At 36.6% G+C, this 96,381-nt stretch carries 91 protein-coding genes, 1 tRNA gene, 2 pseudogenes and 1 riboswitch (1 of these 95 cut by a window edge); of the genes and pseudogenes, 32 read left to right on the top strand and 62 right to left on the bottom strand.

From position 1 onward, the window contains the following. The 6 genes from AC27VX_RS17285 to AC27VX_RS17260 form a co-directional block, all read left to right on the top strand. Nucleotides 1–898: hypothetical protein (locus AC27VX_RS17285; RefSeq protein ID WP_488696874.1), on the top strand; the 898-nt coding region annotated here is incomplete at its 5' end. A gap of 12 nt (nt 899–910) precedes the next feature. Next, nucleotides 911–1,150, top strand: a complete 240-nt coding sequence (locus AC27VX_RS17280; protein WP_488696872.1) for a hypothetical protein — start codon at nt 911–913, stop codon at nt 1,148–1,150. A 55-nt stretch (nt 1,151–1,205) separates the two neighbouring features. Continuing rightward, entirely contained in the window at nt 1,206–1,586 is a 381-nt protein-coding gene (locus tag AC27VX_RS17275; protein WP_488696870.1) for a hypothetical protein, read from the top strand. A 17-nt stretch (nt 1,587–1,603) separates the two neighbouring features. After that, the gene (locus AC27VX_RS17270; RefSeq protein WP_488696868.1) at nt 1,604–1,993 is read left to right on the top strand and encodes a hypothetical protein; all 390 of its coding nucleotides are present in this window, start codon (nt 1,604–1,606) and stop codon (nt 1,991–1,993) included. A gap of 371 nt (nt 1,994–2,364) precedes the next feature. After that, nucleotides 2,365–2,931: a Crp/Fnr family transcriptional regulator gene (locus AC27VX_RS17265; RefSeq protein ID WP_236857578.1), complete on the top strand. Its 567-nt coding sequence runs from the start codon at nt 2,365–2,367 to the stop codon at nt 2,929–2,931. Nucleotides 2,932–3,014: 83 nt separating this feature from the next. Next, nucleotides 3,015–3,839 (top strand): SDR family NAD(P)-dependent oxidoreductase, encoded by an 825-nt coding sequence (locus AC27VX_RS17260; protein WP_236857579.1) that lies wholly within the window; start codon nt 3,015–3,017, stop codon nt 3,837–3,839. Nucleotides 3,840–4,233: 394 nt separating this feature from the next. On the opposite strand, the gene AC27VX_RS17255 is transcribed toward AC27VX_RS17260, so the two are convergent. Continuing rightward, nucleotides 4,234–4,632, bottom strand: a complete 399-nt coding sequence (locus AC27VX_RS17255; protein ID WP_236859469.1) for a helix-turn-helix domain-containing protein — start codon at nt 4,630–4,632, stop codon at nt 4,234–4,236. A gap of 234 nt (nt 4,633–4,866) precedes the next feature. Between AC27VX_RS17255 and map the strand changes: the two genes are divergently transcribed. The 3 genes from map (at nt 4,867) to AC27VX_RS17240 (ending at nt 8,361) form a co-directional block, all read left to right on the top strand. After that, a complete protein-coding gene (gene map, locus AC27VX_RS17250; RefSeq protein ID WP_300688374.1) occupies nt 4,867–5,631 on the top strand; it encodes a type I methionyl aminopeptidase in 765 nt (254 codons plus the stop codon). Between the two features lie 260 nt (nt 5,632–5,891). Continuing rightward, nucleotides 5,892–7,424 (top strand): M20/M25/M40 family metallo-hydrolase, encoded by a 1,533-nt coding sequence (locus AC27VX_RS17245; protein ID WP_488696865.1) that lies wholly within the window; start codon nt 5,892–5,894, stop codon nt 7,422–7,424. Nucleotides 7,425–7,665: 241 nt separating this feature from the next. Further along, a complete protein-coding gene (locus AC27VX_RS17240) occupies nt 7,666–8,361 on the top strand; it encodes a hypothetical protein (protein ID WP_488696863.1) in 696 nt (231 codons plus the stop codon). 135 nt (nt 8,362–8,496) lie between these two features. Here AC27VX_RS17240 and AC27VX_RS17235 read toward each other — a convergent pair whose 3' ends face one another. Continuing rightward, nucleotides 8,497–9,300 (bottom strand): DUF2490 domain-containing protein, encoded by an 804-nt coding sequence (locus AC27VX_RS17235; protein WP_488696861.1) that lies wholly within the window; start codon nt 9,298–9,300, stop codon nt 8,497–8,499. 592 nt (nt 9,301–9,892) lie between these two features. On the opposite strand from AC27VX_RS17235, the gene AC27VX_RS17230 reads away from it, so the two are divergent. Continuing rightward, nucleotides 9,893–12,361, top strand: a complete 2,469-nt coding sequence (locus AC27VX_RS17230) for a TonB-dependent receptor domain-containing protein (RefSeq protein ID WP_488696859.1) — start codon at nt 9,893–9,895, stop codon at nt 12,359–12,361. A gap of 138 nt (nt 12,362–12,499) precedes the next feature. Here AC27VX_RS17230 and AC27VX_RS17225 read toward each other — a convergent pair whose 3' ends face one another. From AC27VX_RS17225 to AC27VX_RS17210, 4 genes are all read right to left on the bottom strand, one after another. After that, complete coding sequence (locus AC27VX_RS17225; protein WP_236857586.1) at nt 12,500–13,234, bottom strand: hypothetical protein; 735 nt, start codon at nt 13,232–13,234, stop codon at nt 12,500–12,502. Between the two features lie 179 nt (nt 13,235–13,413). Continuing rightward, a complete protein-coding gene (locus AC27VX_RS17220; protein WP_488696857.1) occupies nt 13,414–13,827 on the bottom strand; it encodes a hypothetical protein in 414 nt (137 codons plus the stop codon). Nucleotides 13,828–14,126: 299 nt separating this feature from the next. Next, nucleotides 14,127–14,213, bottom strand: a tRNA-Ser gene (locus AC27VX_RS17215). Nucleotides 14,214–14,267: 54 nt separating this feature from the next. Next, a complete protein-coding gene (locus AC27VX_RS17210; RefSeq protein WP_488696855.1) occupies nt 14,268–15,284 on the bottom strand; it encodes an asparaginase in 1,017 nt (338 codons plus the stop codon). A gap of 81 nt (nt 15,285–15,365) precedes the next feature. On the opposite strand from AC27VX_RS17210, the gene AC27VX_RS17205 reads away from it, so the two are divergent. Further along, nucleotides 15,366–16,037, top strand: a complete 672-nt coding sequence (locus tag AC27VX_RS17205) for a TrmH family RNA methyltransferase (RefSeq protein WP_300688358.1) — start codon at nt 15,366–15,368, stop codon at nt 16,035–16,037. A gap of 130 nt (nt 16,038–16,167) precedes the next feature. Here the strand turns inward: AC27VX_RS17205 and AC27VX_RS17200 are convergent, their stop codons facing one another. The 5 genes from AC27VX_RS17200 to tsaD form a co-directional block, all read right to left on the bottom strand. After that, on the bottom strand, nt 16,168–16,680 hold the full coding sequence (locus AC27VX_RS17200; protein WP_488696853.1) for a hypothetical protein: 513 nt from the start codon (nt 16,678–16,680) through the stop codon (nt 16,168–16,170). Between the two features lie 2 nt (nt 16,681–16,682). Further along, nucleotides 16,683–18,713, bottom strand: coding sequence for an IgGFc-binding protein (locus AC27VX_RS17195; protein ID WP_236857601.1), 2,031 nt, complete (start codon nt 18,711–18,713; stop codon nt 16,683–16,685). 61 nt (nt 18,714–18,774) lie between these two features. Continuing rightward, on the bottom strand, nt 18,775–19,470 hold the full coding sequence (locus AC27VX_RS17190) for an RsmE family RNA methyltransferase (protein WP_300688350.1): 696 nt from the start codon (nt 19,468–19,470) through the stop codon (nt 18,775–18,777). Then, complete coding sequence (locus AC27VX_RS17185; RefSeq protein ID WP_236857603.1) at nt 19,467–19,862, bottom strand: hypothetical protein; 396 nt, start codon at nt 19,860–19,862, stop codon at nt 19,467–19,469. Before AC27VX_RS17185 ends, AC27VX_RS17190 begins: the two co-directional genes overlap by 4 nt. After that, nucleotides 19,859–20,875: a tRNA (adenosine(37)-N6)-threonylcarbamoyltransferase complex transferase subunit TsaD gene (tsaD, locus tag AC27VX_RS17180; protein WP_300688348.1), complete on the bottom strand. Its 1,017-nt coding sequence runs from the start codon at nt 20,873–20,875 to the stop codon at nt 19,859–19,861. The genes AC27VX_RS17185 and tsaD overlap by 4 nt, the downstream gene beginning before the upstream one ends. 4 nt (nt 20,876–20,879) lie before the next feature. On the opposite strand from tsaD, the gene AC27VX_RS17175 reads away from it, so the two are divergent. From AC27VX_RS17175 to AC27VX_RS17165, 3 genes are all read left to right on the top strand, one after another. Then, complete coding sequence (locus tag AC27VX_RS17175; protein ID WP_488696850.1) at nt 20,880–25,670, top strand: translocation/assembly module TamB domain-containing protein; 4,791 nt, start codon at nt 20,880–20,882, stop codon at nt 25,668–25,670. Between the two features lie 134 nt (nt 25,671–25,804). Continuing rightward, a complete protein-coding gene (locus tag AC27VX_RS17170; RefSeq protein WP_103290738.1) occupies nt 25,805–26,275 on the top strand; it encodes an Lrp/AsnC family transcriptional regulator in 471 nt (156 codons plus the stop codon). A 68-nt stretch (nt 26,276–26,343) separates the two neighbouring features. After that, nucleotides 26,344–26,721: a hypothetical protein gene (locus tag AC27VX_RS17165; RefSeq protein WP_488696847.1), complete on the top strand. Its 378-nt coding sequence runs from the start codon at nt 26,344–26,346 to the stop codon at nt 26,719–26,721. Nucleotides 26,722–26,761: 40 nt separating this feature from the next. Here AC27VX_RS17165 and AC27VX_RS17160 read toward each other — a convergent pair whose 3' ends face one another. From AC27VX_RS17160 to AC27VX_RS17140, 5 genes are all read right to left on the bottom strand, one after another. Then, entirely contained in the window at nt 26,762–26,938 is a 177-nt protein-coding gene (locus tag AC27VX_RS17160; RefSeq protein ID WP_236857607.1) for a hypothetical protein, read from the bottom strand. A gap of 13 nt (nt 26,939–26,951) precedes the next feature. After that, nucleotides 26,952–27,971, bottom strand: coding sequence for a grasp-with-spasm system SPASM domain peptide maturase (gwsS, locus tag AC27VX_RS17155; protein ID WP_488696845.1), 1,020 nt, complete (start codon nt 27,969–27,971; stop codon nt 26,952–26,954). A gap of 172 nt (nt 27,972–28,143) precedes the next feature. Further along, complete coding sequence (gene gwsG / locus AC27VX_RS17150; protein ID WP_488696843.1) at nt 28,144–29,049, bottom strand: grasp-with-spasm system ATP-grasp peptide maturase; 906 nt, start codon at nt 29,047–29,049, stop codon at nt 28,144–28,146. After that, nucleotides 29,046–29,912 carry a hypothetical protein gene (locus AC27VX_RS17145; protein WP_488696841.1) on the bottom strand — a complete coding sequence of 289 codons (867 nt, stop codon included), beginning with the start codon at nt 29,910–29,912 and terminating at the stop codon, nt 29,046–29,048. The genes gwsG and AC27VX_RS17145 overlap by 4 nt, the downstream gene beginning before the upstream one ends. A gap of 94 nt (nt 29,913–30,006) precedes the next feature. Next, the gene (locus tag AC27VX_RS17140; protein ID WP_488696839.1) at nt 30,007–30,192 is read right to left on the bottom strand and encodes a TIGR04139 family peptide modification target; all 186 of its coding nucleotides are present in this window, start codon (nt 30,190–30,192) and stop codon (nt 30,007–30,009) included. A 656-nt stretch (nt 30,193–30,848) separates the two neighbouring features. On the opposite strand from AC27VX_RS17140, the gene AC27VX_RS17135 reads away from it, so the two are divergent. Genes AC27VX_RS17135 through AC27VX_RS17115 form a run of 5 tightly spaced genes read left to right on the top strand, consistent with a single transcriptional unit; the run spans nt 30,849 to nt 33,542 of the window. Beyond that, a complete protein-coding gene (locus AC27VX_RS17135; RefSeq protein ID WP_488696837.1) occupies nt 30,849–31,379 on the top strand; it encodes a DUF4303 domain-containing protein in 531 nt (176 codons plus the stop codon). Nucleotides 31,380–31,407: 28 nt separating this feature from the next. Next, on the top strand, nt 31,408–31,944 hold the full coding sequence (locus tag AC27VX_RS17130) for a DMP19 family protein (protein ID WP_488696835.1): 537 nt from the start codon (nt 31,408–31,410) through the stop codon (nt 31,942–31,944). Nucleotides 31,945–31,970: 26 nt separating this feature from the next. Continuing rightward, complete coding sequence (locus AC27VX_RS17125; RefSeq protein WP_488696833.1) at nt 31,971–32,516, top strand: hypothetical protein; 546 nt, start codon at nt 31,971–31,973, stop codon at nt 32,514–32,516. 47 nt (nt 32,517–32,563) lie between these two features. Beyond that, complete coding sequence (locus tag AC27VX_RS17120) at nt 32,564–33,043, top strand: hypothetical protein (protein ID WP_488696831.1); 480 nt, start codon at nt 32,564–32,566, stop codon at nt 33,041–33,043. After that, entirely contained in the window at nt 33,021–33,542 is a 522-nt protein-coding gene (locus tag AC27VX_RS17115) for a hypothetical protein (protein WP_236857616.1), read from the top strand. Before AC27VX_RS17120 ends, AC27VX_RS17115 begins: the two co-directional genes overlap by 23 nt. Nucleotides 33,543–33,630: 88 nt before the next feature. On the opposite strand, the gene AC27VX_RS17110 is transcribed toward AC27VX_RS17115, so the two are convergent. From AC27VX_RS17110 to AC27VX_RS17095, 4 genes are all read right to left on the bottom strand, one after another. Next, complete coding sequence (locus AC27VX_RS17110) at nt 33,631–34,575, bottom strand: transketolase family protein (RefSeq protein WP_236857617.1); 945 nt, start codon at nt 34,573–34,575, stop codon at nt 33,631–33,633. Nucleotides 34,576–34,591: 16 nt separating this feature from the next. Beyond that, nucleotides 34,592–35,245, bottom strand: coding sequence for a hypothetical protein (locus tag AC27VX_RS17105; RefSeq protein WP_236857618.1), 654 nt, complete (start codon nt 35,243–35,245; stop codon nt 34,592–34,594). An 8-nt stretch (nt 35,246–35,253) separates the two neighbouring features. Continuing rightward, complete coding sequence (locus AC27VX_RS17100) at nt 35,254–36,108, bottom strand: transketolase (protein WP_262912535.1); 855 nt, start codon at nt 36,106–36,108, stop codon at nt 35,254–35,256. A 106-nt stretch (nt 36,109–36,214) separates the two neighbouring features. Then, on the bottom strand, nt 36,215–36,733 hold the full coding sequence (locus AC27VX_RS17095) for a hypothetical protein (RefSeq protein WP_236857620.1): 519 nt from the start codon (nt 36,731–36,733) through the stop codon (nt 36,215–36,217). Nucleotides 36,734–37,053: 320 nt separating this feature from the next. On the opposite strand from AC27VX_RS17095, the gene AC27VX_RS17090 reads away from it, so the two are divergent. Then, on the top strand, nt 37,054–39,294 hold the full coding sequence (locus AC27VX_RS17090; protein ID WP_488696828.1) for a reprolysin-like metallopeptidase: 2,241 nt from the start codon (nt 37,054–37,056) through the stop codon (nt 39,292–39,294). 139 nt (nt 39,295–39,433) lie between these two features. On the opposite strand, the gene AC27VX_RS17085 is transcribed toward AC27VX_RS17090, so the two are convergent. From AC27VX_RS17085 to AC27VX_RS17020, 14 genes are all read right to left on the bottom strand, one after another. After that, on the bottom strand, nt 39,434–40,996 hold the full coding sequence (locus tag AC27VX_RS17085; protein WP_236857622.1) for a sodium:solute symporter: 1,563 nt from the start codon (nt 40,994–40,996) through the stop codon (nt 39,434–39,436). 170 nt (nt 40,997–41,166) lie between these two features. Beyond that, complete coding sequence (locus AC27VX_RS17080; RefSeq protein ID WP_236857623.1) at nt 41,167–41,454, bottom strand: GNAT family N-acetyltransferase; 288 nt, start codon at nt 41,452–41,454, stop codon at nt 41,167–41,169. A 1-nt stretch (nt 41,455) separates the two neighbouring features. Next, the gene (locus tag AC27VX_RS17075; protein WP_236857624.1) at nt 41,456–41,851 is read right to left on the bottom strand and encodes an OsmC family protein; all 396 of its coding nucleotides are present in this window, start codon (nt 41,849–41,851) and stop codon (nt 41,456–41,458) included. Further along, nucleotides 41,851–42,069 (bottom strand): (4Fe-4S)-binding protein, encoded by a 219-nt coding sequence (locus AC27VX_RS17070; protein ID WP_236857625.1) that lies wholly within the window; start codon nt 42,067–42,069, stop codon nt 41,851–41,853. Before AC27VX_RS17070 ends, AC27VX_RS17075 begins: the two co-directional genes overlap by 1 nt. Before the next feature lies 1 nt (nt 42,070). Next, nucleotides 42,071–42,649, bottom strand: a complete 579-nt coding sequence (locus AC27VX_RS17065; protein WP_488696824.1) for a TMEM175 family protein — start codon at nt 42,647–42,649, stop codon at nt 42,071–42,073. Beyond that, entirely contained in the window at nt 42,642–43,181 is a 540-nt protein-coding gene (locus tag AC27VX_RS17060; protein WP_488696822.1) for an NADPH-dependent FMN reductase, read from the bottom strand. The genes AC27VX_RS17065 and AC27VX_RS17060 overlap by 8 nt, the downstream gene beginning before the upstream one ends. 24 nt (nt 43,182–43,205) lie before the next feature. After that, nucleotides 43,206–44,105: a pirin family protein gene (locus tag AC27VX_RS17055; RefSeq protein WP_488696820.1), complete on the bottom strand. Its 900-nt coding sequence runs from the start codon at nt 44,103–44,105 to the stop codon at nt 43,206–43,208. A 60-nt stretch (nt 44,106–44,165) separates the two neighbouring features. Beyond that, nucleotides 44,166–44,477: a GNAT family N-acetyltransferase gene (locus AC27VX_RS17050; RefSeq protein ID WP_488696818.1), complete on the bottom strand. Its 312-nt coding sequence runs from the start codon at nt 44,475–44,477 to the stop codon at nt 44,166–44,168. A 192-nt stretch (nt 44,478–44,669) separates the two neighbouring features. Continuing rightward, nucleotides 44,670–45,545: a pirin family protein gene (locus tag AC27VX_RS17045; protein ID WP_488696816.1), complete on the bottom strand. Its 876-nt coding sequence runs from the start codon at nt 45,543–45,545 to the stop codon at nt 44,670–44,672. Between the two features lie 121 nt (nt 45,546–45,666). Further along, nucleotides 45,667–47,070: an MFS transporter gene (locus tag AC27VX_RS17040; protein ID WP_236857631.1), complete on the bottom strand. Its 1,404-nt coding sequence runs from the start codon at nt 47,068–47,070 to the stop codon at nt 45,667–45,669. Nucleotides 47,071–47,210: 140 nt separating this feature from the next. Continuing rightward, nucleotides 47,211–48,053 carry a hypothetical protein gene (locus AC27VX_RS17035; RefSeq protein ID WP_236857632.1) on the bottom strand — a complete coding sequence of 281 codons (843 nt, stop codon included), beginning with the start codon at nt 48,051–48,053 and terminating at the stop codon, nt 47,211–47,213. A gap of 267 nt (nt 48,054–48,320) precedes the next feature. Next, a complete protein-coding gene (gene asnB / locus AC27VX_RS17030; protein WP_488696813.1) occupies nt 48,321–50,006 on the bottom strand; it encodes an asparagine synthase B in 1,686 nt (561 codons plus the stop codon). A 319-nt stretch (nt 50,007–50,325) separates the two neighbouring features. Next, nucleotides 50,326–51,993, bottom strand: coding sequence for a GLPGLI family protein (locus AC27VX_RS17025; protein WP_488696811.1), 1,668 nt, complete (start codon nt 51,991–51,993; stop codon nt 50,326–50,328). 185 nt (nt 51,994–52,178) lie between these two features. Further along, on the bottom strand, nt 52,179–53,384 hold the full coding sequence (locus AC27VX_RS17020) for an RsmB/NOP family class I SAM-dependent RNA methyltransferase (protein ID WP_236857635.1): 1,206 nt from the start codon (nt 53,382–53,384) through the stop codon (nt 52,179–52,181). Between the two features lie 282 nt (nt 53,385–53,666). Here AC27VX_RS17020 and AC27VX_RS17015 point away from each other — a divergent pair, with 282 nt between their 5' ends. Further along, a complete protein-coding gene (locus tag AC27VX_RS17015) occupies nt 53,667–54,011 on the top strand; it encodes a zinc ribbon domain-containing protein YjdM (RefSeq protein ID WP_236857636.1) in 345 nt (114 codons plus the stop codon). A 418-nt stretch (nt 54,012–54,429) separates the two neighbouring features. Here AC27VX_RS17015 and AC27VX_RS17010 read toward each other — a convergent pair whose 3' ends face one another. After that, a complete protein-coding gene (locus AC27VX_RS17010; protein ID WP_236857637.1) occupies nt 54,430–55,374 on the bottom strand; it encodes a sulfate/molybdate ABC transporter ATP-binding protein in 945 nt (314 codons plus the stop codon). A 75-nt stretch (nt 55,375–55,449) separates the two neighbouring features. Here AC27VX_RS17010 and AC27VX_RS17005 point away from each other — a divergent pair, with 75 nt between their 5' ends. Together AC27VX_RS17005 and pheS are read left to right on the top strand one after the other, a co-directional pair. After that, complete coding sequence (locus AC27VX_RS17005) at nt 55,450–56,109, top strand: YceI family protein (RefSeq protein ID WP_236857638.1); 660 nt, start codon at nt 55,450–55,452, stop codon at nt 56,107–56,109. Nucleotides 56,110–56,237: 128 nt separating this feature from the next. Then, nucleotides 56,238–57,248, top strand: a complete 1,011-nt coding sequence (gene pheS, locus AC27VX_RS17000; RefSeq protein ID WP_236857639.1) for a phenylalanine--tRNA ligase subunit alpha — start codon at nt 56,238–56,240, stop codon at nt 57,246–57,248. 288 nt (nt 57,249–57,536) lie between these two features. Here pheS and AC27VX_RS16995 read toward each other — a convergent pair whose 3' ends face one another. Beyond that, nucleotides 57,537–58,307, bottom strand: coding sequence for a DUF3108 domain-containing protein (locus tag AC27VX_RS16995; RefSeq protein ID WP_236857640.1), 771 nt, complete (start codon nt 58,305–58,307; stop codon nt 57,537–57,539). 150 nt (nt 58,308–58,457) lie between these two features. Here AC27VX_RS16995 and AC27VX_RS16990 point away from each other — a divergent pair, with 150 nt between their 5' ends. Both AC27VX_RS16990 and AC27VX_RS16985 read left to right on the top strand, forming a co-directional pair. Beyond that, nucleotides 58,458–59,513 carry an NAD(P)/FAD-dependent oxidoreductase gene (locus AC27VX_RS16990; RefSeq protein ID WP_236857641.1) on the top strand — a complete coding sequence of 352 codons (1,056 nt, stop codon included), beginning with the start codon at nt 58,458–58,460 and terminating at the stop codon, nt 59,511–59,513. A gap of 12 nt (nt 59,514–59,525) precedes the next feature. Beyond that, a complete protein-coding gene (locus tag AC27VX_RS16985) occupies nt 59,526–59,855 on the top strand; it encodes a 2Fe-2S iron-sulfur cluster-binding family protein (RefSeq protein WP_236857642.1) in 330 nt (109 codons plus the stop codon). 64 nt (nt 59,856–59,919) lie between these two features. On the opposite strand, the gene AC27VX_RS16980 is transcribed toward AC27VX_RS16985, so the two are convergent. From AC27VX_RS16980 to AC27VX_RS16960, 5 genes are all read right to left on the bottom strand, one after another. After that, on the bottom strand, nt 59,920–62,103 hold the full coding sequence (locus AC27VX_RS16980; RefSeq protein ID WP_488696806.1) for a prolyl oligopeptidase family serine peptidase: 2,184 nt from the start codon (nt 62,101–62,103) through the stop codon (nt 59,920–59,922). A gap of 73 nt (nt 62,104–62,176) precedes the next feature. Further along, the gene (locus AC27VX_RS16975) at nt 62,177–62,758 is read right to left on the bottom strand and encodes an LOG family protein (RefSeq protein WP_488696804.1); all 582 of its coding nucleotides are present in this window, start codon (nt 62,756–62,758) and stop codon (nt 62,177–62,179) included. An 81-nt stretch (nt 62,759–62,839) separates the two neighbouring features. Beyond that, the gene (locus AC27VX_RS16970) at nt 62,840–64,282 is read right to left on the bottom strand and encodes an aminoacyl-histidine dipeptidase (protein WP_300687461.1); all 1,443 of its coding nucleotides are present in this window, start codon (nt 64,280–64,282) and stop codon (nt 62,840–62,842) included. Nucleotides 64,283–64,384: 102 nt separating this feature from the next. Continuing rightward, nucleotides 64,385–64,876 carry a hypothetical protein gene (locus AC27VX_RS16965; RefSeq protein WP_300687463.1) on the bottom strand — a complete coding sequence of 164 codons (492 nt, stop codon included), beginning with the start codon at nt 64,874–64,876 and terminating at the stop codon, nt 64,385–64,387. A gap of 23 nt (nt 64,877–64,899) precedes the next feature. Then, nucleotides 64,900–65,505 (bottom strand): LURP-one-related/scramblase family protein, encoded by a 606-nt coding sequence (locus AC27VX_RS16960; RefSeq protein ID WP_300687465.1) that lies wholly within the window; start codon nt 65,503–65,505, stop codon nt 64,900–64,902. A gap of 333 nt (nt 65,506–65,838) precedes the next feature. On the opposite strand from AC27VX_RS16960, the gene recR reads away from it, so the two are divergent. Both recR and AC27VX_RS16950 read left to right on the top strand, forming a co-directional pair. Continuing rightward, the gene (gene recR, locus AC27VX_RS16955) at nt 65,839–66,450 is read left to right on the top strand and encodes a recombination mediator RecR (RefSeq protein WP_300687467.1); all 612 of its coding nucleotides are present in this window, start codon (nt 65,839–65,841) and stop codon (nt 66,448–66,450) included. Next, on the top strand, nt 66,446–67,285 hold the full coding sequence (locus AC27VX_RS16950; protein ID WP_300687472.1) for a glycosyltransferase family 2 protein: 840 nt from the start codon (nt 66,446–66,448) through the stop codon (nt 67,283–67,285). Before recR ends, AC27VX_RS16950 begins: the two co-directional genes overlap by 5 nt. A gap of 51 nt (nt 67,286–67,336) precedes the next feature. On the opposite strand, the gene secG is transcribed toward AC27VX_RS16950, so the two are convergent. The 3 genes from secG to AC27VX_RS16935 all read right to left on the bottom strand — a co-directional run bounded on the left by secG (nt 67,337) and on the right by AC27VX_RS16935 (nt 71,448). After that, nucleotides 67,337–67,693 (bottom strand): preprotein translocase subunit SecG, encoded by a 357-nt coding sequence (gene secG, locus AC27VX_RS16945; RefSeq protein WP_236857649.1) that lies wholly within the window; start codon nt 67,691–67,693, stop codon nt 67,337–67,339. A gap of 402 nt (nt 67,694–68,095) precedes the next feature. Then, nucleotides 68,096–70,126, bottom strand: coding sequence for a M16 family metallopeptidase (locus AC27VX_RS16940; RefSeq protein ID WP_300687469.1), 2,031 nt, complete (start codon nt 70,124–70,126; stop codon nt 68,096–68,098). Nucleotides 70,127–70,134: 8 nt separating this feature from the next. Beyond that, nucleotides 70,135–71,448: a M16 family metallopeptidase gene (locus AC27VX_RS16935; protein ID WP_236857651.1), complete on the bottom strand. Its 1,314-nt coding sequence runs from the start codon at nt 71,446–71,448 to the stop codon at nt 70,135–70,137. 188 nt (nt 71,449–71,636) lie between these two features. Here AC27VX_RS16935 and AC27VX_RS16930 point away from each other — a divergent pair, with 188 nt between their 5' ends. Both AC27VX_RS16930 and AC27VX_RS16925 read left to right on the top strand, forming a co-directional pair. Beyond that, nucleotides 71,637–73,967 carry an ATP-dependent helicase gene (locus AC27VX_RS16930; protein ID WP_300690198.1) on the top strand — a complete coding sequence of 777 codons (2,331 nt, stop codon included), beginning with the start codon at nt 71,637–71,639 and terminating at the stop codon, nt 73,965–73,967. Nucleotides 73,968–74,194: 227 nt separating this feature from the next. Then, nucleotides 74,195–76,966 carry a TonB-dependent receptor plug domain-containing protein gene (locus AC27VX_RS16925; RefSeq protein WP_488696799.1) on the top strand — a complete coding sequence of 924 codons (2,772 nt, stop codon included), beginning with the start codon at nt 74,195–74,197 and terminating at the stop codon, nt 76,964–76,966. 171 nt (nt 76,967–77,137) lie between these two features. On the opposite strand, the gene tenA is transcribed toward AC27VX_RS16925, so the two are convergent. The 8 genes from tenA to AC27VX_RS16885 form a co-directional block, all read right to left on the bottom strand. Further along, complete coding sequence (gene tenA, locus AC27VX_RS16920) at nt 77,138–77,788, bottom strand: thiaminase II (RefSeq protein WP_300690202.1); 651 nt, start codon at nt 77,786–77,788, stop codon at nt 77,138–77,140. Beyond that, nucleotides 77,775–78,608: a bifunctional hydroxymethylpyrimidine kinase/phosphomethylpyrimidine kinase gene (thiD, locus tag AC27VX_RS16915; RefSeq protein WP_488696797.1), complete on the bottom strand. Its 834-nt coding sequence runs from the start codon at nt 78,606–78,608 to the stop codon at nt 77,775–77,777. The genes tenA and thiD overlap by 14 nt, the downstream gene beginning before the upstream one ends. Next, complete coding sequence (gene thiE, locus AC27VX_RS16910) at nt 78,605–79,240, bottom strand: thiamine phosphate synthase (RefSeq protein ID WP_488696795.1); 636 nt, start codon at nt 79,238–79,240, stop codon at nt 78,605–78,607. Before thiE ends, thiD begins: the two co-directional genes overlap by 4 nt. Beyond that, nucleotides 79,237–80,034, bottom strand: a complete 798-nt coding sequence (thiM, locus tag AC27VX_RS16905; RefSeq protein ID WP_236857657.1) for a hydroxyethylthiazole kinase — start codon at nt 80,032–80,034, stop codon at nt 79,237–79,239. The genes thiE and thiM overlap by 4 nt, the downstream gene beginning before the upstream one ends. Nucleotides 80,035–80,095: 61 nt before the next feature. Continuing rightward, a riboswitch (TPP riboswitch) is annotated at nt 80,096–80,188 on the bottom strand. A 195-nt stretch (nt 80,189–80,383) separates the two neighbouring features. Further along, a complete protein-coding gene (locus tag AC27VX_RS16900) occupies nt 80,384–81,418 on the bottom strand; it encodes an alpha/beta hydrolase fold domain-containing protein (RefSeq protein ID WP_488696792.1) in 1,035 nt (344 codons plus the stop codon). 23 nt (nt 81,419–81,441) lie between these two features. Then, nucleotides 81,442–81,825: a DUF3037 domain-containing protein gene (locus tag AC27VX_RS16895; RefSeq protein WP_488696790.1), complete on the bottom strand. Its 384-nt coding sequence runs from the start codon at nt 81,823–81,825 to the stop codon at nt 81,442–81,444. Beyond that, the gene (locus AC27VX_RS16890; RefSeq protein WP_488696788.1) at nt 81,812–82,585 is read right to left on the bottom strand and encodes a HipA family kinase; all 774 of its coding nucleotides are present in this window, start codon (nt 82,583–82,585) and stop codon (nt 81,812–81,814) included. Before AC27VX_RS16890 ends, AC27VX_RS16895 begins: the two co-directional genes overlap by 14 nt. A 15-nt stretch (nt 82,586–82,600) precedes the next feature. Beyond that, entirely contained in the window at nt 82,601–83,857 is a 1,257-nt protein-coding gene (locus tag AC27VX_RS16885; RefSeq protein ID WP_488696787.1) for a PKD domain-containing protein, read from the bottom strand. A gap of 61 nt (nt 83,858–83,918) precedes the next feature. Here AC27VX_RS16885 and AC27VX_RS16880 point away from each other — a divergent pair, with 61 nt between their 5' ends. Both AC27VX_RS16880 and AC27VX_RS16875 read left to right on the top strand, forming a co-directional pair. Continuing rightward, nucleotides 83,919–84,761, top strand: coding sequence for an alpha/beta hydrolase family protein (locus AC27VX_RS16880; protein WP_236857662.1), 843 nt, complete (start codon nt 83,919–83,921; stop codon nt 84,759–84,761). 49 nt (nt 84,762–84,810) lie between these two features. After that, nucleotides 84,811–85,314, top strand: a complete 504-nt coding sequence (locus AC27VX_RS16875; protein WP_236857663.1) for an Ivy family c-type lysozyme inhibitor — start codon at nt 84,811–84,813, stop codon at nt 85,312–85,314. Nucleotides 85,315–85,363: 49 nt separating this feature from the next. On the opposite strand, the gene AC27VX_RS16870 is transcribed toward AC27VX_RS16875, so the two are convergent. The 10 genes and pseudogenes from AC27VX_RS16870 to AC27VX_RS16825 all read right to left on the bottom strand — a co-directional run bounded on the left by AC27VX_RS16870 (nt 85,364) and on the right by AC27VX_RS16825 (nt 95,139). After that, nucleotides 85,364–86,188 (bottom strand): flavin reductase family protein, encoded by an 825-nt coding sequence (locus AC27VX_RS16870; RefSeq protein ID WP_300690215.1) that lies wholly within the window; start codon nt 86,186–86,188, stop codon nt 85,364–85,366. Between the two features lie 76 nt (nt 86,189–86,264). Next, nucleotides 86,265–86,396, bottom strand: a pseudogene (locus tag AC27VX_RS16865) (GxxExxY protein); the annotation flags it as partial. Further along, nucleotides 86,386–86,642: pseudogene (locus AC27VX_RS16860) on the bottom strand (GxxExxY protein). The pseudogenes AC27VX_RS16860 and AC27VX_RS16865, both read right to left, overlap by 11 nt. A 30-nt stretch (nt 86,643–86,672) precedes the next feature. Continuing rightward, a complete protein-coding gene (fahA, locus tag AC27VX_RS16855; RefSeq protein ID WP_488696786.1) occupies nt 86,673–87,920 on the bottom strand; it encodes a fumarylacetoacetase in 1,248 nt (415 codons plus the stop codon). Nucleotides 87,921–87,962: 42 nt separating this feature from the next. Further along, nucleotides 87,963–88,424, bottom strand: coding sequence for a hypothetical protein (locus AC27VX_RS16850; RefSeq protein ID WP_236857665.1), 462 nt, complete (start codon nt 88,422–88,424; stop codon nt 87,963–87,965). Nucleotides 88,425–88,494: 70 nt separating this feature from the next. Beyond that, complete coding sequence (gene hppD / locus AC27VX_RS16845) at nt 88,495–89,625, bottom strand: 4-hydroxyphenylpyruvate dioxygenase (protein WP_236857666.1); 1,131 nt, start codon at nt 89,623–89,625, stop codon at nt 88,495–88,497. Between the two features lie 238 nt (nt 89,626–89,863). After that, a complete protein-coding gene (locus tag AC27VX_RS16840; protein ID WP_300690219.1) occupies nt 89,864–90,655 on the bottom strand; it encodes a hypothetical protein in 792 nt (263 codons plus the stop codon). 135 nt (nt 90,656–90,790) lie between these two features. After that, the gene (locus tag AC27VX_RS16835; protein ID WP_300690221.1) at nt 90,791–92,065 is read right to left on the bottom strand and encodes an acetyl-CoA hydrolase/transferase family protein; all 1,275 of its coding nucleotides are present in this window, start codon (nt 92,063–92,065) and stop codon (nt 90,791–90,793) included. Between the two features lie 216 nt (nt 92,066–92,281). Continuing rightward, a complete protein-coding gene (gene scpC / locus AC27VX_RS16830; protein WP_488696784.1) occupies nt 92,282–93,793 on the bottom strand; it encodes a succinyl-CoA:acetate CoA-transferase ScpC in 1,512 nt (503 codons plus the stop codon). Nucleotides 93,794–93,987: 194 nt separating this feature from the next. Then, on the bottom strand, nt 93,988–95,139 hold the full coding sequence (locus tag AC27VX_RS16825; RefSeq protein ID WP_300690225.1) for a homogentisate 1,2-dioxygenase: 1,152 nt from the start codon (nt 95,137–95,139) through the stop codon (nt 93,988–93,990). Between the two features lie 122 nt (nt 95,140–95,261). Between AC27VX_RS16825 and AC27VX_RS16820 the strand changes: the two genes are divergently transcribed. Then, nucleotides 95,262–96,381: the 5' portion of a TonB-dependent receptor plug domain-containing protein gene (locus AC27VX_RS16820; RefSeq protein WP_300690226.1), read on the top strand. Its footprint extends 950 nt past the window's final position; 1,120 of the gene's 2,070 nt are visible here — the first part of the coding sequence; the start codon lies at nt 95,262–95,264; its stop codon lies off the right edge, out of view.

The following is a 96,381-nucleotide window of genomic DNA, read 5'->3' as shown; positions in this document are numbered from 1 at the left end:
AAATGATGCAATGTTCGCTTCTGGAGAAGCAGCAGAATTTGCTTTTAAAATGTATGTGGCAACGATGTCAACAGGAACTGGAACATCAGGAGAGAATTTCTTTACGGGACTTAATTTTTCTGGTTTTGGAACAGATGATTGGATTTTACAGAATATTAATGGAGTGTCAACATGGAGTTATGATGCAAACATAAAAACAATTTTACAAGCTAGAAAAGCCGGCTATAAGGATGTGGCTGCAATTTATTCTTATGCCAATATATCGGGGGAAGGATTCTTAGGTTTTGGAAAATATAGTTATTCTTTAAATTCTAATGGATCAGTAGTTAATAATATGAATGGTGCCATATTAGGGGGGAGTTTTTCAACTCCAGCAGGAACAAATATATCTACCGGTACATATTTTAATAATAATATTGAGGATGGAATTTTTAAAAGTTGGGCAAATTCAAATAATATTGCTGCAAAATTTACTTATGGTATAGTAAATAATGCCTATGTTACAGCTCAAATTTTTGATATGGGTGCTTTAGAACGTCCTGAATGGGAAAATCCTTTGGGAGGAAATTATGGAAATCTAGATGGTACACCTAACTATAGACAAGCAGATGCTCTGGTTAGTACTGTCGCAACAGCAGCTCCTTATGCAAGAGGGGCCAAGGCTGTAAATTCTCTTATGCCTGAAGGAATAAGTATTTTAAACAGATTTGAGTCTGCTTCGGGTACAAGTGATACAATAAATCTTTTGAACAAAGGAGTAGATTATGTAAATGTAACCGCTGGGAAAGGAATGATAGCAAGACCAATAGTTACTGGTGTTGTAAATGCATCAAGTCCGGATAGCCCCGCTCGAACTTGGTTGAAGAGAAATGTAGGGTATAGGCCTCAATTTGATTAATATATAATTATAATGACATTATTAGAAATAATTTTCGGTGGATTAATAATCAATTTTCTTGGAATTAATACAAGATATTCTTTTTTTAGAATTTTTAATAAAAATTTAAAAAAAGAAGATTTTAAAAATGACAAAGATGATATAGGTGCTCAATTTTCACAAGGGTTTTATAATTTTTTAGTAGGTCTTATCGTATTCTGTATTTTATCAATAGTTATAGTGTATATTGCATATAAATTAAAATTTCTATAGATTGTAAAAACATTTCACTAACTATTTAGTATAAGCGTGTCGCTTGTGCCACTAAATGACTAGTCCTGAAAATAGTTTACTTATAAAAGGAAGTGCTGCAGTAAGACAATTAATGGGAACAAACATGTATAAATCTGCAGTTGATTATTTTAAGGAAACATCAATGAATGAAAAAACAACTTATGAAGGAATGTTTGGCCTTATAGGTGTTGTTGCAGAGAACAGAAATATGCAGTGCCAATTTATGGGGAAAACAAACTTCAGCTTTTATCCTGTAGGCAACAAAGTTGTTATAATGGCATTTGACTCAAAATCAATCTCTTCTTATTCTTTAAATCCTTTAAATAAAGATGAGTCAAGAAATATTCCTAGGTTTAATGGAGTTGGGGTACCCGAGAGTACAACCCGTCAAACATATTTGTTGTGGATGAAATAACATGTTAAAAAAATAAAATGAAAAAGCTAATTGTATCTGTTGTACTAGGATTAACTACTACTATAAGCTGTAGTATAAATAAGAAAGATTTACTAGGAACATATTCTTTTACTGGAAAAAATATTATTGATAGTTTAATTATTAAAGAAGATATATATATACATAAAATTTATAATAAAAATTCAGAGTTAATGTATCAAGCAAAAGATAATTGGAGTTTTGCAAAAGATAGAATTAATCTTGAAGAATTTTACAATAATGAAGACAATGAGCTTCAAGAACCTTTATCAGATACAGATGCCAAAAAGTTTTTAATGTTAGCTTCTTATCCTATTTATAGACAAAATGATCAAATAATAATTGAGGTTCATGCTGATGAAAATATTGTTTATAAAAAAAATAAATAATGCAATCAAGATAGTACAAATTTCTTACTTGTGAAGTTAATTAAAATAACTCCCCGATGGCCCAAGCGTCTCGCTTGTGTCACAAAAGAATTAAATCTAAAAAACACTGCAATTGCGGTGTTTTTTTAGATTTGTAAATATGTTTAAAACCTTTATATTTACCAGTACATAGATCATCTTGGAAATACCAGGATAACATTTCCCAAGAACAGCGCAGGCGCTCCTGAAATAACAGATACTAACAACTATTATCCTTTTGGTTTAAACCATATCTCTGGGGTAAAATTCCCTGTTTACTATTGAATTTTTATGGTAAATTTACTACTACAAACGTCCGCTTTCAAATCTGTAGTGGCAATTTTACTTAAACTATGTTAGATAACTTAATTAGCAAAATAAAATCTTTGAGTAATTTTTCTCAATCTGACGTTGATTTATTCACTGGTTCTTTAGAAGAAAGATGTATTAAAAAAGGAGAACATATTCTTGAAGAAGGGCAAATCTGCCGTCACCTTTTCTATATTCAAACTGGTCTGATGATGGTTTATAAAAACAATGATGGTATAGAAATACCTTATTGTTTTATGGCAGAAAATGAATGGATTGGATTAATGAAGAGTTTTAATGAAAAAATCCCGTCTGATAAAGCTATAAAAGCATTGGAAGATACCAAATTATTCAGGCTTTCTGCTGATAAACTGGAACAGCTTTTCAAACTACAACCTAAATTTCTGATTTTGAAAAATGATTATCTGGAGCATACGCTTATGGAAGTTGCACGGCACAGCGCAGATTTGAGATTGCTGGATGCAAAAAATAAATATTTTAAGTTTAGGGAAAATAATCCTACTCTAATCAATAGAATACCGCAGTATTATATCGCTGCCTATCTAGGCGTAAAACCCCAATCAATTAGCCGAATAAGAAAAGAGGGCTAATATTTTCATTTCTTCACAAATGTGAACGAAGTTTTGTATTGCATAGCGCAATTTTGCATTACAATTTATTCGTCAAAAAGAAAATGAGAAAAACAATAATTATAACCGGAGCAACTGGTGGCATAGGTAAAGCCGCTGCCATTGCGCTTGCAAAACAAGGCAACGATATCATCATACAAGGACGTGACGCTGAAAAAGGCAAAAGCATATCGGAAGAAATTTCAAAGATAAATGGCTCTACCTGTCAGTTTATTCAAGCAAATACTTCTACAATGGATGGAATTAAAAATCTAGTGGCTGAAGTAAAAAAATTAACCACCAAAATTGATATTCTTATTCATTCTGCAGGAACACTTAATTCTAAAAGAAAAGAGACCAAAGAAAGTCTTGATGAAGTTTTTGTTGTTAATTACCTGTGCAAATTTATGATTGATAACCTTTTGCTGGAGGAACTAAAAAAAGGTGGAGGAAGAATAATTATTGTAGGTGGCCTTTTATCGAGAGGCGTCACATTTGACTTTAGTGACCTCCAATTACAATCAAATTATTCAGTAAGCAAGCGGATGGGACAAAATAAGCTGGCAGTTCATATGCACGCTCAGGAATTTGCAAAGAAAAATGGGGAGCACCCTTCTATAAATGTTATTCATCCCGGAGTAACAAAAACTAACATTGACAGAAATCTCAACTGGCTTGAGAGAACAGCTTTTGGCCTGTTGCTGCTTATCAAAGGTAACAGCCTCGAAAAAGCAATAGCAAATATTTTGGAACTTGCCTCAGCTAATAAAGTTGAGTCCGGTTACTTTTATCCCAAACTTGCCGATACATCGGTAAGAGAAAAAATAAATTTAGATGATGCAAGTACAGCTAAACTGTGGGAAGAAAGCCTGAAGATTGCAAAAATATAAACAGCAACAGGAATACAGAAGTAATTGGAGGTACGGAATTCTTATGTACTTGTGAATGTCGTGCAGACGGAGTTCTGTTCCTCCTTCTTCGCCAATACCTAGACGTTAGTGGCAATTTTTATAGACAACATAGTAAACATTAAATGTATACGTTGACAAGACATAAGAAAGCAAAAGGCAAGCAGTTGCAAACAGTTTACCAAAACTGCAAGTCTTCATAATAGCGAATCTTCTTTTCAGTTTATAGGCAACAAACCGGAAGCTATTGCTGAATGAAAATTATTCAAAAGCAAGAAGAATTTCTACCTTGTTGCCACACTATTGTATCATTTGGTAAGGTAACAATAACAAAACCACTGCTTTTGGCTTGTATATGGCTTTTACTAAAAACTTTTTATTTGTGTTTAAGCAAACTTTCCAGCCTTGTTATCGTCTCGTCTTTTTCTTTAAGCATTCTTTCATATAGTTCAGCCATTTTCTCAAGCAGATTAAATATATATTGTATGTTTTCAGCAGTAGCATGGGCTATAGATCCCTCATGAAAAGTATTTGAAATAATATTAATGGTCTGTTCTTCATCAAAATTTTGAAAAGCCTCAACAGGAATCTTCATGATTTCAGAAATTTTTCGAAGTAACTGATCTTCAATAATTTCCTTTTGCTCCAGCAAAGATACTTTCTTCTGATTCCAATCTTCACCCAAGTCAAAAGCCAAAGCCTCCTGCTTAATTCCCAGTATTTCTCTAAAACGTTTTATATTTCTTCCCTGATGTATTTTTGGAGGATTAAAGATAGAACTTTAAATATAAAAAAAATATATCATAAATATTCCTTCAGTGAACTCCCCTCTTTTTCAAAAAAATTAAAATAAATCTATTTTGATAAATAGTATGATAAAAGAGCAAATTTTCAGAACATCAATATTCCCTAAGAATAAAAATCAGGAAAATCGATAAATTCTTTTAGTCGAACATTCATATCCATATTTTCCTAACTTTGCAGTTATCAACAATTAAAAAACAAAAATATGTCAATAACCAACGAAGATCAGATGATCGGAATGCAGAAAGTGAGTGAAGCAGTTGCCTGCACATTGAAGGCAATGACTGATTATGCGAAACCCGGTATGACAACCAAAGATCTTGACGAATACGGAGCAAAGATCCTTTCAGACTTTGGAGCGAAATCAGCACCTTATCTGACGTATGGATTTCCGGGGTGGACCTGCATCAGTGTAGATAATGAATTTTGCCATGGAATTCCTACAGATCAGCGTATTTTAAAAGAAGGAGATCTTATCAATATTGATGTTTCCGCAGAGCTTGACGGTTATTGGGCAGATAACGGAGGTTCATTTATCATTGGAGAAGATATCCATGGCCATCAGAAACTGGTAAATGCTTCCCGGGATATTTTACAGAAAGCAATTGATAACATAAAAGGAGGGGTGAAAATAGCTGATATAGGATTTTTAATGGAAACCGAAGCAAAGAAAAGAGGGTTGAAAGTCATTAAAAACCTTGCCGGCCATGGAGTAGGAAGAAGTCTGCATGAACAACCCGATGAACTGCTGAACTACAGGAACCGGTATGACTCCAGACGGTTTAAAAAAAACTCAGTAGTGGCAATTGAAACTTTTATCTCTACTTCTTCCAATCTTGCTGTAGAACTTAAAGACGGATGGACGATGGTTGGAAATAAAGGCGGGTATATGGCTCAACATGAACACACTATTGTGGTGACCGATGGAAAGCCTATTATTCTGACTCATATGAATGAAATTATGAACTGATCTCTTTAGATTTTCATTCAAGTAAATACATTTTTAAAAGTAAATGATAATAGCATCCACCGGATGCTGCAGGTTAAAAATAGATACCAGATACAAGTATAAATTTTTGATTTGGTAATAAAGGCTGTTTCGTTGGGAACGGCCTTTATTATGCTGCCTGTTACAGAGAGATGGATGGGAAAAGTTTGATTTTAAAATTGTTAAAGCACAAATACTTTGCTATATTTATAAAGTCAAACCACTTCACAAACTTATCTGCTATGAAAAAAGTTCTTTTAGCCCTTCTGGGGATTCTTGTCATTATTGCCGCCATCGTATTGATCAAGACTTACACGTATCCTTTTAAGAAAAATGCCATTGGAACAGGTGAGGGATGGAAACCTGTAAAGAACGATTCTGCAATCATGCGTTTTTCAGGAGGAATAAAAATTCCTACAGTTTCTACCGGCAGTTTAGGAGCATTCAATTATGCACCGTTTGACCAGTTTAAAACCTATTTAAAGACTTCTTATCCTCTGGTATTTCAGCACACAGAAAATGTAGAAGTGAACCAGTATGGATTGGTATTCAGATTGAAAGGAAGCAACTCTGCTCTTGAGCCTGTTTTGTTTCTTTCCCATATGGATGTTGTGCCTCCGGGTGATGCTGATATCAAGAATAAAGAAGAAAATATATTCCGTCCGGATGATCAACCGTCAGACCCTGTTTCAAAAGTAGCTGAAGACTGGGAGTATGCTCCTTTTTCAGGGGTAGTTGCCAATGGAAGAATCTATGGAAGAGGAGCGATAGATATGAAAGGTATGCTTTTCTCTTTATTGGAATCCATGAATAATCTGATAAAAAATAAACAGATCCCGCAGCGTGATATCTATCTTGCCTTTGGTTTTGATGAAGAAGTAGGCGGAAAGAACGGAGCAATGCAGATTGCTGATTATTTTAAGAAAAAAGGATTGAAATTCGATGCCGTTTATGACGAAGGCGGTTTAATTATGAGGAAAGGAAATGTTGCCGGAATAGATTCTGATATTGCTGTAGTAGGATGTGCAGAAAAAGGATTTCTTTCGGCAAAGATCAAAGTAAAAGGCCTTGGTGGGCATTCCTCCATGCCTCCTATGGAAAGTGCTATCGGAAAAGCAGCAGTCATTATGCAGCGTTTGGAAGATCATCAGATGAAGCCTGTTATCACTCCGCTGATTAAAGAATTTTTCAATAATATCGGAGGCGAGATGCCCTTTACAACAAGAATGGCTTTAGCTAATCAATGGCTCCTAAAACCTGTATTATTATCAAAACTTACCAAAAATAATACGACAAATGCTCTGGTAAGAACTACAACAGCCCTCACGATGATGAAAGGCAGTGACGGGACCAATGTTCTCTCTCCCGAAGTGGAGTTTGTGGTGAATTTCAGGCTGCTTCCGGGAAATACGGTAAAAGATGTCCGTGATCATATCGCTAAAGCAACCGAAGGATTTGATGTAGAGGTAGAAGAAATAGATAATACAAGAGAAGCTTCCCATATTTCCCCGACCAATACAAAAGCTTTTAAATTAATAGAAGCTGGAGTGAAAGAAATCTATCCGGGAGCTATCGTTACCCCCTATCTTACCATGGCAGGAACCGATGCCGGCAAATATGAGATTGTCAGTAAAAATGTGTACAGATTCATGCCTATTAAAATCAACAGTGCAGAACAGCAGAGCATTCATAGCACCAACGAATATCTCAGCATAGAAAACTATCTGAAGATGATCCACTACTTTGAATATCTGATGAAAAATTATGATAAGTGATGTGAAGGGGAGAGGTGAAAATTGAAAATGGAGAGTGGTGAATTGAAAATGGAAAAGAAGGAATTCAAATAGTCAAAGGTATTACTTATAAATTTTCAGGTTCGGATCTCAAATCTGTAAGTCTATTATCTTGATTCTTGACTCATGACTCTTGTCTCTTAACTCCATTATAAAAAAAATATATCACGTCAAGTTTTGTCGCATTACAGCAATAGCTTTGTTTCATCAAAATTACAGAGCTATGGAATTGCCATTTTATTTAAACCTTAAAGACTTTGAAAGCCATTATTATGACAACCTTGAAAAATGGTTTGAAGAATATCATAATACAAGCGAAATTGATTATCTGAAAGCTCTTTCTGCGATGTACAGCCCTTACCTGTACTACAGTTTTGCAGAAGATAAGTTGCAGGCAGATGCTTTTATTGAAATCAAGGACTGTTTCTTTCCCTACCATGAGAGAATCGGAATTTCTTTCTGTAGCAACTGTGGAAAGGATTCATCTTCCCAAAAAGGTCCGAACCATGTATTTGAATTTAAAAATATTTCGATGATGGAATATGCACAGCATATTTTGGATAAAATCAATAAATACTGCTCAAAGAATACTACCGCTCTGGATGGACATAAAAACATTCATGATTATATCAATGATTATGATATCGTGACATCAGTAGAAGGAGTAGGGTACTGTATCAGCTACAACCGTCATCAGAAGGTGATTCCTTTTTTGAAAGCTTATCTTCCCTATTATGGGCAGATGGTAAACATGGTCTTATACAGGGATTTTATTTTCTCTATAGCAGATATTGCTGAACTGATTGATAAAAAACTGAGAACAGTAAAAGCATTTGAATATTCTATTTATCATAAATCACGGGCGGATGCTAAATTCAAAGTACATATGAGCCGTCAGTTTCTCACTCTTTGCAATTAAAATTTTACACCATATTTTCATACTTAATTATATTGCAGAAAAACTTATGTTTTTCAAACAAAAATCCCGGTCAGACATGACTGGGATTTTGTTTATTAAAAGGATTTTTTGCTTTACTTGAAACGCAGCTTGTATTTATCTTTTTCTGTAAGGAATATTCCAAACCACATCAGCGGCCAGATAATGAACACCTCCATGGTGAATACTGTTGCTGCCTCTGATCAGATCATCCATATACCCTACATCTACAGTGAAAGGAGAGTTGGGAATATTGAACATATAATAGGCGGCAATACGCATTTCCCGGTAACCAAAAGATTCCCACTGCGGCTGAGGTTCATTCAGGTGGCTGATAGAAAAAAGAGCCTCTGCACTTATCGCAATCTTCTGATTGTTTTTCGGAGATAAATTATAGGTGAGCTGGCTTTTGATACGGGTTCTTAACTGAAAATCTTCTTCTACTTTGTGGAAGTCGGCATCAAAAAACTTCCGGAATTCCTGGCGGACTGTGTTTTTCAGTTTAAGTTTTTTTCCGAGATCAAAAGTATAGGCATATCTTCCGTAAATCCTGAACTCCTGTTCTGTATTTTCTTTATCATAGGGAGCTTCACTTTCATACTGAGGCTGTCTCCGGTAGCTGATGGCATAGCTGTACTGCTGGTGAGGGGCAAAAGAATTGTAAACCTCATGGTTTAATACAAAAATAGCCTGCTTTGAAAACAGATTATCATTATCCGGACTGCTTTTCCTTCCAATGGCGATATAGCTTAATGCCTGTTTTTTGCCTAACGAATCTAATTGTCTTTTTACTCCAAACGCTGACCAGAAAGCCGTTTTGGCATCTCCCAATCCGGGCGGGCTGATCTGTGCTTTTACCCATGTTCCACAACAGCCAAGTAAAAGGAATACGGTGAAAATTTTCTTTGTGCTCAACTTCATGGATAACTGCTTTACTATTAATTTTAAATGACTGCGAAACCGTAAAATGGATGAGAATACCGTTGATACGCAGAGAGAATACTTTATCCGTACAAATTTAGACGCCTTCTTCATAATATGTTTATTCAAAATCTTATAATACTGTTTAAAAACATGACAAAATAAATACCTGATTTAGGATAGATTTAGGAATGAAAAAGTAATTTCTTCTTAAAATGTTCTAATCATTTATCCTTTTAACGCTTGAATTTTCTCTTCAAAATGTGTCACAGTAAAGCTTTTACTATTAACTTAAAATGGATTGCGGATAAAATGTGGATAACTTGTGGAAAAGTCTGCACTAACACAATGAGGCATTTTTATGATTGATACCATTAAATTGTATATAACTGATAACCATATTGCTTTTTTGATAATAACAAAGCCGTATTATTTTTCACTTTTACAGGAATAGTAATTTTTAATGCCTTTTTAAATAAAAACAACAAGATTTTAAAATTTATTTAGAATAGTTTAAATTAATATTGTGAGAGAAATTACTATTCCTTTATTTTGCACTTTATTTATAATTATTTTAAATAAGGCTGAAAAAATGATACAATCAAGTGTAAATATGCTTCCAATGAGGTATATGACTCATTCTGTAGAACCTGTACAGGATGATGTTTCAACAAAAAATATGCAATGGCTCAAGCCATTTTTAATTTTCTTCTTCTCTTTACTGAGTTTTACAACACTATATGCTCAGGATACTCAGGGTGGTATCACGGGAAAAGTGAGTATGGTGGACGGACAGCCTCTAAGAGCAATATCAGTTTCTTTATTGGATACGGATCGTCAGACGTTGACAGATGATGACGGGAATTATCATTTCCTGAACCTGAATGCAGGAACATATACTGTAAAATTACAGATCCTGGGAAGTAAAGAAATCCGTCTTCAGGTTGAAGTTAAAACAGGAGAGGATGCGACGCTGGATTATCAGCTTACAAAAGAAAATATCCAGGCCATCCAGGAAGTTGTAATCATGAAAAATACCAATAGATTTTCTAAAAAGGAAAGTGGTTTTGTTGCAAGGATGCCTTTGAAAAACCTGGAAAACCCTCAGGTATATAATACTGTTACCAAAGAACTTTTTCAGGAGCAGGTAGCTGTAGATCTTGGAAGCATTTCTAAAAATGTACCGGGAGCGGGAATACCAATGATTGCCAATCAGGGAAGAGTAACGTTCCGTTCAAGAGGATTTGAAACAGAACCTAATGCCAGAAATGGAGTGGCAGGAGCTGCGTTTTCAGTAATTGACCCTGTGAACCTTGAACGTATAGAAGCTATTAAAGGACCTTCCGCAACTTTATTTGGTAAAAGTGTTGCCAGCAGCTACGGCGGCGTGTACAACCGTGTAACAAAAAAGCCCTATAACAACTTTGGTGGAGAAGTAGGCTATGTAGGGGGAAGCTGGAATTATAACCGTTTGACGATGGATCTTAATACACCCATCAATAAAGACAGAACTGCTCTTTTCCGTCTGAATGCAGCAGGAACTTTTGAGAAGAGTTTTCAGGATATAGGATTTACCAATTCTTTGGCCATTGCTCCCAGTTTTTCTTATCAGATCAATGACCGTATGTCGCTTTTATTGGATGTAGAGTTCAATCAGGCAAAAGGGACTTCTGTAGTACGTTTTAATCCTTATACGGGAAGTAACAAAACTCAGTCTATTGCGGATATGAAGTTTCCTTACTACAAAAACTTTCTGAGTGATGATCTGGCCTATGAGACTCAGATGATGAATATCTTTGCCCAGCTGAACTATAAAGTTTCAGAAAACTGGACTTCCCAGACCATTGTATCCCGTGCGAGATCTACCATTAACGGATATATTTCTGCCATTAACGGTAAGACAGACTCTACTGCAAGTGCTCAGGTAATGGTAGGAACTACGTCGTTTATCGCAACCAATATTCAGCAGAACTTCATCGGAGATTTTCGTATCGGACGTTTTAGAAACAGAATGGTGGTAGGATTGGATTATTATAACAATTCCAATCATTTTGACCGTTATCATACTAACACTAAAGTGTTTAATTTCGTTCACCCTTCTGCAGATTTCAGAGTTAATCAGAATACGATTGACGCTCTTACGGCAACTTCTGCTTTCAGAAGAGAAAACAATAGTGACAATACCTATGCTGCTTATGTTTCGGATGTATTCAATATTACAGACCGCCTTATGGTAATGGGAAGCTTGAGGATAGACCGATTTCAGTTCAAAGGAGTATATGATATTACCACAGGAGAAATAAAAGGAGGATTAAGCAACAGTGGAGTACAGTCCGGACCCTATGGACAGACTGCGCTTTCTCCTAAAATGGGAATCGTATATGAAGTATTGAAAAATAAAGTGTCTTTATTTGGGAACTATATGAATGGCTTTAATAACGTCAGTGGTGTTGATATCAATGGAAACTCATTCAAGCCGGAATATGCCAATCAGCTGGAACTTGGAGTAAAAGCGGATATTTTTGATCACAGACTTGTTGGAACATTAAGTTATTATAACATCAAAGTAGATAATGTTCTGAGAACAAATCCTGACGATATCAATTACTCAATACAGGATGGAACCCAGCTGAGCAAAGGATTTGAAGCAGAATTGACTGCCAATCCTTTTGATGGATTCAATGTTGTGGCAGGTTATGCTTATAACGACAGCAAGTTTACCAATGCCAATCCATCTGTTAACGGTTTAAGACCCGCATTATCAGGTCCGGCTAATATGTTTAACTTCTGGGTCAGCTACAGAATTCCGGAAGGTAAGTTAAAAGGCTTTGGAATAGGCGGAGGTGGAAATATGGGATCATCTTCCTATCAGACAAATACACAAACGGCAAAAGTGATTATACCTTCTTACAAAATGTTTGATCTGGGGGTCTTCTACGATCAGCCAAAATATAGAGTAGGACTGAAGTTTGATAATATTACCAATGAAAAAGCGTGGTCTGTTCGTTTAACACCGCAGGCGCCTTCCCGCTTTCTTGGAAGTGTTTCACTGAAATTCTAAAATTATATTTTAAATTAATAAATAAAAAGCCCGGATTCATAATCCGGGCTTTCTGCTTTTATATGAAGTCTGTCTGAACTTTTGTTTTTATAGATTTTCTAACTAAAAAGTTTAAACCAACCTATGATTAAAAAAGAATCAGTTGATCCAGAGGCAGTAATTGTTTCGGTAACGTATTTTTCCATAGGGACTTCCCTGAAAAGTTCCCGGAGTATTGTCATACCAGTCTTGCCTGATCACATAAAGCCCCGGTAGAGTAGGCTTAAAAACCGCCTGATGATTCTCATCAACAGGAATGTTCTTTTCCCAGTTTTCAGGATTAAATATTCTCAGCATCGTCCCTTTCTCGGCAGGTTTCATATTTCGATAAGGAGAAATGGTGTAAATGCCTTCTTTTTCCTGAAGAATAATATCCAGAAATTGAGCCGGTGAATCATTAGCAGAATATTTCCCAACATAATAGGCTCCGGACATAAAATCAATTGGGCGAACATTTTCCTGAGGATTTTTTGAGCGGATAAGAACAGGCTGCTGTTCATTCATTCCCAGAATTCGGTATACCCCTTCTTTATCAGGAGTGAAAGTACCCTCCCAGTGATCTCCTTTCTGCAGTAATTCAAGCTTCATTTTTTCTCCTTTAGCAGTAAGAATAAAGAAATGAAAATTTTTGATCTCCTGAAACTCAGCCCCGGTAGTACGGTGTCTTTCGCTGAGGTCATCGATAAAGCCGTAAAACATCTGTACTTTCACCGGGTCTTTTAGTTTTCCTGATCCGTGAATTTCCATCCAGTAAGCACTTGCTTTTGTAAATTGCGGAAGAAGAAAAATAGCTGTAAATAAGAGCAGAGAAAGTATGGTTCGTAATTTATACATTTTGATAGAATCGTATTTAAAGGGCAAATTTAGTAAAAAAGCAAAATATCAAAATGACTGTATTGATTAACTGTGTTCATCACCAAGAATAATAAATCACTTTTACGATCAAATTGCCACAATATATCAATACTGTGGCAATCGGGGTTTATGGACTGGTTTTATTTATTAAGAAGCTTTTAGGCTCCGCTTTTACACATCGCGTCCCATGTAGTCCAGAAATGAGCATTAATGGCTCCTATAGGAGGATTGGTGCTGTCTGCAACAATGCCTACCATTGAAGCGCAATTGGAATTACAGCCAATTTCATTATGACTTCCCGGTTGAGGTGGAATCTGACGCCATGTACCCGTTGAGCCGCTTAGTAATTCTACTTTTATTTCAAAGATTCCTGATAGGTTAGGGGTCTTAATTTGCTTTGTAGGATCCTCGCTTGAAATAGCGTCACTCCAGTTTCCCTGTGAAAAAGTGACACGCCATGTAGAAATCATTCTGGAAGTATCATTTTGAGGAGAAAGATATACCCAGAATTGTGCTCCTCCACCAAGTTGTACCTGGCCGGATGAATTTACGTTTACGCTTGTTGTTGACATATTAAATTGATTTTAGGTGATTAGTTTGTACTTCAAAGTAACAAAGAACAAAAGAGATTTTTTATAGTATAAATAACCAATAGTGGAATCAGGTATAAATACGGAGAAATGGAAAATTAAAATGGGAGAGTATATTTTAAGAATTGATTTTAGAGTATCATCAGTTGGAAAAGTAAAAGTATTTGGGGGGAATAGATAAAGATTTTATGGAAATCTTCGGGATGTGAGATTGAGCCTTTATTATTTTTTTATAAAAAAATAAGCCTGTGCTAATTTAGCACAGGCTTTACTTTTCTTTGCAGAGAGGAAGGGATTCGAACCCTCGATACAGTTACCCGTATACTACCTTTCCAGGGTAGCTCCTTCAACCACTCGGACACCTCTCTTTTTGAGATTGCAAAAATAGTGTATTTTCTTTAATATCCAAATTATTATTGCAATTAATCAGTAATTTCTCCACAAAGGCTTCTTGTAAAGTTATCAGCGAAGCTTCCTGAGTAGCTTGGATTGCCTATAAGGTGCATCGCTTTGGTAATCGCTGTTTCTGCAGTCATATCTCTTCCGCTGATAGCACCTATTCTGGAGAAAATATTACTGTTTTCATACTTTCCAAATGAGATGCCTCCTGATATACATTGGCTTACTACTACAATTTCAGTTCCGTTATTTCTGATTTCCTGAAGGGTTTCCTGAGTTTTTTCACTACTGAAAATGGTTCCCGAACCAAAAACCTGCAGAATAAGGACCTTCATTTTGGGGATTTCTTTGAAGTGGCTCAGGTGCATCCCCGGAAAAATTCTCCAAAATAAAATATCTTCAGAAATATATTCATCCACATGAAATTCTATTCTCGGATCACAACGGAATAAGTTGTCTTTAAGAATATTTAAATGAACCCCCGACTGTCCCAATATAGGATAATTCGGACTAGAATAAGCATCAAAATACTCAGCAGAATATTTCAGCGTTCTGTTTCCTCTTAATAATTTGTACTCAAAATAAATCGCAACTTCCTGAATAACTGCTTCGTCATTCTCATAAAGACTGGCATAATAAAGGCTTGTCAGAAGGTTTTCCTTGGCGTCAGTTCTCAGATCTCCAATAGGAAGCTGAGAACCGGTCATGATGACAGGCTTTCTCAATCCTTTTAACATGAAGCTTAGTGCAGATGCGGTATAAGACATCGTATCCGTTCCGTGAAGAATCAGGAAACCATCGTAATCATTGTAATTTTTAAGAATATAATTGGCGATAATCCTCCATTCTTCAGGCCCCATATCTGAAGAGTCCAGCGGTTTAGCAAAAGGATGAACGAAAACCTCACATTCCATGAGCTTCATTTCAGGCATCTTTTCAAATATATTTCCAAAATCAAAGGCACAGAGACTTCCGGTTTCGTAATCTTTTTCCATTCCGATGGTTCCACCGGTGTAGATGAGCAGGACTTTTCGCTTCATGTATTATTTTTAAGTAAGAATTGGAGCCTAATCAAGGTTCATAGCCCAAAATTACGTTAATTTGCAAAGATTTGAAAATGAATGAAAGATTTAGCACAAACTTTTGAGTATTTAAAACAATTTTTAACAGAAGAAAGACTTGCGAAAATTGAACATTTCTCCCAGGAAAGCTCAGATTTTGTTCTTCCGGTAGTAGAAGATGTTTATCAGTTTCGAAATGCAGCAGCCATTGTACGCTCTGTAGAAGCTTGTGGTTTTCATAAAGTGGTGGCGTTACAGGAGGAGTATAGTTTTGAACCTAATCTTCGGGTAACCAAAGGAGCTGATACCTGGGTTGAGGTAGAAAAACTTCCCCGTAGTATGGAATCTTTTCAGAAGATTAAAGATAGAGGGTACAAAATTGTTGCAGTTTCCCTTGAAAACAATGCTAAAATGCTGCCCGAGTATGAAATTACCGAACCTATTGCTTTAGTTTTCGGAACAGAGATGGAAGGTGTCTCTCAGGAAATTCTGGATTTTGCAGATGAGACCCTGGCGATTCCCATGTATGGTTTTACAAGAAGCTTTAATGTTTCTGTAGCCGCTTCAATTTGTATGTATGAATTGAAACAAAAGCTTATAAAATCTGATATTGATTATAAATTAGATAAAGAAAAGCTTTTAAGAATGAAAATTCTATGGGCGGTAAATTCCATAAGAAGCGGCCAGCAGATCTTTGAAAAATATCTCAGAGAGAATAATATAGAGATGTAATGGTTCGGTCTTTAATATGATGACGAACTTATCATGATAAAAACTTTCTTTATCAAAAATATAAAAGAAAATATTGAAAAATAAATGGGAAATTAATAGATATTAATTTCCCATTTATTTTGACTTTGATCTAATCTGTATTACCCCAGAAGCTCCATTCGGTGCCGTTATAAAAACAGACCAGTTTGGCTGTAGGATCATAGCACATCATTCCTGCTACCGGAGATTTTACATTGACCGCCGGATTTATTACTTTTGGAAGAATTAATGCTTTGTCGGTTGATTCCAATATCAAAACGCCTCTTGCAGAGGAATCCGGCGCTCCCATAATTACTCCTTTGGATCTGTTCTGTTCTGAGCCCGGCAACAGTGCTTTTGATACTCCGGCCGCGTTAGTTAGATCTATCCAGCTACTGCCGTTATGAAACTTTACTTTAGACGCGGCTCCGTCGAATACAAATGTCCCTCCGGAAGTTCCAGACATTGCAGCGGCATTTTGTACCTGAGGAAGAATAATCCCTTTTGTAGTTCCGGATGGAAAATCAAGAAGTCCGCTGCCATCTATTGTACTCTTCTCAATGCCAATCTGAGCACTTACGGCCGTTGATAATGCTAACGCTAATATGTTCAATTTATAGTTCATGATTAATTACAGGTTTGGTTAATACAGTACCACTTGGTTCCATTATACACTTTCAGACATACATCATCAGTATCAAAAACAATCATTCCGTCCACCGGATTTTTAATCGATGCTTCAGGATCAGGTATTCTCGTGATCACCATACCTTTATCATTGGATTCAAGAGCTATAAAACCATTGTTAACATCCGCAGGCCAGTTGGGGCTGCTATGTACTTCCCTTGTTGATATACCGATCTTTGTGATTTCAGGAGTTCCAGTTGCGCCAGCTTTATAACACGGGCATGCAAAAGATTTCACAACATTGGAATAAAGAGTACATCCACCGGGAACATTCACAATCACATTGTATTCTGCGGCTGAAGTATCTGCCAAAGGAATCGCGTACGTATTAGAAGTGGCACCGGAAACAGGGCTGTTGTTTTTGTACCATTGATAGTTTCCTAATCCTGATGTAACCGATAAGATAGTGCTTCCGGTAGTAGAAGTACAAGGCCTCAGATACTGAGTATTCATACTTATGGAAAGAATCGGTGAAGTTCCGAAACCGGAATAATATCCACCGAAGCCTGCAGCGTTATTGGCACCCAGAAGTTCTGCCTGAATAGTGCCAGCAGAGCTTATTTTTACATTTTTTATATTTCCGGCTGCCGGCACAGCATCTGCAATATTATACCGGTAACTTGTCCAGTTTGGATTTCCGGGAACTACCGCATTGGATATCGCCGTAATGGCTGTTCCGCCTACAGTTACAGTGGGAATGTTATTGGCACCGGTGGCTGCAAGCACCGCTAACTCAGTATTGGGGTAAATAGTGCTTCCAATTTGTTTGGCATCCGGAATCATATTTACAGAAGTCTGTCCAAAACATGAAATAGGAGGGATAAACATAAAACTGTTTGTATTTAAACCTGCACTTCCGAACAGTTTATGAAAAACATAGACTGCTTTATTTGTTTTTAAATACATATTTTTATTGGTGAAAAATGTAGCAGGTACAATCGCGTAGTCTCCGGCATTATTTAATGTATAATTCACTGCTGTATTGCCGTTCATACGTACGGTAGTGTTGGCTTCAGTGGCAATAACTATTACTCTTTCGTAAGCACCTCCGTTCCCCTGCATGACAATATATTCATTACCAAGCTGTTCTACAGGAACAAGCTGGTCTACTGCAAAATCACGGTTGTCGGAATTGGTTCCTGTATCAATGCTGCCCTGCTGCATAAGCCCTCCTACCGTTACCGCGATATTTTTGTCAGCAGTTATTTTTGCACCCAGCCAGCCGGTATCCTGAATACTTAGTGTGCCTGTTTTTACCTTGGCATATAAAACAAAAGATTGTCCTTTGCTTAAAGTTCGGGTAACTGTATTTCCGGTGATTGGAGTCGTACCAGATCCATTGATGAATTCTGTGCCGGTATCTATATTGGATACTGTAATAACTGTATTGTCTTCAGTGGCCATAATAGAAGCCATATTACCTACTTCAGCTACTGAGGTCGTAAATTCGTTGGGTGTTCCTCCCCAGAAGAAATTTTTACCAAGGGCTACTTTTCCTTTTGTAAGAACTGATCCGGCCTGAGAACCTGATGCTCCTCTGTAATTGACAAAGAAGTTATCATTAGAGCGGAAGATCATACCACCGGTGTTGGCCGGAATGATCGTTCCTGCTTTATTAGCCGCCATGGTGAGAGGGGTCTGCCCTGGAGGCAATATTGTATTGGATGTATTGATAACGGAAAGTCTGACCGGTTTGCTGTTGCTTACGGTCACAACACCATTGGTTACTACAGTTGAAGTTGCAGCAGTGATGTCATATACCGATAATCTTGGAATGGTGGTGTCATCTGCCAGTTTAATATTAACTGTAATATTCGTGGTAGACGGAGTAGACAGGTATACATACTCCTCTACAATGGTTGCTGTTGTATAGTCCCCAAAGATAATGGGCTGCAGATAATGAACCTTGTCAAGCTGTGAATGATAGAAATTAAATAGAAAAAATACTAGAAATAAATAAAAACGCCTCATGTTATAAATTTAAAGGCGCAAAAATATTTAAAATATGCTGGTATTTATTGTTTTGACTGATCTATTTTAATCTGTAGTAATTCCACGCAGATACGAATACACCGGCTGTTTCGGTCCTTAGTCTTTGGTTTCCAAGTGATACAGCTTTTACATTATGACCGGATAAATATTGGATTTCTTTTTCAGAAAAATCTCCCTCGGGCCCGATTAAAAAAGTCAACTGTTCCAGTTGAGGAATGTTTTTGAGTTCAATTCTTTCCAGATTCTCGTTGCAATGGGCAACAAAAGTATGTTCCGGGTTTATTTTCTTCAGAAAATCCGGAAGCCTCAGTACCTCATTGATCACAGGAAAATGGAATCTCAAACTTTGCTTTGAAGCGGCAATACTCTGTTTTCTTATTTTATCAATATTGATGTTCTTGCGCTCCGTTTTTTCAGTGATTATAATACTGATTTCCGAAATACCCATTTCCACAGCTTTTTCTACAAAAAACTCTATCCTGTCAATATTCTTTGTCGGAGCAATGGCAATGTGAAGTTTAGGATTAAAGTCAGGCAGATGTTCCTGGATCTCTGCAACTTCAATACCTGCTTTTTTACCTTCTATAAAAAGTTTTCCTGAGGCAAGATTTCCTTTTCCGTCCGTTACGTGAATATCTTCACCCGTTCTCATGCGGAGAACCTTCACAATATGCTGTTGCTCCTCGTCGTTGATCGTAACTTTCGGACCTTCTATTTCTCCGTAAAATAATTTCATATATCCTGAGTTAAGAATGCTACTCCCGTTTTTAGGGTTGTGTATATATCGGTATCACAATTTCTGTAACTGCAAATAAAAATTTCTTCAATCCAGATATTGTTTATGAAAATCAGATTTAAGTATTCCTGTTTTCTCAAATTGTTTTTGATCGATAAATAATCTCCTTCTTTTGGAGTATAAGGAAAACTGAAAAGATGCTCAGAATTTATTTTTTCCAGGATCTGATCTTTTATATCGTGGATATACCCTTTTTCAGAACTTGATGGAAAATAATCTACATAATTCTCCGTTTCAGCATTTTTTCCGGTAATTGTTTCTAATACCCAGTAATATTTTGAGTTCTTTTTAGAATGGGTTCCCAGTATTTTTTCTTCTAAAAGTATTTTCATAAATCATATTTTGCTGTAGCAGTAGTTCTCAGGTCTGTAAATTCGCCTCTTTCAAACTTCAGTTGTGCAACCATGGCGATCATGGCAGCATTGTCTGTTGTATATTCAAATTTTGGGATATAAATATTCCATCCCAGTTTTTCTTTATTATCTTCCATTGCCTTTCTCAATGCAGAATTGGCAGATACGCCTCCTGCAATAGCAACTTGTTTAACGTTCAGTTCTTTGGCTGCTTTTTCAAGTTTCTTCATCAGAATTTCAATAATTGTTTTTTGTACAGAAGCACAAAGGTCATTGAGGTTTTCTTTGATGAAATCCGGATTTTTTCTGACTTCTTTCTGAATGAAGTACAACACGGACGTTTTGATACCACTGAAAGAATAATCGTAGTTTTCTAATCTTGGTTTATTAAAGGTAAAAGCATCAGGATTTCCTTCTTTCGCCAGCCTGTCAATAATAGGTCCTGCCGGGTAATCCAGATCAAATATTTTTCCAATTTTGTCAAAAGCTTCTCCTGCGGCATCATCGATGGTTTTTCCGATAATTTCCATATCGAAATAGTCCTTTACCAATACAATCATCGTATGTCCGCCACTTACTGTAAGACACAGGAAAGGGAAGGTAGGCGGCACAGGATTTGCATCTTCGATGAAATGGGCCAGAATGTGGGCTTGAAGGTGATTTACTTCAATCAAAGGTACATTGAGGCTCATAGCCAGAGATTTAGCAAATGATGTTCCTACGAGAAGAGAACCCAAAAGTCCAGGTCCGCGTGTAAATCCTATAGCTGAGATAGCATTTTGTTGTATATTTGCTTGGGAAAAAGATTTTTCAACAACGGGGATAATATTTTGTTGATGGGCCCGTGAAGCCAATTCAGGAACCACACCTCCATATTCTTTATGGATGGCCTGATTCGCGGCAATGTTTGAAAGAATAGAATTTCCCTTGATGATAGCTGCTGAGGTGTCGTCGCAGGACGATTCAATACCTAAAATTATAGAGTCGCTCATAATAATGGCAAAGTTAGAGAATAATAACGAGAATGAAAATAAAAAATCTATAGCTGAAAACCTAGGAGATCAGGTACAGAAAACTGTAGATAATGTTGAAGGTAAAGTTCGGGAGACCGTAAAAGAAGCCTCTGAGCTTGCTTCAGATGCTATACATCATCCCGTAGAGACGGCTGGAGAGTTTGGGAAACAGGCAATGAAAGACGTTGTCAGCTATACCTGGTGGGCAAAACTGCTCCTGATTCTCTTTTGGTTGGGGCTTTTCCTGGTGGGAAGCATATTGGTGGTTATCAATCTTCCGGTGACTAAACAATGGGCAGCTGATCAGGCACTTAAGATTGTTAATCAGGATTTTAAATCAGGATTTTCTACAGAAAGTGTAGATGTTAACTATTTTGGAGATGTAACCATAAAAGGCTTAAAGGTAAAAGATTATAAAGGGTTTAATTTTATTACGGCCCGTGAATTCCGTGCCGATTCTGACTGGATTTCACTTGCCGTAAATGCCATCTCCGGAAGCAGTAATTCTTTAAGTTTTAACTCTCTTACGCTTGTGAATGCTGATGTGAAAGTTATTACCTATAAAGGGGACAGTATTTCAAACTTTGTCAGATTTACAGAACTTTTTGATAATGGAAAGAAAAGAGATCCCAGTAAACCTCCTTTTCAGCTGAATTCCAGAGTGCAGATTATCGATTCTAAAGTATCCATCATTAACGAAAACTCCGAGGGAGAACATGGAAAATGGCTTACTGCTACAAAATTTAATCTGAAAGCGCCCAATGTAAAGGTCAATGGCCCGAATGTATCGGCGCTAATTAATAATATGTCATTTGTTACCTCAAGATGGGGTAAATCCCATATTGTGGACACTTTTTCCACAGAATTGTCTTTGACCAAGCAGTTTCTGTCATTAAAGGATCTTACTTTAAATACAGATCATACCTTACTTCAGGGAAATATTAAATTTAACCTTCATGACGGCTCATGGTCTGATTTTGCAGACAGGGTTCGATGGGATATGAAGATTGATCAGGGCAGCGAGATCAGTGGATATGATATCAGCTATTTTGTAACGAACTGGGACAATATCAAGCCGTTCAATCTTTCAGGAATAATGACGGGGCCTTTGAATAAATTTCATCTTGAAAATTTTCTCATCAGAAATCCTGATGTTAATATTGCCACCAAAACATTGAAAGTAGACAATTTGCTGAAAGGACACTTTTCAATCGAAACCAAAGACCTTTCTGCAGATTTTACCTATAAAGATTTAAAGGCAATGATGCCTTCTTTCATCTCCAACAAGATGAAGAACTTTGCGGATGATTTTGGGAAATTAAAGTACAATGGAACCGCAAAAGTAAATCCGGATCAGATCTATGTAGAGAACGGGAATTTAATGACCGGAATAGGGCAGGCGAAGATTTCTAAACTTACCCTTACAGGTTATAGTACGGCAATGCCTAAATACTCAGGCTATCTTGATGTAAAAGACCTTAATACATCTGTGATTACCAAGAATAAAACAGTAGGCTTAATATCAGGTCAATTTGATCTTAACGGACAAAGCTTTGATGTAAATACAATGCGTCTGACTACGAAATCTAAGATTACGAGTGTTGAAATTATGGATAAAACCATTAATAACCTCTATCTGGATGGGTTGCTGGACCATAAAAAATACAACGGACTCATTACCGTTAATGATGAACAGGCAAAAGCAACGATCAAAGGGTTAATAGATTTCAGCACTTCTAAAGTAGCGATGGATGTGAATGCCGATGTGAGCTACCTGAATATGAATTATTTTACCGGTAAACCGGGCAGTCAGGTGGTAAGCGGACAGGTTGAAGGGAAAATGTCAATGTCTTCCATCAATGACCTTACGGTGGATGTGAATGCCAATAATCTTCATTTTGCAACCGCTACCCAGAAATATGATATTCCTACGGCAAAACTAAAAACATTTATTACTGCAGATGGCCGCGTTATCGATGTAGATGCTCCGGGAGCCGCTACTGGAAAGATATCCGGGAGATACAGCCTTGCAGATCTTGTAGGAATGGTGGAAAATGGAATGGGTAGAATATTGGTAGGGCCTCCTCCCAGAAAATTATATCACGGACAGAATTTTACCCTGAACTTTGATGTTCAGCAGGGATTGGTCAATTATTTCTTACCCGAACTGAAGCTGCCTCATGGAGCGGTTGTAGAAGGGGGGTATGATGGAAACTCCAATAACCTTACGCTGAATCTTGATGCTGCTTCTTTAAAGTATATTATGACGAAAGAAGATGAAATTACCGATGCAGATAAAGCATTGGCAACTTCTAATCCCGATTATAAAATTCACGAGAGAAAAAATATTAACAAAGACAGTGCGATGGTAGATAGTGTTAAAATAAGAATTAACACCGCCAACCTTAATCAACAGCTGTATGCTAAGATCAACAGGGCAGAATATAATAAGAATATCATCAAAGACTTCGAGCTCAAAGGAAGTAATGAAAATGGAAATACACTCCATCTTGCTACAATATTTAAGCATGGAAGCCCTGATGATGAAATTAACGAGAAGCTTAAAGACTATGCTATTAATGTAGATCAGTCCACTGATGCTGCTGGTGACTATGTCTTTAAATTCGAACCTACAGAAGTAAAATTCAATGAAGTAACCTGGGCGATTGATACCAGCCCGGAACTTAATCACTCTATTACTTATAGAAAGAAAACCGGAGATTTTGATATCCGGAATCTGAGAGTTTATTCAGATAAAAGTGCTCTGTTTATTAAGGAAGCCCAGTTTAAATCAGCGAAAGATTTCTATGTAGATGCTGATATTAATGAGTTTGCTATAGAAAAACTTCTTGAAATGCAGTCAGGAGGAAACAGTATGGATATCAAAGGGCTCGCCAATGGAACTGTAAAGATCAAAATGGATAAGAGTACCTTGCAGCCTCTGGTAGATCTTAACATTGATAATATTAAGATGAATGGTAATGATATGGGAGATATTTCCATTTCGGCAACCAACGGTTTCTCTCTGAACGTCTATGATATCGATGTAAAAGTACATTCTGCGGGGGTTCTTGGAAGTAACAGCCTGAATTTGACAGGAACAGTTAATAATAATACGTCTTCGCCTATTATTGATCTTACAGCAGAAATGCGTGATTTTGATCTGTCTTTTACACAGCAGTTTGTACAGACTGTTTTTGGAAATATTCGCGGAAAAGCAACAGGAGATCTTAAGATTAACGGTAAGCTTAATAACCTTGATTATAGTGGAGACATTGCTTTAAAAGATTTTGGATTAAAACTTCTGTTTACAGGGGTAGATTATGCATTTGATGATACAGTCATTCAGCTGACTAAAGGACTTGCGATTCTCAACAATATTGAAGTGCATGATGGAAGATCGAATTCCAAAGGAAACATCTCCGGTGCGATCCAGTTTGAAACCCTTTCTTCAATGGGAGTCTCTCTGGTAATGAGAGCAGACAACCTTCTGATGCTTAATACTGCTCAGAAAGATTTTGACCTGTTTTGGGGAAGAGTTTACGGGCAGGGAGACCTTTATGTGGATGGGCCGGTTTCAGGACTGAGTATCACAACACCTAATATGAAGGCACTTAACGGAAGTACCTTTACATTTAATTCAAGCTCTACATCCAATGTTGAAGAGTTTAAAATGCTGAGGTTCCTGAAAGAAGGAAAAGACGGGCTGGTAACGCTGGAAGAAAAGAAAAAGACCGGTGCCAACATGAACATTGACTTCAACCTGGCTGTGGATAAAGGGACTACGGTAAATGTACTGGTGGGTGATGATGTGGGGAATATTACGGTAAAAGGAGTTGCAGACCCGCTGAAATTCCAGATGAACAGACAGGGGAATATCGGTATGAGCGGAACGTATAAAGTAGATAACGGAACATTTGTCTCTAAGGCGATCCTTAATAAAACATTCCAGATTGAGAAAAACAGTAGTATAAGGTGGGATGGAGATGCCATGAAGCCTGCATTAGATATCAATGCCAACTATGTAAGAATGGTTTCCAATGTAGGAGAATATCTGAGTATGGGAAAACTACAGCCTATCAGCGTCTTGCTGCAGGCTCATATCACCCAGTCGCTGGTAGAACCTAAAATTGACCTGAATGTTACTGCATTGGATGTTTCCAGCCAGGTGAGAGAGACTTTGGCAGCCAAAATGAGCCAGGAAGGAGAGAAGGTTCTTCAGTTCGGTTCCGTTCTGTTACTGAGTACCTTTAATGTTTCCAATTCTGGAGGAGTGGATGTGAATGTTGGAAATGTGGCAGAATCCTCTGGATATAATATACTTCTTAAGCAATTGGGATCTGTTCTTAATACGATGAGTAATGAATTCCAGATTGACCTTAATTATGTAAAAGGGGATCAGAGTGCAAGTGTGGCAGACAGAGCCAATGCGGGTGTGAGTGTAGCACTTTCTCCCAGAGTAAATATCAAAACCGGATTGGGAATTCCATTGTCTAAAACAGACGGTGCCCAGAATAACTATCTTTCTACAGAAGGCTCTGTAGAGTATGACTTTTCTAAGAAAAACGATGGTACACTTGTTGTGAGGGCATATTCTAAGCCTACAAATATCGGTATGGTAAGTACAAACGGAACTGCTAATCAAGCCTATGGAGGGGGAGTTGTGTGGAGTAAAAGCTTTAATTCTTTGTTTAAAAAGAAGAAAAAAGACAAAAAAGCCACTGAAACAAAAGGGGAAATAAAAACAGATTCTATAAAATCGAATGGTAAATAATTAGAATATTTTAATGATTTTTATCATCTGTGTTAATTATTGTTAATATTTGATATATATTTTTTAGTTAAATTATTTTTCGTAAATTTGCAAAAAATACATAGATTTTTTAAAGAAATTGTAATTTAACTAATATGAACTATCAACTGGACGAAATAGACAAGAAAATTCTTGATTTCTTAGTAGAAAACACAAGAATGCCTTTTACTGAAATTGCAAAGCAGATGGACGTTTCTGCTGGAACAATTCACGTAAGAGTGAAAAAGATGGAAGATGCAGGTATTATTTTGGGATCATCTCTTAACATCGATTATGGTAAGCTGGACTATCACTTTACAGCTTTCATCGGAATCCTTTTGACAAAATCCAACCGTACTCAGGAAGTATTGAAAGAATTGTCAACTATTCCTAACGTAATCGAAGCGAGTGTTATTTCCGGAAAATATAATATTTTCTGTAAAGTAAGAGCAAAGAATACAGAAGATGCCAAGAGAATTATTTATCAGATTGATGACATTCAGGATGTAATGAGGACTGAAAGTATGATCTCTATGGAAGAGTATTTGAGCGACAAAAATAGATTGATCAACGCGATCTCTATTTAATTCAAATTTTAAACGAATAACTATAAAAGAACTTATGAAATCTCTCATAAGTTCTTTATTTTTGTACTATGGAAGAATACAGCTATTTTGACGAGGATCCGAAGAAAGGATGGGGATTTATACTGGCCTTTGCAGCCTTGATGTTGTTTACAATAATGGGATTGGGAATTGATGGTGATGAATATTTGCAGCACGAATACCTTCAGATCCCAAGATGGTATTTTTATGTTATTTTTTCAATTGATGTATTGATGATGGTTAGCCTGGTCCTGATGTTCTTTTATCGTAAAGTAGGGATCTTTATGTTTCCGGCTTTACTGGTAATGCATTTCTTTATGCACAATTACTATCTGTCTACTTTTTTGTACACAGATGTTACGAACCTTTTCCTTTTCACAGGATTTGGGATGCTGGCCATTATTCCAAAATGGAAGTTTTTCAGATAAGTTTTCAGATAATTACACATACCATAATAAAAAACAGCCTTTAAATATTATTTAAAGGCTGTTTTTCCAGGCTGCAATAAATAAATGAGCCTTTGGGTGTTAAAGAATATTTGGAGCGATTATACACACTGTACTTTGGTTTAGACCGTGCAGCCATCCATAATCCTATAATGAGAACCAATATGATTTCAACAACAGAACCGATTGTAATATTCATATTTTCTTCCTGCCTATTCTTCCCACGTGCAGGTGTAAGGATTGTAGCTGCATTTTAATGGTTTTGAAATGTCCAGCCCTTTTTTATTGTGGTGAGTATTTTCTGTATACGCTCTGCAATCAGTACAGACATATCTGAACTCACAATCTTTACACACTTCTATATGGTCTTTGGTGAGATTCCAGTATTTTTTGAATCTTTTTTGGTTCAGGATTTCTTCAAGACTTTGATGCTGAATATTTCCAAAGCTTTCCGGCATCAGCGGACAGTTTTTAATATTGCCGTTTCTGTCGATCCCCATCTTTTTATGCAGGCAGGAATTGTGATGGACGGCTTCCAGGACTTTGGGAAGGTTAGTGTTAAAATATTTCACATTTATTTTGCCACAGGCTGATATTTTTAGGTCTTCTTTGATGTATTGTATAGAAAATCTATATTCTTCTTTGGTTTTGAATGGTTTTTGCGGACAACCATAAAAAACAAAACTATAAATTCGCCTTGTATTCTTATGAAGCTGCTGGATGAAAAACTCATCGATTTTTTGATGAAATGGCGAAAATATTTCTATTCCGGACAATACTGAACTTTCAAATATTTTATCAATTTCTATTAAATCTTCCTCGCTTAATGGCGCAGTACTGTAAAGCGTCAGATGCTGTATTCCCAGACTTTCTACGGAAGGTCTAATTTTTTTAATGAGATCAATATTTTCTGTTTCGATAAAAATATTTGTGATCCTGCTTGGTTCCAGATACTCTAATGAAAGAGGCGGGAAATTTTTGTCCCAATCATTTTCTGTGACAAAACCATATTCCTTTTCCAGTAAAAGGCTGAGATAGTCATTAAAGATTTCTACGGATTCTTTATCGTAGTTTTTCCGGATATCCTCAATAGAAAGACTTTTCAGCTCTTCTACGATCTCATACAACTCTAAAGGATACAGCTCTGATACATTTCGCTGTAAATCGGAAATCAGAATTCTGCAGGCTCCCTTGGTGATCTGGATGTTACTGAATAGATTAAAATATTTCATGATAACCGGGTGAGGGGTTTTTGAGGTTTTTCTCTTATGTGAAAATTACTTTGATATTTTTCACAATCTAAAACATAGACGATATCATTTCCTTTTTTAAGTTTCTGATTACGAAAAGTTTCAATATGCTTGAACGTGAGGGGTAATTTGTTCGTTTCTGTTACTTTGATTTTCATAAATATTCTGCGATTTCTTTATCCAGCGAATAGTTGCATATATTGGAGAGTCCGAGGAATTGCCCAATTGCATTGACTTCCAAAAAGTAATATCTTCCATCTTTACCTTTTATAAAATCTAATGAACCACAATTTAAATCCAGGGTTTGCATCAGTAGATCAATTTTTTCTTCAACATCATAAGGAAGGTCATAAGGAACATTTCTATTAGGCTTTTCTAAATTGTATTTCCTGAAATCTGTTTTGGTTTGTTCATCGTTCTGAGAGAAAATGGCCATCGAGTAGCATTTTCCGTTCAGATAGAAGGTTCTTATCTCAAATTCTTTTTCAATTTGCTCCTGAAAGAAAGTGATAAAGAAATCTTTTTTCTCTTTTTGCTGTATAGTTGTAGTGTACATAATACCATTTAAATCTTTATCTATATCGTCCAATATTGGGTTTCCGCCAATTGTTTTGATAATGGTATTATGTAGAGATACCTGATTGGTATTGTCTGCCAGAAAGTATTCAGGAACCTCTAAACCTGCTTTTTTAGCCTGTTCCAATACCAGCAGCTTATTAATATCGCTGTTACTTTCTTTATTGATATGTTTTTTAGATTCCAGCGTTTTTCTTACATAATCTTCCAGCCAATGCTGTACTTCATTCATATGAGCATTCACAGAATGATTGTCATATCGCAGACGTTTGATTTTTAACCTGCCTCTTCGATACCATACACTGCTTATTTCATTCAGGAAAAAAGTGTTTCTGTTACTTTCTAAAAAGATTTTTTTGTTTTCAACTTTAATTTCAAAAATTTCATCCTCATGTATACGGATAAATTTCTTTTTCATTTCAAGGAGCCATTCAATAATTTTTACGGTTGTCCTTTCATTGTTGTTGGAAATAATAAGGATCATTTTTTAAAGTAATCTTTTGTGATTTTAGAAGAATGTTTAATACTAGGTATACCTATTTTTTTTCTTTCCTGATCAGCTTTTATGGTATCTACAATAGCATCATAGCTTAGGTAAATACCATATAGTATTCGTTCCTTACTGATGTGCAGATTGTGTCGATCTACCATATTGGCGTAGTCTTTGGGAATACAGTCTCCGGATTTTATATATTCAAGCATTTTTGCTTTGAAATATGGATATTCTTTTGAATTTACCATATGGCTGAACAAGGGATGCATGGGCATAAATACCCCATCATTTCCAATAAGTCCTATTTTTTGTATCGAAGGATAGCCATAATGTTCAAAGGTCCATTTCAAAAGTTCTGCATTTATTCTGTCGTTCTTTTCCATAAGCTGAGGATTTCTTCGGCCTTCAGCCTGATCACGGATAAAAGCAATACTGAAAGAATCTACAAGCCGTTTATTCAAACCTTTTTTCCAGTCTGCAATTCTCTGTTTCACTTCAGTGCTGTCTATACCGTATTTTTGGAACAGACTGAAGTAATTTTTTTCCGACCCTTCATAAGGAGCAATCAAAGGGATAAGCTTGTAAAGACTTTTCTTTCCGCCGAAATTTTTTTGATATTGATCTGCCAGTTTGATGTACGTCTCATATTCTTTAATGCGTTCCTGATTTTTAGGGTTGTATTTTTTAAACAGTTTTCTGTATTGCTTTATAGCTTTCTCGGGTTGGCTAGCAATCCGAAAAAGGCTATCAATTTCATTCACTCTGTTATAATAAACAATATAATCATTGCTTTTGCAGGAAAGAACAATAGAAATAATGATGAATAGATATATCAAAATTGAATTTCGTTTCATTAGAAAATATTTATAGAGTTGGTGATGATCTTATTTATAAAGGGAGGACTTATTTTCCTCCCTTACATAATATGTATTTACTTTGTTATTGAGTTTAGCCGATGTATAAAGTTGATTTGCGTTCATGATCAATCCATGTTTCTTTATCATATACTTCTCCATTATTTGTAGAAACATAGTTGATTGCAGATTCTCCACCACCTTTGATAGATTGTAGACTTTTCATTTTTTTGTTTTCTAAAGAAGAGAAATTGCTCTTCATTCCATTTAATTTTTTCATTTTGATAATTTTTTAGTGTTATATAAAATTATTTGTGTCATACAATCCCTGACATTGGGGTGAATTATTCTCATGCTTATCATGCACTGTACATATACAATTTAAAGATCTAGAATAAATTTCGTCAACGTTGATGTTTTCAAAACTATAAATAATTAGATCATTTTAAAGTGACAATTATTGTATATTATGTGCATATTTCTGTATTGATTTTACTGGTTTATCCATGTATTTTGTACACATTCAGATCAGAAAACTGAAGGGAGATTTAATAGAATGCCAAAAATCAAAGTAACTGAAAAAAAGGGGCTGTCGAAAAGGAGTAAAATATTAATCAATACAATCAGGAATACTAATATTTTCTATTGTACACAATAATCCATTATCTACGATAGTCGTACAATTATTATAGGCAAGTATAAAAATCGTATTTTCAGATTGTCTGTTTCAACAATTAAAGTAAGGAATTTGTCCTCATTTTTTACAATACTAATGATATGATTCTCTGACTGCTCATGTGTAGCAATGAAAACAAGCATTAATTACAAAATGATATAGCCATAATCATGAAACTGGCTATACTTTTATGAAATATAACATACTAATTTGGTAGGATAAGGGTATTTTTACCGCCCATTTTAAAATAGAAGAGGAATATGGATTTTGAAATTTTGAAAGGGCAGATAGAAAATGCCGCTAAAAAAGCCTTCTTGGAAATGTATGAAAAACATGGTACAGAAGGTATCTGCAGTTTTGCATTGTATAGTGATGAAGGAGCTATGACGGTATGTCCTGCAACCAATACTTTAGAGATGCTTGAAACAGTGGATGAGGATGATATTCTTTATTACAAATATGAGCCTGCTGAATGGGCTTATGAAATGGAAGGTGCTCATCATGAGTTTGAGGAAATTTGTACCCGGCTGAGAGCCGCGCTTGATGAGAATGAAGAAGATGATCAATGGTTTGGGGATTTTCAGGCCCAGCTGTATTCTACATGTATTGAAGTGCTGGAAAAGCTTAAAGATGAGAACTTTTTTATACAGATCACAGGCAAAGATATTTTCGTCACTTTTACAGTTTCAGACTATGAATTTCAAAATGAGGATCTGGAAAAGATCATTATCAGACTAAATGATAATGAATATAAAAATGAATATCTGGAGTGGATGGCGACATGGCATTAAAGAATAAAACAACACCTTATTATATAATATGAAATCAGATAAAATAATTGTTTCGGATACCTCTTATAAGAGCAGTGATCCTTACGATTTGATTCTTTCTAATATTTCTGTCGTTAATCTTCTGAACGAAGAGGGAATTGATGCAGAAAATATACATGATGATTCAATAACCAGCTACTATATAGACTATTATGCAGGTCAGTACAGTAATGGGAATTTCTCTCAGTTTGTATGGAATTCCGGATGGTCTCCAGAACTTAATAAAATGATTGGAGTAGGTTTAAAGAAAATAGGAGCAGAAAAACATCTGGAGCTTTTTCAGGAACAATGCTCAAAAGTAGAGAGGCTTCAAGAAAGTGAACTTCAGAAGTTTTTGGAAAGTGAGTATTTCGGTCCCAACAAAACAAGGGATGCTTTGAAAAACGATACATTTTACAGTCTGGATGAAAACATAACCGAGCTTCATTCTCAATGGCTAAAGGAGCATCCGGATCTGAAAGTACTTACCGTTGATGAGATGTTTTCTGAACTGGAAAAATGGACCGGACATATAATAGACAGATAAACTCTAAAAATGAATATTCTATAGATATGGAAGATCTTAAAAAACTCAATATTGAATTTAAACATTATCTTGGCAAGATCAGTTCACAGCTTACCGAAGATCTGATTCATCTCCTGAAAGGGGAATCTGTAACGTACCTTAACGAGAATACTAAGGCTGATGTCAAAGCTTTTTATTTTGAGTATGAATATGATTATCTGAACATCATATCCTGGGGAGTAGATGCTACAGGCAGAATGGCTTCAAATAAAATATTTCTTCCTGCAAAAAAGAATCAGACTACAGAAGGAAATAGCGAATGGACCGCCCTTATCCCTGAGAAAATATGGACTGCTGCTGCAGAGTTTCAGGATGAATATGAAGACGATGATCTGGATGAGATTCTGGAGGAATATGATGAGGAAAAGTATCTGCTGTTTGAACAATGGTTTTTCGACTGCTGGAAAAAAGCATCAGCACAGACTATGGTAAAAATAGATGCCTATTTTTCAATTCATGACTCCTATTTCAGAACAGATTTAAATACATTGAAAATCATCAATGAAGATGAGATTGCCCAAAGGCAGTACTAAGGTTACAGACACACTCAATCAAAACAAAAAAAAATAAATATTAAATTATGAATAACTATAACTTTTATAAGAAAGAAGGTAACCAGTATATTTTTAAAAATCAGCCGGTTTTTGTCGCTGTCCTTTCTCTCTTTTTTTTGGTAGTAGCAGGCTTTACTTTTAATAGTGTAAGGATTATGAGCCTTATTCTTATTGCCCTTGTGGTTCTTATTGTAATCAATTTTTTTACCAAGAAGTTTATCATTGATATGGATCAGAAAACCATTACAGGGAAGCATACTGTTTTTGCCTCAGCGAAGACGTATTCAATACAGGATTTTACCAATTTTGAAGTAATAGGTACTAAATATTTAGGCCTTTTTACAGTCAATGTAGCCCTTTTTATGCATTTTGAAGTCAACGGAAAGCAGGAAAAGCTTACGATAGGGCAGGCTGTTACCCACAAAGGGATACAAAAAATGATCAATGAAACAGAAGATATTATGAACATTAATGAGGCTGATAATGAACGTAACAGACCGGTATAAATTTGAAAACAACGGAAGCGAAATAAGCTTCATGCCCAATTACAGTTTCCTGCGTACATTGGTGTGGTGGCTGGGGCTGGGGGTAATTGCTCTTCCGGTAATGACCTATTACTTTCGGGATAAAATGTCCGAAGAATATTTTAAAGTTGCTTTGGGACTTTGGGGTCTTTATATGGCTTATTTCCTCTTTGATCTGCTTTTCCATGTGCCTGTGAAATATACTTTTGATAAATCAGAAAAGTGTATTTACAGAAAGCAGATTTTCTCTAAGAAAATTATGAATTTTGATGAGATGACCTATTTTGTGCATGATGAAAGCGGAGGTTATTATTACTCGATGGGAAAAAAGAGAAATCAGTTTGTAAAAAATTATAGGATCAGCAACTATTTTTCAGGATCAAAAGCTTCCAACAGAAGGGAAGATGAATATATAGAAAAGATTTTATGTCCGGTGCTGGAAGCCATAGGAGTTCCGTTAAACAGGACACGAGAATCATAAGCGGGGTTAAAAACAATAATAACTAATGAAAACAAAACTCCGGCGGTTTCGAAGAAACCGCCGGAGTTTATATATAAGCTAGCTTATATTAAGCTAAAATTCTTTTGACAGCTTCCTTCACTGCAGCAGCATCAATCTTATACTTCTTCATTAGTTCAGCAGGTGTTGCAGACTCTCCGAAAGTATCATTTACAGCTACAAACTCCTGTCTTGTAGGTCTTCTTCTTGCAAGCATTCCCGCAACAGATTCTCCTAAACCACCAAGGTAGTTGTGCTCTTCAGCCGTTACAATTTTCCCTGTTTTTTCAACAGATTTTAAAATAATCTCTTCGTCAAGAGGTTTGATCGTGTGGATGTTGATTACCTCACAAGAAATACCTTCTTTTTCAAGCTCATCAGCCGCTACAAGAGATTCCCATACAAGATGCCCTGTTGCAACAATTGTCACATCAGTACCTTCCTGAAGCATAATTCCTTTTCCAATTTCGAAAGGCATATCTTCAGGGATGAATACAGGAACAGTAGGTCTTCCGAATCTTAAATATACAGGACCTTCGTGCTCAGCAATAGCAATAGTAGCCGCTTTGGTCTGGTTGTAATCACAAGGATTGATTACCGTCATCCCAGGAAGCATTTTCATCATACCGATGTCTTCCAATACCTGGTGAGTAGCCCCATCTTCTCCTAAAGTAAGACCTGCGTGAGATGCACAGATTTTTACATTTTTATTAGAATAAGCGATAGACTGACGGATCTGGTCATATACTCTTGATGTAGAGAAGTTAGCGAAAGTTCCTGTGAAAGGAATTTTTCCTGTGATGCTAAGACCTGCTGCAATACCCATCATGTTAGCTTCAGCAATACCTATCTGGAAGAATCTTTCCGGAGCTTTCTCAATGAATTTCTCCATTTTCAAAGAACCGATAAGGTCTGCACAAAGTGCTACTACATTAGGGTTTGTATCAGCAAGTTCAGCTAATCCTGCTCCGAATCCTGAACGAGTGTCCTTTTTTTCTGTATATGTATATTTCATTTTTTTCTATTTAAATTTAATTAGGGGGAGTATAATAAACACCGCTAGATTTGAAATTTTGTGATTTTTTACGTTCCAATTCATTGTTTTTCTTGATGTCATTCTCAATATCGTACCTAATTTTGAAATTGATATTGGCTATTTTCTTTAGTTCAAATGACATTTTACCTTTTTCATTTTTAATGCCTATAATTAAACCTTTGGGAAAAATAACCTGTGAAAAAGGAATGCCTGTCATAAAATTTAGTAATTCTGTATTATTTATAGCATTCTCACTATCAATAAGTACGCGGAAATAAATTTCTTTGTTTTTCAGAATTACATATTCTTTACAGGTAAAGCCATTTATATCTGTGGCTCCTTTATTCTCGTTGTATAAAATTTCATAGGTATTTACAACATCTTTAACCTCAGTATTATAATCAGAAGCTACTACTAAATTGAAGGTCTTTTTGATGCTCCCTCCATAATAGTTGGATTTTCTGTTTTTTATAATCTCAATATTATATGGAATGTCTGCGCTAATTTCTTTTATTATCATTTCATTATCCTGATCCACATATACTTTATTATCATTTTGATAATCCAGTTCATATTTTAAAATCACAGAACGCTGGCTCCATAGTTTGATGGATATGAATAATAGTAAAAAAAATAATTTAGCTTTCACTTTAATAATTAATAATCTGCCGGAGCTTCTAAATACAATTGTTTGAATGCCGTATCCAACTGCTCGTCGTTAGGAGCTTTACCATGCCATGCGTGAGATCCCATCATAAAATCTACACCTGCACCCATCTCCGTATGAAGGATAATTACAACTGGTTTTCCTTTTCCTGTTTCTGTTTTTGCTTTCTCAAGAATTGCAACTACAGCTTCAAGATCATTACCGTTCTTTTCTTCCAAAACAATCCATCCGAATGCTTCAAGCTTAGCGTGAAGATTACCCAGGCTTAATACATCATCAGTATCTCCGTCAATCTGACGCCCATTGTAGTCAATAGTAGAGATAATGTTATCTACTTTTTTAGCAGCAGCATACATCAGAGCTTCCCAGATCTGACCTTCCTGAAGTTCACCATCTCCGTGAAGCGTGTAAACAAGAGACTTATCACCATCCAGTTTTTTACCTTCCGCTACACCAAGAGCTACAGAAAGTCCCTGTCCAAGAGAACCTGAAGCGATTCTGATACCAGGAAGCCCTTCATGGGTAGTAGGGTGGCCCTGTAACCTTGAATCTAATTTTCTGAAAGTGCTAAGTTCTTCTACCGGGAAGAAGTCAAATCTTGCCAAAGTAGAGTAGAATACTGGAGAAATGTGCCCGTTTGATAGATAAAAATGATCTTCATTTTTTCCTTCCATTGTGAAAGGAAGCTTATAATTCATTACCTTTCCATAAATGGCTGTGAAGTATTCCGTACAACCTAAACTTCCGCCAGGGTGTCCTGAATTTACAGCATGAACCATTCTTAAAATGTCTCTTCTGATCTGCGTAGTAAGAGATTTTAACTCTTCAATACTTTTACTCATTATATCTGATTTATTTGCACGCGAATTTACAATTTTTTAACGGCTTATGGAAATGCAAAAATCCGGATATGAAAACCCGGATTTTGATGTGTATGCATATTTCACTGTTTTAGCAGCCTTCATTGACATAAACTTTGATTTCCGTGACAATATTATTCACAAATCTAAACGTAAGCTCTGTTCCTGCATCATAATCTTCAATATTAAAGTATCCCGAATCTTTCAGACGCTTGCCGTTATCATCATACTCCGGACGAATGCTGAATGTAGGATAATTTCTATAGGTGTTAATAAGTTCATCTCTGGTACTCCCAACTCCCATTCCGCTTTTTGTTTTAAATTTTTTACTGGTTGTGGTCATTCCTGTGATCGTAATCGCATCAGGCTTGGCATCACCTCCATATCCCTGGTAAACTTCCACGCTGATAAGCTCTCCATTATATTTTACAAAATTCTTTTTCTCGCTGTCAGAAATTTTAAGAGAAGTACCCGAAATTTTTTCTGCTTCACTTTTGTCCATAAAGATTTTATAAGGTCCGATTCTTAAAGTGGAGACTTCAAAGTTTTCCTGAGCATTTATAAAGCCAAATAGTAATACAAATGCGAAAGTTGAAATGATTTTTTTCATAGTTTTTTGGGTAGTAATGAGTTATTATTTTCGTTCATTTACTGAATTCAAAGATACTTAAAAAGTATCTTTTACAGGTATCGCCGGAATCAGTGATATTCAGTGATTTCTGTATTTCGAAAGACTTTAATTGTATGATTAGTATTGAGCGTTTTATGTAATAGTGAGTGTTTTGTGTTTTATTTAATTTTTTTTGAATAAATTTTACTATTTTTATCAATATTTGTAGTTTAAAATGTTGTTTTTTTACAGCAAATGTATTTTTTTTTATGTTTTTAACCCATTTAACTATATTTTGTGAAACTCAAACACCATGAATTATGAAAATTAAAAAACTATTGTCTCTGGGGATATTTGTTTTATCCATTTCCCTGGGAAAAGCACAGGATTTTTTTACCTCAATCAGCGAAAGGTCCATTAAAGCAGACCCAAAAAGCAGAACGGTACAGCCCGAAAAATTTCTTACTTATCATCTGAACGTGGCTGCAATGAAAAACTATTTTAACACAGTTCCGGAACTGGGTGATAGTGATTTTAAAGATAAAGCTCCGATTATTGTGCTGCCAATGCCCGATGGATCAAAAGCTAAATTCAGAATTTGGAAATCATCAGTAATGGCTCCTAAACTGGCACAGCAGTTTCCTCAGCTTGTTACCTTTACAGGCCAGGGAGTTGACGATCAGTATGCTACGATAAAACTGGATTTTACAGAACTGGGATTCCATGCTCAGATAAAATCCGTAGTATCGGGGGATACCTACATTGATCCTTATGCAAAACAGGATACTAACAATTATATTATTTATAAGAAAAGTGATCTGATTGATAAAAATCCGAGAATATGTGGATCGAAAGATGAGGAAGCTCCATTAGAAAAAAAAAATGCACAAAAAACCGTCACTCCAAGCGTAGGAACTCAAATTAGAATCTTCAGGTTTGCAGTAGCATGTACGGGAGAATATGCAGTGGCAGCAACGGGCTCTGCGACACCAACAGTCGCTCAGACTTTATCAGCTATTGTAACCTCTGTAAACCGGGTAAACGGAGTGTACGAACAGGAAGTTGCTTCAAGATTAATATTGGTGGATAATGAGACCAATGTTATCTTTACAAATGGTGCTACTGATCCTTTTAATGGAAATGATAATGCCAATACATTAATTAATGAAAGCCAGACTCAGATTGATTTGCTGATAGGAAACGCAAACTATGATATTGGACACACGTTCAGTACAGGCGGCGGCGGACTGGCCGGATTAGGTGTTATCTGCAACAATTCAAATAAAGGAAGAGGAATTACAGGTTCACCAAATCCTGTAGGTGATCCTTATGATATTGACTACGTGGCCCACGAAGTTGGACATCAGTTTGGAGGTCCGCATACTTTCAACGCAACAACAGTAAATTGCGGTGGAGGTAACCGAAGTGCAGCGAATGCCGTAGAACCCGGAAGCGGAATTACCATTATGGCCTATGCAGGTATTTGTGGAGCAGCAAATAATTTAGCAGCAAATAGTATCGCTATTTTCCATACGCGTTCTTTTCAGTCTATCACTACAAAAGTGCAGTCAACAACGTGTCAGGTGACATCTCCTGTTACCAACACAGCTCCCGTTGTAAATGCAGGAAACAATTATACTATACCTAAGGGGACACCGTTCAAATTAACTGGTTCTGCAACAGATGCTGAGAACAATGCACTTACCTACTGCTGGGAACAGAACGATGCAACATCAACAGGAGGAAACTGGAATGCTCCAGCAGGAAATTCTCCGATTTTCAGATCTTTTTTACCAACAACCGTGCCTTACAGATATTTCCCGAAAATTACTGATATCATCAATAATACCACTACTATAGGTGAGATTTTACCATCGTATGCAAGAACAATGGAGTTCAGATTAACAGTAAGAGATAATAATCCGGGTTGTGCGGGAGTTGCCAACGATGATGCTAGTATTGTTGTTGATGGGAATTCAGGGCCATTCACAGTGACAGCACCGGGTACTGCAGTAAGCTGGACAGGCAACAGTACACAGACCATAACATGGAATGTAGCAAATACTGCTGCTGCTCCTGTAAGCTGTGCCAATGTAAGTATCTATCTTTCTACTGACGGAGGCTTCACTTATCCAATCACAATTTTAGCTTCTACACCTAATGATGGCTCAGAAACCATCACTATCCCTGATGTGAATACAACACAGGCCAGAATTATGGTGGCAGGAGAAGGAAATGTATTTTTTAATATTAACCCTGTTAATTTTACAATTAATAAAGAAGTCTTAGGCGTTAATGAAATATCCGGAAATAAAGATGTATTTGCGGTATATCCTAACCCAAGCAAGGGAATCCTTAATATTAAATTTGCTAAACAAAACGAAACATACGATGTTACAGTATATGATGTAAGCGGAAGACTGGTATTCACTCAGCAGAATAATAAACTTAATCAGGATAAAATAGGGACTTTCAACCTTACCGAACTGGTAAAAGGAAATTATTTAGTTAAAGTTAAAACCAAAGACTTTGAACAAACTGTAAAGTGGATTAAAGAATAAACAATTTTTAAATAAACTAATTGGGTAAAAAAAGCTGTTTTCACACATTGTGAAAACAGCTTTTTTAATTATTTAAAAATATAATCTTTCTATTTTAGATCAATTGAACTTGCTCTTTGGTTTTAGTCAGAACTTATAATTATTTTACAAGTTTCAGATACTGCTTGTTTTTCACCAGCCAAAGACCAATAAACGTTAGCAGCCCGTTAAGAACAATCAATTCCACGCCAATTCTGTAATCAGTGTATGTTGTAACGGCCAAATTGATAAAATAAGTAATAACAGGGGCTAAAATGGTAACCGCAAGAATAGAATACTTTCTGGAAATCTGAAATTTCGTAAAAATCCCAAAAGCAAAAAGTCCTAAAAGAGGTCCATATGTGTAACCGGCAATTTCCATGATCAGATACACAATAGATTTGTCATTCAATGCTTTGAAAATCATAATTAAGATGAAGAAAACTACAGTGAAAATCAAATGCACTTTCATCCGAAGGTGTTTCTTTTCTTTTTCTGTTTTCGTCTTATCTTCATTAAGGTTAAGAAGGTCTACACAGTATGAACTTGTTACTGCAGTCAAGGCCCCGTCAGCAGAAGGGAATAATGCTGAAATAAGTCCGATAATAAAAATAATGGAAATAAACATCGGGAAATATCCCTGAAGAGATAAAGCCGGGAAAAGGTCATCCCCCATGATATTTTTAATATTGCCTGCTGAATCTTTGAACCCAAAAATATTAGTTACCGTCTCAGCGTTTATTGTTCCATATTCTGCACCGTTCTGAAGTGCAAAAAGATATAATAATCCACCTAAAAACAGGAATGCCAGATTCACAATAAGTAGAGTTCCTGCGAAAGTCAGCATATTTTTCTTTGAATTTTTAAGGTTATCCACCGAGATGTTTTTCTGCATCATTTCCTGATCCAGACCTGTCATCGCAATAGTAATAAAAATTCCGCCTAAAATGGTTTTAAGGAAAAATGTCTTGGAATTCGGATCAAAATTGATGAAATGCGTGTAATTTTTCTGCCCTAAAATAGTATAAGCTTCCCCAAAAGAAAGATTTAGATTCGAAAGAATAAAAATAATACAGGCCACCAAACTGATAATCATGAAAGAAGTCTGTAAAGTATCAGTAATCACAATCGTTTTTACCCCTCCCTCAAAAGTATATAAAAGGACCATCAGCAAAAGGACCATCGAAGTTACCCAAAACGGAACCCCTAGACCTTCCAGTAAGAAGATCTGCAATACATTGACTACAAGGTATAGCCTTGCTGTAGCACCAATTGCTCTTGAAATGATAAAAAATATTGATCCTATTTTGTGAGCTTCTACATTGAATCTTCTCCCCAAATAGGTATAAATGGAAGTCAGGTTCATCTTATAATACAATGGCAGTAACACCGCAGCCACAATAAAATACCCGATGAAAAAACCAATCACCATCATATAATATTCAAAACCTCCGTAGATATACTCGGAGCCGGTCATCTTACCTACCGTTCCCGGAACTGAAATGAAAGTAACCCCACTAAGGCTGGTTCCTATCATTCCGAATGCCACAAGCCACCATTTGCTTTTCTTGTTGCCGATAAAAAATGACTGGTTATCAGAATTACGGCTGGTAAAATAAGAAATCACCAAAAGACCGATAAAGTAGATAAAAACAAATAGCAAAAGGATAGTTCCTGGATTCATGCTTTAATTTTAAATTTTAGCAAATATATAAAAAAGATCACTCGTGAATCGTGAATTTACTTCACAGTCAGTTTTTATAGATATATAATCCCGTTTTGCTGAACAATAAAACAAAAAACCTTTCAAAATTTACTTCTGAAAGGCTTATATGGTAAGGGGTGGAAAAGTGATTAATTCACCAAAACATCCTGAATATCCTCACTCTTTTGAAAACTCGCTTTCGCAAAAGGGCAGAGGGGGATAATCTTTTTCCCGTTCTTCCGGGCAAAATCTACAGCTGCCAAAAGCATTTCTTTACCTACACCTTTTCCGTTGTAGGCTTCTTCCACCTCCGTGTGGTCAATAATAAATCTTTCTTCTCCTGCCCAGGTATAAGTCATCATTCCTGCGCGTCTTCCGTCTATGAAAGCTTCAAAACTTCCGTGTTTTTCGTCGTTGTTTTGTTTTACTTCGATCATACTATGAGAATTTAGTTAATATTTCTATGTCGTTAGTTAGTATTTTATGAACAGGGCAGGCATCAGCAATAATGTGCAGTCTTTTTAGCTGCTCATCATCCAGAATCCCTTCAAAGGTGATATCTCTTTTGAAAACTGCTCTTTTGGTGAGTGGATAATTTTCGAGTTCTACTTCCACATGGATATTTTCCACATCCCATTCTTTCCTTTCGATATACATTCTGAGAGTAGCAGCTGTACAGCTTGCCAGAGAAGTGGCCAGAATTTCCAGAGGATTGAACCCTTTATTCTGTCCGCCTTTATCGATAGGCTCATCAGTAATGATCTGGTTTTCGCCAGCCGTTACCTCCGTATAATATTTTGTTTTTCCTAAACTTGCTTTTACCGTTACCGCCATTATTTTTCTGTGTTGAATTTATAACTTAATGCTCCGGAAGGGCATTGGTCTATCTGCTCTTTAAGTTCTTCCGGGGTTGCATTTTCTGCCTTTATCCAGGGTCTCTCTTTAGGATTGTAGACCTTTGGAAGCATTTTTACGCATACAGTTGAGTGGATACACTTCTGGGGCTGCCAGATGACAGTGATGGGACCGTTGGTATATTCGTGTATTTCCATATTAATTTTCTTTTAATGATTTTTCGATTCTTCTGTCCGGAATCAGCCATATGAGCGCCACGATATAATAAAAACCTATGGCAATATAAGGATAAAAAAAAGAAGTTGCTATGCCGAGTACATAAAATATAATCGATATATATTCTTTAGATTTTGAATGTATAGCCTCTTTCAGCTGTGAATTTTCACCTTCATACCTTATAATCAGATTTTCCAGAATAGTGTAGGCAATGGCGGACATAATGAGCACCATTCCATAAGCTGCAACAGGATTTTCTGCAAAACCGGTTGTTCCGATCCATTCCGTAGCGATAGGCATTAGGGATAGCCAGAATAAAAGATGAAGATTAGCCCAAAGAATACTGCCGTTAACCCTCTTTACCGTTTGAAACAAATGATGGTGATTGTTCCAATAGATTCCTATATAAATAAAACTGAAAATATAAGCCAAAAACTTTGGGAGAAGAGGTTTGAGGCTGGTCCAGGTATTCCCTTCCGGTACTTTTAGCTCAAGCACCATAATGGTAATAATAATGGCAAGTACACCATCACTGAAAGCCTCTAATCTCCCTTTAGTCATTGTTTTTAACCTGGATTTTAAAATTTTCTATTTTGTTCTTCAGGTCTGTAAGCATATCAGGGTTGATCACTCCGCTTTCCATATCAAAATTTTCATAGAATTTAGGGAGTGAAAAAGTATCCCTGATATCTGCTGCAAACTGTGGGAAAAATGTCTTCGCCGTATTCATTACATTTCCTCCGCCATAGCCTCCCGGAGAAGTACTCATCAGAAACATAGGTTTGTTTTGAAATACCTTTACATTGATTCTTGATGCCCAGTCAAAAATATTTTTAAAAGCAGCGCTGTAAGATCTGTTGTGCTCAGCAAGAGAGCAGATAATAACATCACATTCTTCAATCACTTTTAAAAACTGATGAGCGTTGTCCGGAAATCCTTTCTTTTCGAGATCTACAGAAAAAACGGGCATCGTGAAATCGTTGAGGTCAATCAGGTTGATTTCCTGATCCTGAAAATCCCGCAGTACAAACTTTACCAGTTCTCTGTTGATGGAGGTGGAAGAAGTGCTTCCTGCAAATGCTAATATTTTCATGGCTTTTGTCATCCGGTACGGATATTATTTTCTGTTTAAAATGGCTTTTGGAAGCGGAACATATTCCTGGTCATCACCTGGTACCAATGGAAAGGCTTCGTGGTTCTGGTCGTTCCAGTTTACTTTAGCCTGATCAATCACTTCCTTATCAGAATTAACGAAGTTCCAGAATATAAAACGTTCTTCATCAAAAGGCTCGCCGCCGAAAAGATAAACAGTACCGTTTTCACTCATCTCAAACTCACAAAGCCTGGTATCTTTGGCGATCATCAGCTGTTTTGAACCATAAGAATTTCCATCAGCAGTTACCGTTCCGTCCAGAACATACATGGCTGCCTCCCCATAAAGATCTTTACCAATGCTTACTTTTTTCGCTTCTTTGGTTTTGATCTCAATAAAAAATAATTGGCTGTGTACAGGAACAGGAGATATTCTTCCGAATGCTTCACCCGCAATTAATTTATATTGAATGCCGTCTTCTTCCCAAACCGGAATATCATCCGCTTCAATATGGTGGAAGGTAGGCTCTGCCTGTTCAAGATGCTTGGGGAGCCCTACCCAGATCTGAAATCCGTGAAGACTCTTATCACTGTGCCTTAAATATTCAGGAGTTCTTTCAGAGTGTACAACCCCCTTTCCGGCAGTCATCCAGTTCACGGCTCCCGGTTTTATTTCGACGGAACTTCCTATACTATCTCTGTGGAAAATAGACCCTTCCAACAGATAGGTAAGTGTAGACAATCCGATATGCGGATGTGGAGGTACATCAAGATTCTGATAATCTTTTAATTCAGACGGTCCCATATGATCGATGAAGACAAATGGTCCCACTGCTCTTTTTTCCCGGAAAGGAAGAAGTCTTCCTACCAGAAAGTTTCCTATATCAGCCGCTTTTTCTTCTATGATAAGTCCAATATTTGACATAACGATGTGATGCTTTTTAAAATTTTACTGTATTTAAATTGATAGAGGTCACGAAAAAATCTAAAGTTTATTATATCCTTCAAATGTTTCATCAACGAGGCGTTTCCATTCAGGATGTTTCTTAATAAATGCAAAAACATAAGGGCAGAACGGAAGAAGCTTTTTACCACTCTCTTCAATGTAATTGAGCGTTTTTTCCACTACTGCAGCGGCAGCACCTGAGCCAGCCAGTTCCGGGTCTGCTTCAGTATGGATCAAAGAGATCTGATGCGTTTTCTCATGGTAATCAATAAAAGCATAATGTCCATTGACATTGATTTCAAATCTTTTATCCGCTTTTACGAGAGGTATATTTTCAAATTCTGATTTCATATTTCTGGTATTGAAAGTGGTCTGCTTGTAATAGAGTGTGATATGAAAATAGGAATAGATAAACCTTATAGATTTCTAAAGCCTATCAGGTTTATCCTCCATATCAATCTTACTTTATAAGTAACCCAACTTAATGATATATAAAGTTAATAAAAAAAGGAATAATCAAAGATTAAGATAAATTTAATTCTTTTAATCCTCAAGATAACCGAATTTTCCGGTATTGAAGTCTTCAAAAGCCTGCATGATTTCCTCTCTGGAATTCATTACAAAAGGTCCGTGAGGATAGATGGGCTCGTTGATAGGCTCTCCGCTGATGATTAAAACGACTGTATCTTCTTTCGCTTCAATAGTAAACGTTTCTCCTTTATTTTTAAATAAAGCAAAGTGATCTGTCTTCACATGGTCTTCACCATTCAGCATAATATTTCCTTCAATCACTAATGCTGCAGTATTGAAATGAGCGGGGAAACTAAAATCTGCTTTTCCACCTGCTTTCAGCTTTGCATTCATCATATGTACTGGTGTGAAAGTTTCTGCAGGACCTTTTTGTCCGTTATATTCACCGGCAATTACTTCTACAAAACCATTTTCACCCAGATCTACTTTTTTCATGGTAGAATTTTCAATAGCCTGGTATTTCGGAGTGCTCATTTTATCTTTTGCCGGAAGATTCACCCAAAGCTGAACCATCTGGAAGATTCCTCCTTTTTTTGCCCATTCTGTTTCATGGTATTCTTTATGAAGAACTCCTTTGGCTGCAGTCATCCATTGTACGTCACCCTCTCCGATAACGCCACCCCCGCCTGCGCTGTCATGATGTTCTACTTTACCGCTGTAAGCTATAGTGACCGTTTCAAAGCCTCTGTGAGGATGAACTCCCACACCTCTGGGTCTGTCTGAACCGTTGAAATGAAATTTTGAATTATAATCAAGCATAATGAACGGATCCATTCTTTTCATATCCAATCCGGGTACGCCGGGAATAAAATTATGAACTCTAAAACCATCACCTACAAAATGGGCAGGTTTTGGAGATACTACGATTTGTACTTTCTTTGTTGCCATCACACTGTTGATTTTTTATGTAAACAAAATTACCATACTTATAAGTGAAAAGCATTGATCTGTGTTAAGTTCGTAGGATGATGAAGGGAGGAAATAAGTTCCTGTGACTTTTAATGTTCCGCTAATCCTCTTTTGATTTCATATTCTTTCCATCCGAAATATGCAGTCTCCTGAAAACCAGGCCTGACAGGATAGTCAATATTCCGACCGTAAGAAATGTATAACGGAATGCATTGTGAATTTCACCTCCGATGAGATCTGTGTTTTCAAATAGTTTTAAAACAATGAGCCCGAAAGCGATTCCAAAGCCGATAGCAAGCTGTTGATTAACGGATATAAGAGAATTACCGCTGCTGGTCTGAAAATTCCGCAGATCTGCAATGGAAATGGTGTTCATTGAAGTGAACTGGATAGAGTTGAAAAATCCTAATACTGCAATAATAGGGATAAACCAATATAAAGAAGTGTGAATATCAGGAATGGCAAGCAGGCAGATCAGGGTTCCGATAATGAAGGTATTTACCATCAGGGTCTGACGGTACCCATATTTATCTAAAATTTTAATAACAGATGATTTCCCGAAGATGGCGGTTAATGCCATGGGAGCAATGATCCATCCTGACGTCACTGCCGATTGTTTGTAAGCGATCTGAATCATCAGTGGCAGCAGCAGAGGAACGGAGCTTATTCCTAATCTTGTGGCCAGATTTCCTACAATTCCTACCCGGAATGTTCTTACCTGAAACAGATCTAATGGGAAAATAGGATTTCCGCCTCTTTTTGCATGCTTATAATAGTAATATAAAAACAGGAAGCCAAGAATAAATACAAGTAAAACCGGAGATATATTCTGCATATCTCCGAAAAGTTCCAGAGAAATGGAAAGCAGAAGAGAGGCCGCTGCAAAAATTAAAAAGCCTTTTAAATCAAAATCTACAGAATCAGATTTATAATCGGGCATAAATTTTAATCCTAAAAGAATTCCTAAAAATCCGATTGGTATATTAATCAGAAAGATCCAGTGCCATGAAAGGTAATCTACCATGTAACCTCCTACAAGCGGACCTAGTACAGGCCCTATAAGAGCGGGAATAATAGCAAAGTTCATGGCTTTAAGAAGCTCGCTTTTATCAAAAGTTTTAATCAATGCTAATTTCCCTACAGGAGTCATCAGGCTTCCTCCAACTCCCTGAATAACCCTCGAAATCACCAGATGGGTAAGGTTTTGAGATAATGAACAGAATAAGGACCCCAGACTGAACAGCACCAATGAGATGATAAATACTTTTTTGGTTCCGAAACGGTCTGCGAGAAATCCACTTGCAGGCATGAAAACAGCTAATGTAAGAACGTAGCTGATAATGGCATTCTGCATATTGAGAGGAGATTCATTGAGATCTTTAGCGATCGAAGGTAAAGACGTGTTCAGAATCGTTGAATCCAGCATCTGCATGAAAATGGCGGTGGCCAGAATCAGGGGTAATATTTTCTTTATGGATGTCTGTTGCGGGCTTGTTTCTGTCATTTTGTATAGGCTGGAATCGGAAGATTTCCAGACTTATTTTTATTTTGAAGAAAATGCTTGCTTTAAGCGGTTTGATCTTTAGATAAAGAAATCCATATAAAATTAAAAAAGTCCTGCGAGATTTCACAGGACTTTTTGATTTATTTTCTAGGTTTTTCTACTCCTTTCCATTCATCACCAGCTTTTCTATACTGGCTCAGGATAAAGGTTTTGAAATCCTTTGTTTTGTATTCTATATTATCGGTATTTTGTTCAAACGGCATTATATAGTAATATTCAATATCTGTTTTGTCAGATTTGTTTCCTTTTTTTACAGTAGGAACATACTTTGAAAACTTATAGCTAGGAAGATATTGTTTTAATCTTGCGTAGAAAGCTTTATCTTCTTTTTCATTAGGAATGATATCGACAATGTTTAAATCATCTTTTTTCTTATCTACCCAAAGATAATAGGTTTTTTCTTCACCCATATTTCTGTTGACAGAGTTGAAAGCAAACAGTTCTTTCGGTACCAGTTCTTTGATCTTTTCCGGGTCTACCTTTGTGTAGAATTGTCCTTTGGAAGGGTCTACATAGGTTTCCAGATTATACATCAAAACAGAATTGTTTTCAAAATTTTTATTTTTAAAATATTGATTTAAAGATAATTCTGCAGTAGCTCTCAATTCTTTGCCGGTAGCATCCAGTTTTTTTGTTGGATTCTGAGGGTTTACTTTTTTTACAAACTCATATAAAACGACAGGTTTTATATCTTTAAGGTGAGGATACGTTTTCAGCTGCTCTGCCTTTACAAGCCAATAGAATTGTTGATAGTAGTCATCTTTATCTGCATCTTTCACACTTTTATAAGCTAAAGCAAGCTTTTTTGAACTCAGGTATTTACCATATTTTCCCTGTCCAAAAGCTAAACTGAAGGATAATATGGCAAATAAAACAGTAAGGTTTCTTCTCATTTTTTTATAATTGATATTTTCGTTTTCCAAATATAATTATTTATTAGATATTATTTTTGATTGTCAGTGAATTTATGTCGATATTGTTGCTGTTAATTCAAAAGAAAATCCTGTATTGCTACAGGATTAATAATTATTATACTGAAAGTTAGCTCTCGGACAGGCCTGAAACAATATTCAGATATTGAAAATGAAAAGGTGACACATCATTTTAAGCATTAAGATTTAAACCTTGAATGTCAATAGTGAATTTACTGTTCACGATTGATCATCCATATTCATTTTCGCTTTCAATTTTTAACTTTCCATTTTCAACTCATAAGAAGTTTCATGCACCTTTACCGCTCTTCCGCTGGGATCGTTCATCTTTTTGAATGCTTCATCCCATTCTAAAGCGGTAGGAGTGGAGCAGGCTACTGAAGGTACAGAAGGTACGGTGGCAGCAGAGGTTTCACTTGGGAAATGTTCTTCAAAAATAGTTCTGTATCGGTATTCCTCCTTATTTTGAGGAGTGTTTAGCGGGAATCTGAATCTGGCGTTGGCCATCATTTCATCGCTTACTTCTTTTTCTGCGACTTCTTTTAAAGTGTCAATCCATGAATAGCCTACACCGTCTGAAAACTGTTCCTTTTGTCTCCATACAATAGATTCGGGAAGGAGATCTTCAAAGGCTTTTCTCAATATCCATTTTTCAATTTTTCCTTCTTCAGCACTGATCATTTTATCTTGTGGATTAATGGTCATGGCAATATCCATAAACTCTTTATCCAGAAACGGAACTCTGCCTTCAATTCCCCAGCTCATCAGGGATTTGTTTGCCCTTAAGCAGTCATAAAGATGTAGTTTTCCTAATTTTCTTACGGTCTCATCATGAAATTCTCTGGCATCAGGAGCTTTATGGAAATATAAATATCCTCCGAATAACTCATCAGCACCTTCTCCGGAAAGGACCATTTTGATTCCCATTGATTTGATCACCCTTGCCAGAAGATACATCGGGGTAGATGCTCGGACGGTAGTTACATCATAGGTTTCCAGATGATAAATGACATCGCGTATAGCATCCAGCCCTTCCTGAACGGTAAAGTTAACTTCATGGTGTACAGATCCTATATGTCTGGCTGCCTTTTGTGCTGCTGCCAGATCCGGTGATCCTGCAAGACCTACTGCGAAACTGTGAAGCCTTGGGTACCACGCTTCCTGTGTGTCTCCACTTTCAACTCTCTGTCTTGCAAATTTTGCAGTAATTGCTGAGATCACTGAAGAATCCAGCCCTCCTGAAAGTAAAACTCCATAAGGTACATCACTCATCAATTGTCTATGGACAGCATCTTCAAGGCCTTTTCTTAATGCTGAAATATCGGTTTCGCTATCTTTTACGTGATCAAAACTTTCCCATTGTCTGGTATACCATTGCTGAAGTTCACTACCATCTCTGCTGTACACAAGATGCCCGGGAAGAAATGTCTCAATTGTTCTGCAAACACCTTCCAGGGCTTTAAGCTCGGAGGCAACGTAATAGTTTCCGTGTTTGTCCCAACCCTGATAAAGCGGGCAGATTCCCATATGATCACGTGCGATCAGATAAACATCATTTTCGGTGTCGTATAATGCGAAAGCGAAAATTCCGTTCAGCTTTTCAACAAAGTTTTTTCCGTATTTTCTATAGAGTGCCAGAATAACTTCACAGTCAGACTGAGTCTGGAACTCATAATCTGTAAATTCTTTTTTTAATTCACTATGGTTATAGATTTCACCGTTTACGGCTAATACTACTTTTCCGTCTTTTGTAAATAAAGGCTGTTTTCCTGAGGTAGGGTCTACAATGGCTAGTCTTTCGTGAGAAAAGATTACTTTTTCATCCTGAAAAACACCACTCCAATCCGGTCCTCTATGACGGATTTTTTTTGACATTTCCAAAACCTGAGGTCTTATTATTTCAGTTTTCTGTTTGGCGTCAAATAAACATACAATTCCACACATATTCTTATTATTTATGAAACAAAAGTAGAACGGACATTTATAAATAACAATGAAAAATGTTTAAAATAGAATTTTATTAATTAAATAGTTGTTTTTGAAGAAAAATATCAACTATATGTATCAATTGTGATGATTTTGATTGATTTTTTTCGCCGCACTTATATTAGTGTTATTTCTATACAAAATAAAAATGACATATTTATTAATGTATGGTAATTTATTATACAAATATTAACCCTTACTTTGTGGCTCGAAATAATTTTTTTTCATCATTTGTGTTTTTACCTTCTTGCAATTCTCATGCAAGAAGGTTTTGTTTTTATTGGATCCCAAGCAGAGTTCCCGAAACATTCCATGAGCTGAAACTTGTTCCTTCTGTAGGACCTTGTGGAATCTTTACCTGGATGGTATGTTTTCCGGCTTTTAAATCTCCAAGAGGAATCAAATTGGGATTGGTAACCGTTCCAGGGCACCAGTTTGACCTGCTGAGATCTGACGATGAAAGTCCGTCCTGAAAGTTCCCTGAAGCAGGGTTGTATAATCGGTAGGAGCCGCAGTCTGTTCTCCATGGTAAAAATGAAAATACAGATTGCCCATCTATAAAAATAGAATTCATTTTGGGAACGAATTCATCTCCGTTTTCCCAGCCTCCATGTCCCGTAGTGGTATATCTTAGCTGAGCATTTTTCAGATCTTTCTTTAAAGTGAAGTCCATGAAAAGGCCCTTTTGCTGATTGAACATTGTAGAGTAGTCCTGCCCGGCCATTTCCATAATATTCAAAGTATTGAATAAGGGGATAGCCACATTGTTTTTATAAACATTCTGGTCGCTTTTATGAATCGTAACTTCAAGGCTGACTCTATGACCTCCTTTATCATAGTTTCCGATAAATGTACCCACCCAAAGTTCTTTTCCGGATAAAGAGGGTTTTAATTCTGTGATGTCCTGCCGGTAAGGACTGATGGTCTGCCAGTTTTTTCCCTTAAGCTGAATATGGTTGAACTGCTGGATTCCAAATGCGGTAAAGAACCGCATCATTTCCGTGGCAGGGGTATAATTTTCTGTGGCAATTACTCCAAAGTATTGTTTCCCGTTTCCATTTTCGAAGACCGGAAGTGTTTTTGCTCCTTTTTCAAGTCCGTCAAAAAATGACTGTTCTTTATCCTGAGGAATGAAAAATACAGTTCCTGTTCTGTCATAAGCATCTCCATTGGATTGCTGTTTCAGTTCTACAAAAATATTTTCCTCTTCTGTGATAGTAGGGAATTTTACTTTTTTAAGAATAATAGTTCCGTTAGCATATCTTTTTATCTGATCATCGGATTTGGAAGCATCAGAGAAATTGATCGTTTCATTTTCAAAAATGCTTAGTGTTGTGAATCTGCTTTTCCATAAAAGATCTTTGTATCCCAGCTGATAAGTAGTCTGGATGGTGCCTTTTATAATATTTTCTATTCCGGTGTTTTTAATCTTTTTTATTGAGCTGGCGGTAATTAAAGAGTTTTTATTTCTCTCCACCTCCAGAACAAGTCCTAAATTCTGCCCAAGGACTGATGGCCCGCCCTGCAGTTTCAGATCATTCGTATACCAGATTTCAATGGTGTTGGAATTTACCTTGGTAATTGCCTTTTTACAGGTATATCCTAAAATTTTCTTTGTTTCATTGGTAAGCTCAAAATTCTGCTTTCCTACAGATTCTTTATCTGCGGCAGAAATAATAGATCCGGGTTTTAAAAAAGCGTAAGAAACAATAGTGTTTCCGGGTTTCTCCACTTTGGTGATTTCAAAAGGGTAACTGCTTTTTTGCTCTTTAATGATAGTGCTTAAAATGTAATTTTCTTTTTCGTCAGCCCAAACTATTGTGGAAGGCTGATCTGATAGTAGCTTCCCGTTATACGAGCTGCTATATTGAATTTCATAGGTCTGTGCAGAAAACAGACAGAATAAGAAAACAGCCAGAAAATTGAAGACAGTTCTTGTATGCATATAAATGAGTTTACTGCAAAGTTATCTTAACTTTTCACAGCATCAAAACAGGTTAATCTATATAATAAGTAGACAACCTAATTGAATTGTTACAAAAAATGTTACAAAAACTTTTTTCCGGATGTATTCATAAAAAAGACTACTCTAAAAATAGAGCAGTCTTTGTATGTTATATTGTATTAAGATTAAGAAACTCTCTCAATCAAAGCCATATAGAATCCGTCATACCCTTCACTTGGCATTACTTTCTGATCCTTGATCATTCTGAATCCAGGATTGTTTTTGATGAATTCTTCTACCTGCAGATTATTTTCAGAAGGAAGAATAGAGCAGGTAGCATATACCATTTGTCCTCCTTTTTTCAACATTTTAGAATAATCCTGAAGAATCTGTTGCTGCTCTTTTTTAATTCTGTCGATAAAAGCCTGATCAATTTTCCATTTACTATCAGGATTTCTTTTTAAAACTCCCAGACCAGAACATGGCGCATCAATCAATAGTCTGTCAGCTTTTTCATGAAGACGTTTGATTACTTTATTATCAGAAATCATACGGGTTTCAATATTGTGAGCTCCGGCTCTTTTAGCACGGCGTTTCAGCTCTGCCAATTTCCACTCGAAAATATCCAGTGCGATGATCTGTCCTTTGTTTTGCATTAATGCTGCAAGGTGGAGTGTTTTTCCACCCGCTCCTGCACATGCGTCTACTACTCTCTGGCCTTCTTTTACATCCAGGAAGTATCCGATTTTTTGTGATGAAGCATCCTGTACTTCAAATAATCCCTCTTTAAAGGCTGTTGTTAAGAAAACGTTCTTTTTTTCTTCCAACTGAACAGCATCAGGATAATTTTTAATTGAGAAGGCTGTTACTCCTTCATCTGAAAGGTCAGAGATCAGTTCTCTTGTTGTGGTTTTTAAAGAATTTGCTCTTAAAACTGTAGGAGCCTGCTCGTTTAAGGCAAGCATTTCTCTTTCCCAGCTGGCACCTAGTTCTTTTTCCAGTGTTTCAGCTAGCCATTCAGGTATAGAATGCTCGATAGCTTTGGTAGGCACTGTATTTTTTTTAAGTTTAGTAAGAATGTCCGCAATTTTGATTCCGTCAAATTCTTCAAACTTTTTATAATTGGTTTTGCTCCAAAGAAGGTAAGCAATGATAAGTTTATAGATGTTGTTAGGTTTTACCCCTTCTCCCATATAATACTCAATACGTTTCTTCCAACGGATAATATTGTAGAAAATTTCAGAAACAACAGCTCTGTCCTGGCTTCCCCATTTTCTATTAGCTTTTAAAAGTCTTTCAATTACTTTATCCGCATATTTATTTTTTTCGAAAAAGGTTTCCTGTAAAGCATCGTGAATTCCGATCGCTAAGTTTCTGTGAATAAGTTCCATAAATTTGCTTCGCTGTTTTGAATCTGCAAAAATACGAATTAAAGTTGAGAGTTTGGGATTTGGAGTAGGAGAGTTTGATAATAGGAGGATTAGAAGGGGAAATTGAACGTGGAAAATTGAGCGTTTAAAGTTTAAAATTCAAAATAGAGATTGATTAGTCTGAATAATAAAAGCTGCTGATTTTGCCGTTTCAGTCTCTTGTTCCGTATTTTCATTTCCGGTTCTTCGCCTTGCTCTTGACTCTATCATGCAAAAAGCTCTACCTTTGTAAAAAATAAAAATATGAGTGATACAGTACTTTGTCCGAAATGCAGCTCTGAGTTTACTTACCCAAGCGATAATATGATGGTATGTTCTCAGTGTTTCTACGAATGGAATCCTGAAGAAGCAGTTTCTGAAGCAGCAAGCGAAGGAAAAATAGTAGATTCTAACGGAAATGAACTTCAGGATGGGGATTCTGTAGTGGTTGTTAAAGACCTTCCAGTAAAAGGAGCACCAAAACCGGTAAAAGCAGGTACTAAAGTGAAAAATATCCGTTTAAGACCCGGAAGTGACCATAATATAGACTGTAAAATTGACGGTTTTGGAGCAATGGCTTTAAAATCGGAATTTGTAAAAAAGGCATAATATAACAGATCTTTAACTACAACATTTAGCCTTTAAAGGCTGACCGATTGTTAAAGATTGTTTGACATAAATGCATAAGAAAAGGAAAAAATTGGACAGTGTAATCTTTCAAAAGACTTAATTGCAAAACTGCTAATGTCCGTCCGGAAGGCAGAAAGAGAATTAACCAAAAATTTCCTTATGCTGTAGAAGTACAAATGTAAGAAAAAGTTTGATAACAATTTCTTATGTTTGTATTTTTTTTATGGATAAGTATAAGTAAATCTATAGGTTATGTTTTTCTTTAAGGCAGGAAAAGGCGAGGGATGCTGAAGAAATTAAGCTGTAAAGTTGTCAAAAATAAATGATAAATTTACTTTTTACTCTACATATTATCTGTTATATGATCATCATCAATGCTGCACTAAAATTATACAGATTATGAGTTCTGAACAAAGGAGATTTTAATAGTTCCTTCCAGCTTGTTATCAGTATAAATAACAAGTTCTTTTCCCTTCGCAATAAGTTTATTCCAATAATAATTTCCTCCGAATCTACTTTCCAGAACTTCTGCTTCAATTCCGGTTTCCGTTATTTTTATTTCTTTAGGATAATAGGAAAACTTAGAAAGCTGAAAATCCGCTGCTTCAGATTCATTGAAAATATTCACTTCTCCGAATAATTTGGCAACGTATGAGTTGTAAGGTTTTCGGTAGGTTTCTTCCGGGCTGTCATTCTGTATCAATCTTCCGTTTTGAAGAATAACAATCTGATCCAGCCATGGCATGATATCCTGAATTTCATGTGTGGATATAATCAGAGAGATCTGATGCTCCTTTACATATCGGAAAAGTCGTTCTCTAAGTTCAATTTTTCTCGGGAAATCCAGATTACTGAAAGGTTCATCCAGAATAAGCAGTTTCGGTAATACAGAAAGCGCTCTTGCGATGGCTACTCTTTGTTGTTGTCCACCACTTAAATACTTGGGAAGTACGTGGGCAAATTCCTGAAGTCCTACCACTTCAAGAAGTTCCATTACGGTTTCTCTTTTTTGCTTTAGATTGATATTTGAAATAAATTTCCCTACATTTTCCGCAACGGTAGCATACGGCATAAGATCAAAATTCTGTGCTACAAATTTCATCTCTGCTTCTCCGGGAACAAGATTTCCTTTAGGCCCCAAAAGTTTTCTTCCGTTAAAAATAATCTCTCCGCTCTCCCAGTCAAGAAGACCATAGACGAGACTCAGCAGGGTAGATTTTCCGCATCCGCTTTCTCCTGCCAGGGCAATGATTTTGTTTTCCTCAAATCTTAGATTAAGGTTCTGAAACAGGGGTTTATCTTGATTGTGAGAGAAAAATAAATTGTTTATTTCTAGTAGCATATTACAAATGTAAGGTTTTTATGAAAACACAATTTTTTTTATTATATTAGCGGAAGTAATAAAAATAAATCAAAAATGAGAAAAAAGCTGTTTTCATTAGCAATTCCTGCTTTATTTGTTGCTGCCGTAATGGTTTCTTGTAAAAAAGATAAACCGCTTAGCAGTGAAAGTAACGAGGTAGTGACTACCAAAGATGGTAGCCAGTACAGTTTGGATACGCTAAACAGTAAGGTTGAATGGAAAGGATATAAAGTATTTAAATCTGAAAATACGAGCCACTTTGGAACAATCAGATTCGAAAGCGGAGATGTGACCGTGAAAGACGGAAAACTGGAAAGCGGAAAATTTGTTGCTGATATGAACTCCTTAACTTCTGTAGATTTGAAAGACAGTCCGGAAGATATGGGGAAACTAAATGGACACCTTAAAAGTGGTGACTTCTTTGAAGTTGAAAAATTCCCGACAGCTTCTTATGAAATTACAAAAGTTACCCCAGCCACAGAAGGAGATTATAATACTATTTTAGATGGGAATTTAACGATTAAAGGAATTACAAAACCAGTTCAGTTTAAGGCTAATGTATCTGTGAAAGAAGGAGAAGTAAGTGTAGCTACTGAGCCAAAGGATATTAAAAGAGAAGAGTTTGGAGTGAAATTCCAGGCTCCTGCTGAAAACGGGGTCATTAAAGATGAGGTAACTCTTCAGATCAACGTTAAAGCTTTAGAGAAGAAATAATTTTTTTATTTAAGTGAAATAAGTGATTGAAGTCTGCCTCCCGAAAAAGAGGCAGATTTTTTTATGACTCAATTAATTATTAAACTTAAAAGTCGTATTTTTGCAAAACATTTTGAAAGGGTAAAATAATGATAGAAAAGATAGAAGAACTACTGATCGAAGTAAACGGCTTCAATGCTAGCTCTAAGGAAGATATCGAAAACTTCCGAATCAAGTACAACGGTAAAAAAGGGGTTCTGAATGATTTTTTTGAAAAATTTAAAGAAGTTCCTAACGACCAGAAGAAAGAATTCGGACAGAAGATCAATACTTTGAAGCAAGCAGTTGCTGTAAAATTAGAAGATTTGAAAAATACTTCTGCATCTTCTGTTGTCTTAGAAAAAGAAGATCTTACGAGACCTGCTTTTCCATTGGAATTAGGCTCAAGACATCCAATCAACCTGGTTAAAAACAGAATTATTGAAATCTTTAAATCAATTGGCTTTGCAGTAGCAGATGGCCCTGAGATTGAAGATGACTGGCATAACTTTACTGCGCTGAACCTTCCGGAATACCACCCGGCAAGAGATATGCAGGATACGTTCTTTATTGAGCAGAATCCGGATATTCTTTTGAGAACGCATACATCTTCTGTACAAACTCGTTTTATGGAAGAAAATCAGCCGCCAATCAGGATTTTATCTCCGGGAAGAGTTTTCAGAAATGAAGCAATCTCTTCACGTTCTCACTGTATTTTCCATCAGATTGAAGGATTATATATTGATGAGAACGTAAGTTTTGCAGATCTTAAGCAGACCATTCAGTTCTTTACAACAGAGCTCTTCGGAAAGTCTAAAATCAGAATGAGACCATCATTCTTCCCATTTACAGAGCCAAGTGCTGAAATTGATGTGTATTGGGGACTGAACTCAGAAACAGACTATAGAATCACGAAAGGAACAGGCTGGCTTGAAATTATGGGCTGTGGAATGGTAGATCCTGCCGTACTGAAAAACGTGAATATAGATGCTGAAAAATATTCGGGATATGCATTCGGAATGGGAATTGAAAGAATTACAATGCTTCTTTACCAGATGAGTGACATCAGAATGTTCTTTGAAAATGATATCAGAACACTGGAACAGTTCAAAACATTATAAAAAATAAACCTCCGGAGCTCCGGAGGTTTTTGTTTTTAATTACTGACCTAAGAAACAAAACGTAACTAAAAACGGATTTTTATTGAAAAATTTACACGTGTCTGTTTCTTATGTCCATACTTCTTCAGGTATGCCAGAGGCATTCTAATGAGGTATTGACATACTGCAGTCTCCTCAACTGCTTCTCTATAATAAAGACAAGTAGTGCGTTGATTTTATTACATCCAAAATAAAAAATGTCTGCAAAAAACTTTACAGACATTTTTGATTTTTTTTTAATCTATACACTTACTTGGTAAACTTTAAAGGATATTTTACGTTTTTATAATCATCAATACTTGCTTTTAACGAACCGACAGCCAGTTCAGCCTTTAGCAGCATCGGAAGGTGATTGGCATCGTTGGACACCCACATGGTAACTCCTTCTTTTTCTTTAAATACTCTTCCGCTTTTTACTGAAGGGATAATTTTCAGGCAGTTGATGGTACCGAACTTAGTTTTTAAGTTTTCTGTTCCTACCACTTTTAGCTGAAAAGGAAACATTTCATCGTCTATCCATACATTCATATTGATAATGGTTCCTGTTTTTAGTTCATCCGGGCTCTTGCTCCTTAAATAGTAAAAGCATGAAAGCATATCCTGCACCCCTTTTACAGATTTTAAGACCTTAGAACCATTGGCCGGTGTTTTTTTATCTGTTAAAATCAAAGTATTGTTATCGTGATTGAAAACGGTTTCAAGGTGCTGGCGGTAACTTCCTTCCCGTACATCTCTTACATAAAAACTTGGCAACCCCGTTTCTGTATTGATGAAACTTTCATAGAGGTCTTCTACTTTGAAGAATGCTTTTACAGCCCCCGTAGTCTGCCCTGTACCTTTTACATAGAGATGGGGAACTCCTTTATAATTGGTCTTTTGAGTCGTCAGATTGGCTGTTCCGGCATTTAGAAAGCCATAATGGATTCTCAGGGTGATGGATTCTCCATCTGCGATGTTATCAATCTGGGCTGAGCCGAAAAAGAATATTAATAGGGCAAAGAGGTTTAAAAATTTCTTCATAACAAGACATTTACAAAAACATTGCCAAATTTAAAATCTTAATTGATAGATATTTGACAAATCTCAGGTTTTTATTTAGAATCAATTAAATATGCGTAGCATTAAAATTAGTAAATTTGCAGTTACATGTATAATTAAATTATCTAAATTATGATAACCACTGATATATTGATCATAGGTGCAGGTCCTACAGGACTTTTTGCAGTTTTTGAAGCAGGACTTTTAAAAATGAAGTGCCATATTATTGATGCGCTTCCACAACCGGGAGGTCAATTGGCTGAACTTTATCCTAAAAAACCTATTTTTGATATTCCAGGGTATCCTTCAGTGAACGCTGGAGAATTGGTGGATAATTTAATGGAGCAGATCAAACAGTTCCAGCCTGGGTTTACTTTAGGAGAAACTGCTGTTTCTTATACAAAGGTTGATGATGAGTGGTTTGAAGTGATCACAAACAAAGGTACCGTTCACAGATGTAAAGCTATTGCCATTGCCGGAGGATTGGGAACTTTTGAACCGAGAAAGCCTACTTTCGAAAATGTAGCTGATTATGAAGAAAAAGGTCTTGAATATTTCGTTAAAGAACCTGAACATTTCAGAAACAAAAGAGTAGTGATCGCCGGAGGTGGAGATTCTGCATTGGACTGGAGTGTTTTCCTTTCTAATGTTGCAAGTGAAGTGACATTGATCCACAGAAGAAATGAGTTCAGAGGAGCTTTGGATTCTGTAGAGAAAGTTCAGGATCTTAAAAACCAGGGAAAAATCAAATTAATTACTCCTGCTGAAGTTACAGGTATTAAAGGTGACGGAAAAGTAGAAGCAATTACAGTACAAAAAGACGGTGAAGAGGCATACGACATTGAAACAGATTACTTTATTCCTTTATTCGGACTGACTCCAAAGCTGGGTGAGATCGGAAACTGGGGATTAAACATCGAGAAAAATGCAATCGTTGTAAACAATGCTCTCGATTATCAGACAAATATTGATGGTATTTATGCTATCGGAGATATTAATACATATCCTGGAAAACTTAAATTAATTCTTTGTGGTTTCCACGAAGCTACTTTAATGTGTCAGAGTGTTTACAACAGACTAAACCCGGGTAAAAAATTCGTATTAAAATATACAACAGTAAGCGGGGTAGACGGATTTGACGGAAGCCGTAAAGAAGCAGAGAAGGCTGTTGTGAAAAAAATTGACTAATTTTGCAGAATTATGTCAGATATTAATATTAAAATCACCGATAGAGAAGGTGTAACCCACGATGTTGTAGCTCCAACGGATATGTCCATGAACTTAATGGAGATTATTCGTGCTTATGAATTGGCAGAAGAAGGTACTATTGGTGTATGTGGAGGAATGGCGATGTGCGCTTCATGCCAGGTTTATGTAGTGAATGATCCTGGTCTGGAACCTATGGGAGATGAAGAGGATGCCATGCTTGCTGAAGCTTTCCACGTGAAAGATAACAGCAGATTGGGCTGCCAGTTGCATATTGCAGATCAAATGGAGGGCCTTGAAGTGGCAATTGCTCCTTATCCTTAGAAAATATTTTTTAATCTTAATAAAAGCCCGTCTGGATTTTCCGGACGGGCTTTGTTTTTGCGGATTATTTATTGACAGGCTGAAACTTAGGATGTCCTATCTGCCACAATGCAAAGGCAAAAATATCAGAATATTCTTTGAATACTACATCCAGATCATTTGTAAAATGACCGTTTTCGTAGTTAACATATAATAAAACGGGCTTTCCGGAGGCGGTACTGTTTTGTAATGCAGCAGCCAGTTTCGCAGGTTCCCACGGCGTAATTCTGGAGTCATTCATTCCGGTACGTACAATGACAGCCGGATATTTTACTCCTTTTTTTATTTTGCTTTGAGCATCCATTTCAATGAGATACTTAATATCTTCAGGATCTTTTAGGCTTCCGACTTCAGGAATCTGGTTAGCACCATTGGCTGAATTCTGTGAGCGGAGGACATTTGTCATTCCTACTTCAGCAATAGCTACGGCATATAAATCCGGTCTCTCAGTGATAGCTCTTCCAATAAGAACCCCTCCCATACTAGCTCCGTTTCCAATGAGTTTTGAAGGAGAAGTATATTTTTGATTAATGAGATATTCTGAACAGGCGATAAAATCTTTCCATGTATTAGGTTTATTGACCTTCATTCCTGCCGTATGCCAGTTCTCACCTTTTTCGCCTCCTCCTCTTACATGTGCAATTGCAAGTACAACTCCCTGTTCCAGCAATGCAACCAGCCTGTTGGAAAAGCGGGGGGTAGAAGAAATTCCATAGCCACCGTATCCGGTGATATAAGCAGGATTATTACCATCCATTTTTATATTTTTAGGATAAATGATAGAAAGTGGAACCATTGTTCCATCATGGCTTTTCACTTCTATTTCTTTTACTTCATACAATTTGTTATAATCTGGGTAATGGCTGCTGCCATTGAAATATTTGCTTTTTACAACTTTCTCATTTTGAGGATTATATTCGTATGCTGTAGCTGGAGTAAGCCAATTGCTGTTATAGCATTGCAGATTGTCATTTTCCCTTGAATTGAGCGGATTCGAATTATTTACTCCATCAGGCAGCGGAACTTTTTTTACCGTTGATGTTTTAAGATCAATCTGATATTTATCCTGGGTAATACCATTGCTCAATGAATAGTATAAATAATTTTTAGAGTTGTTCATAGACCTGATTACATCATTGCTTTCAGGAATAATAATTTTTGCGTGATCAAAATCAGGATTAGATAAACTTGTTACCCCTATTTTGTAATTTGGTGCCTTTTTGTGGCTGAGAAAATAAAGCTGATCTCCATTGATAAATGTTTGAGTGATCTCGTCAGAAGCTTTTACAATTTGTTTCCATGGGGTCTTTTTATCTTTTATTGAAGAATAAGGTGCATAGAATTGCGGATTTTCAGATTTTGTAGAACCAATGTCCAACACTATATATTGATAATCTTCAGAAAAATAAACCATCGGAAATTGCTCTGTCAATATATTGAGCTCAGGATATTCTTCCTTTGAGGCTAATATAATATCTTTATCAGGATGAGTACCAATCTGATGTAACATAGCTTTCATCTCTTTCAGCAGCATGTTACTATTTGGATCTCCGGTACTCATTTTGGTATAAATGATAGACTTGTCATCAGGAGTAAACTCAAAGTTGAATTCACTCCAGATAGGGCTAAGAACATCATCCAGTATTTTATTTGTTTTTAAGTCTAAAATTCTGAGCTCACAAATTTCACCACCCGACTTGGATAGCAATATTGCTATTTTATTTCCTTTAGAATCTATTGAGAAATTAGTGATCTGTGAATCTTTTTTATATGTTTCCGGATCAAAAATCAAGGTTTCTTTTCCTGTAGAAATATTTCTTTGATAGAGCTTGGAAAGTTTTTCATTTTTTTGAGTCTTTACATAGAAATAAATATTTCCTCTCTGTCTTGCATAGCTGTAAGAATCACCACCCATTTCCTGAATCTGTTTCATGCTGTTATAGAGCACATCACGATTGGAAATTTTATCAATAATAGTATGGCTGTAATCTGACTGAGCTTTGAACCAATTTTTTACTTCGGGACTTTTCAGGTCTTCCAGCCATTGGTAGTTATCAGTTATTTTTGTTCCAAAATAATCATCAGTTACTGGTTTTTCCGGAGTTTTAGGATAATTATATTGAGCAAAAGCGAGCTGGCTTACAAGTAAACTGCCTGATAAAAAGGTACTTTTTATCTTTATTATTTCTTTAAATGGTGATAACTTCATAACAGCAAATTTAATAAACTTAGGTTATCAAAAAGATAAGCTTTAAAAATAAATTGAGCACTTCTTTCTATTATTAAAGTTTATCTTTAGAAATCACCTTCCAAACTGTAGGTGCCTCATAATTATTCATTTTTTCCAACAAATCATCAATGCTTTCACTGATCAGCAACATGTCTTTATTGACTTGTTTTAAAAATCCCTTATCTACCATGGTTTGAATCAGTTTGATCAGATCATCATAGAATCCGTCAATATTCAATATCCCGATTGGTTTTTTGTGAAGACCAAGCTGTGCCCAGGTGATCATTTCAAAGAACTCCTCCAAGGTTCCGTAGCCACCGGGAAGAACGATTACGCCATCACAAAGGTCGTTCATTTTTGTCTTCCTTTCGTGCATGGTTTCTACAATGATAAGCTCAGTAAGGTTTTTATGAGCAATTTCTTTAGACTGCAGAAAGTGGGGAAGAACTCCAATTACCTTTCCATTTTCACTTAAGACTCCATTAGCTACTGTCCCCATCAGACCGGTTTCTGAACCACCATAAATAAGTTGGATATTTTGTTTTGCCAGGGTTTGTCCAAGCAAAAAAGTCTGTTCTTCATAGATTTTATCAGACCCGAAACTTGAGCCACAAAATACTGTTATACTTTTCATTATTTTAAATTAAGGTTTAAAAAATTAAAAATATCCAAAATCAAAAGACTTTGGATATTCATATATAGTAATTTTAATTTCCTATTTCTGCGGAATGTTCGCTAAAATATCCTTTAAGAAACTCCAGAATTTCTGAGCTGAAGGGATATTGGCTTTCTCTTCAGGAGAGTGTGCTCCTCTGATGGTTGGGCCGAAGCTTACCATTTCCATTTCAGGATAGTTGGCTCCGATGATACCGCATTCAAGACCTGCGTGGCACGCTACTACATGAGGTTTCTCATTGAATTTTTCTGTGTAGATCTTTTCCATAACCTTTACAATTTCAGAACCTGGTTTTGGTTTCCATCCCGGATAAGAACCGCTGAATTCAACATTCATCCCTGCTAATTCTGCTACAGATTTTAACTGTTCTGCTGTAGAATATTTAGATGAATCTACTGATGATCTTGTAAGGTTTAATATTTTAAGCCCACCTTCTTTCAACTCAACTCTTGCAACATTATTGGAAGCTTCTACAAGATCAGCCACATCCGGGCTCATTCTGTAAACTCCGTTATGAAGAGCTTTCAGTGTAAGAATGATTTTCTTTGAATCAGCTTCAGAAACTGCTTTGTCAGATGAAGTAGAGCTTTCGATATTGATTTGAATTCCCGGTTCCACAGAAGCGAATTCTTCTAAAATTTCTTTTTTAAGAGCAGTTGCTTCTGCAATGAATTCATGAGCATTTCTTACAGAGACCACTGCAGCAGCTTCTCTGGGAATTGCATTTCTCAATCCGCCGCCGTCGATAGAAATCAATTCAATATTTTGTTGATCAAGACCTTTGTAAAGAAGTCTTCCCAAAATGATGTTTGAGTTTCCAAAACCTTTATGGATATCCATTCCGGAGTGACCTCCCTGAAGACCTTTTACTTCAATTCTCACCACTTGCCCCTTTGAAGATTCAGTGGTATAACTTTGAGTGATAGTAACGTCTACTCCTCCTGCACAACCGATATCAATTTCGTCATCTTCTTCAGTATCAAGGTTCAATAGTATTTGTCCGGTTAGCTGCCTTGGTTTTAAACCGATAGCTCCTGTCATTCCCGTTTCTTCATCAATTGTGAATAACGCTTCAAGAGCAGGGTGTGGAATATCTGAACTTTCAAGAATGGACATGATAGTAGCCACTCCCAAACCGTTGTCGGCTCCCAAAGTAGTTCCTTTTGCTTTTACCCAGTCTCCATCAATTTCCATTTTGATTCCTTCTGTTTCAAAATCAAAATTGACATCATTGTTTTTCTGGCAAACCATATCTAAGTGTGACTGAAGCACAATAGATTTACGGTTTTCCATTCCTGTGGTAGCAGGTTTTTTAATAATTACATTTCCTACTTCATCTACAGTAGTTTCAAGTCCTAAATCCTCACCAAATCCTTTGATGAAAGCAATTACTTTTTCCTCTTTTTTTGATGGTCTTGGAACTGCATTTAATTTGGAGAAGTTTTTCCAGATTATTTGCGGTTCTATGTTAGATAATTCCATTGAATTTTATTTTTCTCAAATTTACGAAATAAAAATGCTTCCGTAGAATACAGAAGCATTTTTTGTAGGTATAAAAAGATAAAGGAAGGTAATCAGTAATTTTTAACATCCACATTCTCCATAGATTGGAGTTGTGAAAATAGTACCATCCGTTTTTTCGATGGTAAGAGTCCCTTCAAAAAGCAGGGCTTCTTCGCCTTTTATTTTTTTACCTTTTACAGAAATCTTGTAATCTCCATTTTCTATTTCTTTGGTAAGTACTTCATCTACTTCCATATCACTTGAAGAGATAAGATTCAGAGCCAGTCTCTTACCGTCGAGCATCATGTAAGCTGTTTTTCCAGCATCATCTGCATAGATGTATCTCTCGTTTTCGAAATCGGCTTTGCTGATCGCAAAATAACATGAGCATTCCTTAATTTCTTTTGGGAACGGAATAGTTCCTACTAAAATATTTCCTGAAGCATGTCCCGCTGCCACAGAATCTTTAGCGGTATTCAAAGAATCAATAGAGGCAGAACCTGAAGTAGTTTCTTTCTCCTTTTTGCAGGCTACCAATAAAAATGCTGAAAATAAAATGATTAGGTATTTCATTGTATAGTGGTTTTATTTATTTTTTAACCTCTTGCCCTTTCCAGTAATGTCATCATTAATAAAGAAAGGATCACCAGACTTTCCTCTTCATCATCAATGTCAATCACTCTGTCCAGCTGGAATCTTCTCCCGAAGAATGAAGGCATTTTTTTTAATTTGAAATAAGTCTTTCCGTCAATTCCTGTTACGGTGTAAGAAGGATTAAGGAAATAGCCCGTAAACATTCCAATGATAGGAATTTCGCCAACAAAACTGTCCCAGAATCGTACCCAGGCATTGTCTTCCTGAATTTTAAACTTAGGCTGATCATTGGAATCCATTACATCATAGCTTGCTTTCCATATAGAACGCATCCCTTTTCTGGCTAATCTTCCAAAGTTTTTATTGCCGATAATATCATTTAAAGAATATGATGCATTGAAATCTATCCATTGGTTTGCTCTGATTCTGAAAAGCTCCTTTGATTTACTTTCATCATTGAAAACAATAACATCTTCTTTCAATTTGAACATTTTCTGGCGAACGTAGGCTACATAATTTCCGTTTTTGTCTGTAATGTTGAAGTCACTTGCTAATGTAGTGATTTTGAATTTGAAATCCAGAGGATAATTAAGGTTGTTAAGTGCCATTTAGTTTATTTTTTTCATATTTAATTTAAGCGGCAAAGATAAATGTTTTTTTTATAGCGAAAGACCGGTTTTATACGGTAATACATTATTGTCCTAAAATGAGTCTTTATAAGAGAGGTTGAAAATTGAAAGAGGAAGTTGAAAATTTAAGGGAGAAATATACATCAGTAAATCAATGTTTTTACTGTTGATCACTTAGCATTATTATTTAAATCCACATTTCTCATATTACCATTCGCAATTCGCAATTCGCAATTCTCCATTTTTCACTTTCAACTTTCAATTTTCCATTCCCAAACTGTTTCCTCAACTATAATTCTTATTTTTGTACTTATGGATTACCCAAGTAAAGTATTGGCAAAGGCGGTGGATGAAATTTCGGGACTGCCCGGGATTGGGAGAAAAACAGCTTTGAGGCTGGCGTTACATTTATTGAAACAGCCTAACTCCAGAGCGGTAAGTCTTGGAAATTCCCTGATTAACCTTGTCAATGAAATAAAATACTGTAAAGAATGTCATAATTTTTCTGATTTTGATATTTGTGAAATATGCGGCAATGAAAAGAGAAATGGTGAACTGATCTGTATCGTAGAAGATGTGAGAGACGTCATTGCTATAGAGAACACAGGAAAGTATACCGGAAGATATCTTATTCTGGGTGGCAAAATCTCTCCAATGGAAGGGGTAGGACCTGGCCAGCTGAATATTCCAAGTATTGAAAGGAAGCTAAATGAGGGGCATGTGAAGGAATTTATTTTTGCTTTAAGTGCTACTATGGAAGGAGATACAACAGCATACTATATTTACAAAAAATTTAAAAGTTTTAATGTGAATTTTTCGAGTATTGCAAGAGGGATTTCAGTAGGGGATGAATTGGAGTATGCTGATGAAATTTCTTTAGGAAGATCTATTATCAACAGATTGCCGTACAACGAAAAAGATTAATATGAAGCTGTCCATTATTATTGTTAATTATAATGTTACCCAACTGCTCAGAAATTGTCTTTTATCTATTCAGAAATATATAAAAGATATAGACTATGAAGTGGTTGTCATTGATAATGCTTCTACCGACAGCTCGTGGGGAGATCTTATCCCGGAGTTTCCTAAAGTGCGTTTTATATCTTCCAAAATAAACGGTGGTTTTTCAAGGGCAAATAATCACGCTATACAGACTGCAGCCGGAGAATATCTGCTTCTTTTAAACCCTGATACCGAACTGGAAGGGTACTATATGGAGGAGCTTCTGGATTTTGCTGACTCTGAACCTGATTTCGGGTGTATGGGAGTGAGGATGCACGATGCAAAAGGAAATTTTCTGCCTGAAAGCAAACGGTCAGTACCTGATATGTTCAATTCATTTGAAAAACTGTTTACCAATTTTAAAAAGAATAATTCTAAGTCGTATTATAGAAATGATTTAGAAGAAGATGTTGTAACAGAGGTGGATGTGATTACAGGTGCATTTCTATTGGCCAGAAAAGAGGTTTACGAAAAAATAGGCGGTCTGGATGAAGCCTACTTTATGTATGGGGAAGATATTGATCTTTGCTACACTTTTCTGAGAAATGGTTATAAGAACTTTTATTACGGTAAGGTTTCCATTCTTCATCATAAAGGAGAAAGTACGGTGAGGGATGAAGTGTATCTGGAGAGGTTTTATGGAGCTATGCAGATCTTTATTGATAAATATTATAAAGAAACAAAGCCCATGCAGTATTCATTTTTGAAAGCAGGATTAAAACTCCGCCATCAGATTGAAAAGATAAGATTAAAATAAAAAAGCAACTCAATTTGAGTTGCTTTTGTTTTATATAAGATGGTATTCTTCTTATTTTGCCGGTGCTGCAGGAGCTGATACCGGAGTAGTTGTGGTTGTAGAAGAAGCTGGAGCAGACTGTTTTGCAGGAGCTTCTTTCTTCGCCGGTTGCTGAGCTGGGGCTACCTGTGAAGGTTTACCAGTGATTACAACGCTTATAAGAATAAGAACGATGATAGTTCCCCCTAGAGTCCATGTTGCTTTTTCCATGAAATCATTGGTTCTCTGTACTCCGAACTGTGCAGATGATGCACCTCCGAATGTACTGGAAAGGCCTCCTCCTTTTGGGTTTTGAGCCATAACAATAATCACCAATAAAACACTGGCAATCATAATAAGAACCATCAATAGTGTAAATATAGTATCCATTAATTCTGATATCTTTTTGAATGGGCAAATTTAATCTTTTTTTACTGAACGACAAAAAAAGATGCAGGTAAATATAGATTAAGTGCAAAAGTTTAAAGATCAGACAATGATTTTAAGCTAAAAACAAGGGTGTATGATAAAAAAATAAGCTTTTTATGGCTTCCGGAATTTTAAAATAATTTTAGCTTGCTGCCGGGAATGCGCTCCTAAATATGATTGAGGTATCTGAAATGATTCTAAAACGATCATAAATTGTATCGCAGATGAAATTTTTATCCCTGCCCAAAGCATTTTTCAACAAACGCTTGCTTAATTTATAAAATCAGGGGGGTAGAGAAGAATTTAATGGAAAAAAAATGCCAACTCAGAGTTGAGTCGGCATTTCTATAAAAAGAATTGTTTTTATTTAAAATCAGAATCTTTTGCCTGGTTAATCAGACAAGACTGTACTGCCAGATTGATTTCCATTCCACCCATATTCTGGATCATAGTGAACGGAAATTTCACCCCTGAAACCTCTTTGTAATCAGCGAAGCTGGTAGGAATAGATCCTCCTTCTCCAACTTTTACTTCTCCGGTTTTCAAGCCTGTTTTTACACTGTAGTAATAGGTTTGTTTCGGACCTTTCACTACATAAGAATCTTCATTGTTATATTTTTCAATACCTGCTAATTTCAGCTCTGTTGATTTTGCAAAAGTAAGCTCAGGGAAAAGTTCCGGCTCAGCCATTTCTGCTTTTTGCTTATCGTTCAGAGGAGTTTTATTTCCTTGCGTTACTGCATAACCGTCTTTACCATCAAAAACAATTTTCTGAATGCTATTACCCATCATTTTCATATCTAAAGCCATTTTTCCGCCTTTAGCCTGAGTCAGTTTCATGGTCATATCCATTCCCTGAATTTTGGTAGTGGCATCTCTGGTAATAGAGGTTACTTTTTGAACAGCTGCCAGCCCTCCGATAGCATTGATGTATTTATCTGCTACAGAACCGATACTTACACTGGCATCTGCTTTTTGAACAGAAGGTTTACCTACAGGATTTGCTTCTTTATCAAAGTATTTTACCGGATATCCTAATTTTTCAAGCCCTTCAGAAATGTCAGAAGCTTTTCCTGCAACGAAGATTCTGCTTTGATTGGGAAGGATTGTAGTTTTTACAGCATTGGAAACATCTGCAGAAGTTACCTTATCAATAGATTTCAGATAATTGGTATAAAAATCGGCAGGCAGATCCTGTATTTTTTGATTCAATGCAAATCTTGCAATAGTTTCAGGCTTCTCTAAAGACATGATGAAAGCGCCTTTCAGTTTGGCTTTAGCATTTGCCAGTTCTTCAGGTTTTACCGTAGAAATTGCATTAAGTTCATTGATTAATTCCTGAATGGCTTTATCAGTAACCTCATTTCTCACACTTGTATCTGCAGAGAACTCAGGAGAATATTTGCTGGCGCTCATTGTGGAATAAGCTCCATAGGTAAATCCGTTTTTTTCTCTCAGATTCATGAAAAGTCTGGCTTCACCTCCGCCACCAAGAATATAATTGGCAATGGTTGCAGGGAAGTAATTCGGATCTTTCATTTTAAGTGTATTCAGATTGCTTACTGATAATACAGACTGCACTGCTGAAGGAACATCTACGACATCAATCTCTGTTTTCGCTACATTAGATGCGGGCTCTAATGCTGCAAATTTTGTGTTTGACTTTTTCCAGTTTCCAAAAGCCTTTTCTATTAATGGTTTTACCTGATCGAATTTTACATCTCCAACAATTATTAAATAAGCATTGTCAGGAACATAATATTTATTGTAAATATTCTGAACATCTGCCAGTTGTATTTTGTTGATCGTTTCTATAGTTTCAAATTCTCCTCTCGATGTATTTTTACCATACATTAACGCATTTGATACTTTTGCAGCGATAGACGAGGCATTTTTCTCATCAGATTTTAAGCCCTCAATTGTTCTTTCTTTTGCATTTTGAATTTCTTCAGCAGAGAACTTAGGGTTCACAATCGCATCAGCCATAAGCCCCAATACTTCAGGGAAATATTTCGAAAGAGAATTGGAAGATGCTCCATTAGAACTAAAACTAAGATTAGCTCCTAAAAAGTCTATTTTTTTATTAAAATCATCCTTGCTCAGATGAGTGGTTCCATTATCAAGCTGGCTGGCCATGATCTCACTTACTCCGGCAATATTTCCTTCATAATAAGGAGGTCTGTCCATGGAAAGAGTGGTATTTACTCTTGGCAGTTTGTTGTTTTCAACAACCATTACAGTAAGGCCGTTGCTTAGCTGGAAAGTTTTTGGCTTGGCAATATTGATCGCAGGAGTAGCCCCTGGTTTCGGCATTGCATTAAGGTCAATTTTTTGGGCAGAGAGCATTCCTGCAAATAAAAATGCCGCTGCTATATAGGTGAATTGCTTTTTCATGGGTAAGATTATTTTTTCTCAGGAACGTAGTTAATAATGATTCTTTGGTTAGGATTCAGATACTTTTTAGCAGCATTCTGCAAATCCTGTCTTGTGATAGATCTGTAAATGTCGATTTCCTTATTGATAAGATTTGTATTTCCCATCAATACATGATTGGTTGCCAAAGAAGCCGCAATTCCCTGAATACTTGAGTTTTGGTTGACAAACTGATTTTCAAACTGGTTTTGAAGCTTTTGATAATCCTCTTCGGAAATAAGAGTAGTCTGAAGTTTTTTAATTTCAGCATCAATATCAGTCTGAAGGGTCTGCTTAGTAGTCTGTCCCATCGGAATGGCAAAGAAGGCGAAAATACTGTAATCTTCAAGCCCCTGATTGAATGCAGCTACCTGAAGTGCTTTTTTCTCCTGATCAACTAATTTTTTATAAAGTACAGATGATTTTCCGTTGCTTAAATAAGAAGAAAGCATATCCAGAACATAGGCATCTTTCTCTTTGTTCGCTGGTGTTCTGTATGCGAAGACATAGGCAGGAAGCTGAATGTTCGGGTCAGTTGCCGTTACTTCTTTTTCCTGAGTAATAGGAGCGTCTTTAGGAAAATCTTTCGGGTAAATAGTACCTTTCGGAATACCACCGTAATATTCTTCAATCCATTTTTTAGTCTGTTCAGTCTTAATATCTCCTGCTACCACCAAAGTTGCATTGTTTGGAACATAATATTTTTTATAAAATGCCTGGAATTCTTCAAGCTTTGCAGAATTAAGATCTTCCATAGAACCGATGGTTGGCCAGTTGTACGGGTGATTGGTAAACAGGTTTTTCTGGATAGTAGGGAAAAGATTTCCATAAGGCTGATTATCCATTCTCAATCTCTTTTCTTCTTTTACTACCTCTCTCTGAGTATCTACACCAATCTGGTTGATTTCTGCATGACGCATTCTTTCAGCTTCCATCCACAGTCCGAGTTGCTCGTTATTGGAAGGGAAAGTCTCATAGTAATACGTTCTGTCATTAGTAGTGTTAGCATTATTTTGTCCTCCGTTTGATGAAACGATCTTGAACCATTCTCCTCTTTTTATGTTTGGAGTACCTTCAAATAAGAGGTGTTCAAAAAAGTGTGCAAAGCCGGTTCTTCCCTTTACTTCATCCTTGGCACCTACATGGTACATTACCCCGGTGGTAACTACCGGAGCGGAGTTATCTTGATGAAGAATTACATGAAGACCATTGGGAAGGTCATACTCTTCAAATTTAATTTGCTGTGCATTTAGCATGAGTCCGAAGAAAGACACAGCAGCAGAAGAAAGAAGTCGCTTTTTCATAAAATTAGAAATTGTTTGATCAATTAGTAAGAAAAGTGAATTAAATGTTACAAATACTTTAAAATTTAGTAACCTCCAACTATGGACCCTCGACCAGAATACTACCTCTAATATCCAACTTCCTTAATCAAAATTTGATTTCTCCTCTGAATACATTAATTTTGTGTTTCCAAAATTTTTTTTGCAGTATGGACTATCTGAAAGGACTCAATGAATCACAATATGAAGCCGTTACCTCTTTACAAGGCCCTCTGATGGTACTTGCGGGTGCGGGTTCCGGAAAAACACGTGTGCTTACAATGCGTATTGCCCACCTTATCCATAACGGAATAGATCCTTTCAATATTCTGGCGCTTACCTTTACCAACAAAGCAGCACGGGAAATGAAAGACCGTATCGCAAAAGTAGTAGGAGAGAGCAATTCAAGAAGCCTTTGGATGGGAACATTTCACTCGGTTTTTGCAAGAATACTAAGAATTGAAGCCCATTATTTAGGATATCCTTCTAATTTTACCATCTACGATCAACAGGATGCTTTGAACGTGATCAAAAAAGTACTGAAGGATATGAATATCGATGCTGATCTTTATAAACCTAAAAAAGTTCAGGCGAGAATTTCAACCTATAAGAACAACCTGATTACAGTAAAAGCATATTTCAACAACCCTGAACTGATGGAAGCGGATGAAAAGGCAAATATGAAATTTATTGGCCAGATCTACCAGAGATATGTAGATGCATGTTTCAGAAACGGTTCCATGGATTTTGATGATCTTTTGTTAAAAACAAATGAATTATTAACCCGTTTTCCGGAAGTACTGGCAAAATATCAGGACAGATTCAGATACATCATGGTGGATGAGTACCAGGATACCAACCACTCACAATATCTGATTGTAAAGGCTCTGGCCTCTAAGTTTGAGAATCTTTGCGTGGTAGGTGATGATGCCCAGTCCATCTATTCCTTCCGTGGTGCAAATATCCATAATATCTTAAACTTTAAAAAAGACTATACTGACGCAAAAACAGTGTCTTTGGAACAGAACTACCGTTCTACTCAGAATATAGTAAATGCGGCCAATGTAGTTATCGCAAAAAATTTACAGCAGTTTAAGAAGAATGTATTCAGTGATAACGAAGAAGGGGATAAGATAAAGATTTACCGTTCACTTTCTGATGCTGATGAAGCCAACTTTGTAGCCGGAAATATCTGGGAACTTCGTAACCGTGATCAGAGAAAGTACAGTGATTTTGCTATTTTATACAGAACAAACTCTCAGACCAGAGCATTTGAAGATGCTTTGAGACGCAAAAATATTCCGTATAAAGTATATGGAGGACTTTCTTTCTACCAAAGAAAAGAAGTAAAAGACTTAATCGGTTATCTTCGTCTTCTGATCAATGAAAACGATTCTGAAGCGCTTATGAGAATTATCAATTATCCTACAAGGGGAATTGGAGAAACGACACAGAATAAGCTGATTGTTTTTGCAGATGCACACAATATTGCGGTATCAAAAGTTTTAGATAATCTTCCAATGTATGCTCCACAGCTGGGCTTAAACAATGGCGTTTTAAATAAACTGAACGACTTTTGGTCCATGATAAAAGCATTCCAGGTATTGCTTAAAACTGAAACGGCTTACAGTGTTGCAATGGAAGTAGCTAAACGAAGCGGTTTAATCAAATTCCTTAAAGATGATCAGACGCCCGAAGGAGTTTCCAGAGTAGAGAACGTTCAGGAATTGATGAACTCTATGCAGGGATTCATTGAAGAACAGATGCAGCTGGAGGATGGAGATGCAAGCCTTTCCAATTTCCTTGAGAATATTGCCCTTTCTGCAGATACTCAGGATAAGAATCTGGGAGATGATATGGTTTCATTGATGACTATTCACCTTTCAAAAGGATTGGAATTCCCGGTGGTACATCTGGTGGGACTTGAAGAAAATCTTTTCCCAAGTTTTATGAGTTCAGCAACCAGGGAAGATCTGGAAGAAGAAAGAAGACTTTTCTATGTTGCATTAACCAGAGCTGAAAAGCAGGTGTTCTTCTCATATGCTGTTTCCCGTTTCCAATGGGGGAAAATCACTGATGCAGAACCTTCAAGATTCTTAAGTGAAATTGATGATGAATATATTGAATTCCTTAATCCTGTACTGGAAAAGAGATTTATCAATAATGCCGGTGTAAAATCCAATATTTTTGATGAACACCCTTCTGAAATGAAAAGTTTCAAAAAGGTTGAGAAAAAAACAATTGAAAGAGGAGATAATTCAAAACCGGCGCCGGAACAAAGAAAGTTGAAACCGGTAAGCACTGCCAGAATTATCAATCCAAGCGGAGCTTCTTCTCAGGATATTGAGGTAGGCGATAAAGTAAGACATGATCGTTTCGGAATAGGAGAAGTTAGTTTTCTGGACGGAACTGACCCTCAGAATATCAAAGCAAAGGTTATTTTTATCCATGAAGGTGAGAAAAATCTGATTTTAAAATATGCTAAACTGACCAAGATTTAGACTTTTAAACGTATAAAATACAAAACGGATTCAATTTTTGAGTCCGTTTTTTTGTGTGTTAAAATTTCTGAAAATAACTTTATAATTAGTATTTTTAATAAGGGAATAGAAATAAACAATTAACATCTTTTATAAAAATTATAGTCTATTGATATTGTAGACTAATAAATATATTTTACCTTTGCTGACTCAAAAAACATAAATGTTCAACCTTTGAAGTAAACTATATGAGAAATAAAAAGACTATTGTTTCAGCCTCTGTTCTGTTTTTCCTTGGGGTTTTTACCTACGGGCAGGAAAAAGACAGCATTACAGTAAAAAAAGACAGTGTAAAGACAAATAATGTTGAAGAGGTGGTTGTATTGGGATCACGAGCCGGTGCCAGATCTAAAATAGACAGTCCGGTTCCTGTAGATGTATTCAACGTAAAAGAATCATCTGTGATTCTTCCGCAGACGAATATCGGACAGATTCTGAATGCCGTTGCTCCATCTTTCACTTCCACGGTTCAGACCAATTCTGATGGGACAGACCATTTGGATCCTGCCCAGCTGAGAGGATTGGGACCGGATCAGGTATTGGTTTTGGTTAACGGAAAAAGAAGACATACATCAGCATTGGTGAATGTAAACGGGACACCGGGGAGAGGTACAGTAGGTACCGACCTGAATTCAATTCCGTCTTTTGCTTTGAACAGAATTGAAGTATTGAGAGATGGTGCATCAGCCCAGTATGGATCGGATGCCATTGCAGGAGTGATCAACCTTGAACTGAAAAAAGATACCGGAAAACTGGCAGGGCAGATCAGCTATGGAGGAAATCTGACTCCTGCAGCCAATGACCATACCGGAGATTTTGATGGCCAGAATATTCAGGTGGACCTTAACTACGGAAATAAAATCGGAAAGAGAGGTGGTTTCTTTAATATTACATGGACTTCCCAGTTCAGAAATCCAACCTATAGAGCAGGAACTGAAAATGCGCCTATTTATAATGCCTATAATGCTATTGAGCAGCGTGCTTTGAACAATGGAGTGAACCTTTCTTCTCTTTTTAGTAATATTAAGGATACCCCCAATGCGCAGCAAATTGTTAATTACGTTCATCAATATGCCCAGGAGGTAAGTTATTTTTCCCCGACTCTGCAAAGTTCTATACAGGGTGCTAATTCTATCGCGGCCTTGCAGGGAGTTTTGGGTGCTAATCAATTTACCACAGACCAGCTTAATTATATTACCGATCAGGAGCTGGCCTACAGAGGTCAGACAAGGAAAGATTTCAATATGCAGGTTGGGCAATCCAAGCTCAATAACCACCAGTTTTTTATAAACGCTGAATTACCAATAAGTGATGACTGGAAAGTTTATACTTTCGGAGGGTACAGCATAAGACATGGTACTTCCGGAGGATTTTACAGAAGACCAAGAGAAAGCAGAACCTTTACAGGATTATACCCTAGCGGTTATTTACCGCAAATAGGAACCGATATTCAGGACCTTTCTTTAGCCGCTGGGATCAAAGGGAAATGGGAAGGATGGAATATTGATTTTAGCAATACTTTCGGACAGAATTCTTTTACTTATAACATCGGAAATACAGGAAATACTTCAATGCGTTTCGCTTCTCCTAATGAATTTAATGCCGGAGGTTTAAGATTTTCCCAGAATACGATCAATTTAGATTTCTCTAAAAAATATGATGTATTGGAAGGAATCAACGTTGCCTTCGGAGGAGAACACCGTTATGAAAATTTTAAAATAACACAGGGAGAAGAAGCATCTTATCAGACATACGACCAGTATGGAAACATCTGGAATGGAGATCCTACTCAAAGAGCAACTGATTTCTTTGGACAGCCTCTTCCCGGAGGTTCGCAGGTATTTAACGGTTTTAGACCTGAAAATGCTGTGAATAAAAACAGGCAGTCTTTAGCCGCTTATGCGGATGTAGAATTTAATTTTACCAATTGGTTTCTGGTAGATGCCGCAGCCAGATATGAGAATTATTCTGATTTTGGATCTACCTTTAATTATAAACTGGCTTCAAGGATCAAAGTAGCCCCTAATTTTAATGTGAGATTTGCAGGGTCTACAGGATTCAGAGCGCCTTCTATTCATCAGATTTACTATAATGTAACCTCTACTTTATATACCAATAACCAGCTTCTGGAAGTGGGAACTTTCAGCAATGATTCTCAATTGGCAGAACAGTTGAATATGCCAAAACTGAAACAGGAAACTTCAAAATCGGCAAGCGTAGGGTTTACCTACAGAATCCCATCTGTGAATCTGACATTTACTGCTGATGGATATTTTACAAAAATTAATAACAGAATTATTCTTACAGACCAGTTTTTAAGAAAGGATGTGCCGGCAGCAGCACAATTGGAATACGACAAATTAAATGTGAATGCAGCCCAGTTCTTTACCAATGCGATTGATACGGAAACTAAAGGATTGGATGTTGTGATTTCTCATAATACAAGATTCTCAGATTTTAAGTTAGATAATAATTTTGCAGTGAACCTGAATCAGACCAAGCAGGTAGGGCAAGTCCATTCTGCGGGACTGTTAGCATCTCCGGCTCTTGAAAAGATTTATTTCTCTGAAAAATCAAGAGTGTATCTGGAAGAGGCTGTACCAAGAGTGAAAGCAAGTCTTTCCCACACTCTTTCATGGAAGAATGCAAGTTTCTACCTCAGAAATACCTATTTCGGAAAAGTGACCGGAGCAGATGTTGTGGATGCTAATGGTGATGGTATTACAGAACCTAATGAACACCAGAAGATAGGTGATAAGATCATTACCGATATTTCTTTACTGTATCAGTTTACAAAAAATATAGGACTGACATTAGGCGTGAACAATGTTTTTGATATTTATCCCACTAAAAATCTTGCAGTGTCTACCAATAATGACCAGTTTATTTATTCACGTTCCACTTCACAGTTTGGACAGAACGGAAGATATGTTTTCACCAGATTGAACTTCAATTTTTAATCAATACTATACTTTTAATAAAAAAACGGAACCAATATTTGGGTTCCGTTTTTTATTTACGGTATTACTGGTGTATTAGATTTAAAATAAGATATATAATTGTTGTTTTTTATTGCTAAGAATGGACGAGTAATAAAAAGTAATTTATACATCCGTAAGGATTTTTTAGCTTTATTTCCAGATTTTCAGCTCATAGGCAGCTTCCCAGAAGTGATATTCCATTCGGGAGGCCATGGTGAAAGCTTCTGTCATTCTTTTTCTGGTTTTATCAGTGCTGTTTTCGGCTATTTTATCACAAATGGCAATCGCCTGATCCACTGCCGCCGAAAATTCTTCTCCTGCATACGTAGCAATCCATTTTTCATAAGGATTATCAATTGTATTTTGAGTATGGTAAATATAATTTCCAACTTCTCTGTAAATCCAAAAGCAAGGAAGTACTGCTGCAACTGCTATTTCCACTGATTCCAAGGCTGCTGTACTTCTCAGGAAGTGAATATAATGATGGCAGGCAGGTTGTAAAATACCTTTATCATTCACTCCGAAATCTTTGAAATAGGATTCATGCAGTGCATTTTCCACCACAATAGCATTCTCCGCAAAGCGCATGAAAGTAAGCACATCCTGAAGATCCGGAATCTTGGCTGCAATCAGGGAAAGTGTTCTCCCGAAGTGTTCCAGATATAAAGAGTCCTGAGCCATATAAAAACGGAACTTTTCCTGCGGTAAGCTGCCGTCTGATAATTCTTTTATAAAGGGCATATCAAGAATAGACTGATAGCATTCTTCTATTGTGTTCCAGGTTTGTTCAGACCATTTCATTTTTGATCAGTTTTTGAGGGTTAAAAAAGTGGTTAAGCGGACCATTGCCAAGTCCTGTTTGTACATTCATTCCGTTTTCTATGGCTTGATAAATATAGCCCTGGCCTAAAGAAACAGCGTCATATAAATTTTTTCCCTGAGCAATATAGGCAGCGATTGCTGAAGAGAGGGTACAGCCGGAGCCATGGGTATTATTAGTGTTTAATTTTACCGTTTCAAAAGAATGGAAATTCTCATATTCGTCATAGAATAAAGAGGTAATCGCTGAGGTTGTCTGATGGCCCCCTTTAAGAAGAATCGTTTTACAACCCAATTTTTTGATCTTTCTTCCCGCTGTGTATAAATCTTCCAGAGTTTCTACTTTCATATCTGCTAAAATGGCTGCCTCATCCATGTTTGGGGTAATCACATCAGCAAGCGGAAAAAGCATTTCAGTAATTGCAGTGATGGTTTCTTCTTCAATCAGGTGATGCCCGCTGGTGGCTACCATTACAGGATCAAATACAATTGGTATTCTTTCATACTGAGCCAATGTAGAAACAATAGTCTCCACTAATTGCGGAGTATGAACCATTCCGATTTTAATAGCATCCGGAACAATATCATCCAAAATAGCTTTGATCTGATCAGCTACCGCTTCAACAGGAATAGAATATATTTTTCTTACTCCCTGGGTATTCTGTACAGGCAAAGCCGTTAATACAGATGTAGAAAAACAGCCTAAAGCAGAGGCCGTTTTGATATCCGCCTGAATACCAGCTCCTCCGCTTCCGTCAAAACCCGCAATGGTTAATACTGATGGGTATTTGTATTTTTTCATTTTAAAATTTCATTTTTTAATTCATACGCTGCTTTCTGAGGATTTTCTGCACTGCATATTGCCGAAACTACGGCAAGGCAATCTGCTCCTGCATGAATGATTGCTTTTGCATTTTTCAGATGAACGCTGCCTATGGCTACCAGAGGCTTTTCTGTAAGCTGTCTGATCTTTGCAATACCCTCAAGCCCCCATTCCTTAATCGTATCCGTTTTGGTATTGGTTTTAAATACAGGACTTATCCCAAGATAATCAGATACTGCAGTCTCTTCGCTTTCAAGTTGTATCAGATGTTCCACAGAATAACCAATCATTTTATCTTTAACCAAAGGAATTTGTCTCAGGTAAGTAGGTGCCGTATCACTGTTCCCAACATGAATTCCTGCTGAACTCACCTTTTCAGCAACCTCAATATTATCGTTAATGATAAGGGGAATTCCATATTTATCTGTGATCTCAAGAAGCTGTTTGGCTTTTTGAAGAAACAAATCAGTACTGTCGTTTTTTTCTCGTAACTGAATGATATCTACACCGCCAAGAATAGCCTGTTCTGCCACTTTTAGAAAATTTCTTCCAGCACAGTCGGCTTCAGAAATAACGAGGTAGAGTTGGTAAGGGAAACAATGTACACTCATTTCTGTTCGATTTTCAAATGACGGATAAATTCTTCCTCAGTGATGTTATATAGCTTATCGATCAGGTTGACCTGAAGACTTCCCGGACCTTTGCTTTCCTGAGCAGCCAGTTCTCCAGCGATGCCAAGCAATGCCATTGCCGCAGCAACCCCATTAACTTTAGCTTCCGTACATCCTATGAATGCGCCTATCAAAGCGGTGGCCGAACATCCTAGACCTGTCACTTTGGTCATCAGGGAATGTCCGTTTTTGATAAAAACAGTTTGGTCTGGGCTTAGGATAATATCAGCTTCACCGGAAATACAGACAATCGTATTGTATTGGCTGACCAGAATTTTACCGGCATCTATAGCCTCGCTGCTTTCTGCAGTACTGTCTACTCCCTTGGTGACTGTATTATTGATCTTAGCCAGTGCAATAATTTCAGAAGCATTTCCTCTGATCACTGTTGGGTGGTACTGTAAAAGCTGATGTAAAATCTGATCCCGGAATGACGTTGCTCCGGCTCCTACAGGATCTAAAACCCACGGCTTATAGATGGCGTCTGCCGTTTCAGCGGCCATAAGCATAGATTCAGACCCGTATTCATCAAGGGTTCCAATATTAATAACCACCGAATGGGCTATGTTGATCATTTCCCTGATTTCAGATTTTGCGTGGGCCATGATGGGAGATGCTCCTGCAGCCAAAAGAGCATTGGCTGTATTGTTCATAACCACATAATTGGTGATATTGTGAACCAGGGGAGAATTTTGTCGTACAAGCTGAACTTGCTGCCAGAGAATTTTTTCCATTGTTATCATTAAAATAAAAATAGCTTTAGGAAAAAATCTGAAACAAAGGTACATTAGCAGATAATGTAATTTTGCTTTTCCCTACGCCGGTGTAAGCCGGATCAGGTTCGAAGGGACTCTCTCAATTCTTTTCAGAATACCCCTAAAGCGAAACAAATGTATAAAAATTATCAGAGCAGACAAAAATCTTGCAACGGAATTTCTAGGGAAGACGGAGTATTTTTATCGTTAGCCGATAATATTTTATTGGCTGTAAAAATACCATTGGGTAATCGTAAAAATAAGCAAAGCTGGAAATAAATAGTACGGTTAACATATGGCTATCTATAAAATCCATATGTTACGTTTTCTATTTCTTCTGTGCGAGAATGAAATCCACCATCTGATCTGTCAGCTTATCCAGGTAAGCTTTATCAGTAGTGCCAAATCCATGTACTCCTTTATCTACAATGATTAAAGAAGTCTGAACCTTAGCTCTTTTTAATTTTCGGTATAATTTTTTTGATTGATTTAATGGAACTATTTTGTCGTTATTTCCCTGAACAATTAAAGTAGGAACAGCATCTGAAACAAAATAAACAGGAGATATGGTTTTGAAATAATCTATTGCCCTGTCCTGGTCTTTTTTGATGTCATATCCAGAAAGTCCTTTGACCAGATTTTGCTGCAGAGTGACAATTTTTTTTGAAATTAGCCCAATCATAGAAACAGGAATCGTACCCAATCTGGTATGGAAAAGCTTGTTGAGATCAGCAGGCCCATAATGATCAATAACATAATTTACTTTTGAAGAATAAGAAGCAAGTTCAGGACTTCCAATATAAGTGTTATCAGGAGTATAGGCTGCCATTAATGAAAGGTGAGCGCCTGCCGAAGCTCCAAAAAGTCCTATATTATTGATGTCAAAATTATATTTTTCCGCATTTTTTCTTACCCATCTTATTGCGTCTTTGGTATCTTCCAGAGGAAGAGGAAAGTGAATGCTGTCATTCAGAAGAGTATAATTGATGCTGATGACAGCATATTTTTCCGCCATTAGTTTGGCAATAGTAGCTTCCACATAGTTACCAGAATTGATGACTTTGCTTCCTTCTATCCAGCCACCGCCATGGACATAGATCATTACCGGAAGCTTTTCTGCTGAGACATTTTTAGGAGTATAAAGATCCAGCTTAATGGGGGCACCCTTTTTATTGGTTTTATAAGTGATATCTTCAGAAAAGTTGGAAATTTCAGGAAGTAATGTACTTTTTACAGCAGGGGCTTTAACGGTTGTTTGTGAAAAATTTTGTGAAAATAATAAACTAGAAATGCTTAAAAATAAAACAAAAAACAGGTTTTTGGAAAACCTGTAGTTTGATATGTTGTTGATGTATAAATTCATAATAAGATTTTTTGAGGGAAGTGTTATTTTACTAACTCCTCAAAAAGCTTACCAAAAGTAGTGTTCAGATCTTTTGATTTTCCGGGATGAGGTCTTGAAGTCTGTACAACGGCACTTCTTACGGCTGTCAGCCATCTGAAACGCTCCGGAATGTCCAGAAGGGCAATAGGACCGCCGTCTTTATCACCGCTGGCAATCTTATAAAAGCTTTCCAGATTCTGAATGATATCTTCATAGTTCAGTTTACTGTGCATCAGTTTGAATTTATCAGGACATAAATAAAACTCTGCCTTGATGAATTTTTCCTTTTTGGAAAACATCACCAGTCCGATATTGAAAAATTCCTCTCTTTCAACTTTGGGTACCAGGCGTATTACCGCGTATTCATATATTTTATCCTCTTGCATTTTTGGCTTCGTTTACAAAGATTTGAGAATTTTCGAATCTGGTTTTCAAAAACTGAAAATAGATCTCACGGATTTCTTCGGGTGTTTCATCGGCATCATTCCAGTGCAGCCAATCTTCAGGGATTAAATTGACTATTTCCCTGAAAAGGTTGGCATTCAGTACTTCATGAGCAAATTGATCAGCTTCATCCAGCATCTTGGCTTTTGGAAGCAGTACATGATCCTTTACGTATTTGAAAGGTGTTTTTGCAGCTGCATCAAAGTTCTGCCATGAGTGATGGAAGTAGAAGGAAGCTCCATTATCGATGATCCAGAGTTCTCTATTCCACATCAGCATATTCGTATTCCTGAACGTACGATCAATATTGGTAATGAAAGCATCCAGCCAGACAATTTTTGAAGCCAACAGAGGATCAACGCTTACTCCCGGATCATAAGTGATAGAGCCCGAAAGATAATGCAGTCCAAGGTTCAGACCTTCCGAAAACTTCAGCAGGTCCTGTATTTCTTCATCAGCTTCCGTCCTCCCGAAATCTGCATCAAGATTTACAAAAACAAGTTCAGGAATTTTCAACCCCAGTGCTTCCGTAATTTTTCCGCCTAAAAGTTCGGAGATCAGCATTTTTACCCCATGGCCGGCACCACGGAATTTTAAGACATATTTAAAGTCATCATCAGCTTCTGCCAGCGCAGGAAGAGAACCTCCTTCTCGCAACGGCAGAATGTAACGTGTCACGGTTACAGTTCTTAAATTCTGCATAAGGCAAAAATAAGCTTATTTTTTTATAATCTTTTTAGTGAATTCTTTTTCTCCGGTTTTATACTGTAGAAAGTACACTCCGCTTGTAAGATAATGTATCGGAATTGTGTAGCCGGAATCTGTTTTGCTCTGGCTGTAACTAATATTTCTTCCGGTACTATCCATAAATGACAGGATTTTAAACTTCTTTTTAGAAGTGATCATAATAAAATTCTGTGCAGGACTAGGGTAAATCTGAACCTGATCTTCAATATCGGATTCTTTTGTGGCAAGGCTGGTTACCGTTACCAGCTTTGTTTTGGTGGTATTGGTTCCGCAGGCATCTGTCGTCAGCTTTACATTATAATTTCCTAAGGCAGTATACATATGCTGGGGATGTTCCTGAACGGAAGTCGTACCATCTCCGAAATCCCATAGATAAGTATTGGAATTTTGGGTTTTATTAGTAAACTGAACAGTGGAGGTTCCTGTAAACTGATGGGTAAATCTACTGTGGACATCATTGGACGTTATAAGCCATTTATTTTGTTGGTTGTAAACTTCCGTTTTTACAATATTTTTTATCAACTGTGCCTCTGCGGAAGTAAGATTACCGTTAAAGGAAACCAGGGTAGGGTCTTTTTTAAACAAGACCGTATAAAATGTATAAGCGGCTGCCATAGAACCTATATAGCTGGGATGGGATTCGTCCTGATCATAAAGCTCTACAGATGGATCTTGTGCTCTGATGGCTCTCCATACTCTTCCTACAGGAGACACTACACCTTCGTTGGTGGCTGCCATTTCCATATAGCGGTTGTAGATTTGATCATCCATTCCTTCGTAAGTGCAGACGGTCGGAAGGCCGGGACAATTCGTAGCATCTCCGTTTTTACGTCCCCATGTCATATAGAACATAACATTTCCACAGCCATTTGAGTTTTTAATTAAGTTCGAAAGCTGCAGAGCATATGGATAAACCTGGCTCTGCACCTGAGAATCCGGAAAAGAAGGCAGCTGGCTCTGCTCCTGAAGTACTACATAATCCCAGTTTCCCTGGTTGATGACTGAAGTTACAATAGGATTATTAGCATGATCCTGAAGTGTAGACCCACCGGGAGTCTGGCTGTGATGTTCCAGAATGTCACCAGTGGATGCAGCAACATCTTTGATAAGGTAGGGAAGATTGTTAACATAAGTGTAACTGTTTCCAATAAAGAAAACCCTCTTTACAGTCTGACCGAATGCAAAAGAAAATGTAATTAAAAATAAAAAAAATAGAGTTTTTTTCATAAATTTCAATTTAAAATAGGATTGTGAATATAAGAAATGTTAAATAAAAATCGGTTATTTTATGAATTTGATTATTGAAAAGGATATATTTTTAGAAAATAAAGAAACAAAGGGTTTTCTTGCTGATGTTTTCTATACAGAGAACGGAAAGAGACAACCGCTGGTCATCTTTGTTCATGGATATAAAGGATATAAAAACTGGGGAGCATGGGATCTGATGGGCAGAAAATTTGCTGAAGCAGGGCTTTTTTTTGTTAAATTTAATTTTTCGCATAACGGAACAACGGTAGAAGATCCTCGCAATTTTGCAGATCTTGAGGCTTTCGGAAATAATAATTATTCTAAAGAACTTTCTGACCTTGGTGTTGTCGTTGATCATTTTATTCAGAATCCTCATGTAGATGCAGAAAAAATAATTCTGATCGGACATAGCAGGGGAGGAGGAATCTCTATTATTAAAACTTTTGAAGATGAAAGGATTAATGGTTTGATTACACTGGCCAGTGTGGATACTCTCGATCGTTTCCCAAAAGGAGACCATTTTGAAAACTGGAAAAGAAACGGCGTATATTATGCTTTAAATGGACGTACAAAGCAGGAAATGCCGCATTATTATCAGTTTTATGAAGATTATGAAAAAGATATACATCGTTTTGATGTGGAACGGGCAACAGAGATGGCAAAAGCTCATATGCTTATCATTCATGGGACAAGGGACGAGGCCGTAGATGTGAAGCAGGCAGAACATCTTCATATTCTTCATCCCAATTCGGAACTGTTTCTTATTGAAAACGCCAATCATACTTTTGGGGCAAAAGAGCCGTGGGCAGAAGATAAATTGCCTGAAGATCTTAACACAGTCACGGAAAAATGCATTATATTTATACAAGAAAAATTAAAATAAAACGATTTTAATCCCGTTTTATATATTAACATCACATTTAAATACCATTATGAAAAAACTTATTGCAGGCGCAGTAGCGCTATCATTGTTCACAACAGTAGTTTCATGTAAGAAAGAAACTAAAACGGAATCTTCTATGGGTAAAGATACTTTGGCTACAGCAATGCCTAAAGATTCTGTTGTCTCATCTACAAAGGCAGATTCAGGCACAGCAGCTGGTACAGAAAATATTATTACCAAAAATGTAGGGAAGTATCCTCACGATATCAAATTATTTGAGGATAAAAACTTTACAGACAGAATCAAAAAATTGTTAGGAAAGAAGTATGATGAAATGGTAAAAAACTTTAATGTGGAGAGTCCTATTACTTCTGAAAACGGAATTTACAAGGTGACAGGATGTAAGCAGCACGACTGCCCGGGATATTCAACAGATATTTATTTTGATTCAAAAGATGACAATATGAATGTTTTAATAGATCAGAACGGAAGTTTAACAGATTTCAGTGAAAAGAAAAAAATTACAGTCACTGAATCATTAAAAGCAAAATAAAAAGGAAGCCTGAAATTTTTCAGGCTTCCTTTTTTATAATAGGATGGATTTACTTTATGATAAGCAGACTCCATGCTTCTTCAATTTTACTTTCTAGAAGTAGTTTCTGAGCATCAAAATGAATATTTTCATCTGAATGGAAATCTCCGGAAGGCAGTACTTCTGTATTGGCAAGCATTCCAAGATCATTTCCTGTGAACACTTTGCTGTATTTAACAGCATCCGGAAGGAGATCAAATCCAATTCCTTTTGTTACCAAAGGTTTAGGCACCTCAAAAAGACTGTTTTCATTATTTCTTGAATACCAGTTGCCACCTAAACGGGCTACCATATCCAATTTTTTCTGATCCAGGTTCCCCTCTTCATTCAGATATTCTTCTCTGATGTGAATTTTCTGAACCTCACAGATAATCAGGTTTCCTGCCCCCCCCTGATCTCCCAGAGATTTTACCTCTAAAACTTTACATTCAAAGTTTACAGGACACTCTTCAATTAGTTTGGGCTGTACAAGTTCAGCATCTTTCATTGTGAGACCAGACTTTATAAATTCATTGACCCCGGTTTCATATTCTGTAGAAGCTAAAGAAATCTGCTGTACAATCGGAAAATTTACAGTTCCAATCACTACTTCAGGTACTTCAAGAATATTTTCCAGTGTATGTTTCGTGGTATTATCACGAACTCTTCTTGATGGTGAAAAGATCAGAATCGGAGGAACCGTACTGAACATATTAAAAAAGCTGAATGGAGATAAGTTATGATTACCGTCCTTATCTACCGTAGAAGCCAAAGCAATCGGACGTGGTGAGACAGCCGTCTGCATAATGGTTTGGAGTTGTACGGAGGTTATCTCGGAAGGGATTACTGTTTTCATATTTTATTTAACCATAAAAGGCACAAAAATTTTAAGTAAAATAGCTTTAACCCTTAAAGTTTAAAAAAAGCATATATTATTTATTCACAAAGGTTTCCTGACCTTCGTGATATAGATTTTTTACATTAAAACTGATTAAAATACCTTTGGGTTTCTTCATTAAGTTAATATAGTTTATAAGCTGGACGCGATGAATATCAATCAGTTGAACAACTGATTTTTAATTCAATAACAATTAAATCTTCAACTAAAAAGTCACAAAAGAAATCATGATTAATCTCTTTTCCTTTGTAATGTACCGGAACTTTCAACTCAGATTGCTTAATCTGAATTCTTCTTCCAGATATTTATGATACACACTTTCCAATAAACCGGAGCCTGGAATTTTGCGAACTTCTATGCAGGCACTATTTATCTTATCAGTCAAAGCTGTAAAAAAGGACTGTGTAACCATAAAATCTTTTGTGACTTTTGTGGTGAAAATTTAAACCGTTGGGATAATTTTTCCTGAAACTTCACCGAAACCTACTCTGATTCCGTCTTTCTCTGCCCATGCTTTCATGGTAACGGTATCATTATCTTCAATGAATTTTCTTTCTTCACCGTTGCTTAATGATAAAGGGTTTTGTCCTCTCCAGGTAAGTTCCAGCATAGATCCGAATGATTTCGGATCGCTTCCCGAAATAGTACCGCTTGCATAAAGATCACCTACCTCAACGTTACATCCGTTTACTGTGTGATGAGCCAATTGCTGGGTCATATTCCAGTACATATGCTTGTAATTGCTTTCGCTGATGAGGTTTTGATCCCCGTTTTCAGGTTGTATATAAACTTCAAGGTTGATATCGTAATTTTTATCACCTTCAAATTTCAGATAATCAAGAACTTCAGGATCCTGCGTTGGAGATGCTGTTCTGAATGGTTCTAATGCTTCAATAGTAACTACCCATGGGGAAATAGATGAACCGAAGTTTTTCGCAAGGAATGGCCCTAACGGAACATATTCCCAAGATTGAATATCTCTTGCAGACCAGTCATTGAAAACGACCATTCCGAAGATGGCATCTTCTGCATCTTTTGTAGAAATACTTTCTCCCATCTCTGTATTTTTATTGATGATGAAAGCCATTTCCAGTTCGAAATCCAATTGCTTACATGGTCCGAAAAGAGGCTTGTCTTCATCAGCAGGCTTCATTTGTCCTTTTGGGCGGTTGATGTCTGTTCCGGAAACAACAATAGAAGAAGCTCTCCCATGGTAACCTACCGGTAAATGTTTCCAGTTTGGTAACAGCGCATTGGCTGGATCACGGAACATTTTTCCTACGTTGGTTGCATGCTCGATGCTGCTGTAAAAGTCTGTATAGTTCGGGATGTGAATCGGCATCATCATTTTAACCTTATCCAGGTCATAGAATGCCTCTTCAATTGTTTTCTGGTCTTTCGATAATATGGATCCTTCCTGCAGTAAAGTCTGGATTTTTGTACGAATAGCATTGGTAACAGGTTTACCCAGTTCAATAAATTCGTTGATGGTGTAGGCTTCAAAAACATTGTCGTCTAATCCTTCAATGTCGTCAAAATAACCAAGATCATACAATGTTGCAAGATCAATAACCTGGTCTCCGACTCTTGTACAGCATCCGATATATTCTTTATTAAAAACTGCTACCCCGAAAGGAATATTATGTATTGAAAAATCCGAATTTGAGGAATAGTCTACAAATGATTTCATAATTTTAGATTTAAGTTAGATTAAATAACACCCCTGAGATGTTTATTTTGCCTTTTTAGAATATGATTGTTCATCAATCCATCTGTCTTTGGTATTGACATCAATAAGATACAGAATATTATCCTGTCTTGTTAGTAATAACATTTTGGTAACCGGCAGAGGTACTTTTTTATTTTCAAGCATATCTGCTCTCAGAGAGATCATATTTTTCTTTCTGACAATATCGCCTGTAAAAACATTGGAACTGCTTTCTCCGGTAGCTTTATCATCAAAAATCTCTACATAAGTTGCATTATTTCCCTTGATAATAATGAAATCTCTTTCCGTATGATCGGCTTCATCTTTAATGAAAACGAATTTCTTGTTGTCAATACTTACCTGTTCAAGATTCTGATTGATGCCTTTTCTTTCTTCAAGTCTTTTAAGAATTGCATTCAGAGTTCCATATTGAGCTTTTAGCCCTAATGTCCCAAAGAATAAAATTCCGATTAAAAATTTTCTCATATACTGTGTTTTATAAAAAAGTTTTGCCAGAATATGGTATCCTGACAAAACTTATATTTTTAATGTAAAATTAAAGATTACCTCTTCTTTCCTGCTCTCTTTCTAATGCTTCGAAAAGAGCTTTGAAGTTTCCGGCACCAAAACTTTGTGCACCATGTCTTTCAATGATTTCGAAAAATAGAGTAGGGCGGTCTTCTACAGGCTTGGTAAAGATCTGAAGTAAGTACCCTTCTTCATCATGATCAATAAGTATACCTAAATCCTGAAGTTTTTTCAAATCTTCATCAATGTGGCCTACTCTTTCAGGGACCATGTTGTAATAAGCTTCCGGTGGAGCAGAGAGGAATTCTACACCACGTTTTTTTAACTCGGTTACTGTATGGATGATATCTTTAGTAGCCACGGCAATGTGCTGTACTCCTTCTCCTTCATAGAAGTCAAGATATTCTTCTACCTGAGATTTCTTTTTACCTTCAGCAGGTTCGTTAATCGGGAATTTTGCAAATCCGTTTCCGTTAGACATTACTTTAGACATCAATGCAGAATATTCGGTATTGATCTGCTTGTCATCGAAAGAAAGGATGTTCACAAATCCCATTACTTTTTCGTACCATTCTACGGTAGGGATCATTCTGTTCCAGTCTACATTTCCCACACAGTGGTCTACGTATAATAAACCTGCTTCTTCAGGCTTATAATCACTTTCCCACTTTTCATACCCAGGCATAAAAGCACCGTTGTAATTTTTTCTTTCAATAAACATGTGAACGGTTTCTCCATACGTATAGATTCCGGACATTCTTACCTCACCATGCTCATCAGTTAAAGTTACAGGCTCTAAATAAGGTTTTCCACCTCTTTTAGTTGTTTCTTCGAAAGCTGCATAAGCGTCATCTACCCAAAGTGCCAAAATTTTTACTCCGTCACCATGTTTTTTTACGTGCTCGCTGATAGCGGAGTCAGAAGAAAGTCCTGTTGTTAAGACCAATCTGATTTTTCCCTGTTGAAGCACATAAGATGCACGGTCTCTTACTCCTGTTTCAGGACCAGCATATGCTACAGACTGAAAACCGAAAGCGGTTTTGTAATAATGGGCAGCCTGTTTTGCATTTCCTACATAAAACTCAATGTAATCCGTACCGTTAATTGGTAAGAAATTTTCTGCTTGAGCAATTTTCTCGGCAAATGTAAGTGTTGACATATTTTCTCTTTTACTTTTATTTTATTGGTATGCAAATTACAAAAATCTTAGACATTGCGAAAATATAACCCTGGAATGATTAAATATATTTAATATAACATTAAAGAAGAGTTTACTTAAGTATATTTAAGTTTCATATGTTTAAAACCAACCTCTTACATTTGTAATACAAAACACAAGTGAAAAAAAATATTTCGAACATGAAAGCCGCAGAATTAATTTGCGGCTTTTTTATTTTTTAGGTCGTTTCTATCTTTCTGTTTAATCTTCCGGCATCCGGATTGTAATTGTCCCAGATCTTCCAGGTATTATCTATTTTCTTGATAAAATAAATTTGCATATTCAATTGATTGACAAAGTGTTCTTCTCCTGTTTCTCCTACTTTGAAAAGTAGGTTCCAGAATTCCTGAGATTCCAGAATTTTTTTATCAGGTTCATCAGTTACCACATGAATGTCAAAAACTTCGTAGTTGGAACGGTTGTTTTTGGTTACCAGATGAAAGTCCTTTTCACAGAGTTCTTTGCTGAATTGTGAAACTCTTTCCAAAAATGGAGAATCCTCAAATACCAGATCTTTGAACAGATCAGTGTTATGATTGGGGAACTGTTTACAAAACTCAAAAGCAGTAGCACAGTAATCATAAACCATCTGAGTAACAAATGAAAGTTCATCTGCATCCTGACTTTCTTCCTGTTTGTCTTTTAGTATATGAATATAGTCATTAAGCTCTTTGTACCCCAGGAAAATACATATCTTATCCAGGGTCTTTAAGAATCTCAGATCATTATGAGTTTTATCCTGATAATCATTTTCAAAAAAACGCTGCAGGGTGACATGAGAAATAGTATTTCCAATTTCAAATTTTTTTCCTCCTTTTAGTTCTTCAGCTTCAGATAGCTCGTTCTTAATAATTTCTGAAAGAATAATATAATGGCTTCTTTTCCATTCATTCACATTCCCCAAAACAGAATTCCTTACTTTCGAATGCTTTACAATTTCTTCTCTTATCGAATTATATATAGTCTTCAATTTGCTTGTTTTATAAAGAGTTTTATCAAAAATACTGCCAAAAGATTAGTGCTTTTTTATCTTTTGCTGGCTTGTATTAAAAATATGTTTTGAATTTTGCATCAAAAGATTTACCATTGCTTTATTGGTTGGCTATCAGTTTTTAAATCTTTCAAAAGCAGCCCTTTCTAACATTTCCCTGTCATCAGGATGTGCAATGCTGATCAGCTCCTGTGCCCTCTGGCGCAGATTTTTCCCATATAGATAGGCTGTTCCGTATTCAGTAACGACATAGTGAATGTGTCCTCTGGTGGTGACCACACCAGCTCCCTGCTTGAGATAAGGGACAATTCTGGAAATACCTTTTTTTGTTCTGGAGGTTATTGCAATGATGGGTTTTCCCTCTTCTCCTAATGCAGCACCTCTCATGAAGTCCATCTGCCCACCAATACCACTGTATTGAAGTGTCCCGATAGAATCCGCACATACCTGGCCGGTCAGGTCTATTTCAATAGCAGAATTGATCGCTACCATTTTTTTATTTTTCATAATATTGATCGGGAAGTTAACCTCGCTCACATCTCTGAATGCAAAAACGGTATTATCATCTACATAGTCATACAGCTTTCGGGTTCCGAAGCAGAAACTTGTAATGGTTTTATTATCGTTGTAGCCTTTATATTTATTGTTGATGACATCATTCTGAATCAGATCAATAACTCCGTCGCTCAGCATTTCTGTATGAATTCCCAGATCTTTGTGATTGGTTAAACATTTTAAAACTGCGTCAGGAATTGTTCCGATCCCCATCTGAAGGGTAGATCTGTCCTCAATAAGCTCTGCCACATTTTTTCCGACAAGCATTTCCTCATGGCCAACCTTTGTTCCATAGTCTATTGTTGGTAACTCTTCTTCATGCCAGACCAGCTTATGAATTCTGCTAATGTGGATCATACCGTCTCCGTGTGTTCTGGGCATTTTGGGATTAACGACCGCAACAATGATTTTCGCAGTATCCACAGCGGATCTTGCAATATCTACTGAAGTTCCCAATGTGCAAAAACCATGTCTGTCTGGCGGAGAGACGGTAACTAATGCCACATCTAGCGGGAGAATATTCTTTCTGAACAAAATAGGGATCTCACTTAAGAATACAGGAACAAAGTCTCCTCTGTCTGAATTTACGGCATCACGCACAGGGGTGGAAACAAATAAAGAGTTGATAAAGAAACTGTCTTTGTATTCTGGTTTTGCGATTTCTACATTTCCCTGCTGAGTAATAGAAACCACTTCTACATTTTGCAGCCGGGCTGACTGTCTTGCCAGTTCATCAATCAGATAATTTGGAGTACACGCACTTCCATGGAAAAATACACGGTTGCCACTTTTTATGGTATATATCGCTTCTTCTGCAGTTATGTAATTAGGCATACTTTATTTTTTATACTGTTTTATGAGGTTGTTGATATTATCTTTATCTCATAAAGTAGCTGTCTTTCTCAAAGATAATCTTTATAATCTTATCTTATTCTATATACCTAATTGATTTTAAAAGACTTTTGTCATATTGGATGTATTGTAGAAGGATAAAAAATAAAGGACCAGATGCAATGCATCTGGTCCTTTTATATATATTAATAGAAATTCTTAATTCAGAATTTCATTTTCTGCTTTTTGTTTCATACTTCCGGTGTCAGCGAAACGTAAATGCCAGGTGAAAGATTCTTCCAGCAGATGAGGGGTATGGCCTCCTCTTTCACATGCTCTGTCAAAATAAGATTGAAGTTCTTCTTTATAATCAGGATGAACACAGTTGTCAATGATTTTCTGAGCCCTTTCTCTAGGAGCTAATCCTCTTAAATCTGCCAGACCTACATCTGTTACCAGAATATCCACATCATGTTCTGTATGATCAGTGTGGGAAACCATAGGAAGTACGTGAGAGATATTGTTGCCTTTTGAAGCAGCTTGGGTAACAAAAATACTTAAGTAAGCATTTCTGGCAAAGTCTCCGGAACCTCCGATACCATTCATTATTTTTGTTCCTCCAATATGAGTGGAGTTTACATTTCCATAAATATCAAATTCAATAGCGGTATTGATGGCGATTACTCCTAATCTTCTGATCAGACCAGGGGTATTGGAAATATTCTGAGGCCTTAGCACAAATTTTTCTTTATATTTTGAGAGGTTTCCTAAAACTCTTTCATAGCATTCCTGAGAAACGGTAATAGATGATGCAGAGGCAAAACTTAGTTTTCCTGAGTCTATCAAATCAAATGTACTGTCCTGAAGGACTTCGGAAAACATCGTCAGATCATAAAAATTACTATCCTTGAATCCTGTAAGTACTGCATTGGCTACTTTCCCAATACCTGCCTGAAGAGGAAGCAATCTGTCTGTAAGACGTCCTAAAAGCACTTCATTCTCAAAGAACCCAAGAAGATGTTTTGCTATTGCTGTTGTCTTTTCATCTGGTTCTGCAATGTCTGCAGGGCTGTCTTTAAGATTGGTGAATACAATGGCTTCAATTTTATCAGGATCCACCGGAATACTTTTTCTTCCGATTTTGTTCCATGGAGCGACAATTGGAATCACGTTTCTGTAAGGATAGTCTTCAGCCTGGTAGATATCATGAATTCCATAAACTTCTTCAGGAACTTCTGTATTGATCTCAATGATGACTTTTTTAGCCATAGCCGCAAAGGTCACCGAATTTCCAACAGAAGTAGTAGGAACGATGCTTCCGTCTCTTTCAATATAGGCTGCCTCTATAATGGCTACATCAATGCTTTGTAGATTTTTGGTATGAAGAAGTTCGGCACTTTCACTTAAATGCTGGTCGATGAAGAGAATTTCACCTTTATTGATCTTATTTCTTAAAATAGGATCTACCTGAAACGGCATCCTCTTCTTTAACACGTTTGCTTCTGCCAGTTTTCCGTCGGTACCGTGTCCCAGTGAGGCTCCGGTCATTAAAGTGACTTTAATCTCTTCTGTTTTTCCCCTTTCCGCCAGTGCCGGCAAAATAGCTTTGCTGTCACCTGCTTTTGTAAAGCCGCTTGATCCTATGATCATACCGTCTTTAATGATTTTTACAGCATTTTCCGCCGTAGTTACTTTTTGGTGCAGGCTTTCTAATCTGATTCTTTCTAACATGTAATATTGATTTTTATTTAACCACCATTACTTAAGGCTTTGTTATGAAAAATAATGATGATTATAAATGTTAACCATTCCTTACAAATTTACGAAAAAAGACACTTTAAATGGGTTATTTAAAGTGTCTTTTATATGTATTTGGTAACAATTTCCTTATGCTTAGGATAGCTTTTTACATTGTTATTCTTTTTTTATTCCAGCCAAGAAGTTTTATAAGATGGATCTTCCACTTTTAAGGCTTCTTCTGTAATTTTTAAAGGACGGAAAGGATCTACCATTACCGCATATTCTTCTGTAAATTTTTTACCGATGCTTCTTTCCATCGCACCAGGGTGAGGTCCATGTACAATTCCTCCCGGGTGAAGGGTAAAGTCCATAAGATCAATATGGTTACGGCTCATGAAATCTCCTTCTGTATAGAACAGTACCTCATCAGAATCGATATTGGAGTGATTGTAAGGTGCCGGAATAGCCTGTGGATGATAATCATACATTCTTGCACAGAATGAGCAGACTACAAAATTGTGCCCCTCAAAGTTCTGGTGAACTGGTGGCGGTTGGTGAATTCTTCCTGTAATCGGTTCGAAATTTTTAATATTGAATTTATAAGGATAGAAATAACCGTCCCAGCCCACTACATCAAACGGATGTGTTGCATAAATGAAGTCTGTGATCTGGTTTTCTTTTTTTACTTTGATCAGAAATTCGCCTTTTTCATCTACAGGTTCTTTGAAAGTAGGAGCAATCATATCTCTTTCGCAGAACGGTGAGTGCTCTAAAAGCTGCCCGAATTCATTTCTGTATCTTTTCGGAGTATAAATGGGAGAGTGGCTCTCCAGTACAAAAAATACAGTATCATCGGATTTCAGTTCTACCTGATAGATTGTTCCTCTTGGTATAATAAGATAATCACCTGCAACAAATTCAAGATCTCCTACAAATGTTTTTAAAATTCCGGTTCCCTGATGAACATATAAAAGTTCATCACATTCAGCATTTTTGTAGAAATAATCCATTGATTTTCTTGGTTTTGCCAATCCCATTTTCAGATCATTGTTCATCAGAAGAATCTTTCGGCTGTCCATAAAATCGTCTTCAGGAGTGACATTCATTCCTTTGAACATTCTCGGAGCGATGTTTTTCTCTACTGCAATTTTTGGAGTTACATCCTTTGGTTCGCCTATCGATTTTATCTGGGTAGGGCGGTGCGTATGGTATAGCAAAGAAGAAATACCGTGAAAGCCTTCTGTTCCGAAAAGCTGTTCATAGTAAAATTTATCTTCCGGAGACTTAAAGATGGTATGTCTTTTTGGTGGGATATTTCCCGCTAGATGATATCTCATTTTACTTTCATATGTAGTTTCTCAAATTTAATCATTTTTCATGAATTGGCTCAATCAATATTTTCTCGTTAAGTTTTGTAATTGAAAAATAATTGTTAGATTTGTCTAACAATTATAATTTCATGAAGCGAATATTATTTTCTATTACTTTTTTGTCGTCTTATTGTTTTGCACAGGAGACAGACAGTTTAAGTTTACATCAAAATAAAAACATAGATTCAGCCAGAGTTTCTAAAAGGGAGATCAGGACAAGTACTATTGATGACGTAGTAGTTACCGGAACTATAAAACCGATGAGCAGATCCAAAAGTCCCGTGGCGGTGGAAATCTACGGTCAGAAATTTTTCCAGAAAAACCCGACACCAAGTATTTTTGAAGCAATAGCAATGGTAAACGGCATCAAACCTCAGCTGAACTGCTCTGTCTGCAATACCGGAGATATTCACATCAACGGTCTGGAAGGGCCTTATACCATGATCCTGATTGACGGAATGCCCATTGTAAGCTCTCTTTCAACAGTATACGGATTGAGCGGGATTCCCAATAGTTTAGTAGACAGAATAGAAGTGGTGAAAGGTCCTGCTTCTTCTATCTATGGATCCGAAGCAATGGGAGGAGTGATCAATATTATTACCAAAAATGCCTTGACGGCACCCAAACTGAGTGTAGATCTAATGACCACTACATGGAATGAAAATAATATTGATTTTTCAACCAAATTTAATGTAGGAAAGAATGCCGCTTCTTTATTAAGCTTAAATTATTTCAATTTTAAAGAAAGGATAGACCAGAATAAGGACAATTTCACAGATACCACTTTACAGAGCAGAATTTCTATCTTTAATAAATGGAATTTTAAACGAAAAGAAAACAGACAGGCAAGTTTCGCCATGAGATATCTGTATGAAGACCGTTTTGGCGGTGAAATGCAATGGAATAAATCATTTCGTGGAAGTAATGAAGTATATGGGGAAAGTATTTATACCAACAGAGCTGAAATTTTCGGATTGTATGAGTGGCCGATGAAAGAACATATTGTAACTCAGTTCTCTTATAACTACCATGATCAGAATTCATTTTACGGCGCTAATCCATTTAATGCTCTTCAAAAGGTTGCTTTTGTACAAACCTATTGGGATAGAAGTTTCGGTAAACATGATATTACTGCCGGACTTACTTTTAAAAGAACTTTTTATGATGACAATACGCCGGGAACTCTTGCTCCGGACGGGATAACCAACG

Source organism: Chryseobacterium sp. 14P4.3.2 (assembly GCF_057799275.1).
Note: the sequence above shows the minus strand (reverse complement) of the source record. Positions and strands in the feature narration are given on the sequence as shown.

What these genes read in the sequence shown, in the direction of transcription:
- AC27VX_RS17280 (WP_488696872.1), top strand. Translation starts at nt 911, where the DNA reads ATGACATTATTAGAAATAATTTTCGGTGGATTAATAATCAATTTTCTT.
- AC27VX_RS17275 (WP_488696870.1), top strand. Translation starts at nt 1,206, where the DNA reads ATGACTAGTCCTGAAAATAGTTTACTTATAAAAGGAAGTGCTGCAGTA.
- AC27VX_RS17270 (WP_488696868.1), top strand. Translation starts at nt 1,604, where the DNA reads ATGAAAAAGCTAATTGTATCTGTTGTACTAGGATTAACTACTACTATA.
- AC27VX_RS17265 (WP_236857578.1), top strand. Translation starts at nt 2,365, where the DNA reads ATGTTAGATAACTTAATTAGCAAAATAAAATCTTTGAGTAATTTTTCT.
- AC27VX_RS17260 (WP_236857579.1), top strand. Translation starts at nt 3,015, where the DNA reads ATGAGAAAAACAATAATTATAACCGGAGCAACTGGTGGCATAGGTAAA.
- map (WP_300688374.1), top strand. Translation starts at nt 4,867, where the DNA reads ATGTCAATAACCAACGAAGATCAGATGATCGGAATGCAGAAAGTGAGT.
- AC27VX_RS17245 (WP_488696865.1), top strand. Translation starts at nt 5,892, where the DNA reads ATGAAAAAAGTTCTTTTAGCCCTTCTGGGGATTCTTGTCATTATTGCC.
- AC27VX_RS17240 (WP_488696863.1), top strand. Translation starts at nt 7,666, where the DNA reads ATGGAATTGCCATTTTATTTAAACCTTAAAGACTTTGAAAGCCATTAT.
- AC27VX_RS17235 (WP_488696861.1), bottom strand. Translation starts at nt 9,300, where the DNA reads ATGAAGTTGAGCACAAAGAAAATTTTCACCGTATTCCTTTTACTTGGC.
- AC27VX_RS17230 (WP_488696859.1), top strand. Translation starts at nt 9,893, where the DNA reads ATGATACAATCAAGTGTAAATATGCTTCCAATGAGGTATATGACTCAT.
- AC27VX_RS17225 (WP_236857586.1), bottom strand. Translation starts at nt 13,234, where the DNA reads ATGTATAAATTACGAACCATACTTTCTCTGCTCTTATTTACAGCTATT.
- AC27VX_RS17220 (WP_488696857.1), bottom strand. Translation starts at nt 13,827, where the DNA reads ATGTCAACAACAAGCGTAAACGTAAATTCATCCGGCCAGGTACAACTT.
- AC27VX_RS17210 (WP_488696855.1), bottom strand. Translation starts at nt 15,284, where the DNA reads ATGAAGCGAAAAGTCCTGCTCATCTACACCGGTGGAACCATCGGAATG.
- AC27VX_RS17205 (WP_300688358.1), top strand. Translation starts at nt 15,366, where the DNA reads ATGAAAGATTTAGCACAAACTTTTGAGTATTTAAAACAATTTTTAACA.
- AC27VX_RS17200 (WP_488696853.1), bottom strand. Translation starts at nt 16,680, where the DNA reads ATGAACTATAAATTGAACATATTAGCGTTAGCATTATCAACGGCCGTA.
- AC27VX_RS17195 (WP_236857601.1), bottom strand. Translation starts at nt 18,713, where the DNA reads ATGAGGCGTTTTTATTTATTTCTAGTATTTTTTCTATTTAATTTCTAT.
- AC27VX_RS17190 (WP_300688350.1), bottom strand. Translation starts at nt 19,470, where the DNA reads ATGAAATTATTTTACGGAGAAATAGAAGGTCCGAAAGTTACGATCAAC.
- AC27VX_RS17185 (WP_236857603.1), bottom strand. Translation starts at nt 19,862, where the DNA reads ATGAAAATACTTTTAGAAGAAAAAATACTGGGAACCCATTCTAAAAAG.
- tsaD (WP_300688348.1), bottom strand. Translation starts at nt 20,875, where the DNA reads ATGAGCGACTCTATAATTTTAGGTATTGAATCGTCCTGCGACGACACC.
- AC27VX_RS17175 (WP_488696850.1), top strand. Translation starts at nt 20,880, where the DNA reads ATGGCAAAGTTAGAGAATAATAACGAGAATGAAAATAAAAAATCTATA.
- AC27VX_RS17170 (WP_103290738.1), top strand. Translation starts at nt 25,805, where the DNA reads ATGAACTATCAACTGGACGAAATAGACAAGAAAATTCTTGATTTCTTA.
- AC27VX_RS17165 (WP_488696847.1), top strand. Translation starts at nt 26,344, where the DNA reads ATGGAAGAATACAGCTATTTTGACGAGGATCCGAAGAAAGGATGGGGA.
- AC27VX_RS17160 (WP_236857607.1), bottom strand. Translation starts at nt 26,938, where the DNA reads ATGAATATTACAATCGGTTCTGTTGTTGAAATCATATTGGTTCTCATT.
- gwsS (WP_488696845.1), bottom strand. Translation starts at nt 27,971, where the DNA reads ATGAAATATTTTAATCTATTCAGTAACATCCAGATCACCAAGGGAGCC.
- gwsG (WP_488696843.1), bottom strand. Translation starts at nt 29,049, where the DNA reads ATGATCCTTATTATTTCCAACAACAATGAAAGGACAACCGTAAAAATT.
- AC27VX_RS17145 (WP_488696841.1), bottom strand. Translation starts at nt 29,912, where the DNA reads ATGAAACGAAATTCAATTTTGATATATCTATTCATCATTATTTCTATT.
- AC27VX_RS17140 (WP_488696839.1), bottom strand. Translation starts at nt 30,192, where the DNA reads ATGAAAAAATTAAATGGAATGAAGAGCAATTTCTCTTCTTTAGAAAAC.
- AC27VX_RS17135 (WP_488696837.1), top strand. Translation starts at nt 30,849, where the DNA reads ATGGATTTTGAAATTTTGAAAGGGCAGATAGAAAATGCCGCTAAAAAA.
- AC27VX_RS17130 (WP_488696835.1), top strand. Translation starts at nt 31,408, where the DNA reads ATGAAATCAGATAAAATAATTGTTTCGGATACCTCTTATAAGAGCAGT.
- AC27VX_RS17125 (WP_488696833.1), top strand. Translation starts at nt 31,971, where the DNA reads ATGGAAGATCTTAAAAAACTCAATATTGAATTTAAACATTATCTTGGC.
- AC27VX_RS17120 (WP_488696831.1), top strand. Translation starts at nt 32,564, where the DNA reads ATGAATAACTATAACTTTTATAAGAAAGAAGGTAACCAGTATATTTTT.
- AC27VX_RS17115 (WP_236857616.1), top strand. Translation starts at nt 33,021, where the DNA reads ATGAACGTAACAGACCGGTATAAATTTGAAAACAACGGAAGCGAAATA.
- AC27VX_RS17110 (WP_236857617.1), bottom strand. Translation starts at nt 34,575, where the DNA reads ATGAAATATACATATACAGAAAAAAAGGACACTCGTTCAGGATTCGGA.
- AC27VX_RS17095 (WP_236857620.1), bottom strand. Translation starts at nt 36,733, where the DNA reads ATGAAAAAAATCATTTCAACTTTCGCATTTGTATTACTATTTGGCTTT.
- AC27VX_RS17090 (WP_488696828.1), top strand. Translation starts at nt 37,054, where the DNA reads ATGAAAATTAAAAAACTATTGTCTCTGGGGATATTTGTTTTATCCATT.
- AC27VX_RS17085 (WP_236857622.1), bottom strand. Translation starts at nt 40,996, where the DNA reads ATGAATCCAGGAACTATCCTTTTGCTATTTGTTTTTATCTACTTTATC.
- AC27VX_RS17080 (WP_236857623.1), bottom strand. Translation starts at nt 41,454, where the DNA reads ATGATCGAAGTAAAACAAAACAACGACGAAAAACACGGAAGTTTTGAA.
- AC27VX_RS17075 (WP_236857624.1), bottom strand. Translation starts at nt 41,851, where the DNA reads ATGGCGGTAACGGTAAAAGCAAGTTTAGGAAAAACAAAATATTATACG.
- AC27VX_RS17070 (WP_236857625.1), bottom strand. Translation starts at nt 42,069, where the DNA reads ATGGAAATACACGAATATACCAACGGTCCCATCACTGTCATCTGGCAG.
- AC27VX_RS17065 (WP_488696824.1), bottom strand. Translation starts at nt 42,649, where the DNA reads ATGACTAAAGGGAGATTAGAGGCTTTCAGTGATGGTGTACTTGCCATT.
- AC27VX_RS17060 (WP_488696822.1), bottom strand. Translation starts at nt 43,181, where the DNA reads ATGAAAATATTAGCATTTGCAGGAAGCACTTCTTCCACCTCCATCAAC.
- AC27VX_RS17055 (WP_488696820.1), bottom strand. Translation starts at nt 44,105, where the DNA reads ATGTCAAATATTGGACTTATCATAGAAGAAAAAGCGGCTGATATAGGA.
- AC27VX_RS17050 (WP_488696818.1), bottom strand. Translation starts at nt 44,477, where the DNA reads ATGAAATCAGAATTTGAAAATATACCTCTCGTAAAAGCGGATAAAAGA.
- AC27VX_RS17045 (WP_488696816.1), bottom strand. Translation starts at nt 45,545, where the DNA reads ATGGCAACAAAGAAAGTACAAATCGTAGTATCTCCAAAACCTGCCCAT.
- AC27VX_RS17040 (WP_236857631.1), bottom strand. Translation starts at nt 47,070, where the DNA reads ATGACAGAAACAAGCCCGCAACAGACATCCATAAAGAAAATATTACCC.
- asnB (WP_488696813.1), bottom strand. Translation starts at nt 50,006, where the DNA reads ATGTGTGGAATTGTATGTTTATTTGACGCCAAACAGAAAACTGAAATA.
- AC27VX_RS17025 (WP_488696811.1), bottom strand. Translation starts at nt 51,993, where the DNA reads ATGCATACAAGAACTGTCTTCAATTTTCTGGCTGTTTTCTTATTCTGT.
- AC27VX_RS17020 (WP_236857635.1), bottom strand. Translation starts at nt 53,384, where the DNA reads ATGGAACTTATTCACAGAAACTTAGCGATCGGAATTCACGATGCTTTA.
- AC27VX_RS17015 (WP_236857636.1), top strand. Translation starts at nt 53,667, where the DNA reads ATGAGTGATACAGTACTTTGTCCGAAATGCAGCTCTGAGTTTACTTAC.
- AC27VX_RS17010 (WP_236857637.1), bottom strand. Translation starts at nt 55,374, where the DNA reads ATGCTACTAGAAATAAACAATTTATTTTTCTCTCACAATCAAGATAAA.
- AC27VX_RS17005 (WP_236857638.1), top strand. Translation starts at nt 55,450, where the DNA reads ATGAGAAAAAAGCTGTTTTCATTAGCAATTCCTGCTTTATTTGTTGCT.
- pheS (WP_236857639.1), top strand. Translation starts at nt 56,238, where the DNA reads ATGATAGAAAAGATAGAAGAACTACTGATCGAAGTAAACGGCTTCAAT.
- AC27VX_RS16995 (WP_236857640.1), bottom strand. Translation starts at nt 58,307, where the DNA reads ATGAAGAAATTTTTAAACCTCTTTGCCCTATTAATATTCTTTTTCGGC.
- AC27VX_RS16990 (WP_236857641.1), top strand. Translation starts at nt 58,458, where the DNA reads ATGATAACCACTGATATATTGATCATAGGTGCAGGTCCTACAGGACTT.
- AC27VX_RS16985 (WP_236857642.1), top strand. Translation starts at nt 59,526, where the DNA reads ATGTCAGATATTAATATTAAAATCACCGATAGAGAAGGTGTAACCCAC.
- AC27VX_RS16980 (WP_488696806.1), bottom strand. Translation starts at nt 62,103, where the DNA reads ATGAAGTTATCACCATTTAAAGAAATAATAAAGATAAAAAGTACCTTT.
- AC27VX_RS16975 (WP_488696804.1), bottom strand. Translation starts at nt 62,758, where the DNA reads ATGAAAAGTATAACAGTATTTTGTGGCTCAAGTTTCGGGTCTGATAAA.
- AC27VX_RS16970 (WP_300687461.1), bottom strand. Translation starts at nt 64,282, where the DNA reads ATGGAATTATCTAACATAGAACCGCAAATAATCTGGAAAAACTTCTCC.
- AC27VX_RS16965 (WP_300687463.1), bottom strand. Translation starts at nt 64,876, where the DNA reads ATGAAATACCTAATCATTTTATTTTCAGCATTTTTATTGGTAGCCTGC.
- AC27VX_RS16960 (WP_300687465.1), bottom strand. Translation starts at nt 65,505, where the DNA reads ATGGCACTTAACAACCTTAATTATCCTCTGGATTTCAAATTCAAAATC.
- recR (WP_300687467.1), top strand. Translation starts at nt 65,839, where the DNA reads ATGGATTACCCAAGTAAAGTATTGGCAAAGGCGGTGGATGAAATTTCG.
- secG (WP_236857649.1), bottom strand. Translation starts at nt 67,693, where the DNA reads ATGGATACTATATTTACACTATTGATGGTTCTTATTATGATTGCCAGT.
- AC27VX_RS16940 (WP_300687469.1), bottom strand. Translation starts at nt 70,126, where the DNA reads ATGAAAAAGCAATTCACCTATATAGCAGCGGCATTTTTATTTGCAGGA.
- AC27VX_RS16935 (WP_236857651.1), bottom strand. Translation starts at nt 71,448, where the DNA reads ATGAAAAAGCGACTTCTTTCTTCTGCTGCTGTGTCTTTCTTCGGACTC.
- AC27VX_RS16930 (WP_300690198.1), top strand. Translation starts at nt 71,637, where the DNA reads ATGGACTATCTGAAAGGACTCAATGAATCACAATATGAAGCCGTTACC.
- AC27VX_RS16925 (WP_488696799.1), top strand. Translation starts at nt 74,195, where the DNA reads ATGAGAAATAAAAAGACTATTGTTTCAGCCTCTGTTCTGTTTTTCCTT.
- tenA (WP_300690202.1), bottom strand. Translation starts at nt 77,788, where the DNA reads ATGAAATGGTCTGAACAAACCTGGAACACAATAGAAGAATGCTATCAG.
- thiD (WP_488696797.1), bottom strand. Translation starts at nt 78,608, where the DNA reads ATGAAAAAATACAAATACCCATCAGTATTAACCATTGCGGGTTTTGAC.
- thiE (WP_488696795.1), bottom strand. Translation starts at nt 79,240, where the DNA reads ATGAGTGTACATTGTTTCCCTTACCAACTCTACCTCGTTATTTCTGAA.
- thiM (WP_236857657.1), bottom strand. Translation starts at nt 80,034, where the DNA reads ATGGAAAAAATTCTCTGGCAGCAAGTTCAGCTTGTACGACAAAATTCT.
- AC27VX_RS16900 (WP_488696792.1), bottom strand. Translation starts at nt 81,418, where the DNA reads ATGAATTTATACATCAACAACATATCAAACTACAGGTTTTCCAAAAAC.
- AC27VX_RS16895 (WP_488696790.1), bottom strand. Translation starts at nt 81,825, where the DNA reads ATGCAAGAGGATAAAATATATGAATACGCGGTAATACGCCTGGTACCC.
- AC27VX_RS16890 (WP_488696788.1), bottom strand. Translation starts at nt 82,585, where the DNA reads ATGCAGAATTTAAGAACTGTAACCGTGACACGTTACATTCTGCCGTTG.
- AC27VX_RS16885 (WP_488696787.1), bottom strand. Translation starts at nt 83,857, where the DNA reads ATGAAAAAAACTCTATTTTTTTTATTTTTAATTACATTTTCTTTTGCA.
- AC27VX_RS16880 (WP_236857662.1), top strand. Translation starts at nt 83,919, where the DNA reads ATGAATTTGATTATTGAAAAGGATATATTTTTAGAAAATAAAGAAACA.
- AC27VX_RS16875 (WP_236857663.1), top strand. Translation starts at nt 84,811, where the DNA reads ATGAAAAAACTTATTGCAGGCGCAGTAGCGCTATCATTGTTCACAACA.
- AC27VX_RS16870 (WP_300690215.1), bottom strand. Translation starts at nt 86,188, where the DNA reads ATGAAAACAGTAATCCCTTCCGAGATAACCTCCGTACAACTCCAAACC.
- fahA (WP_488696786.1), bottom strand. Translation starts at nt 87,920, where the DNA reads ATGAAATCATTTGTAGACTATTCCTCAAATTCGGATTTTTCAATACAT.
- AC27VX_RS16850 (WP_236857665.1), bottom strand. Translation starts at nt 88,424, where the DNA reads ATGAGAAAATTTTTAATCGGAATTTTATTCTTTGGGACATTAGGGCTA.
- hppD (WP_236857666.1), bottom strand. Translation starts at nt 89,625, where the DNA reads ATGTCAACACTTACATTTGCCGAGAAAATTGCTCAAGCAGAAAATTTC.
- AC27VX_RS16835 (WP_300690221.1), bottom strand. Translation starts at nt 92,065, where the DNA reads ATGCCTAATTACATAACTGCAGAAGAAGCGATATATACCATAAAAAGT.
- scpC (WP_488696784.1), bottom strand. Translation starts at nt 93,793, where the DNA reads ATGTTAGAAAGAATCAGATTAGAAAGCCTGCACCAAAAAGTAACTACG.
- AC27VX_RS16825 (WP_300690225.1), bottom strand. Translation starts at nt 95,139, where the DNA reads ATGAGATATCATCTAGCGGGAAATATCCCACCAAAAAGACATACCATC.